This is a genomic window from Nocardia exalbida NBRC 100660, from assembly GCF_000308575.1.
In the GTDB taxonomy this organism is placed as follows: Bacteria; Actinomycetota; Actinomycetes; order Mycobacteriales; family Mycobacteriaceae; genus Nocardia; species Nocardia exalbida.
On record NZ_BAFZ01000026.1, the window covers coordinates 1 to 83,770 of the forward strand.

The window sequence follows — 83,770 nt, forward strand, 5'->3', positions numbered from 1 at the left end:
CGCGGCGGCTTTCGGACCGCTTCGGTCAGGATGCGGTGTGCCTCGTTGACCACGGCCAGCAGGTCCGGGACATCCCCGACCCTGGTCGCGGGATGGACGCGGCGCAGGAAGCAGACCTCACTGCGGAAGATGTTGCCGATACCGGCCAGATTGCGCTGGTCCAGCAGGGCGACGCCGATGGGTTGATCGGGATATCGCTCCAATCGCCGGACGGCTTCGGCCGCATCCCACTCGGGACCGAGCAGGTCGGGCCCCAGGTGGTCGACGATGCGGTGCTCGTCGCGCACGCGCACCACCTCGACCTTGCCCAGCGAGAAGCCGACGGCCTCGATATCCGTGGTGCTCAACACGACCCGCGCGGCGACCCTGGGTCTGGTCCAGCGCTGTCCGCAGTGGAACACGCGCCAGCTGCCCTCCATCTTCAGGTGCGTGTGAATGCTCACGGTAGGCGTGCGGATGAACAGGTGCTTTCCGTAACTGCCGACGCTCTCGACCACTTGTCCGCGCAGATCGACCGTGGCGTATCGCGGCACCCGGAAATCGCTGCGGGTCAATTCCTTTCCCGCCAATGCGGCGCGGAGCCGTTTGGCGGCGAGGAAGACGGTGTCACCCTCAGGCATTGGGCGGCTCCAGCGCGGGGCCGCGCCCACCGCGGGACGGTCGGAACCCTCTTCGCTTGCCTCCGCGAACTCGCATGGGCGCGCCTTCCCGCAACCTCGAGCCGGTGCCGGAGAGCGCGTTCACGGGCGGCTGCGCAGACGTAGACCGCGCGGGGTGGCGGAGAAACCCGCTTCGGTGAGGAATTCGGCGAACGTGTTGCCGTGCACGCTGTCCCCGTTGACGCGGTCGATGACCAGCGCGTCCACCCGGCGGCGCCGGACCAGGTCGGCGAGCGCTCCGGCGGCGCCACGGCGCGCGTCGGGATCCTCGGTGAAGGTGAGCAGGGTCTTGCCGCCCCGCTCCAGATACAGGACCAGTTCGCCGTCGACGAGCACGACCAGCGCCCCGGCCTTGCGTCCGGGCCGATGCCCGCCATCGACGTCGCTCTTCGGCCAGGCCAGCGCGGCGCCGTACGGATTCGCGGGATCGCACGCGGCCAGCGCCAGCACCGTGCCGGTCGGTTGCCTGGATTCGGGACGGGCGCGTTCGGCGTCGAAGGAACGTAGCCGGTCGACCACGTCGGTGGTGGAGAACTGGGCGCCGCCGAGCGAGTCGACGAAATAGCCACGGCGGCAACGGCCGCGATCCTCGAATTCGGTGAGCACGCGGTACATCAGCGCGAACCCACCCGGTACGCCCTCGTTCTGCACCGAGCCCCTGGTCAGCACGCCGTATCGCTCCAGAAGAAGATCCGCCGTGGCGTGCGCGCGCACGGTGCTGTCCGACACCCGCTCCGGCAGCAGCGACCATCGTCCGGCGACCGAGGGCGGACCGGAACGGGTCGGCATGCTCGGGCGGGGCAGGTAGGCCCGGCCCCGCGGCGCGCGCCGGGGCGTGCGGTGGGCCGTCGTGGTCCGCGTCGTGCCGGACAGCAGCGCCCGCACCGGAGCGAAAGTGTCGCCGGAAACCACGCCCGCCCAGACCAATTCCCACAGTGCGGCGGCCACCGCGGCGTCATCGAGCAGACCGGTGGCGTCCGAGAGCTGCCGGAAGAAGTACGCGCCGCCGCCCTGCGGCACCGGGATCAGTCGTTCCGCGGGGGCGCCGGAGGTCGGATGCCCCGCACCGGACACGTATGCCGGGTCGCCCGGCGTGGGCCGACCGTTGCCAGTCCCGTATCCGATCGGTGCGGTGCCGCCGCCGGTGTGACCGTCCGTGTCGCCGGATCGCCCGTGCGCGCCGCGACCGTCGCCCGCGCTGCCGGACGGCGGATCCGGCTCGTCCAACGACACCGGCGCTCGATCCGGGACGTCCTGCGCCGGGCCGGGCGGCGTCCACGGCACGAACGTCGCGCCCAGGGCGTTGAGCAGGCGTGCTTGGGCATCCGTCGGATCGAGTTCGTCCGGCGGCGCGAGGGTGAACGGCGCCTGCTCGGCCAGATGCAGGGCGATCCAGCCATCCTTGGCGGTGATGGCGCCGTGCCCGGACCAGATCACCTCGCCGGTCGCCATGAGTTCGTCGAGCATGGCGGGGGTGTAGCCGGGCACCCGCGCGGGCAGGATGAGCGATTCCCAGGCGGAGGCCGGAATCGGCACACCGGCGAGCTGTTCCACCACGGCGGCCACGCCGTCGACGCCGCGCAGCTCGCCGCTGCCGATGTGCTGCCAGGACGGGAGGAAGCGCCCGAACGCGGCGGTCGAGACCGGCTCGACCTCGTGCCGCGCCGCGGCCAGCGACCGGCGGCGCAGCCGGCGCAGCACTTGCGCGTCGCACCATTCGGCCCCGGCTGCTCCGGGGGTGAATTCACCCTCCACCACCCGTTTTTCGGCGGCCAGGCGTTGCAGCGCGCCCGCGGCGACCGCGGTGCCCAGCCCGAACCGGGCCGCCACCGCCTCCGCGGGGAACGGGCCGTGCGTGCGGGCGTAGCGGCCCACCAGATCGCCGAGCGGATCGGCCACCGGCTCGATGAACGCCGCGGGCGTGCCGATCGGCAGCGGCACCCCGAGCGCGTCCCGCAGCCGGGCCGCGTCCTCCACCGCGACCCACCAGCTGCGACCCGCGAAGGAAACAGCGAGGGCCCGGCGCGCGGCTACCAGGCTCTCGAACCAGGCGGTGGGGTCCTCGTCGGAGCGTTCGGCGGCCTCGGCGGCGGTCAGCGGTCCGAGCAGGCGCAGCAGATCCGCCAGGCCCTCGGCGTCTCGTGCGTGCCGCTCCGGGGTGAGCCGCTGCAGTTCCCGCTCGGTCTGCTCGATGACCGCGGCGTCGAGCAGTTCGCGCAGCTCGACCCGGCCGAGCAGTTCGGCGAGCAGCCCGGAATCGAGCGAGAGCGCGGCGGCGCGCCGTTCGGCCAGCGGGCTGTCACCGTCGTACATGAACTGCCCGATGTAGTCGAACAGCAGGGCGTTGGCGAACGGGGACGGCGTCGCCGTCTCCACCTCGACCAGCCGGATCTGGCGCCGCCCCACCCGGCCGAGCAGGTCGCGCAGCGACGGCAGATCGTAAACGTCACGCAGGCATTCGCGCACCGTCTCCAACAGGATCGGGAACTCGGGGAACTTGCGCGCCACGTCGAGCAACTGGGCCGAGCGCTGCCGCTGCTGCCACAGCGGGGCTCGCTTGCCCGGATCCCGGCGCGGTAGCAGCAACGCGCGTGCGGCGCATTCGCGGAACCGGGAGGCGAACAGCGCCGATCCGCCTACCTGCTCGGTGACGATGTCGTCGATCTCGTCGGACTCGAAGACGAACAGTTCGGCGCCGGGCGGATCGTCGGTGGTGTCGGGCAGCCGCACGACGATGCCGTCGTCGGAAGCGTTCGGCGCGGCGTCCACGCCGAACCGTTCGCGCAGCCGCGCTCCGATGGCCAGCGCCCACGGCGCGTGCACCGGAAGGCCGTAGGGCGAGTGCAGCACCAGCCGCCAGTCGCCGAGTTCGTCGCGGAACCGCTCCACCACCAGGGTGCGGTCGGTGGGCAGGTGCCCGGTCGCGGTGCGTTGCTCGTCCAGCAGGGTGAGCAGATTCGTGGTCGCGTTGCCGTCCAGACCGGCGGTGCCCATGAGCCGTGCGACGCTCTCCGGCATCGGATCGGCGAACTCGCCCCGCCTGCGTCCGACGGCGGGCCCGGCCCCGTCGTGTCGCGGCTGTTCCTGCGCACGGGGCGTTTTCGTCGCACCGTCGCGTCGCGAGCTTTTCCTCGTGCTCGCCTGCCCAGCCGGTTCGGCGACGCGCTCGCGCGCCACCGTGCGGACGAACTCGCCGAGCGCCGCGCCGAGTTCGGCGGGCCGCCCGAGTCCGTCACCGTGCCAGAACGGCAACCGCCCCGGCTGCCCGAACGCGGGCGTCACCAGTACCCGATCGAAGGTGATCTCCTCGATCCGCCAGCTCGTCGCTCCGAGCGCGAACACGTCACCGACCCGGGACTCGTAGACCATCTCCTCGTCGAGTTCCCCGACCCGCGACGCCTTCTCACCCACCATGTACACCGCGAACATGCCGCGATCGGGGATCGCTCCGCCGGAGGTCACGGCCAGCCGTTGCGCGCCGGGCCGCCCGGTCAGCGTGCCCGCGTCGCGATCCCAGACCAGCCGGGGCCGCAACTCGGCGAACTCGTCGGACGGATACCGCCCGGAGAGCAGGTCCAGCACCGACTCGTAGGCCGAGCGCGGCAGCGCCGCGTAGCTCCCGGTGCTGCGCACGACGTCGAACCATCCGTCGACGTCGATCGAATCCAGCGCGCACGCGGCCACGGTCTGCTGCGCCAGGATGTCCAGCGGGTGCGCCGGGATCTGGATCGCCTCGATCTGCCCGGATGTCATCCGCTGCGACGCCACCGCGCAGTGGATGACGTCGGTGCGGTGCTTCGGGAAGATCACCCCGCGCGAGATCTCGCCGACCTGATGCCCGGCCCGTCCGATCCGCTGCAACCCGCTGGCCACCGAGGGCGGGGCCTCCACTTGGACCACCAGGTCGACCGCGCCCATGTCGATGCCGAGTTCCAGGCTGCTGGTCGCGACCACGCAGCGCAGCCGCCCGCTCTTGAGATCGTCTTCGATCAGCGCCCGCTGCTCCTTGCTGACCGACCCGTGGTGCGCTCGCGCCAGCAGGGGCCCGGCGCCGTGGATCACCTCGGTGGACGGGCCGAGCTGGGCGGGCGGCTCGTGCTCGGTCTCCACCGGTTCGCCGAGCCGTGCCGCGTAGGCCTCGTTCAACCGGGCGGTGAGCCGCTCGGCGAGCCTGCGAGAGTTCGCGAAGACGATCGAGGACCGGTGCTCGAGCACCAGTTCGACGATCGCCTCGTCCACGTGCGGCCAGATCGAGCCCGGCTGGTCGGAGTCGCCGGGTTCGGTCATGTCCGCTACCGGCACCCGCACCGACAGGTCGAACGTCTTCGGCGCCGGGGGCGCGACCAGGGTGATCGGCGCGTTGCCGACCAGGAACCGCCCCACTTCCTCCGGTGGCCGCACCGTCGCCGAAAGCCCGATGCGCTGGGCGGGCCGCTCGGTCAGCAGGTCGAGCCGGGCCAGGGACAGCGCCAGGTGCGAGCCGCGCTTGGAACCGGCGATCGCGTGCACCTCGTCCACGATCACCGTGCCGACATCGCGCAGCGTGTCGCGGGCCGCCGAGGTCAGCATGAGGAACAGCGACTCCGGCGTGGTGATCAGGATGTCCGGCGGGGTGCGCAGCATGGACCGCCGATCGGAGGCGCTGGTGTCGCCGGAACGGACGCCGACGGTGATCTCCGGCGGCTCCAGTCCCAGGCGCTTGGCGGTTTGTGTGACCCCGACCAGCGGCGCCCGCAGATTGCGTTCCACGTCCACCGCGAGCGCCTTGAGCGGGGACACGTACAGCACCGAGGTGCCGGCCCGCTCGGGCCGCTGCTCCCGGGCGGCCAGCTGGTCTATCGCCCAGAGGAACGCCGAGAGCGTCTTCCCCGACCCGGTCGGCGCGACGACCAACGTGTGCTCGCCCGCCGCGATCGCCTTCCACGCCCCGAGTTGCGCGGAGGTCGGCGCGGGGAACGCGCCGTCGAACCACTCCTGGGTCGCGCGGGAGAACTGGGCCATGGCTTCAGTGTGCACCCGGACACCGACAAGCACGCCCGTACCGTTTCGCGAGCGAAGCGCGAGCAATCGAACAACGGCCGCCGACGCCGGGCCGTACGCTTCCACAGGTGCAGAAAGTGCTCAGACTCGACCTGGTCAGCCACGGAATGACCGAGGCGATGCGCAAGGCACGCTTCCCGGTGGACGAATCGCTCACCGAGGCGGGCAGGCGGGCGATGGCCGAGTGCGGACCGCTGACGGCCGCGCGGGTGTTCACCGGCCCGGAGCGCCGGACGGTGGAGACCGCCGCGCTGCTGGGTTTGCCGGGCGAGGAGGACAACCGGCTGCGCGACCTGGACGCAGGCGCCTGGCGCGGCGGCGAACTGATGTCGGTACCCCAGGACGAGCTGTACGCCTGGCTCACCGACCCGGCGTTCCGCGGGCACGGCGGCGAATCCGTGCTGGACGTGATCGAACGGACCAGGTTGTGGATGGCCGAGGTGGCCGCGCAGTCGGTGTCCACGATCGCGGTCACCCACCCCGCCGTGGTCCGGGCCGCGCTGCTGGTGACGCTGGACGCCCCGCCGAAATCGTTCTGGCGCATCGATATACCGCCCGGCAGCGTCACCCGCCTGCACTACCGCGGGGAATGGACGCTGCACTTCACCGCCTGAGGCCCGGCGGTGCCTGCGCGTGGCACTCGGAACCGAACGAAAGTGGCCCGGGAGAACATCTCCCGGGCCACTATCGTCTGGGTTCAGCAGGTGGTGGGTGCGGGTTCGCCGCGGAACCTGGCCTCTACGTAGTTCCACGCGTCGGCGAATCCGGCGGCGGCCGCGGTCAGGTGCTCGGAGATGTCGACGGTGTGGAAACTCACCGGCGCACCCGCCTTGCAGTACCGGTCGACGACCTCGGCGACGGGTTTGTAGAAGGTCATCTCGTCGAAGCGGCCCTGCCAGATGTAGGTAGGTATGGTCGGCACACCATCGAAGTACCGCAGGCTGTTCTCCCGCAGGACGGCGTGCGCCTCGGGGCTGTCCATCAGGCTCTTGGACGCCGCCATCTGCTCCGCGCTGCGGAAAGCGCCGTGGAAGAGCAGGAACCGGCGGCAGGCGTCATGCGTGAATTCGCGGAACCACAAACCGTTCTCGTTGAGCTGATCCGAGATCGGCAATCGGTCCGGGTACTCCCGCTCCAGTCCCATGGCGGCGGCGAAGGCCAGTCCGAAGCCGGGATGCGGCGCGAAGCCGAGCGCCATTGCCATTTCCTCCAGGTCGGCGGGGATGCCGCCGGCGACAGCGGCGGTGAGCTTCAGTTCCGGCGCGTAGGTGGGTTGCAGCGCGGCGGCCCACGAGGTGGCCATGCCGCCGCCGGAGTAGCCGGCGATGGCAACCGGGGAGTTCGAGAGACCGAGTTCGGCGACCTTCTGGACGGCCTTCACACTGTCGAGGGTCATCATGCCCGCCAGGCGCGCGGCGCCGTAGGCGGAGGTGGGGCCCAGGTAGTCCGGCAGCGAGATCGCCCATCCGCGTCCGATGGGCAGCATCGCGCCGACCGCATCCTGCAGTTCGCCGTTGAACAGCGAGCGCGACGGATTGCACTGGGTGCCGAGCGAATTGATCAGCGCCTGATAGGAGACCAGCGGCGGATTCCTGACCCCGGCGGGCAGCAGCACCGTAGTGATGCCCATGACGGGCTTGCCTTGTGAAGTGGTGGAGCGGAAAGCCACCTGCCAGCCCTCGGTCCCGACGTAGAGACCGGTGTCGATCCTGCGGCTGCGCACGACGTCACCGGGGGCGAGTGCCTCCAGGTCGGGCGGCGCGGTGTAGAAGGGATCGGGATCTGGGGTGGGATAGAGAGGCTGAGCCGTTGCGGGCAGGCCGAGCAGGCCGAGCGAGACGAGGCTCACCAGCAAGACCGCAATCCTGGACGGAACTCTGAACACGGGTTTCCTTCGAAAGTCAGCCGTCACCGACCCACCGCCCCGCGGGGACGCCGCGGCGGCGGTGCTTCGGACGGACCGGCACTACGCGAAAAACCGCAGCGAACGTTCGCTGCGGGACAGAGCAGAAGGAACCGCCGCCGGAGCGACCCTGAGTCGATCATGACGGACTGCCGCACCTCCTTCGACTTCGGGACCGCCGGTAGCCGCGGAGGCGGCACCATCCGTGCGAAAGATAGCGCCCCACCGATCGAGGCGTCGCAACGGAAGGCGTGAATCGGACATGTCACAAAGCCCGTGGGCCGCCGTTCGACAAGATCACTAGAGGAGGCGGCCTGCCCGGCCGCACATCGAATCGGCCTCTCGCGCGGCTCATGCGAAGCTGACTACCGTCCGTTCGCCCAGCGGGCGTTGCAGGTCGACAACGACCACGCCGTATTCGCGCTTCTGCTCCGGGTTCGCGCCCTGGCACGGCGGCATGCCGCGATGCAGGCCGCGCAGCAGCCGCACGTTCACCCGATCGGCCGATTCTTCCACGCGCGCGGTGAATCCGATGCTCGGACAGCCGACCGGGCCCGGGATGTGGATCGCGAGCTTGTTCGTCCCGTCTTCGATGTCGTATTCCGAGAAGGGCATCGCCGACGTGGGTTCCAGGTCCGCGGCATGCGGGACGACGATCATCGTGCCGCCCGCGATTCTCCGGGGGCCCGGATCGGCGCGCGTTCCCGCCGCCTCTTGCGCGGTTCGCTCCGGCGTGGAGGGGGCGGCCGGGTCCACGTGCTGCCCGCACGCGGTCAGCATCCCGAACATCGAGGCGGCGACGATCGCCGCGCCCCTCCTCAGTATTGCCATCTTTCCACCTTCACACAGGTGGGCCTGGGGGTGGCGGAGGAAACGCGGGGCGGCACCGGCCCGGCTCGCCGAAGGCGATCGAATGCCTGGAGGCCTGGATGTGTTCACCGTCACATGAAGCTGGCACTGTGCTGAGGATGTGCCCATCTGGGTGTCGAATGATTGAGCAGAATGCTCAGTCACTGTGGTTGAGGTTGTGCGTTCAGATCTTCAGGGACACGATATCGGCAACAAGTGCTCAACGATGCGAGGCCGCCGGACCGGCGCCGAGCGGACGGGTGGATCTGTATGACCGAGCTCGCCGACCGCGATCTGATCCCAGCTCCCTACGACCTTGCCGACCGTTACCGCGTCGGCTCCGGGACCGTTGTCCTCACCGGCGTCCAGGCCATCGCGCGGCAGCTGGTCGAGCAGCACGTGCGTGATCTGCGCGCCGGGCGGCGGGTGGGGACGTTCGTCTCCGGGTATCAGGGCAGCCCGCTCGGCGGCGTCGACAAGATGCTGGCCGGCATGCCGGACGTCCTCGCCGAGCACGACATCTCGTTCGTCCCGGGATTGAACGAGGAACTGGCCGCCACCTCCGTGTGGGGCAGCCAGGCCGATCTGCCAGCGGGCGCCGCGACCCATGACGGCGTTGTCGGTGTCTGGTACGGCAAAGGTCCCGGTCTGGACCGCGCGACCGACGCTCTGCGGCACGCCAACATGTACGGCGCGAATCCGCGCGGCGGCGTCTTGCTGCTGGTCGGCGACGACCCGGCGGCCAAGTCGTCCACCGTGCCCGCGGTGAGCGAGCGCTCGCTGGCGGCGATGAACATCCCCGTGCTGTTCCCGCGCAACGCCCGCGAGATCATCACCATGGGCCTGCACGGGGTGGCGCTGTCGCGCGCCTCGGGCTGCCTGGTGGCGCTGAAGATCGTCGCCGATGTCGCCGACGGCGCCTGGACCGTCGACGGTTCGGTGGGCGACATCGACCTCGTGGTGCCCGAGATCGACTGGGAGGGTAAGCCCTTCCACTACCGGCAGCGTCCGATGGCCGCTCCGGCCGACAGTCTGCTCGCCGAGGCGGATCTCTACGGTCCCCGCTGGGAGCTGGTGCGCGCCTACAGCACACGCAACGGACTGGATGCGATCGAGGTCAACCCGTCCCACGCCACGATCGGCATCGCCGCCACCGGGCCCACCTTCGACGCGGTCCGTCAAGCGTTGCTCGACCTCGGCGCGGACGACGACGCGCTGCACGCGGCGGGAATCCGGCTGCTGCGCATCGGGATGCCGTATCCGATCGCGCCCGATCGCGTCCGGGAGTTCGCCACCGGGCTCACCCGGCTGATCGTCGTCGAGGACAAGACGTCCTTCGTCGAGACCCAGATCCGCGACATCCTGTACGGCACCGCGGGCGCGCCCGAGATCGTCGGCAAGCGCGACCACGTGGGTCGCCCGCTGTTCGGCGCCGACGGCGAACTCACTTCCGGGCGCATCGCCGCACCGCTGCGCCGCGTACTCGACGGACACCTCGCCCTGAAACGCCCGCTGCCGCAGCCGCTGTCGCTGTCGGTGCTGCCCGCCAAGCGCGCCGCCTACTTCTGTAGCGGTTGCCCGCACAACCGTTCGACGGCCGTCCCGGAAGGCTCGCTGGCGGGCGGTGGCATCGGGTGTCACACCTTGGTGACCATGTCCGGCCGGACCGACAGCAAGGTCACCGGGCTGACCCAGATGGGCGGCGAGGGCGCGCAATGGATCGGCCAAGCCCCGTTCACCGACGTGCCGCATCTGTTCCAGAACGTCGGTGACGGCACGTATTTCCACTCCGGCCAGCTCGCCGTGCAGGCGTGCGTCGCCGCGGGGGTGAACATCACCTTCAAGCTGCTGCACAACGAGGTGGTCGCGATGACCGGCGCGCAGCACGCCGAGGGCGCGCTCACCGTGCCGATGCTCACCCACAAGCTCGCCGTCGAAGGCGTCCGAAGGATCATCGTCTGCGCCGACGAACCCGGGCGTTACCGCAAGCGCGACCTGGCTCCCGGCACCCTGTTGTGGCACCGGGACCGCCTCGACGAGGCGCAGCGAGCCCTGCGCGAGATCCCCGGCGTCACGGTGCTGATCTACGACCAGCACTGCGCTGCCGACGCGCGCAGGCAGCGCAAGCGCGGCGCCCTGCCGGTGCGCCGCACCCGGGTGGTGATCAACGAAGCGGTGTGCGAAGGCTGCGGTGATTGCGGCGTCCAGAGCAACTGCCTGTCGGTGCAGCCGGTGGACACCGAGTTCGGGCGCAAGACCCGAATCGACCAGACCTCCTGCAACACCGACTACAGCTGCCTGAACGGCGATTGCCCTTCGTTCGTCACGGTCGAGCCGCCCGATCCGGCGAAACGGAAGGAGCGCGGCACGAGCAGGCGGCCACAGCCGCCGCGGCTGCCGGATCTGCCGCACGAACCGCCGACGACCACGCAGAACGTCTTTCTCGCCGGCATCGGCGGCACCGGCATCGTCACCGTGAACCAGGTGCTGGCGACCGCCGCGATGCGGGCCGGGTACGAGGTGGCGAGCCTGGACCAGATCGGCATGAGCCAGAAGGCCGGACCCGTGGTGTCGCACCTGCGCTTCGCCGTGGACGCGCTGGAGCCCGCCAACCGGCTCGCCCCAGCTTCGGCCGATTGCATCGTGGCCTTCGACCTGCTGGCCGCCACCGACACCAAGAATCTGGCCTACGGGTGCGCCACGACGACCGTGTCGGTCGCCTCCACCAGCAAGACGCCGACCGGCGACATGGTCTACGACAAGTCGGTCGCCTATCCCGACGAGGCGGCGCTGTTGCGGCGGCTGGAGCAGGTCTCGCGGTCGGTGCGGTCCTTCGACGCGCTGGCCGCCGCGGAGGTCCTCTTCGGCGACACCGCCGCCGCGAACTTCCTCCTGATCGGCGCCGCCTACCAGCTCGGCGCCCTGCGGCTGCCGCGTACCGCGATCGAGGAGGCCATCGAGATCAACGGAGTGGCCGTGGCGGCGAATCTCGCGGCGTTCCGCTGGGGGCGGGTGGCGATCGCGCGGCCGGCGGACTTCGCCGCCGCGACCACTCGTCGCGCGGCCGAACCGGCCCCGGCCCCGGTGGCGGTACCGGCGGACCTGTTCGAGGGATTGACCGCGACGGGAGAGACACGGCGCCTGGCCGAGCTGCGGGCTGTGGAACTGATCGGTTTCCAGAGCGTGGCGGTGGCGCGCGCCTACGTCCGCACGGTGCAACGCATCTGGGCGGCCGAGCGCCGGGTGACCGACCGTACCGAGTTCAGCGAGCAGGTGGCGCGCGGACTGTACAAGTTCACCGCGTACAAAGACGAGTACGAGGTGGCACGGCGGCTCACCGACCCGGCCTTCCTGGCGGAGGTCGCCACGCAGGTGCCCGAGGGGGCGAACCTCACCTACCGGCTGCACCCACCGGTGCTGCGCGCGCTGGGACGGAAGAAGAAGATCGGCATGCGGCCGGGCAGTCACTTCGCCCTCCGATTGCTGGCCAAGGGAAAGCGGCTGCGCGGCACGGCGTTCGACCCGTTCGGTTACGCGCACGTGCGCCGCATGGAACGCGAGCTGCGCACGCACTACACCGCGATGGTGACGGACCTGGCCGGCATGCTGGACGGATCGAGTTACGACCGCGCCGTGCGGGCGGCGGCGCTCGCCGATGTGGTGCGCGGCTACGAGGACATCAAGCTCGCCAGCGTCGCGCGCTACGCCGAGGGCTTGCGGGAACTCGGTATCGAGCCGCCGCGATGGTGACGGGTGTCCTCCGGCGGTGCTCGCCGGTCGGTGCGTTCACCCGGCGTAGCCGGTCACCTCGCTGATCCACTCGATGAACTCCGCGGCGTCTTCGTTGCTGCCGTGCCCCGCGTCCCAGTACATCGCGGAGTCCACGTCGTCGCCACATGCCGCTGCGCACAGCGCTGGGAACAGTTTTCGCCATCGAGCAGCTACCACAAGAAAAACCCGGCTCAGACGGTGTGACCGTCCGAACCGGGCCTGTAGTAGCGGGGACAGGATTTGAACCTGCGACCTCTGGGTTATGAGCCCAGCGAGCTACCGAGCTGCTCCACCCCGCGTCGGGTAAGGACAACACTACACAGGGTGGTGCGAACAACCCAATCGCCTGGTGGGAGCGGGTGCGGCGAGCGGTTCAGCCGAACTCGATGCCCTGTGCGAGGGGCAGTTCGGTGGAGTAGTTGACGGTGTTGGTGGCGCGGCGCATGTAGGCCTTCCAGGAGTCCGAACCGGATTCGCGTCCGCCGCCGGTCTGCTTCTCACCGCCGAAGGCGCCGCCGATCTCTGCGCCGGAGGTGCCGATGTTGACATTCGCGATGCCGCAATCGGATCCGTCGGCGGCGAGGAAACGTTCGGCCTCGCGCTGGTCGGTGGTGAAGATCGCGGACGAAAGACCCTGCGGCACTTCGTTGTGCAGGGCGATCGCGCGATCGAAGTCGTCGTAGGTGAGCACGTAGAGGATCGGTGCGAAGGTCTCCTCCCGCACCACCGCGGTCTGGGCGGGCATGCGCACGATGGCGGGCCGCACGTAGTAGGCGTCCTCGCCGAATCCATCGACGCGTTCGCCGCCGCACACCAGCTCGCCGCCGTCGGTCACCGCCTTGTCCAGCGCCGCGCGCATTCCGGTGTGGGCCTTGCCGTCGATCAGCGGCCCGACCAGCACCCCGTCGTCGAAGGGGTTGCCGACGGGCAGTTGCCGGTAGGCCCGCTCCAGCCGGTCCAGCAGCGGACCCGCCACGTCCCGGTGCACGATCAGCCGCCGCAGCGTGGTGCACCGCTGCCCGGCCGTGCCCGCCGCCGCGAACACGATGGCCCGCGCCGCGAGGTCGAGATCGGCGGACGCGGTGACGATCGCGCCGTTGTTGCCGCCCAGCTCCAGCAGGCAGCGCCCGAGCCGCTCGGCCACCCGCGGGGCCACCAAACGGCCCATCCGTACCGACCCGGTGGCGCTCACCAGCGCGACCCGGCTGTCGTCGACGAGCCGGGAGCCCGCCTCGCTCCCGCCCTGGATCAGTTGATGGATCTCGGGATCCGCGCCGACCTCGCCGGTCGCGCGCCGGAGCAGGGCGTGGCAGGCCAGCGCCGTCAGCGGCGTCGTCTCCGACGGTTTCCAGACCACGGTATCGCCGCAGACCAGCGCGATCGCCGTATTCCACGCCCAGACCGCGACCGGGAAGTTGAACGCCGAGATCACCCCGACCACGCCGAGCGGATGCCAGGTCTCCATCAACCGGTGGCCGGGACGTTCCGAGGGCATGGTGTGGCCGTACAGCTGCCGGGACAGGCCGACGGCGAATTCGCAGATGTCGATCATCTCCTGCACTTCGCCCGCGGCCTCGGCGGGGATCTTGCCCGCCTCCAGCGTCACCAGCTCGGCCAGGTCGCTCTTGTGCGTGGTGAGCAGCTGCCCCAGCCTGCGCACGACGCCGGCCCGGACGGGAGCGGGAACGCCGCGCCAGCCCCGGAAGGCGGTAGCGGCCCGGCCGATGGCGGCATCGACCTCGTCCGGCGAACTGGACCGCAGGGTGGTCAGCTGTCCTCCGGTGATCGGAGTGCGCGCGGGGAGATCGCCGGGTTCCGCTGGCAGCGCACCGAATCGGCGCAGCACCGCCTCCGCGCGGACGGTGAGTTGCCGGGTGGTCTGAGCGTCGAGTACCTCGGTCATCTGTTGTACCGCCGTACCTTTCGGCCGCGTCGCGGCGTGTTCGTCCCATGGAGTGGGAGGATGGAGGTCAGGTTTCGGACACGAGGCGGGCCGCCTGAGTTAGCCTTCGCTGATGGCGGATACACCGGCAAGACCCGTACTCGATGACATCGATCGCCTGCTGATTCGTGAACTGATGGCCGATGGACGGGCCACTCTGTCGAACCTGGCCGAGAAGGCGAGTCTGTCGGTGTCCGCGGTGCAGTCCCGGGTCCGCCGATTAGAGGCGCGCGGTGTGATCCGCGGGTATACCGCACACGTCGATCCCGAGGCGCTCGGTCAACTGCTGTCGGCATTCGTCGCGATCACTCCTCTCGACCCGTCGCAACCCGATGACGCGCCCGCGGTGTTGCAGCACATCCCCGGCATCGAGGCGTGCCACTCGGTGGCCGGGGAGGAAAGCTACATCCTGCTGGTGCGTGTGGCGTCTCCGCGGCACCTCGAGCAATTGCTCCAAGAGATCAGAGCCACCGCCAACGTGCGCACCCGGAGCACCATCATCTTGCAGACATTCTATGACAGGTAGCGATTCTGTGTAATTAATACGGATAGTCATAGAGGTTCCGTAAATTTTTACGTACCCTCAGGGCGTGACCATCGAACTGGAACGCACCCGCCCGGCGGTCACCCCCGCCGCCCGGGTCCATGAGATCTTGTCGGCGAGCATCCTGGCCGACGGCTTCGACCTGGTGCTCGACCTCAACCGTTCCCGTGGCTGCCGCCTCGTCGACGAACGCGACGGCAGCCCCTACCTCGACATGTTCGGTTTCTTCGCCTCCAACGCGCTGGGCATGAACCACCCCGCCCTCGCCGAGGACCCGCGTTTCCTGGCCGAACTCACCGCCGCGGCGGTGAACAAGCCGAGCAACTCCGACATCTACACCGTCGAGATGGCCCGCTTCGTCGAGACGTTCGTGCGGGTGCTCGGCGATCCGCGGCTACCGCACCTGTTCTTCATCGACGGCGGCGCCCTCGCGGTGGAGAACGCCCTCAAGATCGCGTTCGACTGGAAGAGCAGGCACAACGAATCCCATGGCCGCGCAGCGGAACTCGGCACCAAGGTGCTGCACCTGACCGGCGCGTTCCACGGCCGCAGCGGGTACACCATGTCGCTCACCAACACCGATCCGGTGAAGACCGCGCGCTTTCCGAAGTTCGACTGGCCGCGCATCAAGTCCCCCTACGTCACCGACGCCTTCGACATCGAGGAGGCCGAGGCGTGCGCGCTCGCGCAGGCGCGGCGGGCATTCGAGGAAAATCCGCACGACATAGCGTGTTTCATCGCCGAGCCGATCCAGGGCGAGGGCGGCGACCGGCATCTGCGCCCGCAGTTCCTGCAAGCCGCGCAGCAGCTGTGTCACGAGCACGACGCGCTGTTCGTGCTGGACGAGGTGCAGACCGGCGTCGGCATGACCGGAACAGCGTGGGCCTACCAGCAACTCGGCCTGGCGCCGGACGTGGTCGCTTTCGGCAAGCGGACCCAGGTGTGCGGCGTCATGGCGGGTGGCCGCGTGGACGAGGTGCCCGACAACGTGTTCGCGGTCAGCTCCCGGCTCAACTCGACCTGGGGCGGCAACCTCGCCGACATGGTGCGCAGCAGGCGCGTCCTGGAGGTGCTCGAGCGGGACGAACTGATCGAACGGTCCCGGCCGCTGGGGGCGCACCTGCTCGAACGGCTGGGCGCGCTCGCCGCCCGGCACGCCGATGTCAGCGAGCCGCGCGGGCGCGGCCTGATGTGCGCGATCACGCTCTCGTCGTCCCGGCTGCGCGACGAGGTGCTCACCGCGCTGCGCGAGCGGGAGCGGGTGCTGATCCTCGGCACCGGCGAGCGGGGCATCCGGTTCCGTCCTCCGCTGACGGTCACCGGCGCCGAGTTGGACGAGGCCGTCGACGCCCTGGACCGGGTCCTGGCCGGTCTGGAATAGCCCGCGAACGGGAGGCTCCGGGTATTCCGGTGCAGGGCGCGCCGGAATCCCGGATCCACCTCTCGGGCTCGGCATCCATGTCGTCACCACTCTCCGAGAAGGTGCGGCACTCGAACCGGCAGCGGAGTACCGGTGGTGTCGTCTCCGTCCGGTGCTGTCGGCTCACCCGGAATCCTCTGGCGCGTAAGGTCCGCACGAGCTCACCATCCGGCTGTTACCCGACGGGCGCACCGGCGCGATGCGCTGATCCGGCCCGAGCACGCCGGTCGTCGTGTGGTCAGGGGGTGACCGGACGCAGGCCCAAACCCCCCTCGACGAAACGGCGGACGGACGTCAGCCCGGCATCCAGGGCCGCTTCGTAGCCAGGGCGTGCCCACCCCGTCACCGCCGCGGTGCCGTCACCCGTCGGCGTCGCGCCGATCTCGGCCACCAGCTCGGCCGTGGTCGGTTCGCAAACCGCCCAGGAGAAATGCGTCTCTTCCGCCCAGCCCGCACTGCGCCGGGCCACGTAGTCCGGTTCGGTGATGCCGCCCTCGGCCAGGGCGGGGCGGTCATCGATGCGGTCGTCGGCGCGCAAAGCGCGCAGATACCAGGCGCCCGCGTTGATCTCGATCGGCTCCATCAGCGTTCGCCCCTCGCGCCGCGCCCGTAGCCCGCCGCGGCGACCAGCGCGTCCGTCACCACTCCGCCGAATTCCGCGACACCGACCCGCCTCGCTGCGACATGATCGGATGACCGCGCCGCCGTTTTTGCGCGTTTCGCGGTATCCAGGCGGATTTCGGGTAGCTCGGTCATGAGGAAGAGGCTAGCGGGAGGTGCAACGACATGGGCGAGCTGTGGTTCGGCCACTACCGCCTCGATCGGCTGCTAGGCAGCGGCGGCATGGGCGAGGTCTGGCTCGCGCACGACACCACCGCCGACCGTGCCGTCGCGTTGAAGGTACTGACCGCCGCGTACGCGGCGGACCCCAAATTCCGGCAGCGATTCACCAGGGAGGCTCGGCTCGCCGCCCAGGTGCGCGGGCCGCACCTGGTGCCGATCCATTCGTTCGGCGAACTCGACGGCCGCCTGTACATCGATATGGAGTTCATCGAAGGCTCCGACGTGGCCGCGCTGCTGCGGCGGGCAGGGCGGCTGGAACCCGAGCGCGCGATCGAGATCGTCGTGCAGACGGCCCGCGCGCTCGACATCGCCCATCGTGCGGGCCTGGTGCACCGCGACGTGAAGCCGTCCAACATCATGGTGACGCCCGACGGCACCGCCTACCTGATCGACTTCGGCACCGCGCAGCGCAGCGACCAGCCCGCGATCACCGCCACCGGCAATGTGGTGGGCACGCTGGCCTACATGGCGCCGGAGCGGTTCGACGGGTCGGCGGTACCCCAGTCCGATCAGTATTCGCTGGCCTGCGTGCTGTACGAGTGCCTCACCGGCCGAAGGCCGTTCGACGACGGCGACCCGCCGCGCATGTTGCGCGCCCACTTGATGCAAACCCCTCCGCTCGCCTCCACGCTGAATCCGGCCTTGCCGCCCGCACTGGACGCGGTGATCGCACGCGGCATGGCGAAAGACCCCGCCCTGCGCTGGTCCAGCGCGGGGGAACTGGCCTCGGCCGGGTACGCGGCCCTGACGGGCCAGGACGCCACCACGGTCGAACTCGCGTCGTCGGTCCCGACCTTCGTGTTCCCGCCGCAGCATGTCCGGACCGGCGCCGCGCCCGGAGCGCGAACGTCTTCCGGATCGCGTCTGGCTCTGGTGGCTTTCGCGGCGCTCGTCGCGCTGGTCGCCGGGTCGCTGTGGCTCGGGCGCCCGGACGCGACCGACGCGGGACCGGCCTCCGCTCCCGCTCCGTCTCCGAAGCAGGAACCGTCCGCGCCGCCGTCACATGTACCGGCCACGCGGGCGCCGGTGCCCATTTCGGCGCCCATCGTGGTCCTGCCCGGCGCGGGTCAGCCATGCGACGCGGTGGTGGACGTGCACAGCGTCACCGTGGACGGCCTCGTGCTGACCTGCACTCCATTGACGGGGGGCCGGTCGAGCTGGCTTCCGGCGGCGCCGGCCGCGGGTGGTGTCGCCGCGGAGAACGTCGGCGACTCGAACCAGTCCGGACAGCCCGCCTCGGACGACAAGCCCGGCCGGGGCAAGCCCGATCACGCGAATCCGGGCCACGGCAACGGCAAGCCCAAGGCCAAGCCGGGTAAGTAGGCGGGTCGTTGCCGGACTGTCGTCGAGCACACAGTGGTGCGTGACGCGGGGTGCGGTTACGCTCCGAGAGAGGCCACTTCTTCGGTATCGGCGCGGTGAGCTGGTGATTTCCGTTGTGCGCGCCGCAGGTGGAGGCCGGGTCGACCAGCTGTCAACGGTGACTGGAGGTTCGCGATGGGGGAGGTGCGATTCGGGGGTTACCGGCTGGAGCGACCGCTCGGCAAGGGCGGTATGGGTCAGGTCTGGCTGGCGTACGACATGGTGGCGGCGCGGCGGGTGGCGTTGAAACTCCTGCCCGCCGACCTCGCGGCCGCGCCCGGATACCGCAAGCGGTTCGAGCGGGAAGCCGAAGCCGTGGCGCAGTTGCGCGACCCGCACGTGCCGCGGATCCACCGATTCGGCGAGATCGACGGCCGCCTCTACATCGACATGCAATTCGTCGAGGGCGCCGACCTGGCGGGCAAGCTGGTGGCCGAGGGCGCGATGCCACCGGCCGTCGCGATCGGCGTCATCGGCCACGTCGCCGCCGCGCTCGATGTGGCGCACCGGGCCGGGCTGGTGCACCGCGACGTCAAACCGTCGAACATCGTGGTGCATTCCAGTGGCTTCACCTATCTGATCGACTTCGGCATCGCGCACGGGCTCGGACAGACGGCCGTGACCACGACCGGCATGGCGATCGGCACCCTCGCGTACATGGCCCCGGAACGGTTCAGCGGAAAGGCGGACGGACGCGCCGACGTCTACTCGCTGGCCTGCGTGCTCTACGAATGCCTCACCGGTGCGCGGCTCTACGGCGATACCGATCCCGCGCAGCAGATGCATGCCCACCTGATGGCGCCGCCCCCACGCGCCGGTTCGGTGTGCGCCGCCGTTCCCGCCGCGCTGGACGCCGTCATCGCTCGCGGTCTGGCCAAGGAGCCGAGCGAAAGATTCCCGACCGCAGGAGAATTCGCCGCCGCCGCGCGCGCCGCGATCGGCGCGTCCGCTCCGGAGCCGGTAGCCGTGCCACCGTCCGCATCGGATCGCCCGGCGACGAAGCCGCTGACCCGTAGGGATTCCGTGCCGGCCTCGGGATCTTCACACCGCTCCGGAGTCGCTGGTCCAGCTGCGCTTTCGCCGCGAACGGACTCGAAAGCCGCCGCAGCCGCATCGGAATCCGTGGATCCCGAGCGGCCCCGGCGAACGCCTGACCCGACCGAAGTCCTGCCGAACCCGGGCCCTGCACCGACCCTTGTGGCCACCAAGCTCGACTGGTCGACAGTCACGCCCGATCCTGGACCGGCTCAGCATGTTCCGAGTCCGGGCTCGTCACTGCGCGGATACGCAGGGGCGCAGCGTCCGCCCGCGTCCGCCGGTTATCTCGTTGCAGGACAGCCGTATCCAGCTCCCGGACGCGGATCGTATCCCGCTGGACCTGCCCGGGGCGCACAGCCCGGTTGGCAGGAACGGTTGCTCGCTCGCGTGCTGCCCCCGAAGCCCGGCCCGGTCGCATCGCCGTATCGTGCGCCTGCGCGAAAGGTCTTCCCAGCGGTGCAGCGTCCGGCCCCGCCGGTCGCGCAGCGCCGCCCGGGCGTCCCGGTCCCGCGTCGTCGGCCGCGACGTCGCGGGAGTCTTCTATCGAAGATGATCGGCGCGCTGATCGTGATATTCCTCGCGCCGTTCGCGTTCGCGGCGGGCTGCGTCGCGTTGATCGCCGCGGGAACCAGGGCCGGTGATTCCGGCGCGCCCTCGCCCACCTTGCCGCCCTCGGCGGTGGCGGTGGAGAACCCCGGGCCACCCGGGGACGACGGCGGGTCCGATCCGGCCGCCGTGGCACCGGCGGGCAGTCCCGTGCGCGACGGCAAATTCGAGTTCGTCGTGACGAACGTCGACACGGGTGTGGCACGAGTCGGATTGCAGCGGGCCACGGGCTCGTTCCTGATCGTCACGCTGGCCGTCCGGAATATCTCCGACGAGACGAAGTGGTTCCTGCCGATGGGCCAACGCCTCCTGGACGCGCAGAACACGCCCTTCGACCACAACGCCACCGCCACCATCTGGCAGAACACCCAGCAGCGCCTCGGCTACTCCTTCGAGCTGCGCCCAGGGCAGTCCGCCACCACCCAGCTCGTATTCGACCTGCCCCGGACGGCGAGCCCCGACCACTTGGAGTTGCACGACTTCGTCCTCTCCGGCGGCGCGCGAGTCCACATCGCCTGAACGCCTCCGCGCAGCGGCGTCGAGAAACATCGACGACCCGCCCGGCCTCAGCGCGTCTCCACCGCGCCGCGCCGTTGAGCTGATCCGCGTTGAATCACCGATCCCGGACGGTCACCGAGCGCCCGCCGGAGCGGAAGCGGGCGAAGTCGGTCAGGCGGCTGGGATGACGGCGGAGAGCGCGCCGAGCACGGCTGCGCGGCCGATTTGCAAGGCCCTGGCGAGCAGTGTGGTGTCGCGGGCGGCGCTGTCCACGTCCGGAGAGCCGAGGGGCGGGTGGATCTGGAGCACGGAGTCGCCGAGTTCGGCGAGGGCGCGGTCCTCGAGGTCCTGTTGCCGGGGGCGTTCGAGCCAGGCCCGGTACGCGCCGGGGGCCACGGCGCGCAGATAGCCGCCACCGATGATCTGGTGCAGGCGCGAGGCGGGCGGGCGCCGTTCGTCCACCCTCCGGGTGCGCAGGACCAAGGCATGGGTGGCGCCCGCGCGGACCGCCGTGCGGATCGGAACGGTCTCGGAGAGGCCGCCGTCGAAGTAGGCCGAACTGCCCAGGGCAACCGGGGGCCCGGCCAGAATGGGCAGGCCCGCCGACGCGCGCAGCGCACGCATGAGCGTCCGCTTGTCGGTGATGTGCGGATGCAGATCGACCGCCTGCCCGGTCCGGATATCGGTGGCGATCGGATGGAAGGTCGTGGAGTTGGCCAGGATCGCGTCGAAATCCATCGGTTCGACGCCGTCATACACCTGGTGCACGAGATACCGCAGATCGAACGCCGGACGTCCGCGCAGGAGCCGGGCCGGATCGACGGCGCGGCGCATGATCTCCGGATCGGTCCAGGAGCGCATGCCGGGAATCGCGCGCCCGCACAGCAGCCAGGCACCGTTGATCGCGCCCGCCGACGTGCCGTACACGGCGTCGAATACTCCGGCGAGCCCGAGTTCCTCGAGCGCCGACACCATGCCGCTGGAGTACACGCCCCGGCTGCCGCCGCCCTCTACCACCAGCACCAAGCGGTGACCGTCGGCGCGGCCGGCCGTGGCGCGCCGCACGCGGATCACCTCCGCGACGGGGGAGAGGCTTGTCGAGCTGGTCACCGCAACACGATACGACACCTCGGTGTGCGTTTCGGGTCCAGCGGAGGCAGCTCGCGTGAGGGCGGAGGGACCGCCGCGTGAACAGCGAAGCGGGCGCGGAACCTCGTGGTCCCCCGCCCGCTCCGTGATGTTGCTACTTGATCTCTGCGAGAACCGTGCCCTGCGTGATCGCCGCGCCCGTCTCGACGGACAGACCGGTGACCACACCCGCCTTGTGGGCGTTGACCGGGTTCTCCATCTTCATGGCCTCGAGCACCACGATCAGATCGCCCGCCTCGACCGACTGGCCCTCTTCGACCGCGACCTTGACGACGGTGCCCTGCATCGGAGCGGTGACCGCGTCACCGGAGGCCGCGCCGCCGCCCGCGCCGCCACGCTTGCGCGGCTTGGGCTTCTTGCGGATCACACCGGCGCCGTTGCCCGCCGCACCGGCCGCACCGGCGCCGACGGTGAAGTTGCCCGGCAGCGACACCTCGACCCGGCGGCCGCCGACCTCGACGACGACCTTCTGACGCGGCTGGTCCTCATCCTCGTCGGCCGGGGTACCCGCACCGGTGAACGGCTCGACGGTGTTGACCCACTCGTTTTCGATCCACTTGGTGTAGACGTCGAACTTCTCGCCATCACCGATGAACGCCGGGTCCTCCACGATCGCCCGGTGGAACGGGATGACCGTGGCCAGGCCGTCGACCTCGAACTCGGCCAGCGCGCGCCGCGCGCGCTCCAGTGCCTGCGTGCGGTTCTCGCCGGTGACGATCAGCTTGGCCAGCATCGAGTCGAACTGCCCGCCGATCACGCTGCCCTCCACCACGCCGGAGTCCACGCGCACACCGGGGCCGGACGGCTCCTTGTACACGGTCACCGGGCCGGGAGCGGGCAGGAAGCCGCGGCCCGCGTCCTCGCCGTTGATGCGGAACTCGAAGGCGTGGCCGCGCGGCGTCGGGTCCTCGGTGATCTCCAGCTTCTCGCCGTTGGCGATGCGGAACTGCTGGCGCACCAGGTCGATGCCCGCGGTCTCCTCGGTGACCGGGTGCTCGACCTGCAGCCGGGTGTTCACCTCGAGGAAGGAGACGGTCTCGCCCTGCACCAGGTACTCGACGGTGCCCGCGCCGTAGTAGCCGGCTTCCTTGCAGATGGCCTTGGCGGAGGCGTGGATCTTCGCGCGCACCTCGTCGGACAGGAACGGCGCGGGGGCCTCCTCGACGAGCTTCTGGAAGCGCCGCTGCAACGAGCAGTCACGGGTGCCCGCGACGATGACGTTGCCATGCTTGTCGGCGATGACCTGCGCCTCGACGTGGCGGGCCTTGTCCAGGTACTGCTCGACGAAGCACTCACCACGGCCGAAGGCGGCGGTGGCCTCACGCACGGCCGAGTCGTACAGCTCCGGGATCTCCTCGATGGAGTGCGCGACCTTCATACCGCGCCCGCCACCACCGAAGGCCGCCTTGATCGCGACCGGCACACCGTACTTCTCGGCGAACTCGACGACCTCGGTCGCGTCCTTGACCGGGTCCTTGGTGCCCGCGGCCATCGGCGCCTTCGCGCGCTCGGCGATGTGCCGCGCGGTGACCTTGTCGCCCAGGTCCCGAATGGACTGCGGGGACGGCCCGATCCAGATCAGCCCGGCGTCGATGACGGCCTGGGCGAAGTCGGCGTTCTCGGAGAGGAAGCCGTAACCGGGGTGGATGGCGTCGGCGCCGGACTTGGCGGCGGCGTCGAGGATCTTGTCGAACACGAGGTACGACTCGGCCGAGGTCTGCCCACCCAGGGCGAAGGCCTCGTCGGCGAGCTTGACGAACGGGGCATCCGCGTCCGGCTCTGCGTACACCGCGACGCTGCCGATGCCGGCGTCCTTGGCCGCCCGGATCACGCGCACGGCGATCTCGCCTCGGTTAGCTACGAGTACCTTTGTGATCCGCGCGCTGGCATGGCTGGGCACTGAGCCTCCTGTGTGCATTCTTCTGGTCGCTTCGCCGGGGGTGGGGTCGCTGTGCAGCCTCCGCTCCCATAATCGACTTGTTTACGTCTCGGGCGAGTGTAGGCAGTCTGCCAACAGACGCCGAACTCGGCTAGCCCTACTCAACAGTAGGTCGCGGATCACAACGTACGCGGCCGGTGTTTGGGACCGCACCCGGCTCACCTGCTCCTGGTGCGCCGAGAACCGCCGCGTGCCGGCACTTCGCCCGGTTCGTCCCCCTTGGCGATCGGCATCCGCACCGAGTTTCCCCACTCGGTCCAGGAGCCGTCGTAGTTGCGTACCCCGTCGCGCCCGAGCAGGTGGGTCAGGACGAACCAGCTGTGGCTGGATCGCGCGCCGACTCGACTGTAGACGATCACCTCGTCCTGGTCGGCCGACGCGCGGTAGACGTCGTCGAGTTCGGTGCGCGAGCGGAATCTCCCGTCGGCGGCGAACGCCTCGGTCCACGGGATGTTCGACGCGCTGGGAATGTGGCCGGCGCGCAACGCCGCGTCCTGGGCCGTGGCCGGGTCGAGAGCGCGCGTGCCGGAGTATTCCTCGGCCGAGCGTACGTCGATCACCGGTTTGCCGAGGTGGGCGAGCACGTCCTCGCGGAAGGCGCGGAAGGTGCTGTCGTCCCGGCGCACGGCCGGGTAGGCGCTGCGCACCGGACGGCCGGGTTCGAACGTCGTGTCGCGCCCCTCGGAGATCCAGGCCGCGCGTCCGCCGTCGAGCAGGCGCACGTCCTCGTGCCCGAACAGGGTGAATACCCACGCCGTGTGCGCCGCTTGGATGTTTCCGCGATCCCCGTAGATCACGACTGTGTCGTCACGATCTATCCCTTTGGCGCGCATCAGTTCGGTGAAGCGGGTTCCGTCGATATAGTCGCGCGTGACCGGATCGTTCAGATCGCTTCGCCAATCCAGTTTGGTGGCGCCCGGAACGTGCCCGATGTCGTACAGCAGCGTGTCCTCGTTGGCCTCGATGATCTCGAGTCCCCGTGCGCCTATGTTTGCCGACAGCCACTCCGTGGTTACTAGTCGGTGAGGGTGTGCGTAGGAACCGAGTGAGGGATGAGGGTCCGGAGCGACGGGCACGGTGTTTGGGTCCTTCACGCATGGGTGGACGGCGGTGGCAGCGGTTCGAGGCCTCACAGCGATGGTAGGTGTGAGGCGACAGTGACTCTCGTTTCAGATCACAAATCGGATGAGGGCCGAATAAAGGGCACCTACATCCGATAAAGTCTCCCGGGAGGAGGGGTGAGCTATGTCCGATTCTTGGCCGCGGCGGCGACTGCTCGCGATCCTACGTGGCGCCAGCGAGCCTCTCGACGCTCAGGAACTGGCCAGAATCACCGGACAGCACGTCACCACGGTTCGTTTCCATCTCGATGTGCTCACCAGGGAATCCCTCGTCCGGCAGTTCCAGCAGCCGCCGCGCGGCCGTGGGCGGCCGCGTATCGGATACAGCGCGGTGCAGCGATCGGTGGGTTATCAGGACCTGGCGCAGGTGCTCGCCGATCAGCTCGGCCCGGACGCGCGGCGCAGATCCGAGGCCGCGATCGCGGCGGGCCGCGCGTGGGGCAGCAGACTCGACGTGGGTGACCATCGGGTGGAGTCGCTGGAGGACGCCAAGGACCTCACGATGACGTTGATGTCGGAACTGGGCTTCGCGCCCGAGCGCGACCCGTCCTCGGAGACCGAGGGCAAGGTGCTGATCCGTCTGACCGCGTGCCCGCTGCGCGAACTGGCGCGGACGCACTCCGAGGTGGTGTGCGGCGTACACCTCGGCCTGCTCGAAGAGGTGATCGACCGGGGCGGCGCGCACGGGACGATCGACGTGCGGATGCACCCGTTCGTGGAACCGGAGCTGTGCGTGGCCCGGCTCGAACTCATCGCGGCACAGCGCGCCGAGGCCCAAGAGGCGGCGCCGGTGTCCCCGGGCGGGGACGCCGAGGCGTTCACCGCGCCGTCAGGCCGTGTGGCCCCACAGCTGCGTAACGCTGATCCCAACATCGCCAAGCAGTCGGCGCAGCAGTGGTAGCCCGATGCCGATGACGCTGGACGGGTCACCGTCGATGCGATCGACGAACCAGCCGCCCAGCCCGTCGAGGGTGAACGCGCCCGCCACCTCGAGCGGCTCACCGGTCGCGATGTAGGCGTCCAGCTCGTCCGGCTCCGGCTTGGCGAAGTGCACGGTGGTGCTGCTGCAATCGACCGCCTCGGCGGTGATCCGGCCATCCCGCATCCGCACCACGCAGTGACCGGTGACCAGATCCGCGCTGCGCCCGGCCATGTCGCCCCACCGCGCGCGAGCGACCTCGGCGGTGTGCGGCTTGCCCTGCAACTCGCCGTCGACGAGCAGCATCGAATCGCAGGCCACCACAACGCAGTCGGCGGCCAGCTCCGGAATGTCCGCGGCCACGGCGGCCGCTTTGGCGCGCGCCAGTTCCACCACGACCGCGCGTGGTGGCGTGTCATCGGGGAGGGCGGCGGCGACCGCGTCCTCGTCCACGGCGGAGACCCGGACGATCGGGTCGATGCCCGCCGAGCGGAGAACCTCCCGGCGGGCCGGGGACGCGGAAGCCAGGATCAGCCGCGTCACCCGCGCAAGTGGGACAGCTGCGGGAAGGCGTACGGGGAGAACGGCGAAGAGCCGCGATGCATCATCGTCGGGTGGCCCCACATATCGGGCGGCCCGGCGGGGCCGGTGGGCGCGGCGCTGTTCGCCACGGCGGACAGCACGCACACCAGCGCGGCGAGTTCTTCGTCGCTCGGCGAGCCCTTCACGACACGGAAGAACGGCTCAGCGGTGGCCTCTGCGGATAGCGCTGCCGCGTCGGAGCCGGTGGAGGCACCGGTCTCGTCTGCGATCGGGTCGACTGTGAGATCCAGTTCGACGGCGCTCAACACATCTTCTTCTGCCACGGTCGTCACAGTGCCAGGTCCTCTCTTCGCCTCTATCAGCGGACTGATCAGGCTATTCCCGTTTTCCGACTAGCTACGGATGAAGCATTCGTCCTCGGATGCACTCATTGCTTCTCTGCAACAAGCCGGTACCCGCCAGAGTAAGTGTTACCGAGGCCGATGCCACCCTTTGTGCGCGGCCTATCGAGCGTATCGCTCGATCACAGCGGGATGTTGCCGTGTTTCTTCGGCGGAAGGGTCACCATCTTGCGTTCGAGCAGTCGCAGCGCGGACACGATCTGGCCGCGCGTGTGCGACGGCGGGATCACCGCGTCCACGTATCCGCGCTCGGCGGCGACGTACGGGTTCACGAGGGTGTCCTCGTACTCGTTCTGGAGCTCGAGCCGCAGCGCATCGACGTCTCCGCCCTCTTTGGCGGCCTGCTGCAGCTGCTTGCGATAGACGAACCCGACGGCGCCGGAAGCGCCCATGACGGCGATCTGGGCGGTCGGCCAGGCGAGGTTCACATCGGCGCCCATGTGCTTGGAACCCATGACGTCGTAGGCGCCGCCGTAGGCCTTGCGGGTGATGATCGTGATTTTGCCCACAGTGGCCTCACCGTAGGCGTAGAGCAGCTTCGCGCCGCGCCGGATGATGCCGTTGTATTCCTGTCCGGTACCGGGCAGGAAGCCGGGCACGTCGACCAGGGTGATGATCGGGATGTTGAACGCGTCGCAGGTACGCACGAAGCGCGCGGCCTTTTCCGAGGCGTCGATGTCCAGGCAGCCCGCGAACTGGGTGGGCTGGTTGGCCACGATGCCGACGCTGCGGCCGTCGATCCGGCCGAAGCCGACGATGATGTTCATCGCGCGCTCGGCCTGCACCTCGAGGAACTCGTCGTCGTCGAGCAGACGCCGGATCACCTCGTGCATGTCGTAGGGCTGGTTCGGCGAGTCCGGGATGATCGTGTCCAGCTCGAGGTCCTCGTCGGTGAGCGAGTCCTCGATCGCGCCGTCGATCGGGTCGGTGGCCGGGAAGCGGGGCGCCTCGGCGCGGTTGTTGCTCGGCAGGTAGGACAGCAGGTCCTTGACGTAGTCCAGGGCGTCCTGTTCGCCGGAGGCGACGTAGTGCGCGACGCCGGACTTGGTCATGTGCGTGTGCGCGCCGCCCAGGTCCTCCATGGTGACGTCCTCACCGGTGACCGTCTTGATGACGTCCGGGCCGGTGACGAACATCTGGCTGGTGCCGTCGACCATGACGACGAAGTCGGTCAGCGCCGGGGAGTACACGTGGCCACCGGCGGCCGGGCCCATGATCAGCGAGATCTGCGGGATCACGCCGGAGGCCTGGATGTTGCGGTGGAAGATCTCGCCGTAGAGGCCGAGGGAGACCACGCCCTCCTGGATGCGGGCGCCCGCGCCCTCGTTGATGCCGATCAGCGGGCGGCCGGTCTTCAGCGCCAGATCCATCACCTTGACGATCTTCTCGCCGTAGACCTCACCGAGGCTGCCGCCGAACACCGTCACGTCCTGGCTGAAGATGCAGACGTCGCGGCCGTCGATGGTGCCGTAACCGGTCACCACGCCGTCGCCGAGCGGGCGGTTGTTCTCCAGGCCGAAGTTCACACTGCGGTGGCGGGCCAGGGCGTCGAGTTCGACGAAAGAGCCTTCGTCCAGCAGCGCGAGGATGCGCTCGCGGGCGGTCATCTTGCCCTTCGCGTGCACCTTGTCGACCGCGGCCTCACCCATCGGGTGCTTGGCCTCTTCCAGCCGATTCCGCAGGTCAGCCAGCTTCCCGGCGGTGGTGTGGATATCGGGGGAGCCCGCCGGACCTGATGCGGGCTGCTGCTGGACACTCGTCATGGCATCGGAGTGTAACCAGTACCAGCGTTTACTTTCTAACCAAGACCGGGCTACCGGCGAGTAGAAAACCGCAGCTAGATCAATTTTCCCAGGCAAACTTCCTGGTCGGTAGCAGAGTCCGGAAGGCGGAAAATGAGTATCGCCGACCGGTCCCGCCCACCTAGCCTGAGGGCGACGGATTTCCGAGCGGGGGAGGAGCGCGTCATGTGGGAATGGGGTAGAGCTCGCGCGGAGTACGCGGCCGAGACGGCGTGGACGCGGACCACCGAGGAGGCGCCGAAGTACGGCGAGCCCGAGGTGTGGGCCGAGGCGGCCGAAGGCGAGCGGGAGGACGGCGACGGGATGGGCGCGGCGGCGCGCGACCCGATCGTCTCCTCGTATGACCTTGTCGGGTAGCGCCCGGTAGGACGAGTAGCCTGCCGGTGTGCAGAGGCCACCGTTGGATGCAGAGCAGTTGCGGCGCAGTGCCGTCGAGTCGCCCGAGCTGTCGTTCTTCACGCGGATCGATGTGGTCGAGTCGACCGGGTCCACGAACGCGGATCTGATCGCGCTGGCGGCCGATCCGGCCGCCGACCGCGTGGTTCTGCTGGCGGAGACCCAGGTGCAGGGGCGCGGCAGGCACGCGCGCACCTGGGTCAGCCCGCCGCGGGCGCAGCTGGCGATGTCGCTGCTGGTGCGGTTGCCCGGGATCGGCCCGGCCTCGCTCGCCTGGCTGGCACTGCTGACCGGCGTGGCCGTGGTCGACGCGCTGCGGGCCACGGCGGGCGTGCCCGCGGAACTCAAATGGCCCAACGACGTGCTGATCGGGGGCCGCAAGGTGGCGGGCATCCTGGCCGAGGTCGCGGCGAGTGCGGAGGGCGGCGCGCCCGCCGTCGTGATCGGGCTCGGACTCAACGTGAGCCTGACCGAAGAGGAACTGCCGGTGCCGCACGCCACCTCGCTCACCATCGCCGGCGCGCGGCAGACCGATCGCACGGTGCTCGTGCGATCCCTGCTGACCGAGTTCGCCCACCGCTTCACCGCGTGGCGCGACGCGGACTGGGCGATCGACGAGTTGGCCGCCGCCTATCGCGAGCGGTGCGCCACGATCGGCGCCGAGGTCCGTGCCGAGCTGCCCGGGGACCGGACGCTGACCGGCGTCGCCGAGGGCGTCGACGAATACGGCCGCCTGCTCATCGGCGGGCAAGCGGTATCCGCCGGCGACGTCACGCATCTGCGCGCCCAGTACTGAGCGCCGACGCCCGGCGGCGCGGCGGGCGCCGCGCCGCCGGCAACGCGCGGCGGCGTGCCTCAGACGCGTTGGGCGACGCCGCGCGAGGCATCCCGGGCGAGGGCGCGATCGCGCTGCTCCTCGAACTTGATCACGTCCTTGCCCAGCTTCTCCAGGAACGCGCCCAGTTCGTCGCGCGCCTGCTCGCCGCGGGGTCCGTAATCGGACCGCTCGAAGACATTCCATTGCTTGAGCACCGGTTGGAGCACCTCCTCCAGATGCTGGCGCAGATCGTAGATGCCGTGCTTGGCCATCAGCACGCCGTAGCGGCGGAAATTCGGCATCCCGGCGCCGGGCATCAGGAAATTCCGCACGATCCTGGTGATCGCGGGCAGCGCTTGGTCGGGGACCAGGTCGAGCGCGGCGCCGCATATCGAGCGATAGAAGATCATGTGCAGGTTCTCGTCGGCGGAGATGCGCTGGAGCAGGCGGTCGGCGACGGCGTCGTTGCACGCCTTGCCCGTATTGCGGTGGGACACACGGGTGGCCAGCTCCTGGAAGGTGACGTACGCGACGCTCGCCAGGAATCCGCCCCACCCTTCCGGTGACTGGACGCCGTTGCTCATGTGGATCATCCGGGCCGCTTCCAGGGCGACCGGATCGACGGCGCGGGTGACGACCAAGTAGTCCCGCATGGCGATGCCGTGGCGATTCTCCTCGGCGGTCCAACGGTCGACCCAGGTGCCCCACGGGCCGTCCTCGGAGAAGTTCTGTGCGATCTCCCGGTGATAGGAGGGCAAATTGTCCTCGGTGAGCAGATTGGTGATCATGGCGACCCGGGCGACCTCACTGAGGTGCGATTGCTCCGGCTCCCAGTCGACGCCGCCCAGTGCGGCGAAATTGCGGCCCTGGCTCCACGGCACGTAGTCGTGCGGGTTCCAGTCTTTCGCCATGGACAGGTGCCGATCGACATTCTCTTCGGCGACGGGCTCGAGTTCGGCCAGGATTTGCAGCGGGGTCAGGTCTTTGGTCACGCGTTCCTCCACGGTCGGAATCGACGATGATGGTGAGCCGGGCGTTGCGCGATACAGAGAGCCACTGCGCGGAATAGTCACACGCAGGGTGCCGATTGTGCAGCATGACGCGCTGCGGTGTCAGCCGTTCCGCCATCTTCAGGCGGTAGTGTTCCTGACATGGGTTATCCGGAGGATGTGCTGGCGCCCGAGGAACAGCTGCTGCTGCATCGCCACCCGCATTGGAAAATGCTCTTCTGGCCGATCGTGACGCTCATCGTGGCCACCGCGCTCGCCGGTTTCGCAGGGGGACTCGTCTCGCAGAAGGCCACGGGCACCACCGCCTCGGCGCTGCTCGTCACCGTGCTCGTGGTGTATCTGGCCATCCTGCTATGGCGCTGTGCCGCACCGGTTGTCCGATGGAAGTCGACGCATTTCATCATCACCGACCGGCGGGTACTGGTACGGCAGGGCGTGCTCACCCACAGCGGCATCGACATCCCGATGAGCCGGATCTCCAGCGTGCAGTTCCGGCACGGACTCTTCGATCGGCTGCTCGGCACCGGGACGCTGATCATCGAGTCGTCCTCCTCGGAGCCGCTGGAATACGACGACATCCCGTCGGTCCAGCAGGTACACGCGCTGCTGTACCACCAGGTGTTCGAGGTCGACCGCCGTCGCGACGGCCGCGACGAGCGCCGCGACGACCGTCGCAGCTACCGGTGAGCCCGTAACCTGGGCGTATGACCGCTGTACTGCTGGCCGAGGACGACGACGCCATCGCGGCCCCGCTGTCACGCGCGCTCGGCCGCGAGGGCTACTCGGTGACCGTCGAGAGTTTCGGCCCGGCCGTGCTGCAACGAGCCCTGGAAGGCGGCCATGACCTGCTCATCCTCGACCTCGGCCTGCCCGGCATGGACGGGCTGGAGGTATGCCGTCAGGTGCGCGCTCGCGGCGCGGATCTGGCCGTGCTGATGCTCACCGCGCGCACCGACGAGGTGGATTTCGTGGTGGGGCTGGACGCGGGTGCCGACGACTACGTCGGCAAGCCGTTCCGCCTGGCCGAGCTGCTGGCCCGGGTGCGAGCGTTGTTGCGGCGCAGCGGAATCGGCGACGACACGGTCGAGGTCGGTGGGATCCGCCTGGAGCCCGCGGCGCGGCGCGTGCTGGTCAACGGAGTCGAAATCGGTTTGGCCAACAAGGAATACGAGTTGCTCAAGGTGCTGATCGACCGGGCGGGTCAGGTGGTGGCGCGCGAGACCATCCTGCGCGAGGTGTGGGGCGACGCGGAGCTGCGCGGTTCCAAGACGTTGGACATGCACATGTCCTGGTTGCGGCGCAAGATCGGCGACGAGGGCCCCATGGCCGAACGGCGCATCGTCACCGTGCGCGGGGTCGGCTTCCGGCTGAACACCGACTGACGTGCGCCGCCGGATCCTGCGTTCCATGCTCACCGTGCTGACCCTCACCACGGTGGTGCTCGGCGTGCCGCTGATCTACACGGCGTGGTTGTGGGTGGAGGACATCACGCGCAACGACCTGCAGAACCGGCTGGACCGGATCGCCGCGGAGATCATCGCGCAGGAGCGCGACGGCACGGTGCCCGGCGAGCTGGACATCCGGTCGGTGGCGCCGCTGGTGCCGGAGAACGGGAAGCTCACCATCGTCTACCCGTCGCAGCAGGACAACGCCTCGCGGCGCGACATCGGGGTGACCCAGGTGCCCGACCCGCTGGTCGAGTCGCTGTCCATGGGCAAGTCCGCGTCGCTGCGCCTGGAGGTGCCCTCGGCGCCGATGCATGCCATGCAGCGCCAGGCGGTCGCGGTGGTCGCGCTGGCGGTGCTCGCCTCGCTGGGCGCGGCGGTCTCGGTCGCGGTGGTCACCGCGCGGCGGGTGGCCGATCCGCTGCGGGACGTCGCGGCGCGCGCGGCGCGGCTGGCGATGGGCGATTTCCGCCCCGATCCGCGCAGGCACGGCATCGCGGAACTGGATCGGGTGTCCGATGTGCTCGACTCGGCGACCGTGGAGATCGCCGGACGGCTCCAGCGCGAACACGCCCTGGTGGCGGATGTCTCACATCAGCTGCGCAGCAGGCTCACCGCGGTGCGGCTGCGCCTCGACGAACTGTCCGCCCATCCCGATCCGGAAGTGGTGCACGAGGCCGAGGAGGCGATGGCCCAGGTCGACCGCCTCACCGATGCGATCGACGATCTGGTCCGCGCCTCCAGGGACGAGGACGCGGCCGATCGCGATCCGGTGCCGGTGATGGACGAGTTGCGCGGTGTGGTGGCCGAATGGACCCACCCGTTCACCGAGGCGGGCCGGACGCTGACGCTCACCGGCGACGAGTCGCTGCGCGCCCCGATCACGGGTTCGCGACTGCGCGAGGCGGTCGCGGTGCTGGTGGACAACGCCCTCATGCACGGCGGTGGGCCCTGCACGGTGTCGGTGCGCTCGGTGCGGCCGGGGGTCGGCCGTGAGCCGCTGGTGTGCGTCGAGGTCGCCGACGAGGGGCACGGCGTTCGTGACGAGCTGGCGCCGCACATCTTCGACCGGGGCTTCTCCGCGGGCGGTTCCACCGGAGTCGGCCTCGCGCTGGCGCGGGCGTTGGTCGAGGCGGACGGCGGACGCCTGGAATTGCAACGGCGCAGGCCCGCGCTGTTCGCGGTGTTCCTCGGGGCCTCGAAGGCCCGTCCGGCGAACGCGGTGGTGGCCGAGCCGCGCTGACTCAGCCGCGGCCGAGTTCCTCTTCCACGAGGTCGACGAACTCCGCTTCGAGCTCTTTCATCTCGTCCGGGAAGACCCAGCGGCGCATCGACCAGAAACGGAAGGCCATCTGCAGCAGATTGCCGATGATGAAGGCGCTGATGAAGTCGGCGATGTTCTCGACCGTGAAGCTCACGTTGGGCTGGCGCAGGTCGAAGACGTAGCTGGAGATCCACAGCGGGGTGAAGGCGAGGACCACGCCGACGCCGCTGACGGCGAAGAACAGCAGCGCCTCGTGATGACGTTCGCGCCCGCCGCGATTCTTGAACGACCATTCCCGGTTCAGGATGTAGGACGCGATCACGGCGATGACGCCGGAAATGATCTTGGCCGTAACCGGTTTCTCGGCGAGTACCGTCCACTTGAGTCCGTAGAAGATGCCGCTGTCGATCACGAAGGTGGTCGCGCCGACGATCGCGAATTTGATCAACTCCCGATGCCGGTACGCGATATCTTGCAGCGGCTTGGGAAGGACGCTGACCACGTCTTCGACGAATGACACAAGACCGGAGTGTACCGGTACCGACCATTCGAGCCGGCCATGACAATATTGTCCGACGTGAGCGCACGTTCCTTCGATCCATCGGCAATGCCCACCGTCACCATGATCGGTGGCGGACAGCTGGCGCGTATGACGCATCAGGCGGCGATCGCGCTGGGCCAGCGGCTGCGCGTACTCGCCGAGAACCCCGAGGACCCGGCGGCCCAGGTGAGCCCGGAGGTGGTGCTCGGCAGCCACACCGACCTGGGCGCGCTGCGCAAGGCGGCGGTCGGGTCGCACGCGCTGACCTTCGACCACGAGCACGTGCCGACCGAGCACCTGGAGGCGCTGGTCGCCGAGGGCGTCAACGTGCAGCCGCCGCCGCAGGCGCTGGTCTACGCGCAGGACAAGCTGGCGATGCGCAGCAAGCTGAGCGGGCTCGGGCTGCCAGTGCCCGCGTTCACGCCGGTGACCTCGGTCGCCGACGCGGTGCGCTTCGGCGACGAGCACGGCTGGCGGATCGTGCTGAAGGCGGTGCGCGGCGGTTACGACGGACGCGGCGTGTGGATGCCCGAGTCCGCCGACGAGGCCGCGGCGATCGTCACCGACCAGCTCGCGTACGGCGCCCAGCTGCTGGCGGAGGCGAGGATCGAGCTGAAGCGCGAGCTGTCGGCGATGGTGGCCCGTTCGCCGTTCGGGCAGGCCGCGACCTGGCCGGTGGTGGAGACCGTGCAGCGCAAGGGTCAGTGCGCGGTCGTCATCGCGCCCGCGCCCGACCTGCCGGAGGACACGGCCGCCGCGGCGGAGACGATGGCGTTGAACCTCGCGAAGGAACTCGGCGTCGTCGGCGTCATGGCGGTGGAGCTGTTCGAGACCACCGACGGCGACCTGCTGGTGAACGAGCTGGCCATGCGCCCGCACAACTCCGGGCACTGGGGGATGGACGGCGCCCGCACCGGGCAGTTCGAACAGCATCTGCGCGCCGTGCTCGACTACCCGCTCGGCGACACCGCGCCGCTGGCGCCGGTGACCGTGATGGCCAACATCCTCGGCGCGCCGCAGGCCCCGGAGATGTCGATGGACGAGCGGCTGCACCACCTGTTCGCGCGGCTCCCGGAGGCGAAGGTGCACCTGTACGGGAAGGGCGAGCGTCCCGACCGCAAGATCGGGCACGTCAACATCCTCGGCGACGACGTGGCCGAGGTTCGGGAGAAGGCCGAGCGGGCGGCGCACTGGATGTCGCACGCGATCTGGACCGACGGATGGGATCCGCATGAGTGAAGAAGTGGCCATCGGCCCGGCTGTCGGCCTGATCATGGGCAGCGACTCCGACTGGCCGACGATGGAGGCCGCCGCGGAGGCGCTGGCGGAATTCGGGATCCGCTTCGAGGTGGGCGTCGTCTCGGCGCACCGTACCCCGCAGCGCATGCTCGACTACGCGCGTGACGCCGCCGGTCGAGGGTTGAAGGTCATCATCGCGGGCGCGGGCGGCGCGGCCCACCTGCCCGGCATGGTGGCCTCCGCCACGCCGCTGCCGGTGATCGGCGTCCCGGTCCCGCTGAAGTACCTCGACGGCATGGACTCGCTGCTGTCCATCGTGCAGATGCCCGCGGGCGTGCCCGTCGCCACCGTCTCCATCGGCGGCGCCCGCAACGCCGGCCTGCTCGCCACCCGCATCCTCGCCGCCCACGACCCGGCCCTGCGCACCCGCATGGAACAGTTCCAGGCCGGACTCGAGCAGATGGTGCTGGAGAAGGACGACGCACTGCGCACGAAGCTCTTGGGCTGAGCGGTCCCCAGGGGACTTCGTGAATGACGTGGTTCGCGCCGGCGACCCGCGGAAATGCCGCGGGCGGAACTGCGCGCCGTAGGACAGCGCCATGACCGAGGCGCGGGTGAGATGCTCGCGGGCGGTCTCGTCGGCGATGTCCAGCAGGGGCTAAGGCCCCAGATCGGCGCGAGCATGGCCGGCCCGGTCCTGCACGTCGCCGGTGCGGACCGAGAGCAGGAAGGCTTCGCGGGGGGTCCCGGCCCGCAGCCGAATCGGTCCGCAGACCTCGGCTCGAGATGGCGCGACAGCGGAATCTCCGGCGCGGAGAACTGGGGGTTTCGGTCGCTGACTACGGTGTGAGGTCGTGACTACTGGGGATATCGCTCGGATGCGGGGAGGCGACGACACCGCGCATTTTCGGCTCACGGTGGTGGATCAGGCGCTGCGGTTGTTCGCCGAGAAGGGGTACGAGGCGACGACGGTCGATGAGATCGCCGAGGCGGCGGGGATCTCGCGGCGCACGTTCTTCCGGCAGTTCCGGTCCAAGGAGGACGTGATCTTCGCCGATCACGAGTCTCAGCTGGCGCAGGCCGAGCAATTCCTGTCCGCGTCGCGCGAGGATCCGTGGGAGGCGGTGTGCGCGGCGGTGGTGCAGGTGTTCGAGCGCTTCACGCAGTGGCGGGAGATCGCGGCGCGGCGGTATCAGGTGGTGCGCCGGGTGCCCGCGTTGCGGGAGCGCGAGATCGTCACGGTGTTCCGTTACGAACGGTTGTTCACCGACTACCTGCGCGAGCGGCTGCCCGACGTCCCCGATCTGGCGCGCGTGCAGTTCGCCGCCGTCGTGACGGCGACGCACAACTACCTGCTGCGCCGGATGGTGCGCGGCGAGTCGGACGCGGGCGCCGCCGACCTGCGGTTGGAGCTGGCCGCGATCCCGCGCGGCGCCGGGCGTGCCGTGAACCCCGACGAGCTGGTCGTCGCCGTGTTCCCGCGCGATGCCGCGCCCAGGCAGATAGCGGACCTGCTGGTCCGCAAGCTCGGCACCGTGTGACGTGGCCTTGAGTGCGACCAATCTGACACTGAGTGCCACGTAATCTTCCCATGTGATACGCGTCCATGAGGGTATACTCGACTCATATATGGCACTGAGTGCCGACGCGTTGCTTTCTCGGCGGAAAGCGGCGATCACCACCGACGACCAGGAGTGAAGCCCGATGGCGGGAAACCCCGATTTCGATCTGTTCAAGCTCGAGGACTTCCACGATGAGCTGCGCGCCGCGATCCGCGCTCTCGCCGAGAAGGAGATCGCTCCGCACGCCAAGGACGTCGACGGCAACTCCCGCTTCCCGGAGGAGGCGCTGACCGCGCTGAACGCCTCCGGCTTCAACGCCGTGCACGTGCCGGAGGCCTACGGCGGCCAGGGGGCCGACTCGGTGGCCACCTGCATCGTGATCGAGGAGGTCGCGCGCGTCTGCGGTTCGTCCTCGCTGATCCCCGCGGTCAACAAGCTCGGCACCATGGGCCTGATCCTGAACGGCTCCGAGGAGCTGAAGCACAAGGTGCTGCCGGACATCGTCAACGGCGAGATGGCCTCCTACGCGCTGTCCGAGCGCGAGGCGGGCTCCGACGCGGCAGGCATGCGCACCCGGGCCAAGCAGGAGGGTGACGACTGGATCATCAACGGCTCCAAGTGCTGGATCACCAACGGCGGCAAGTCCTCCTGGTACACCGTGATGGCGGTGACCGACGCGGAGAAGGGCGCCAACGGCATCTCGGCCTTCCTGGTGCACAAGGACGACGAGGGCTTCGTGGTCGGCCCGCTGGAGCACAAGCTGGGCATCAAGGGCTCGCCCACCGCCGAACTGTACTTCGAGAACTGCCGGGTGCCGGGTGACCGCATCGTCGGTGAGCCGGGCACCGGCTTCAAGACCGCGCTGCAGACCCTCGACCACACCCGCCCCACCATCGGCGCGCAGGCCGTCGGCCTGGCCCAGGGCGCGCTGGACGCGGCCATCGCCTACACCAAGGACCGCAAGCAGTTCGGCAAGTCGATCGCCGACTTCCAGAACACCCAGTTCATGCTCGCCGACATGGCGATGAAGATCGAGGCCGCCCGCCTCATGGTCTACACCTCGGCCGCCCGCGCCGAGCGCGGCGAGCAGAACCTCGGCTTCATCTCCGCCGCCGCCAAGTGCTTCGCCTCCGACGTCGCCATGGAGGTCACCACCAACGCCGTCCAGCTGTTCGGCGGCGCGGGCTACACCACCGACTTCCCGGTGGAGCGCATGATGCGTGACGCGAAGATCACCCAGATCTACGAGGGCACCAACCAGATCCAGCGCCTGGTAATGAGCCGCGCCCTGCTCAAGTGATGTTTTTGTAGATCGCCGGATGTTCGGGCGCGCCTGGCAACGCATCTCAGGCCGTCGAGAGCGCAGGCCGCCCGAATATTCTGTCGATCGCATTCCGCGCCCGCTCGTAGCTCGACGGCACGAGATGGGTGTGCGCTGACAGTGATGCTGCCGAGGGACTGTCTCGCGTTGCGGGACTTCAGCCGACTTCGGCGAAGAACCGCCGGATGTCGCCGACGAGCAGTTCGGGTGCCTCGTGCGCGGCGAAATGGCCTGCGGCATCGTTCGGGCCGCCGATCACCGAGCCCGCGTCGTAGGAGTTCCAGCTGACGATATTGCTGTGGTCACGCTCGGCGAACCGGCGGATCGACTGGAAATCGCCCTTGAACATGGCGAGTGCGGTGGGGGTCGTGGTCGAGCCGGTCGGGCGGTCGGTGCTGTGCGCCTCCTCGTAGTAGTACCGGACCGAGGAGCCCGCGGTGCCGGTCAGCCAGTAGAGGGCGACGTTGCCGATGACGAAATCGGCGTCCAGACTCTCCCCGAAAAGCTGTGCGTTCCAACCCAGCAGGCCGATCGGCGAATCGCAGAGCGCGTAGGCCAGCGTCTGCGGCTGCTGGCTGCACAGGATGTTGAAGGCCATCTTGTTGTCCTGGAACCACTTCAGGTGTTCGAGTGCCGCCAGATCCTCCGGCGAGAGACCGACGAACTCGTCCGGATCGCCGGACGGGAACGAAAACAGCTGTGTCACATGGACACCCACTACCCGATCCGGCGCCAGGCGACCGATCTCGGGGGAGACCATCGAGCCGCCGTCGTTACCGATCGCGCCGAAGCGCTGGTAGCCGAGCCGATCCATCAGCTCGATCCAGGCCTTGGCGACGCGCCGCATGGTCCAGCCGGTGCTGCGCGTCGGGCCGGAGAAGCCCATGCCGGGCAGCGCCGGAATCACGAGGTGGAACGCGGGATGCTCAGCGGACTCCGGCGCGGTCAGCGACTCGATGACGTCGAGGAACTCGAGCACCGAGCCGGGCCAGCCGTGGGTCAGGACCACTGGCAGCGCGTCCGCGCGCGATGACCGGATGTGCAGAAAGTAGATGTTCTCGCCATCGATCTCAGTGGTGAACTGCGGGTACGCGTTCAGCTTCGCCTCGAGCGCCCGCCAGTCGAAGGTCTCCAGCCAGTACTGAGCCAGGCCGCGCACCCGACCCCCGGGGACGCCATAGGAGTCCCCCACGCCGGGCAGTTCGCTCGGCCACAGGGAGCGGCGCAGACGCTCGGCCAGATCGTCGAGCTGGGTCTGCGGGATGTCGACCCGGAATGGCTTGATGGTGCTCATGGCGATCTCCTTTGGAATGGAATGCTTCGTTCTGTTTGACTATACAGAACGGATCATTCCGTTTCAAATCTGGAAACACGACGTCCCACGGACGGTGATGAAGTCGATGTCAGGGGTGTAGATACAGCCGTTCGCACGGCAGTCTCGGGTAGCCGTCGGTGTCGTCTGTGGATACTTCGACTGCGTCGTGCCAGTGGCGGGCTCGCCACTCCTGGACGAAAAGGCATGCGGCCGTGACGCAGGCGACGAAGTCCAGGCGGGCGCCGTGCCAGAACACCGACAGGTGAACATCCGGCTCGGAAGGGATGGGGGATGCCGCGCGATCAGGCATATGCCGCCCATCGCCGGCGGCGCGCGAGCTTGTCGGCCACGCAGCCACGGATCGCCGCGACGACCACCCGGCCGGACGGACGAAATGCCGTGTCGGGCCGCGTTATCCACGCGCGGAACTGAGTGCCTCGATCGGCGGGGCTCGGCAACGCGATCGTCCCGCCGTAGCGGATGATGGACACGTTCAAGCGGAACATCTCGGCGAACAGCGGCACGTCGTCCGGCAGGTCCGGCCGGATGATGAACGTCCAGCGTTTCGATCGTGGATGCGACAGGACCGGCCCCAGCTCGTGACCGTGGTTGCGCATCCACACCTTCACGCGCTGTCCCAGGACGGCGGGCATGGTTATTGCCCAGACCATTCCGGTGCGGACGATGATCCGGCCGATTAGGGGAGGGTCCACGATCGCGGGCAGGTCGCATACGCGTCGGTAGTAGTGGCATCGAGACAGTGGGGTGTCTCCGAAAGTTATCGGTTCATCCATCAGTAGACCTCGGGTCGCATCGACGGGTAGGAGGTGCGCCCGGCCCGTCAACCCGTCGACGGATGGGAGTGAATTGCTTTGCGAGCCCAGCAATCTCCACCCCGTCCGGTGCGCACGGTCATCAGACAACGGCACACAGGTGCGGGTACTCCGAATCGGGTACACCGAAAAAAGATCCGCGAAAGCCCAGCACGCGCACCGCAAACGGTGTGAGGATGTACGCGAGACGGGTGATTCGATGCGCCCGTGACGGGGAAGGGGAGGGCGACTTGTCAGATACCGGTTCGACTCTGCCGCGTCGTCAGCTCGGGAGGTATCTGACCGAGTGGCGCACGCGCGCCGGAATGACCCAGGCGAAGGCCGCCGACCTGTTGGAGATCGGAGCGAGCAGTCTTCAACGGCTGGAGAAGGGGCAGAACTCGCGGATCAGGTCTCGCGATATCCAGGCTGCGTGCGATCTGTACGGTGTCCCGGAGGAGTTGTCGGTCGCGCTGGTCGGACTGGCCAAGCAGGCCAACGTCAAAAGTTGGTGGCACCAGTACGGCGATCTCATCCCCAAGTCGTTCGATGTGTACGTCGGACTCGAAGCCGCGGCAGTGAAATTGGTGTCGTACCAGCCGGATCTGATACCGGGTCTGCTTCAAACCGCCGACTACGCGCAGGCGCTTGTTCGACTCGCGTGGCCGGATGAATCAATACAGCAGTGGGAGCAACGGCTCGAAATAAAGGCGCAGCGACAGAACATTCTGACCCGCAAGACGCAGCCGGTCGTGCTCGACGTGGTTATCGGCGAAGGCGCTTTATGGCGCGTGGCTGGTAGCAGCGCGATCATGGCCGCCCAAAACCGGCACCTTGCGGATATGTCTACAAGGGACAACGTGACGATTCGCGTACTGCCGTTCCACGCGGGCTTCCCCGGAGGCGTGTCCATGCCGCCGTTCGTGATTTTGGTTTTCGGGAAGAGTGTTCCTGCGGACCAGGTTGAGCCGCCAGTGGTCTATCTGGAAGGCGCGGTCGGAGATATGTATCTCGAAGATGCCGCCGACGTGGGTGCCTACACTCAAAGGCACGACAGCATCAGGGAATCCGCCTTGGATGTCAACTCGAGTAGAACCCTGCTGAGGCAGGTGGCAAGGGAGCATGAGCAGCGTGGACGTTGACGTATCGGGGGCACAGTGGTTCAAGAGCAGTCGTAGCCAGGCCGGTAAAGAGTGTGTTGAGGTTGCGTTTCTCGGCTGTGGCATGGTCGGCGTGCGGGACTCGAAGAACCCGTCCGGCCCGGCACTGGTGTTCACACCCGGCGAGTGGGACGCCTTCACCGCTGGCGTGGCGGATGGGGAGTTCAACCGCCCCTGAAACGATCAGAAGCGCGGCGCTGGACCCGGATCAGAGCAAGAACCTGCTCCGGCAGATGGCAAGGGAGTATGCACCGTGAAGACCGACCTCTCCGAGGCCAAGTGGTTCAAGAGCAGCTACAGCGGGGCTGACAAAGCCTGCGTCGAGGTCGCTTTCCTCGCGGGAGGTCACATCGGCGTGCGGGACTCGAAGAATCCGACCGGCTCAGCGCTGGTGTTCGCGCCGGAGGAGTGGGATGCCTTCACCGCGGCCTTGCGGTGACTCCAACCGCTCTAACCAACGGTATGACCTCCACGAGTGGCACATGGCTGCGGCAAAACGCGAGTGGACCTCTCGCTCATGTGCCGCTCGCGGACGCATGGCCGAGTAGGGCGGCGAAGCCGAACGGCGATATCCGGCTTGCTCGAGGCAAGCGGCGGTTGAGCGCCTCGGTGCTGCTCAGGAGACCAAGTCGGCGTATTCGCGGTGTTCGGCGATGTACTTCTCCACATACCAGCAGGTGGGGATGACGGAATAGCCGGACTTGCGGGAGTCGTCGAGGGCGTATTCGACGACCTGGGCGGCTACTCCGCGGCCACGGAACTCGGGGAATGTCATGGTGTGGTGGAAGTCGCGGGTCTTGGGGTTTTCGCGTTCGGCGTAGTCGGCGTACCCGGCGAGGGTGTCGTCGATGTAGATCTCGAAACGGGTATCGGCGACGTTGTGTTCGAGCCTGGTCGTCATGTTGGGATAGAACTCCTTGTCGGCTGGGAATGTTCCGCCGCGGCGGTCACAGGATCGCGCCGGGATTGAGGATGCCTTCCGGGTCGAGGGCGTCCTTGATGCGCCGGGTCAGGGCCATCACGTCGGGGCCGAGCTGATCGGGCAGCCATGCCTTCTTCAAGCGGCCGACGCCGTGTTCACCGGTGATGGTGCCGCCGAGGGCGATGGCCAGGTCCATGATCTCGCCGAAGGCGCGATGCGCCCGCTCGGTGAGATCCGCGTCGGAGGGGTCGTGCACGATCAGCGGGTGGGTGTTGCCGTCGCCGGCGTGCGCGATCACCGACACCGTCACCGCATTGCGCTCGGCGATCTCGGCGACGCCGCTCACCAGGTCGCCGAGCCGGGGCAGCGGCACACCGACGTCCTCGAGCAGCAGCGGGCCGAGCTTCTCCACGGCGGGAATCGCCAGCCGCCGGGCGGCCGCGAACGCCTCGCCCTCGGCCGGGTCCTCGGTGTGGAAAACCTCGGTGGCGCCTGCTTTCTCGCAGGCCGCCGCCATGATCTCGGCCTCGCGCCGGGCGAATTCGCCGGGTGCGTCGGAGCGCGCGACCAGCAGCGCGGCCGCCTGCCGGTCCAATCCCATCCGCAGCTGGTCCTCCACGGCGTTGATCGACACCGAGTCCATGAACTCGAGCATCGAGGGCCGCAGTTCGCCGGTGATGGTCAGGATCGCCTCGGTGGCGGCGGTGAGCGTGGGGAAGCTCGCGACGACCGTGCTCTGCGGAGGTTGCGCGGGCAGCAGTCGCAGGGTCAGTTCCGTGATCACTCCGAGCGTGCCCTCGCTGCCGACGAACAACTTGGTCAGCGACAGTCCGGCCGAGTCCTTCAATCGCGGACCACCCAGCCGCACGACGGTGCCGTCGGCGAGCGCGACCTGCATCCCGAGCACGTAATCGGTTGTCACGCCGTATTTCACACAGCACAGTCCGCCCGCGTTCGTCGCCGCGTTACCGCCGATCGAGCAGATCTCGAACGACGACGGGTCGGGCGGATACCACAGGCCGTGCTCCGCGACCGCGCGCTTGACCTCGGCGTTGAGCAGGCCCGGCTGCACCACGGCGGTCCGGGTGACCGGGTCGACGGCGATATCCCGCATCCGCTCGGTGGTGAGCACGATCGCTCCGTCGACCGCCGTGGCGCCCCCGGAGAGCCCGGATCCGGCTCCGCGCGGGATCACCGGCACGCGATGCGCGGTGGCCCATCGCAGCGTGGCGGCCACGTCGTCGGTGCTGGTGGCCCGCACCACGGCGAGGGCGGTCCCGGCGTCCGGATCCCGCGCCCAGTCCTGGCGGTAGCTCGCCAGCAGGTCGGCGTCGGTGAGCACCGTGCCGTCGGGAAGGGCGGCGATCAAGTCATGCAGGTCCACAACTTCACGCTAGCTCTCCGTGCCCGTGATTTGCTGATCGGCCGACCCGTGCGCGTGTGGCGCGCGAAAGCCCCGGAATGTGATGTCACCCGCCATAGTGGTATTACCGCTGCCGGGAGACCAGAATGCCCACAGGGGCTTAGTGTTCGGGGCATCGAGTTCTCCCGGCGCCGCCGTGTCGTGGCGCAGGCCGACCATGCGGTTCGCCGCGTACCACTTGGAGGGATGGAACGGATGCAGGGCGAACAACCCAGTCGCCGGGAACTGGTCGCCGCGATGTTCTCCAGCGAGTTCGTCGAGGACGGCATCGACCCGGACGTGCTGCGCCGTGTACACGCGGGCGAGCACGAGGAGTGGCTGAGCGCGCTGGACCGCTCCGGTGTCTTCGGCAAGGAGGCCCTCGCCGAGCTGGCCGATCTCTGGCGCCGCGAGCCCCGCGAGTTGCTGGAGGCGCTGCTGGCGGACGCGGACGATGTCGCGCGGCGGCGGTGCCTGGCGGCCTGGGCCGGCTTGGACCAGGCCCAGGACGGTCCCGGCCGGGCGCAGATCAGCTGATCCACCGGGCGGTCGCCGCCTGCTCATCTGCCGGACATCTGCCGCTGGCAGCCTGGTCGCGTGCACGAGCTGTCCGAGACCGCCGATACGATCGCCGACCGGTTCACCCGCTGGTGCGAGACGGTCGTGCAGCGGCTGCCGTCGGGGCTGGACCGTCTCGTCCCGCCGACCTTCCTGGGCTTCGCGCTGATCAACAGCGGCACCTTCGCCGTCGACTTGGCGCTGCTCACCGTCTTGCACGGCTCGTTCGATCTGCCGGTGTGGTTGTCGGTGACCGTGGCGTACGTGTGCGCGTTCGGACTCGCCTTCGTGCTGAACCGCAGGTTCAACTTCCATTCCCACGCGCCGGTCGGCAGGCAGGCCACGGTGTACGTGGGGGTGGTCGTGGTCAACTACCTCGCGTTCATCCTCGGTGTCGGCAGCGGCCTCGCCGCGCTAGGGCTGGAGTACCACCTGTCCCGGTTGCTGGCGGGCGCGTGCGAGGCCGTCTACATGTACAGCGCGATGCGCTGGGTGGTCTTCCGCCGGGCCGCCGAGCCGGAACCCGAACTCGCGCCGGACGCGAAGGTGAAGAAGACGACGTTCACGACACCGCCGGAGCGATGAGCACCTCGGTGCGCGCGCCGTCGACGACGATCGCGTCCTCGTCGGTCATGGCCCAGTGCTGGACGCCTTCGGCGCGGTAGCGGGCGGCGAGCCGAGTGCACTCCCCGTCGGGATCGGTGGCCGAATCGATGTGCGGCACGATCCGGCGGTCGACCGATCCCAATCCGTCCCATCGCGGTTCGATGCCGCACGCCGGGGCGACCTCGCCGGGATCGTCCACCGACTCCAAGCCGTGCAGGTCCGGTGTCATCACGCAGGCCCCGGCGCTGTAACCGGCGTAGACGAGCGCGTCGGAGGCGAGCAGCCGGAGAAGCGCTCGGTCCGCGCCGCTGCGGGCGAACTGGGCGCGCAGCACGAAGGTGTTGCCGCCGCGCACCCACACCAGCGGGAATTCGGCCAACTTCCGTTCCAGGTCGGCTTCCCGACCGGCGTACTCGCGCAGGTCGAGCACCTCGGGCCGGTAGCCGAGCTTGCGCAGCGGTGCCATGTCACTGGTCACCGCGCCCGCCCACGCCTGCGGCCAGGCGTCGCAGGCGTTCGGAATCAGCGCCACCCGGCCGGGCGGGCCCGCGAGCGCGGCGAGCCGGTCGTAGTGCGCGCCGAAGCGATAGCTGGACAGGAACAGCCGCATCGCGGATCAGATGGTGAAGGCCAGGTGGCGCACGATGCGTTGCCCGAGTTCGGCATCGCCCTGGATGGTGATCTCGTCCAAGTACTCCTCGGCGGTCGTCCGACCGCCGCCGAGCCGCACGAAAAGCCTCGAGTCCAGGCCGATCTCGACCGTGGCGGGTTCGTCGAACGCGTCCACGTAGCGCGCCCGGCCCGCCACCTCGATGTGCAGGGTCCTGGCCAAGGGGCCGGTCAGCGCGAAGGTGATCCGCGCGCCGTCCGGCGCCTCGCCCTTCTTCGCCACCACGCGCGGGATGCTGCCCGCGAACTCCGCGAACGCCAGCTCGCCGCGTAGCCCGCCCTCTTCCACCGGCACGCCGAGCGCGTCGGCGATGTCGAGTTCGTGCATCCAGCAGTCGAACAACCGCACCCGCATGAACCTGCCGTAGGTCACCTGCCCGACCGGCGAGACGGTTTCCTTCTCCCATTCGGCGTCGCCCATGGCCGCGAGCGCGGCGCGTCTGCGCGCGATGACGTCGCGATAGAACTCGAGCAACCGGGCGCCGGACAGCGGGCGCAACCGATCCACCCAGATCTCGTTGAGCACCGCGGTCTCGTTGCGCACGTAGGGAAGCGTGCGCACATCGGTCTTCGCGGTGGTGGGGTCGTGGGCGGGCGGGCGGTCACCCAGTAGCCAGGACTCGGTGCCGACCATGTGGGCGAGGACGTCGAACACGGTCCAGCCCGGCAGCGACGACGGGGTGCGCCAGCGCTCCTCGTCCAGCGGAGCGACCAGCGCGTCGATCGCGTCCCATTGCCGTGCCAGCAGGTCGATCAGCGTGGTCCGATCGAACGTCTCGGTCATCCGTCGATTTCCTTGTCCGGGCGTTCGCCCTCGTTGTCCAATGCGGCAATGCCGTCCCGGATGGCCGCGGCGGTGGTCACCGGATCGTGCGGGCGCCGCAGCAGGAATCCCGTGGCGAACCGTAGCTTGTCGCCGTGCCTGCGGGGGATCACGTGCAGGTGGACGTGCGGCACGGTCTGGAACGCGGCGGCTCCGTCGTTGAGTACCAGGTTGGCGCCGTCGGCGGCGAGGCTGCTGCGCCGGACGGCCAGTGCGAGCCGGTGCCCGGCCCGGAAGATCCGCGCGCCGAGTTCGGCGTCGAGGTCCTCCAACTCGGCGGCGTGCCGCTTCGGTATGACCAGCGTGTGCCCACGGGCGACCGGCCGGATGTCGAGGAACGCGCAGAGCGCGTCGTCCTCGTACACCTTCGCCGCCGGCGCCTCGCCTGCCACGATGCGACAGAAGACGCAGTCGTTCACACGCTGGACCATACGGCGTACGAGCCGAGCGGAACACCCCGGAGCGTCGTTCGGCAGGACGCGCGCGTCCGCTCACCGGGACGCCGGGCCTCCGATCAGGCCCCCCCACCTCGAGGTTGGTAACAGACTTTTACGTACGGTCTTGCCGTGTTCACTTGCGGCGACCACGATCACAGAGCGAGAAGGAAAAAAGGTGGACCGGGAAACCCCGGCGCACCGGCGCGAATCGCCCGGCGTGTGTGACGGGCATCTCAGCTAGGCTCACGGCGGGCCAGGTACAGTTGCGAGGATTTGGGCGAACTTACCCGACGGTAACATCGTCCGGTCGTCTACCCGTTGCCTGAAGCTCGGTAAGAGAAGGAAGTCTGACAAGTGGAGACAACGCAGAGCGTAGGCGATCCATCGCCGCGCGGCGCGCGTGTCGGTGTCGTTCGCGAATCGAACGCGGGCGAGCGACGTGTCGCATTGGTGCCGAAGATCATCCCCAGCCTGGTGAAGCAGGGCGTGGAGGTCGTCGTCGAGTCCGGTGCCGGACAGGGCGCGCTCATTCCCGACGAAGCGTATGTGGAGGCGGGCGCGACGATCGGTGATCCCTGGTCGGCGGATGTGGTGGTGAAGGTCGCCCCGCCCAGTGACGCCGAAGTGGGCAAGCTGTCGTCGGGGCAGACGCTGATCGGTTTCCTCGCGCCGCGCAACGCCGACAATCAAATCGGTGCGCTGAAGTCGGCGGGGGTGCAAGCATTTGCGGTGGAGGCGATTCCGCGGATCTCGCGCGCGCAGGTGATGGACGCGTTGTCCTCGCAGGCGAATGTGGCGGGATACAAGGCGGTGTTGCTGGCGGCGTCGGAGTCGACGCGGTTCTTCCCCATGTTGACCACCGCCGCAGGCACGGTGAAGCCCGCGACCGTGCTGGTGCTGGGTGTGGGCGTGGCGGGTTTGCAGGCGCTGGCGACCGCGAAGCGCCTCGGTGGTCGGACCACCGGGTACGACGTGCGTCCCGAGGTCGCCGATCAGGTGCGGTCGGTGGGTGCGCAGTGGCTGGATCTGGGGATCGACGCCGCTGGTGAGGGCGGATACGCCCGCGAGCTCACCGACGAGGAGAAGGCCGCGCAGCAGCGGGCTTTGGAGGACGCGATCAAGGGCTTCGACGTGGTGATCACCACCGCGCTGGTGCCGGGGCGTCCCGCGCCGCGCTTGGTGACGGCCGCCGCGGTCGAGGGCATGAAGCCCGGCAGCGTGATCGTCGATCTGGCCGGGGAGACGGGCGGCAACTGCGAGTTGACCGAGCCGGGACAGACGGTCGTCAAGCACGAGGTGACCATCGCCTCGCCGTTGAACCTGCCCGCCACCATGCCCGAGCACGCCTCGGAGCTGTACTCGAAGAACATCGCGGCGCTGCTGGAGCTGATGTTGGTCGACGGCAAGCTCGCGCCCGACTTCAGCGACCAGGTGCTGGCGGATTCCTGCGTCACCCGTGCTGCGACCGAATCGGCGGACGCGACCGGATCGGCGGAGCCTGCGCAGGTGAAGGACGCGACCGAGGCGAAGGTGGAGAACTGATGTATACCGAATTGCTGGCGAATATCGCGATCCTGGTGCTGTCCGGGTTCGTCGGTTTCGCGGTGATCTCCAAGGTCCCGAACACGCTGCACACGCCGTTGATGTCGGGCACCAATGCCATTCACGGCATCGTGGTGCTGGGCGCGCTGGTCACGCTGGGTAACGTGCAGGACCCGTCGATCCTGACGCAGATCATCCTGTTCGTCGCCGTGGTGTTCGGAACACTGAACGTGATCGGTGGTTTCGTGGTGACCGACCGGATGTTGGGGATGTTCAAGGGCAAGAAGCCCGCTGTCGCGCAGAAGGCGGGTGAGTGATGCACACCTTCGACAACGTCACCTATCTGGTGAACGGTCTCTACATCATTGCCTTCGGCATGTTCATCTACGGTTTGATGGGCTTGACCGGCCCGAAGACCGCGGTGCGCGGCAACTTGATCGCCGCGGTGGGCATGGCGCTGGCGGTGGTCGCGACGCTGATCTCGATCCGGCACACCGACAACTGGATTCTCATCGTCGCCGGTCTGGTGGTCGGTGTCGTGCTGGGTGTGCCGCCCGCGAAGTACACCAAGATGACCGCGATGCCGCAGCTGGTGGCCGCGTTCAACGGTGTCGGCGGTGGCACGGTCGCGTTGATCGCGTGGTCGGAATTCATCAACTCGCAGGGTTTCTCGCACTTCGACGAGGAACCGACCGTGCACATCGTGATCGGGTCGCTGTTCGCGGCGATCATCGGTTCGGTGTCGTTCTGGGGTTCGCTGATCGCGTTCGGGAAGTTGCAGGAGATCCTGCCCGGCCGCCCGATCGGGATCGGCAGATTGCAGCAACCGTTGAACCTGCTGCTGCTGCTCGGCGCGGTCGCCGCGGCGGTGGTGATCGGCGTCGGCGCCACCAGTGAGGGGGTGTCGCAGCTGTGGATGATCGCGGTGCTGGTGGCAGCCGGTGTGCTCGGGTTGATGGTGGTGCTGCCGATCGGCGGCGCGGACATGCCGGTGGTCATCTCGCTGCTCAACGCGCTGACCGGATTGTCGGCCGCCGCGGCGGGTCTGGCGTTGAACAACACCGCGATGATCGTCGCGGGCATGATCGTCGGCGCGTCCGGCACCATCCTGACCAACCTCATGGCCAAGGCGATGAACCGGTCCATCCCGGCGATCGTCGCGGGCGGCTTCGGCGGCGGCGGGACCGCGCCCGGCGCCGCGGATGGTGAGCAGAAGCAGGCCAAGGCCACTTCCGCCGCGGACGCCGCGATCCAGATGGCGTACGCGAACCAGGTGATCGTGGTGCCGGGTTACGGCATGGCGGTGGCGCAGGCGCAGCACGCGGTCAAAGAGATGGCTTCGCTGCTGGAGGCCAAGGGTGTGGAGGTCAAATACGCCATCCACCCGGTCGCCGGTCGGATGCCCGGTCACATGAACGTGCTGCTGGCCGAGGCCGAGGTGTCCTATGACGCGCTCAAGGAAATGGACGACATCAACGGCGAATTCAATCGCACCGATGTCGCCTTGGTGATCGGCGCCAACGACGTCACCAACCCCGCGGCCCGCGAGGACGCCTCCAGCCCGATCTACGGCATGCCCGTGCTCAACGTCGACCAGGCCAAGAGCGTCATCGTGCTCAAGCGGTCGATGAACAGTGGTTTCGCCGGTATCGACAACCCGCTGTTCTACGCCGACCACACCTCCATGCTGTTCGGCGACGCCAAGAAGTCCGTCGGAGCGGTCACCGAGGAACTGAAGGCGCTGTAGGCCGGAGGTTCTCGCGAAGCGCCCCTTCACCTTCGGTGGAGGGGCGCTTTCGTAATTCGATGGACATCGCGGCAGGCCGCCCCGGATCATTCTCCGGGTGTCCGCACGTCATGAGCCTCTTCGGTTGATCGGTCCCGGGGAGCCCTCGGCCGATCCCGCCGAGCGGCTGCCGTGGACCGTCGTAGTCGATTCCACGTACTCGATCCGCGACGCGATCGATGCCCTCGCGCTCGGTCCGTTCCTGCGCGGCGATCAGCCGTGCGCGCGCACCGCGCATCTGGAGCGGGTGCGGCCGGAAGCGCCGCTGCGTCCCGGCCGCGGCCGCGTGGTGCGCACGGTGCGCGACAACGACAGCGGGGCGACGCTGGTGGTGGGTCCCGGCTGGTCGCTGCGGTCGGTGCGCTGGTCGGGCGGTTCGGCGATGGTCGAGGTCACCGCCGTCAGCGAGACGCTCGCGGACGAGTTGCTCGCCGAGGCCATCCGGGACGCGGCGGCGCCACCGGAGGTGGGCGACACCGTGGAGATGGGCTTCTGGCACATGCACACCCACGGCCCGCAGCGTCGCGCGCGCTCGATCTCGGCGCCCGAGTGGTCGTCGATCCGGGGTAACTACACGGGCGAGGTCGCCACCGCGATGGATCGCCTGATGTCGCTCACCGCCGCCGACGTCCGCGGCCGCCTGGTGCTGCTGCACGGACCTCCCGGTACGGGGAAAACCACGGCGCTGCGCGCGCTGGCGCGTGCCTGGGGCGCCTGGTGCCAATTCGATTGCGTGCTCGATCCCGAGGTGATGTTCGGCAAGCCCGGCTACCTGATGGACGTGGCCGCGGGCGTCGACAATGCCGACGAGGGCGCGCCCCGCTGGCGGATGCTGGTCCTGGAGGACTGCGACGAGCTGATCCGTGGCGAAGCCAAGGAGGCGGCCGGGCAGGGACTCTCGCGGCTGTTGAACCTGACCGACGGCATGCTCGGCCAGGGCCGGGACGTGCTCGTCGCCATCACCACCAACGAGGACCTGTCGCGCCTGCACCCGGCGGTGACGCGGCCGGGCCGGTGCCTGGCGCGGATCGAGATCGGACGGCTGTCCGGCGTGGAGGCGGCGGCCTGGCTGGACCGGGAGCAGCGGTGCGAGGCAGGCGCTTATCCGGACGGCGCGACCTTGGCCGAGCTCGTGGCGGTGCGCGACGGAGAGGCCGGGATCGATGCCGTCGCGCGGGATGCGGTCAATCCGGGACTGTATCTGTGAGAACCGGCGTGCGCCGAAGCCGTTGCGGCGGTTCACCGGTCCGGCGGGGTTCGCGGTGATCGGCTAGATTCCATGGGTTCGCCCGTCGCCTGTGCGCACGGAACCACGCGAGACCCGGGGAGGGGATCCATGACAACACCACCGAACCATCCGCAGCCAGGGCAGCCCGGCTATCCACCGCCAGGCCAGCCCGGCTATCCGCAGCAACCGCCTGCCGGTGCGCCGCAGGGCTTTCCGGGGCAGCAGGGCTATCCCGGTCAGCCGCAGCCGCAGCCCGGCTACCCAGGCCAGCCGGGCTACCCGCCACAGGGAGGCTTCCCGCAGCAGCCGGGCTACCCGGGTGGGGGTTTCCCGCCGCCGGGACCGCCACCCCGGCAGAATCGGAGCGGCGGAGTGGGCAAGATCCTCGCCGTGCTGGGTGTCGTCGTGGTGATCGGCCTGCTGGTCATCGGCGGTCGCACCGTGTTCCGTTCGGACGGCGAGAAGATCGATATCGGTCAGTGCGCGAAGCTGTCGGGCACCACCGTCAAAGCGGAGTTCGAAACCAAGGAATGCTCCGATGCCGAAGCCAATTACGTGGTGGCGCAACGGCTCGACGGCGCGAACGCGGACTGCGCCACCAAGGACTACGCCAGCTACTACCAGACCGGCAGCAACGAATACACGCTGTGCCTGCGGCTGAACGTCAAGGAGGGCGACTGCATCGACGGCGGTTTCCTCGGCGCCAGCACCAAGGTGGCCTGTGGGTCGACGGCGGACTTCAAGATCGGCCGGATCGTGCGCGGCACCGCGGACAAATCCGCGTGCGGGGCGAAGGCGACCGAGAACGACACGATCGTCTACCCCAAGCCCGAGCCGATCACCCTGTGCCTGGTGCCGCCCAAGTAGTGCGCGGCCTGGAACGATGACGAGCGTCGGCGCGCGGTCGCTGCGGACCGGATGGTTCGTGCGTGCGCCGATCTCGATGTTCCGCGCCCGGCTCGGCTTCCTGTTCGGCGGGCGGCTCCTGCTGCTGGAGCACATCGGCCGCAGCTCGGGCCGTCCACGCTATGTGGTGCTGGAGACGGTGGCGCGGCCGAGCCGGGACCGCGTGGTGATCGCGTCCGGCTTCGGCACACAGGCGCAGTGGTTCCGCAATCTCGCCGCCGATCCGCGCTGTCACGTGAGTATTGGCGCGCGCTTCAGTGCTCCGGCTCTGGCCCGGGTGCTGCGCCCGGACGAATCCGTCGCCGTCCTCGAGGGCTATCGGCGCGACCATCCGCGGGCATACCGGAGTCTCGGCCGGATAGTCGAGGAAAGCCACGGGTGCGGGGATCGACGAGGTGCCGATGGTCGAGCTGACGATGGATCGTTGATCCGGTCAGTCGGCCCGCGGTGTGGCGACGACGCTCGCGTACCGGCAGCAGAGCAGGATCGCGATCATCGGCACGACCATCGCCGTGGTCAGTGACATCACGGCGGTGAGCCAGCCGATGACCGTGGGACCGGCGAGCAGTCCGAGATAACCGATGCTGAACACCCGCGACATGTCGGTAGCGGCCCTTGTGGAGCCGAGATTCCCCGCCGCGGTGAAGATCTGCGGAATCCCGCCCGCGAGTCCGAGCCCGGCCATGGTCCAGCCCAGCAGTGTCAGCGGAATCCACGGCGAGACGACGATCACCGCCAGGCCGGCGGCCGCGATGAGCGAGCCGTAGCGCACCACCGCGACCCGGCCGAAGGCGTGGCTGACCCGGTCGGCGCCGAAACGCCCGATCGTCATCGTGGTGGAGAAGGCTCCGAAGGCGAGCGCCGCGGTCGCCGCGTCCGCGTTCAGATGCTCGCGCAGCTGCAAAGCGCTCCAGTCGGCGGCCACCCCTTCGGCCAGCAGCAGTGCGAAAGCGATCGCGGCCAGCGCGAACACCTTTCGGCCTCGATCGCGGGCATCGAGGGGCGTCGTCACGTGATCGCGGGTCATCCGGTCGTGGCCGGGCCGATCCGGCGACCGCGCGGCGTCGGAGCCGATCGGTATGACGTCGTGCTGGGACGACGCGGTTTCATACGAGGTCGCGCCGTGGTCCTGCGACGTCTCGTCGAGGTCGGTCGCGTGCACGGACGCGACGCCGTGGAGCGTCGCCGCTTGCGCACCCGACTTGGTTTCCCGCAGCAACCGCGGCACCAGGGTGAGGGTCAGCGCGACGCAGCTCACCGCGGCGAGGACCAGCGTCACCCGGATATCCCAGCCCGCCCGCAGCGTGGCGGCTCCGAGCAGTGAACCGAGCAGGCCGCCGCCGGAGAACAGCGCGTGGAAAGCGGCCATGATCGGACGCCGGTAGGCCCGTTCCACCAGCACCGCTTGGGTATTCATCGACACGTCCAGCGCGCCGTTGCCGAAACCGAAACAGGCCAGGGCGAGTGCCAAGGTGAACGGGCCGGTGGCGAGGCCGGGGCCGACCACCGCCACCGACGCGATGCACGCTGCCGTGCCGACCAGCCTCCTGCTGCCGAACCGATCGGCGAGCGGCCCCGCCAGCCGCATTCCGGCGATGCCCGCACCGGACATCAGCAGGATGAACATGCCCAGCATGGATTTGGAGACGCCCGTGCGGTCGGTGATGACCGGAATGTGCACCACCCACATGGCGAGCAGGAAGCCGTTCAACGCGAAGACCGTGAACACCGCGGCGCGCGCGACGCGGATCGGACGATCGACCGTCGGGCTCAACACCGTTTCGACGGTACCGACGGATCGTCCGATCTGGCCAGCCCCGCCCGCGGCGGCGGTCCAGGGCGCCGTTGACCTGGTCGTGCGACCGTGCGTGACGCTCGGCTCTGCGCGCCACGTCCGCGAGCGGGTCTGTTTACATTGTCAACGTCTCGAGGGGCCGGGGCATTCCGGGCTTCCGCGGACGGCTCTGTCCCGCCACCGCTCGGGCACGTCGTCGCGGCAGAGACGGATCTTGGCTCGGCGGCTCATAATCATGCGCCATCGTCTACTCTGGACGAGTGGATGCGCTCGCAAGTCTGCTCGAAGGCCCCCGCGCCCGCGGCGCGTTCCTGATGTGTTCGCTGCTGAATCCGCCGTGGTCGCTACGCATCCAGGACGAGGCCCCGCTGACCGTGTTGTCGATGATCCGCGGCGACGCGTGGATCGTCACCGACGAGGGCGAGCCGCGGCGGCTGGGCGCGGGCGACGTCGCGATCTTCCGCGGGCCCGCCCCGTACACGGTGGCCGACGACCCGGCCACCGAACCGCAGATCGTCATCCATCCCGGTCAGGTGACGAAGACGCCGCAGGGTGAGATCCTCTGCGAGACACTCAGCCTGGGTGTCCGGCAGTGGGGGACCGACCCGGACGGGGCGACCCTGATGGTCACCGGAACCTACGAGTCCGCGGGCGCGGCAGGCCAGCGCCTGCTGCGCGCGCTCCCGTCGGTGCTGGTGTTGCGGCGCGGCGAGTTCGACAGCCGGGTGCTGGACATCCTGGTCGACGAGGTGACCAAGGACGAGCCCGCGCAGAGCGCGGTGCTGGACCGCCTGCTGGACCTGGTGCTGATCGCCGCGCTGCGCGCCTGGTTCGCCCGCAACGACGCGCCCGCCTGGTACCACGCCTACGGCGACCCGCTGGTCGGCAAGGCCCTGCGCCTGCTCCAGCACAATCCGGCGCACGGCTGGACGGTCGCGGGCCTGGCCGAGGCGGTGGGTGTGTCGCGGGCCGCGCTGGCGCGCCGGTTCACCGATCTGGTGGGCGAGCCGCCGATGGCGTTCCTCACCGAATGGCGGCTGGCACTGGCCGCCGACCTGCTCCAGGCGTCGGACGCCACCATCGAGGCCATCGCCCGTCAGGTCGGGTACGGCAGCGCCTTCGCGCTGAGCACGGCGTTCAAAAGGCACTTCGGCGTCTCTCCGCGTGACCACCGGCACAGCCGCGTGCGGTCGGGCCCGGAAGAGGGAGCGCGCGTAGCCACGTAGGGCCCCGCACCCGGCGCGATGGATACCGCATCGTCCCCACTGGGCTATCGTCGGCCGGGTGACACAGCAGTATCCGGTGCTCTGGCCGGTGCCGACCCGGTGGGCCGACAACGACCACTACGGGCACGTGAACAACGTGACCTACTACTCGTACTTCGACACCGCGGTCAACGCGTGGTTGATGCACGCCACCGGAACCGACATCCGCGAACTGCCCGCGCTCGGCGTGGTGGCGCAGACCTCCTGCCGGTATGAAGGCTCGATCAGCTTCCCGGACCAGCTACAGGTCGGCTTGCGCATCTCCCGGCTCGGCCGCTCCAGCATCACCTACGATCTGGCCATCTTCCGGGAGGTCGACGGCGGGCTGGAACTGTCCGCCACCGGTGTCTTCGTGCACGTCTATGTGGACGCCGAGACCCGCAAACCGGTCGAGATCCCTGAGGTCATCCGCACCGCCGCGACGGCGCTCGTCACCGACTGAACGCCAGGTCACACCCGGCCGAGCAGGGTGAGCGGGTCCTCCAGGAATCCCGCCGTGGTCGCCAGGAAGCGGGCCGCCTGCTCGCCGTCGATCATGCGATGGTCGAAGCCGACGCCGAGGGTGGTCACCCACCGGACCGCGATCTCATCGCGTACGACCCACGGCTGCTTGCGGATCGAACCGAGACACAGGATCGCGGACTCGCCCGGGTTGACCAGCGGGACGCCGGTGTCCACGCCGAAGACGCCGATGTTGGTGATGGTGAACGTGCCGCCGCGCAGTTCGGCGGTCGTCGCGCCGCCCGCGCGTGCCGTCTCGGCCAGCCAGGCGATCTCGCGGGCCAGGTCGCGCAGGCTCAGCGTTTGCGCCTCTTTGATGTTCGGGACCAGCAGGCCGCGTTCGGTGGCCACCGCGATGCCCAGGTTGACGTAGTGCTTGGTGACGATCTCCTGAGCGGCCTCGTCCCAACAGACGTTCATGCCGGGAAAGTCGGCGAGCGTGGCCAGTGCCGCCTTGGCGACCAGCGCCAGCGGCGTCAAGGTCAGGCCCGCGAAGGATTTCGTGCTGCGCAGATGATCGAGGAGTTCCATCGAGGCGGTGCAGTCGACGGTGACGAACGCGGCGGCCTGCGGAATGGTGCGCGCGCTGTTCGACATCGCCGCCGCGGTGCGCTTGCGAATGCCGCTGATCGGAGTGCGTTCCTCGCGCACGGACGGGCGGACCGCCTCGCTGTCCGCGCCGGGCACGGTGGCCGGTGCGGCCGGATGCGGCTGTGAGACGGGTACCGCGCCGCGCACGTCCTCGACGGTGACCGCGCCGGCCGGCCCGGAGCCCGCGATGAACCACAGATCCAAGCCGAGTTCGCGCGCCAGCTTTCGCGCGGCGGGTGTCGCTGCCGCGTTACCAGGTCGGCGCGGCTCGGTGTCCGCCTCGCCGGGCGGTGAAACGACGCTGTGCGAGGGCGGCCCGACGGGACGCCGCCGTGACGTCGCCTCCGCCTCGGGGCCGTAGCCGACCAGGACGGAAGTGCGGCCCGTGTCGCTCGCCGCGTCCTCCGCTCCGGCTGCCCGCACGCGAATGAGCGGCGCGCCGACCGCGACGGTGTCGCCCGGCCGGGCCAGCAATTCGACCACCCGGCCCGCGAACGGCGACGGCAACGAGACGACCGCCTTGGCCGTCTCCACGTCGGCGATGGTCTGGTTCAACTCGACGACGTCGCCCACGGCCACCGCCCACGCCACCAGTTCGGCGTCGGCCAGGCCTTCCCCGAGGTCCGGCAGCCGGAACTCCAGCACGGATGACGGAAGGTCTTGGCGGGCAGGGTTTTCCACGCGGCACCTCTCACTACGGCGAACCCCGCCTCACGCGGCGAGGGAGCGGTCGACCGCGTCGAGAATGCGGTCGGGATCGGGCAGATGGTGCTTCTCGAGCTTAGCGGGGGGGTAGGGGATATCGAATCCGCCCACGCGCAGTACGGGCGCTTCCAGGTGGTAGAAGCAGCGCTCGGTGATCCGCGCGGCGATCTCGGCGCCCAGCCCCGCGAATACCGGCGCCTCGTGCGTGACGATCAGCCGTCCGGTCTTCGCGACCGACTCCTCGATGGTGTCGAAGTCGATCGGCGACAGGCTGCGCAGGTCGATCACCTCGAGCGAGTGGCCCTCCCGCGCGGCGATTCCCGCGGCCGACAGCGCGGTGGCCACGGTCCCGCCGTAGGCGACGACGGTCGCGTCCGATCCCGTGGCACACACGCGCGCGCGATCCAGCGGCAGGCCGCCGTCGCGGTCGAGCGCGGCGAAATCGACGTCGGCCTTGTCCCAGTACCTGCGCTTGGGCTCGAAGAAGATGACCGGATCGTCCAGTGCGATCGCCCGGCGGATCATCGCGTACGCGTCGGCCGGGTTGCTCGGGGTCACCACGCGCAGCCCGGCGGTATGCGCGAAATAGGCCTCGGGTGATTCGGAGTGGTGCTCCACCGAGCCGATGCCGCCGCCGAATGGGATGCGAATCGTCAAGGGAGCATGCACTTTTCCCTGAGTTCGATAGTTGATCTTGGCGACGTGCGAGACGATCTGGTCGAAGGCGGGATAGACGAAACCGTCGAACTGGATCTCGCACACCGGCCGGTATCCGCGCAGCGCCATGCCGAAAGCCGTTCCGATGATGCCGGATTCGGCCAACGGCGTATCGATGACGCGGTTGTCGCCGAAGTCCTTCTGCAACGTGTCGGTCACCCGGAACACCCCGCCGAGGCGGCCGATGTCCTCGCCCATCAGCAGGACCTTCGGATCGTCCTCCAGCGCGCGGCGCAAGCCGGTGTTGAGCGCGGCGGCGAAGGTGGTGATCATCGCGGGACTCCTTCTCCTCGTGCGGAGGCCCCGCCGGGATCACCGGCCAGGTACTCCGTGTACGCCCTCCGCTGTTCGGTGATCAGCGGATGCGGGGTGGTGTAGACGTGCTCGAACAGCTCGCTCGGCGCGGGATCGGGTGTGGCGATGGTCGCGGCGCGCACCGCTCGGGCCACCGCGTCCGACCGCTCGGCGACTCGGCTCGCGAACGCGTCGTCCCACTGGCCCTCGCGCTCGAGCAGCCTGCGCATCCGGTCGATCGGATCGCGCCGCGCCCACTGCTCGGTCTCGGCGGCCGAGCGGTAACGGGTGGGATCGTCCGCCGTGGTGTGCGGGCCCATCCGGTAGGTGAGCGCCTCGATGAACGACGGGCCGCCGCCGGAGCGCGCCCTGGCCACCGCCTGCCTGGTGACGGCGAGCACCGCGAGCACGTCGTTGCCGTCGACCTGCCTGCCCGGCATGCCGTAGCCGTAGGCGCGGCGGGCGATCGGCGTCGCGCTCTGCACCCGCACCGGGGCACTGATCGCCCACTGGTTGTTCTGGCAGAAGAACACGACGGGCGCGCTCCAGGTCGCGGCGAACCCGAGCGCTTCGGCCAGATCGCCCTGGCTGCTGGCGCCGTCGCCGAAGTAGGCGATGGTGGCTATCTCGGCGCCGTCCAGGTGCGCCGCGAACGCGTAACCGGTCGCGTGCAGGCCCTGGGAGCCGACCACGATATTGGGGTTGGTCATGTTCACCGCGTGCGGATCCCAGCAGTGGTGGGCTACGCCGCGCCACAGGCGGGTGAGATCGGTGGGTGGCACCCCTCGGCAGTAGGCCACCGCCGTCTCCCGATAGCTGGAGAAGACGTAGTCGTCTGGCCGCAGCGCGTGCGCGGAGCCGACCTGGGCGGCCTCCTGTCCGAGCATGGGGGCCCACAGGCCGAGCTGGCCTTGGCGTTGCAGCGTGGTGGCCTCGACGTCGATCCGGCGGGCGACCACCATGTCCTCGTACAGCGCCCGCAACTCCTCGGGCCCGACGTCGGCGACGAGCGCCGCGTGCTCGCGATCGAGGACGCGGCGGCCGTCCGGCTGCACCAACTGCACCGGAAACTCGGGCTTGCCCGGCATGGCGTTCGCCTCCTCACCAGGTGGTCGACACCTCGATGATGTGTCCTACCTCACAGCATCCCCGCGAATGCGAACTGCGCAAGTGGCTGACCGGTCGATGAGCAGAATGCTCAATTGCGACCGGCGGCCGGATGTCATACTGCGTGGTATGACCAGAGAAAACGCCGGCGTGAGCCTGGACGCCACCGACGCCAGGCTGTTACTGGAACTGGTCGCCAACCCCCGGGCGACGGGCGTGGAGCTGGCCGCGCGGCTCGGCCTGTCCCGCAACACCGTGCAGGCCCGGTTGTCCCGCTGGGAGGCCGGGGGCGTGCTGGGCAGCTTCGAGCGGCGCGTCGAGCCGCGCGCGCTCGGCTATCCGCTGGCGGCGTTCGTCGCAGTCGTCGTCGACCAGCACCGCCTGGACTCCGTGGTGGACGAACTCGCGGAGGTGCCCGAGGTGACCGAGGTGTGCGGCATGACCGGGCTCACCGATCTCACGGTGCGGGTGGTCGCCAGGGACGCCGACGACTTGTATCGCATCGCCGGGCAGATCCTCAAGATCCCCGGCGTCGAGCGGACCAACATGGCGCTGGTGATGCGCGAACTGGTGGGCCCGCGCACCGCTCCGCTGCTGGACCGCCTGGCGAATTCCAGCTGAGGCGCTCACCCTCGAATGATCGAGGTCTGTCGAGGGTCCGGCGTCGGCAGTGTCTTGCCGCCGAGTCGTCCTTCGCCACCGCGCATCCGCAGCTGTACCGGGGTTGGTCGCCGGATTCCCGGCGGGGGGCCGATGGCGCCCCGCTAGGGTGCGGGAATGGAGATTTCGGGCAAAGTTGCCATTGTCACGGGGGCGGGCGCGGGGATCGGGGCGGCGTTGGCCGCCCGGCTCGTCGCCGCCGGTGCGCGCGTGGTGCTCGCCGACCTCGACGAGGCGAGTGCGGTGCGGGTCGCGGAGTCTCTCGGGCCCGGCGCGGTCGCGGTCGGCGGGGATGTGGCGGATGAGGCGGTGATCCGCACTCTGATCGATCGCGCCGAAGCGGAGTTCGGCCCGGTCGACATGTATTTCGCGAACGCGGGAATCGGCGGAGGTGCGGGGCTGGACAGCACCGATGGGCAGTGGGCGGCGGCGCTGGAGGTCAACGTCATGGCCCACGTGCGCGCCGCGCGACTGCTGGTGCCCGGATGGCTGGCGCGGAACGGCGGCTACTTCGTCGCCACGGCGTCGGCGGCGGGCTTGCTCACCCAGCTCGGTTCGGCGCCCTACGCGGTGTCCAAGCACGCGGCCGTCGGTTTCGCGGAATGGCTTTCGGTGACCTACGGCGACCGAGGGGTCCGGGTGAGCTGCGTGTGCCCGATGGGCGTGGATACGCGGCTGCTGCACGGCGGCCTCGTTCCGCCGGAGCACGCCGCCGAGGCGGAACTCGCGGTGAAGGCCGTCACCAGCGCGGGCGCGGTGCTGCCCCCGGAGGAGGTCGCCGAGATCGTGCTCGCCGGGGTGGCCGACGAGCGCTTCCTGATCCTCCCGCATCCCGAGGTACTGAAGATGTACCGCCACAAGGGTTCCGACTACGATCGCTGGCTCGACGGAATGCGCCGCTTCCAGGCCGCCCTGACCGAGTAGCGCGCCCTAGCGCAGCACCTTTCGCACGATCAACCCCGCGAGCAACGCCCAGAAGGCGGCGCCGATGCCGGCGAAGCCGACCCCGGAGGCGGCGATCAGGAACGTCACGACGCCCGCCTCGCGGTGCTCGGAGCGCAGTGCCGCCCCGAGCGCCGCGGCCAGGGTCGCCAGCAGCGCGAGACCGGCGACGGTTTCCAGCGTGCCCGCCGGAGCGGTCGCGATCAGCGTGACCAACGCGGCCGAGCCCAGCGCGAGCAGCAGATACGACGCGCCCGCGGTGAACGCGGCGATCCAGCGCCGCTTCGGGTCCGGATGCGCGGCGGGGGCCGCCGAGAGCGCGGCGCTGATGGCGGCGAGATTGATCGCGTGCCCGCCCGCGGGCGCACCGATGACGGTGCCGAGTCCGGTGACGGTCATCGCCGCGCGCCACGGCACCCGGTAGTCGAACGAGGCCAGCACCGCGGTACCCGGGATGTTCTGCGACGCCATGGTGACGATGTAGAGCGGGATCGCGACGCCGATCAGCGCCTGCCAGCTCCAGTGCGGCAGCGTCAGTTCCAGCCGCGGCGCCATCGCGCCGACGTCGAGGTGCCGGTGCCCCGCCACGATGCTGATCGCGGCTCCGGCCGCGGCGGTCATGAAGGCGGCGATCACGGCCCACCGCTGGGCATACCGTTGCAACACGAGCCAGACCAGGATCACCGGCGCCACCACCGCCGGACTCGTCTGCACCGCCCGGACCGGAGCCAGGCACAGCGGCAGCAGCACCCCGGCCAGCATGGCCTGCGCTATCTCCACGGGGATCGCCGCCACCAGCCCGCCCAGCCGCTGCCACCGTCCGGTGACCACGATCAGCGCTCCCGCCAGCACGAACGCCCCGATCGCGGCGGGCCAGCCGCCTTCCACCGCGCCCGCCCCGGCCAGCAGCGCCGCGCCCGGCGTGGACCAGGCCAGCGTGATCGGCATCCGGTAGCGGTAGCTCAGCGCCATCATGCCGATCGCCAGCGTGACGCACAGCGCGAGCAGGCCCGACGCGGCTTGCGCGGGGCTCGCGCCCACCGCGGTCAACCCGCTCAGCACCACGGCGAACGAGCTGGTGAAGCCGACCAGCGCGGTCACCATGCCCGCGCCGATCGCCGGCGCCGGTCCCGTCGGCGGCCGTTCGGGCGCCGGCGTCGCGGTGGCTTCGGTGGAAACATTCGACATCGGTCGGATATTGCCGCTGGTCACGAGGGTGTGTCGCCTGCCAGTGCCGCGAAACTGGACTGACTTGGACCGGCCGGTGGCACGCGCGGCGAGAGTACGGCGACATCGGCACATCCGGTGCGTAGGGTGGGGGAGTCGGTGCGCGAGGACGTCATTCGGGACGAGGAGCTGAGTTGAGCGCGGTACTGATCTCACCGGGAGAGCTTCGGGAAGCGTTGGCGGACAAGCGGCTTCGGCTGCTGGACGTCCGATGGGCACTGGGCGACCCGGACGGCCCGCAGCACTATCTCGACGGTCACATCCCCGGTGCGGTGTTCGTCGACCTGGAGACCGAACTGGCCGCGCCGCCGTCGCCGGCGCGCGGCAGGCATCCGCTGCCGGATCTCGCGCAGCTGGAGAAGTGCGCGCGCAGCTGGGGTCTGCGCCGCGGCGATCCGGTGGTCGTCTACGACGCCACCGGCGGCATGGCCGCCGCACGCGCCTGGTGGCTGCTGCGCTGGGCGGGAATCGCGGACGTGCGCATCCTCGACGGCGGGCTGCCCGCCTGGGTGGAGGCGGGCGGCTCCGTCGCGACCGGCGCCGAGCCCGACCCGGAGCCCGGAGATGTCGAATTGAGCCCAGGCCACCTGCCCGTGATCGAGGCCGACGCGGCCGCCCGCTGGAAGGGCGTCCTGCTGGATGCCCGCGCGAGCGAGCGCTTCCGCGGTGACGTGGAGCCGATCGACCCCCGCGCCGGGCACATCCCCGGTGCGCTCAGCGCCCCGACCGCCGACAATCTCGACGCCGAGGGGCGCTTCCGCGCGGTACCGGAACTGCGCGACCGTTTCGCCGGGTTCGGATCGGGGCCGGTGGCCGTGTACTGCGGTTCCGGCGTCACGGCGGCGCACCAGGTGGCGGCGCTCGCCATCGTGGGTGTGGAGGCTGCGTTGTATCCCGGGTCGTGGTCGCAGTGGTCGAACGATCCGAAACGGCCGGTAGCGACAGGTAGCTGACCCGCCGCTGTAAGGCCCTACAGCCAGGCGCGCGCCAGGAGGTCGTCGTCGGTGACCTCGCTGGCTCGCGGCGGGAACCGGGTGGCCGCGATCGACTCGATATGCGTCCCGTCGTGCCCGATCACCCACGAGCCGCCGCGCTCCTCGCATTCGGCGAGCTTGGCGAAGGTGGTGAGCAGGAACGTGATCGCCTCGCGCGGGTCGGCGGTGCGGGCCAGCCGCTGGGATTCGCCGGGACGCGACAGGTCCAGCCACACCCCGCACTGCCCGTCCAGCCGCATGCCGACGATCTTGTCGGCATGCACGAAGGTGAATTTGCGCCGTTCCCACGCGGTCGTCGGTGTGAAGCTCTGCTCGAGAACCTGGAGCAGAATCGTCATGCTGCTTCCTCCGCTTCGTTGACGCCGAGCTGCGATTATTCTGCGATGACCTGCGGATATCCCAGTATGTTCCGGTATCGCGCAGAAATCCACAACGCTCGGGCCGCGGTGTGCGCGGCCGTGTCGGAGCCGCCTGCTTTGATGGGGTGATGCTGCACGGATTGTGGTCGCCGGGATCCGGGTTGCTGCTCTGGCACGACGCACCGGTCGCCGCGACGTCCGCCGAGCTGCCCGATCCGCTGGGCCGCGTGCTGCGGGCGTCGAAGTTCCGGCACCGTGCCGAGGTCCTGGTGGTCGCGAACGGCGTCGCCGGTACCGAGCGGGTCCGTGCGCACGCGCTGGCCCCGGTCGCGGCGGCGGAGGCCCTCCGGCAGCGGCTGCCCGTCGAGCTGGTGTCCGGTGATCTGCGTTACCTCGCGCACGTCGCCCGTGGCATCGAACGCTGGGTGCGCGCCGGGCGTGTCGTGCCGGATCTGCGCAGGGAGGACGGCCAGTGGTGGGTGCGCTGGCGGCTGGTCGGCGGGGAGCGGCAACGGGCCTGGCTGGCCGAATTGGCGGTCGCCATGCCGGAGGCGCTGCGGGTGGCCGGGCGTCCGGCCGCGCTGCTCGACGACATGGTCACCGAACTCACCGATCCGATCGCCCGGTCACTGGCCGAACCGCCGGACTCGCCGCATCCGCTGGTGGCCGCCCTGGTCGGCGACACTCCGCTGGACAACGGCAGCTATCAGGTCGCCGAGGTGCTGGAGCGCTGGCGAGCCAGCCTGACCGGCGACGAGCCGGAACTGGTGCTGCGGCTGCTGGAACCGGACGGTGAACTCGGCCTCGCCGACGAGTCGGTGGCGCTGTGGCGGCTGGAAGTCTGCCTGCGCCTGACCGGTGAGGCGCCCAGAACGATCCCGCTGCACGAGGATCCGAATCTGGTGCGGATCGCGGGGGACAAGCTCGGGGCGGCCAAGCGCGCGTATCCGAGGTTGCGTGACCTGCCGAGCGATCCGCGCAGCATGGATCTGCTGCTGCCAACGGAAGTGGTGCTCGATCTGGTCGCGCACGGTGCGAACGCCCTGCACGCCGCGGGGGTGCGGTTGCTGCTGCCGCGCGCCTGGAGTGTCGCGGAGCCGAGCATGCGGTTGCGGGTGGACAGCGCGGTGCCCGCCGCGCAGAGCACGGTCGGTCTGCGCGGCCTGGTGTCCTACCGCTGGGAGCTGGCGCTGGGCGACATGGTGCTGACCAGGGCCGAGATGGAACGCCTGGTGCGCGGCAAGTCCGATCTGGTCCAGCTGCGCGGCCAGTGGGTGCAAGCCGATCACAAGGCGCTGGCCGCCGCGGCCCGGTATGTCGCCGCGCATGCCGACGACTCCCCGGTCACCTTCGCGGACATGCTCGGCGAGATCGCGGTCTCCCGGGTGCCGCAGGTGCCGATCACCGAGGTCACGGCCTCGGGATGGGTGGAGGACCTGCTCGATCGCACGCGCGAGCCCGAAGCCCTCGCCCCGCCCGTCGGGCTGAAGGCCCAGCTGCGCCCCTACCAGGAACGCGGCCTGGCCTGGCTGGCCACCATGAGCCGGATGGGCTGCGGCGCGATCCTGGCCGACGACATGGGCCTGGGCAAGACGGTCCAGGTGCTCGCCCTGCTGGTGCACGAGCGCGAGACCGCGTCCGAGCCGGAGCGGCCCGGCCCCACCTTGCTGGTGTGCCCGATGTCGGTGGTCGGCAACTGGCAGCGCGAGGCGGAACGGTTCGCGCCCGACCTGCGGGTGTGGGTGCACCACGGTGCGGGACGGCGGGCAGGCGCCGACCTCGACGAGACGGTCGCCGCCGCGGATCTGGTTGTCACCACCTACGCGCTGCTCGCGCGCGACGCCGAGGAACTCGGCAGGCAGGATTGGGACCGCGTCGTCCTGGACGAAGCGCAGCACATCAAGAACGCGGGAACGCGACAGGCGCGGGCGGCGCGGTCGCTGCCGGCGCGGCATCGGCTGGCGCTGACCGGCACTCCGGTGGAGAACCGGTTGGAAGAACTGCGTTCCATCATGGATTTCGCGATGCCGAAGGTGCTCGGCAGCGCCCAGTCGTTCCGCGCCCGCTTCGCGGTGCCCATCGAACGCGAACGCGACCAGAACGCGATCAGCCGCCTGCGCTGGCTCACCCAGCCGTTCGTGCTGCGCCGGGTGAAGACCGACCCGACGGTGATCAGCGACCTGCCGGAAAAACTCGAGATGACCGTGCGGGCCAACCTCACTGTCGAGCAGGCGGCCCTGTACCAGGCGGTCGTGGACGACATGCTGGCCAAGCTCGAGGATGCCAAGGGCATGGCGCGCAAAGGTGCCGTGCTCGGTGCGCTCACCCGGCTCAAGCAGGTGTGCAACCATCCCGCGCATTTCCTGGGCGACGGGTCGGGTGTGCTGCACCGCGGGGCGCACCGTTCCGGCAAACTCGCCCTCGTCGAGGACGTCGTGGACGCGGTGCTGGCCGACGGCGAGAAGGCGCTGCTGTTCACGCAATTCCGGGAATTCGGCGAACTGGTCGCGCCCTACCTGGCCGAACGGTTCGGCACCGCGATCCCGTTCCTGCACGGCGGCGTGCCGAAGAAGAAGCGCGACGCGATGGTCACCGGATTCCAGGCGCCGGACGGCCCGCCGCTGATGCTGCTGTCGCTCAAAGCCGGCGGCACCGGGCTCAACCTCACCGCCGCCAATCACGTGGTGCACCTGGACCGCTGGTGGAATCCCGCGGTGGAGAACCAGGCCACCGACCGCGCCTTCCGGATCGGCCAGCGGCGCAATGTGCAGGTGCGCAAGCTGGTCTGCGTGGACACGATCGAGGAGCGGATCGACGAGATGATCAACGGCAAGCGGCAACTCGCCGACCTGGCCGTGGGCGCGGGAGAGAACTGGATCACCGAGCTGAGCACCGACGAACTGCGCGACCTGTTCACCCTCGGCGCGGAGGCGGTGGGCGAATGAGTCCTTTCGTCGACTACTCCGAGTACGGCAAGAAGCTGCCGGTGCGCGGTGGCGTGGAAGCTCGCAGCAGGCGCGGCGGCTTCGGGCGCACCTGGTGGGGCAAGGCGCTGGTGGAATCGGTGGAGCGGATGGCGGAGCCCGGCCGGCTGGCGCGCGGCCGCAATTACGCCAGGTCCGGTCAGGTGGTGAACTACCGGATCGAGCCGGGGGCGGTGACGGCGGAAGTGCAGGGCAGCCAACCGCGACCCTTCACCGCGGTGTTCACCGTGCGCCCGTTGCGCGAGGACGAACTCGCGGAGCTCATCGAGACCATCCGCTCGGCCCCGGGCATGCTCGCCGAGATCGCCTCGGGCGCGTTGCCGAGCGGGCTGGGACCGGTGCTGCTGCCGAGCACCGCCGCGGAACTGGATTTCACCTGCACCTGCCCGGACCCCGGCTGGCCGTGCAAGCACGTGGCCGCGGTCTGCTACCTGCTGGCCGAGCGGCTCGACGAACACCCGCGCGAGATCCTGACCCTCCGCGGGCTCGACCTGGACACCCTGATCGGCGGCATCGAACGCGAACCGCGACCGCCTGCTTCCGATGACCCCTACGGTGAGCGCATTCCGCTGCCGGACCTGCCCGCCGTCGAATTCCGCCCGGCCCCGGAGGATCTGGATCCGATGCTGCTGCGCAAGGCGCTGCGGATGACCTCGGCCGAGGAGACGACCGCCGCGACCGGCCTGCGTGAACTCACCGCGCTCTATCGGCTGTTCGACCGCTGACGTTGGTGGGCACCCAGCGTCGGGGCTGTCGGTTACCGCCGGTCTGTCGGGGCGGGATCGATACCGGCGGAGCGAAGGGACCGGAGACTTCCCGACACCGGGTGCCGCTATCCAGTCTCGCGCAGCGGAACCCGGCACGGAACTGCCCCAGTGACGCCCGGACGCTGCCCTTGCGCCGAACTTGCCCAACGGTCGCACCCGGCCTCTTCCAGCCGGAAAAGAGCGCCGGAGCAGCGCAGATCTCCTGTTATAGGCTGACCGTGTGGCAGGGAAGAGCCCAGCGTCCGGGTTGCCTCGCGACGACCTCGGTACCCCCGTGGACCTCCGCACACCCCCGCGACGGGTGGTGTCGCTCGTTCCGTCGCTGACCGAGGCGGTGGCGCACACCTGCCCGGAAGTCCTGGTCGCGGCCACGCAATGGTGCACGCACCCCGCCGATCTGGCGATCGAACGGGTCCGCGGGACCAAGAACCCGGACGTGCGGCGCATCATCGAACTCGCTCCGGACCTGGTGCTGTGCAACAAAGAGGAGAACCGCCGCATCGATGTCGAGCGGCTGCGCGCGGCCGGGGTCGCGGTGTGGGTCACCGAGGTGGAGACGGTCGACGAGGCCATGGTCTCGCTCACCCGGCTCTGCGTGGAGGTGCTCGGCGCCGGTGTTCCGGCATGGCTGGCCGAAGCCGAATCCGCCTGGGCGCCACCGCCGCCCGAACCGGCCCGAGCCGCCGTCATTCCGGTCTGGCGCGATCCGTGGATGGTGGTCGGCCGCAACACGTTCACCGGAGACGTCGCGCACCGTCTGGGCCTGCGGCTGGTGCATGCCGATCGGCCCGATCGCTATCCGCGTCTCACCGAGGCCGAGCTGACCGTGGGCGTCGACCTCGCGGTGCTGCCCGACGAGCCGTATGTCTTCACCGAAGACGATGGGCCCGAGGCGTTTCCGGATATCCCGGTCGCGCTGGTGGAGGGCCGGGCCCTCACCTGGTACGGGCCGTCCCTCGCGACCGCGCGCGGCACGCTCACCGCACAACTCGCCGGGGCGGCTCAACCCAGGTCGTAGTCGAACCAGATGTGGTGCGTGCCGTCGGCGTCCACCTCGAGTCCGCCCACCGTCCCTGCCGCCGGTCCTGGTTCAGTCCGCGATCCGGTAGACGCGCTGCGCGGTGGTCCGGAAGACCTGCTCCAATTCCGTCCTTCCGCCGCCGTGGCCGGTGACGGCGGTCGCGATCGCCTCGATGCTGTTGCCGATGCTGGTGACCGGCTTGTCCACGGGGAAGTTCGAGCCCCAGATGAGACGGTCCGCGCCGAAGACGTCCAGCGCGTGCTCGACCAGCGGGCCGATCCGGTCGAGCAGATCCCCCACGGGCGTCGGCGTGCCCCGCGGCGGGATCGGGTGGCCCAGGATCGGCATCATCAGCCCGCTCACCTTCGCGACCACGTTCGGGCGCGCGGCCAGTGCGGCGAGATCGTCGCGCCACCGCACCAGCAGCTGCCTGCGCAGGCCGGGATTGGTACCGGTGTGTTTGCCGACCGCGCCGAAGATCCCCGCGGGGGTGCCGAGGTGGTTCAGCACGATCGGCACCTCGGGATAGCGTTCGGCCAGCGCCGTGACGTCGGGAATGGCGTGCGAGTACACCCACGCTTCGAACGAGAGGCCGCGCTCGGCCAGCCGCGCGAAGCCGTCCAGGAATTCCTTGGTGGTGAGCTTGCCGGGCGCGTCGGTGAACGATCGCACGCCGGGATCGGGATGGTGGGCGACCATGGTGCGGACACCGCGCAGCAGCGGTGACGCGGCGGCGTGCGCGTCGAGCAGCTCCGCGAACGCCGGGTCGGCCGGGTCGCCGCCCGCGAGGATCGCGCCGAGCCGCGGGGCCGCCTCCAGTGGCAGCCCGGCCACCCAGGCGGTTTCCCCGGCCTTCCCCAGCGGTCCCCGCTGCGACCATTCGACTTCGATGTGCGCGACCACCTCGATGGGCGCGTTGCCCGCGTCGGCGCGGTAGTCGAACGGGAGGTAGGGCCGCAGGTAGGCGACCGGATCTCCGACGAACTCACGGTCGCGCCGCGGTGCGAGGCGCTTTGCCGCGTCCACCGGGACCGGCAGCAGCCGGAACAGTTTCGCCAAGGCGCTGAAATCTCGCGGTGTGGTGAACGGATCCCACTGGTGGATGTGTGCGTCGATGATCCGAATACCCGAGAGCTCCATGTCTGCCATCCCAACCGCGCCGAAGGTTTGCTCGGCGATTGTCACATGCCCCGCACACGGCGGGCCCGTAATCCGCGGGAGCCGCCCCGCGCGGCGGTACCGGCCGGATTCACGGTGCCGGCCCGGCTCCCTCGTGCGAGCCGGGCCCACCGGCCGATGGGAGCGCACCGGCTGCTCGAGGTGCGCGCGGCGACCGGCTCACACGTTGCGGCGGTACTGCCCGCCGACGGTGAAGAACGTGTCGGTGATCTGCTGCAACGTGCACACCCGGGCGGCCTCCATCAGCACCTCGAAAATATTGTCGTCGGTGCGGGCGACCGCTTCGAGCCGGGCGAGTGCGGCATGGGCGCCGTCCCGGTTGCGCTGCTGGAACTCGCGCACCCGCCGCAGCTGCGACTGCTTCTCCGCTTCGGTGCCGCGCGCCAGCTCGAGCTCCCGGTGCGGCTCGTCATGGGAGTTGCGGAAGGTGTTCACCCCGATGATCGGCAGCGAACCGTCGTGCTTGCGCTGTTCGTAACGCATCGATTCGTCCTGGATCTTGCCGCGCTGGTAGCCGGTCTCCATCGCGCCGAGCACGCCGCCGCGTTCGCTGATCCGCTCGAACTCGGCCAGCACGGCCTCCTCGACCAGATCGGTGAGCTCCTCGACCAGGAAGCTGCCCTGCAGCGGGTTCTCGTTCATCGCGACCCCCCACTCCCGGTTGATGATGAGCTGGATGGCCAGGGCGCGGCGCACCGATTCCTCGGTCGGGGTGGTGACCGCCTCGTCGTAGGCGTTGGTGTGCAGGCTGTTGCAGTTGTCGTAGATCGCGATCAGCGCCTGCAGCGTGGTGCGGATGTCGTTGAAGTTCATCTCCTGCGCGTGCAGCGACCGGCCGGAGGTCTGGATGTGGTACTTGAGCTTCTGCGACCGCTCGTCGGCGCCGTAGCGGTCCCGCATGGCGACGGCCCAGATGCGGCGGGCCACCCGGCCGATCACCGAATACTCCGGGTCCATCCCGTTGGAGAAGAAGAAGGACAGGTTCGGCGCGAAGTCGTCTATGTGCATGCCGCGCGCGAGATACGCCTCCACATAGGTGAAACCGTTGGCCAGGGTGAAAGCCAGCTGGCTGATCGGGTTCGCGCCCGCCTCGGCGATGTGGTAGCCGGAGATCGACACCGAGTAGAAATTGCGCACGCCGTTGCGCACGAACCATTCCTGGATGTCGGCCATCATGCGCAGGCTGAACTCGGTGGAGAAGATGCAGGTGTTCTGGCCCTGGTCCTCCTTGAGGATGTCGGCCTGCACCGTGCCGCGCACCGTGGCCAGGGTGCGGGCGCGCAGGTGGGCGGCCTCGGTGCCGGTCGGCGGGCGGCCCTGCTCCGCCGCGAAGCGGTCCAGCGCCTGATCGATCGCGGTGTTCAGGAAGTAGGCCAGGATGGTCGGGGCGGGGCCGTTGATCGTCATCGAGACCGAGGTGGTCGGCGCGGTCAGATCGAAACCGTCGTAGAGCACCTTCATGTCGTCGAGCGAGGCGATCGACACGCCGGACGTGCCGACCTTGCCGTAGATGTCGGGGCGCTCGGCGGGATCGTGGCCGTAGAGCGTCACCGAATCGAAGGCCGTGGACAGCCTTTTCGCGTCGGAATGCTCGCTGAGCACTTTGAACCGGCGGTTGGTGCGGAACGGGTCGCCCTCGCCCGCGAACATGCGCGCCGGATCCTCGTTGTCCCGTTTGAACGGGAAAACCCCTGCGGTGAACGGGAACCGCCCGGGCAGGTGCTCGGCGCGCAGGAAGCGCAGCAGCTCGCCGTGATCGGTGAAACGAGGTAGGGCCACGCGCGGAATGGAGTTGCCGGACAGGGTCTCCCGGCGCAGCGGGGTGCGGATCTCCCGGTCGCGCACCCGGACCAGTTGTTCCTCCCCGCGATAGGACTCGGCGAGGGCGGGCCACTCGGCCAGCAGTGCGGCGTTCGCGGGCGTCAGGTCGGCGCGGGCGCGTTCGGCCAGTTCGGCGACGGCCGTGTCCCCGGGCAGTTCGGCCGCCACCTGCTCGAGGCGTTGCACCCGTTGCGCGGCGGCGACCTGCGCCGCGGTCTCGGCGTGATAGCCGCGCACGGTCTCCGCGATCTCGGCCAGATAACGCACCCGCGCGGACGGGATGAGCTGGGCGAAGCGCGTGGACGCGCGGGTGTCCACCCGGGGCAGCGCGCCGGGCTCCAGCCGCAGGCCGTGGCCGGCCAGCAGGCCCGTCAGGTGCTGGTAGAGCGCGGTCACCCCGTCGTCGTTGAACGTCGCCGCGCTGGTGCCGAAGACCGGCATGTCCTCCGGCGCGGCATGGAACTCCTCGCGGTTGCGGATCAACTGCCTGGCCACGTCACGCAGCGCGTCCGCGGCGCCGCGACGCTCGAACTTGTTGATCGCCACCACGTCCGCGTAGTCCAGCATGTCGATCTTCTCCAGCTGGGAGGCGGCGCCGAACTCGGGCGTCATCACGTACATCGACACGTCGACGTGGTCGGTCACCGCGGCGTCGCCCTGTCCGATGCCGGGGGTCTCCAGGACGACCAGGTCGTAACCCGCTGCCTTGCAGGCGGTCACGATCAGATCGATATTGTCCGGCAGTTCGCGTCCACCCCGGGTGGCCAGCGAGCGGAAGAAGACGTGCTCGCCGTCGAGGGCGTTCATCCGGATGCGGTCGCCGAGCAGTGCGCCACCCCCGCGCCGCCGGGTCGGGTCCACCGCGAGAATCGCCACCCGCACCTTGTCCTGCTGATCCGAACGCAGCCTGCGCACCAATTCGTCGGTGAGCGAGGACTTTCCGGAGCCGCCCGTGCCGGTGATGCCGAGCACCGGCACGGTGCGCGCCGCCGCGGCCTCGGCCAGCTTCCGCCGGTCGGCCTCCGGCAGGGCGTCCGCTTGCAGGCAGGTGATGGCGCGCGCCAAGGCGGCGCGCTCGCCGGAGAGCACCGCGTCCGGCACCGGCGGCTCGGTCGCGAGGTCGACGTCGCAGGCGCGGATCAACTGATTGATCATGCCGGGCAGGCCGAGTCGCTGTCCGTCCTCGGGCGAGAAGATGGTCACGCCGGACGCGGCCAGTCGCGCGATCTCCTCCGCCACGATCACGCCACCGCCGCCGCCGAAGATCCGCACGTGCTCGGCTCCGGCCTTCTTCAGGGCGTCGGCGAGGTATTCGAAGTACTCGACGTGGCCACCCTGGTAGGAGCTGACCGCGACGCCCTGGGCGTCCTCGGTGAGCACGGCGTCGACCACCTCGCTGACCGAGCGGTTGTGGCCGAGGTGGATCACCTCCGCGCCCTGGCTCTGCAGGATGCGGCGCATGATGTTGATCGCCGCGTCGTGCCCGTCGAACAGGGCCGCCGAGGTGACGAAGCGAACGGGGTGGGTCGGCGCGTAGAGCGCGCTGCTGTCGGCCACGGGATTCCTCTCGGGATTCCATTGTCGCCCGATACTAGGACGTCAAACTAATCGTACGGTGACTGCGATCACATCGCCAGCGTCGCCGACGGGTTGTCCGCGTCGCTGTTGCCGTGCCGGTTTCGGGTCGGCGGCCGGCGGATTCGGTGGCGGTCGACGGGTTCGATCGCGGGGTGTTTCGCGCAACCGTCGCGGCAGGCCACGGCGCTGGACATCGTGACTGCGGGCATTTCGGCGGGGATCGTCGCGGGACGGATGGATCGGACGGCGGTGACCGTGGGCGATACCCCGCTCCGGCCGATTGTGTTGTCAGGGCGGCCGACTCGGACATACTGGGCCCATGGTGAGCGACGACAGGGCGGAAGCCGCGGTAGGGCGGCTGGTCGCCGAGCGTGTGCTGACCCGCGACCAGGCCGACGCGGTGCTCGCGGCGCTCGCCGTCGAGCGGGCGGCGGTGGTGGCGCGCGGGAAGGTGCTCGCCGAGATCGCCTCCTACGTCGGAGCGGGTTTGCTGTTCGGCGGAATCGCCCTGGTGGCGGCCTCGTCCTGGGACACGCTCGACCGGCCGGTGCGAGTCGGCGTGCTCGCCGTCGTGTCGGCGGGGCTGCTGTTCGGGGGTGTTCTGCTCGCCGGGGTGCCGACCGGCCGCACGAGCGCGAACAGTGCCCGCGCGAGGCTGGCGGCCGTGCTCTTCGCGCTCGGGTCCGTCGCGCTCGCCGGGTCCGTCGCCACCGCGCTCGAGAACGCGAGCACCGATGCCGCGTGGGTTTTCGCCTGTGCGGCGGGAGCGGTGATCGCCGTACTCGGTTACCTCGCGCTGCCGTCGGTGATCGGACTGCTGGTCTGCGCCTGCTTCGTGCCCGCGGCCGTCGCGGGGATCATCACCGAAGTGATCGGTCTCGACGACACCTGGGGCAGCGCGGCGGTACTGCTACTCGGTGGCGTGTGGTTCGCGCTGACCAGGATCGGCGCCCTCGCGGACCTCCGGATCGGATACCTGATCGCGATCGTCACGTCCGTCGCGGCCGCGCAGAGTCTCGACATCGATGGCCGGATCTGGGCCTACGGGATCACGGCCCTGATCGCCGTGGTCTGCTTCGCGCTGTACGCGACCCAGCGGTCGGCGGTGCTCGTCGTCGGGGGCGGTGTGGCCATCGCGGTGGCGGCGGGGGAGGCGGTCTCGGAATGGACCGGCGATTCGCTCGGCGCGGCGGCGGTGGTCGTAGCGATCGGCGCGGTCACGCTCGGGTTGGGCGCGTTCCGGTTGGTGCGCCCGCGGCGGGAGAAGGAAGCCGATCCGGCCGTTCCCCTGCCGAAGCCGTAGGTGGGCTGACCGAGCCCTCACCGGGGGAAGGCGTGGGATGAATCACATCGGCCCCCGGGCATTGCTGATACTTGGACGTCCAACTATAGGATGACCGCATACCGCACCGCGGTGTCCCGATCGCTACGAGAACAGGACTGGCATGGTTCGCGAACTCACCCATTTCATCGGCGGACAGCATGTGCCGGGCGCTTCCGGCAAGTTCGGCGACGTCTTCGACCCCAACCTCGGCCAGGTGCAGGCGCGGGTGCCGCTGGCGAGCAAATCCGAGGTCGAGGCGGTCATCGCGAACGCCGAGGCCGCGCAGCCGATATGGGCCGCGTTCAACCCGCAGAAGCGGGCTCGCGTGCTCATGAAGTTCCTCACCCTGGTGCAGGACGAGATGGATTCGCTGGCGGCGCTGCTGTCCTCCGAGCACGGCAAGACCATCGCCGACGCCAAGGGCGACATCCAGCGCGGCCTCGAGGTGATCGAGTTCGCCGTCGGTATCCCGCACCTGCTCAAGGGCGAATACACCGAGGGCGCGGGCACCGGCATCGACGTGTACTCGATGCGCCAGCCGCTCGGCGTCGTCGCGGGCATCACCCCGTTCAACTTCCCGGCCATGATCCCGCTGTGGAAGGCCGGTCCCGCGCTGGCCACCGGCAACGCGTTCGTGCTCAAGCCCTCCGAGCGCGACCCCTCGGTGCCGCTGCGGCTGGCCGAGCTGTTCCTCGAGGCCGGTCTGCCCCCCGGTGTGTTCAACGTGGTCAACGGTGACAAGGAAGCCGTCGACACGCTGCTGCACGATCCGCGCGTCAAGGCCGTCGGCTTCGTCGGCTCCACCCCCATCGCGCAGTACATCTACGAGACCGCGACCGCGAACGGCAAGCGCGCCCAGTGCTTCGGCGGCGCGAAGAACCACGCGATCGTCATGCCCGACGCCGATCTCGACGACGTCGCCGACCAGTTGATCGGCGCGGGCTACGGGTCGGCGGGCGAGCGTTGCATGGCCATTTCGGTGGCCGTCCCGGTCGGCGAGGAGACCGCCGACCGCCTGGTGGCCAAGCTGACCGAGCGGGTGCACAAGCTCAACGTCGGCCGTTCCGACGACCCGGGCGCCGATTACGGGCCGCTGGTCGGCCAGGACGGCGTGAACCGCGTGAACAACTACGTCCAGATCGGTGTCGACGAAGGCGCCGAGCTGGTGGTGGACGGGCGCGGCCTGGTCGTGGAAGGCGCCGAGGACGGCTACTTCGTCGGCGCGACGCTGTTCGACAAGGTGACCTCGCAGATGCGGATCTACCGCGAGGAGATCTTCGGTCCGGTGCTTTGCGTGGTCCGCGCCAAGGACTACGAGGAGGGCCTGCGGCTGGCCAACGAACACGAATACGGCAACGGCGTGGCGATCTTCACCCGCGACGGCGACACCGCCCGTGACTTCGCCGCGCGCGTGCAGGTCGGCATGGTCGGCATCAACGTGCCGATCCCGGTGCCGATCGCGTACTACACCTTCGGCGGATGGAAGCGTTCCGGCTTCGGCGACCTGAACCAGCACGGCCCGGATTCGATCCGTTTCTACACCAAGACCAAGACGGTGACGCAGCGCTGGCCCGCCGGGCTCGAGGAGAGCAACGCGTTCGTCATCCCGACGATGGACTGACTCGGATGTTCATCCTCGACGACGACGAGAAGGCGATCCGCGACACCGCGCGCGGCTTCGCCGACGAATTCCTCGCCCCGAACGCGCTGGAGTGGGACGAGCAGAAACATTTCCCGGTGGACGTGCTGCGCAAGGCGGGCCCGCTCGGCCTCGGCGGCATCTACGTGCGCGAGGACGTGGGCGGCTCGGGCCTGCGCAGGCTCGACGCCGTGCGCATCTTCGAGCAGCTGGCCACCGGCTGCCCCGCCATCGCCGCCTACATCTCCATCCACAACATGGCGACGTGGATGGTCGACCGCTACGGCGACGACGAGCAGCGCAATCGCTGGCTGCCCCGGCTGACCGCGATGGAACTGCTGGCCAGCTACGCGCTCACCGAGCCAGGGGTCGGCTCCGACGCGGCGGCGTTGAGCACCAAGGCCGTTCGCGACGGTGACGACTACATCTTCAACGGCGCCAAGCAGTTCATCTCCGGCGCGGGCTCCACCGATGTCTACGTCGTCATGGCCCGGACCGGCGACGACGGTGCGCGCGGGATCTCGGCGTTCATCGTGCCCGCCGACACCCCCGGCATCTCCGTCGGCGCCAACGAGAAGAAGATGGGCTGGAACGCCCAACCGACCCGCCAGGTGATCTTCTCCGATGCCAGGGTCCCGGTGGCCAACCGGCTCGGCGCGGAGGGCGACGGCTTCCGCATCGCGATGAACGGCCTCAACGGCGGCAGGCTCAACATCGCCGCGTGCTCGGTGGGCGGCGCGCAGGCGGCGCTGGACAAGACGGTGCCGTATCTGGCCGAGCGGGAGGCGTTCGGCAAGCCGCTGCTGCGCAACCAGGCGCTGCAATTCGACCTCGCCGATATGCGCATCGAATTGGAGGCCGCCCGCACGCTGCTGTGGCGGGCCGCCGCTGCGCTGGACGCCGACGCGCCGGACAAGGTGGAGCTGTGCGCGATGGCGAAGCGTTTCGCCACCGACGCCGGCTTCGAGGTGGCCAACAAAGCCCTGCAACTGCACGGCGGCTACGGCTACCTCACCGAGTACGGCGTGGAGAAGATCGTCCGGGATCTGCGGGTGCACCAGATCCTCGAGGGCACCAACGAAATCATGCGGGTGGTCGTCGCCCGCGCACTGGTAGGAGCGGCATGAGCGGACAGACCACGAGTGAACCCGAGGTTCTTCTCGAACAGCGCGACGGGCTGGGCCTGATCACGCTGAACCGGCCCAAGGCCATCAACGCGCTGAATCACTCGATGGCCCTCGCCATCACCGACGCGCTGCGCACCTGGGCCGAGGACGACGCGGTGCGCACCGTGGTCGTCACCGGCGCGGGCGAGCGCGGCCTGTGCGCGGGCGGTGACATCGTCGCCATCCACGCCGACGCGAAAAGCGGTGCCACCAGCGCCGATTCGGCGACCGGACGGTTCTGGCGCGACGAGTACATCCTCAACGCCCTGATCGGCCGCTACCCGAAGCCGTACGTGGTGATCATGGACGGCATCGTGATGGGCGGCGGCGTCGGGCTCTCCGGGCACGGCAGCCACCGCATCGTCACCGAGCGGTCCAAGATCGGCATGCCCGAGGTGGGCATCGGCTTCGTCCCGGACGTCGGCGGCACCTATCTGCTCGCGCGCACCCCGGGCGAGATCGGCACGCACGTCGGGCTCACCACCGCGCGGATGAGCGCTGGTGACGCCATCGCCGCGAACTTCGCGGACTATTTCGTCGCCTCCGAGCATCTGCCCGCGCTGCTGGAGACGCTGCGCACGGAGAGCGCCGACATCGCGATCGCCAAGTTCGCCACGGACGCGCCGGATTCCGCGCTGGCCGCCGCGCAGGACTGGATCGATGACTGCTACGGAGCCGACTCCGTGGAGGAGATCGTCGCGCGGTTGCGGGCACACGAGGCACCCGACGCGCGGGCGGCGGCCAACGAGATCCTGGCCAAATCCCCGGTGGCGCTGAAGGTCACGTTGCGTTCGCTGCGCGCGGCCCGCACCGCGCCGAGCCTGGAGGCGGTGCTGAACGAGGAGTACCGGGTGTCCATCGCGTCGCTGTCGTCGCACGACCTGGTCGAGGGCATTCGCGCGCAGGTGATCGACAAGGACCGCAACCCCCGGTGGTCGCCCGCGACGCTCGAGGCGGTCACGGACGCGCAGGTGGACGCATACTTCGCCGAGCTGGGCGATCGAGAGCTGGGTCTGGCGACCCAGGAGGTGGCGTGATGAGCAAGCGAATCGGTTTCCTCGGCCTCGGCCACATGGGCGCGCCGATGGCGGCCAACCTGGTGCGCGCGGGCTACGAGGTGCTCGCCTTCGACCCGGTGCCCGCGGCGCGCGAACAGGCCGAGCGTGACGGCGCGATCGCGGTCGGCACGGCCACCGAGGCCGCCGCGGCCGACACCGTGATCACCATGCTGCCCAACGGCAAACTCGTCCTCGACGTGTACGCCGAACTGCTCCCGGCCGCCGCACCGGGCACCTTGTTCATCGACTGCTCCACCATCGACGTGGCCGACGCGAAGACCGCGGCCGAACGCGCCACCGCCGCCGGGCACCGTGCGCTGGACGCCCCGGTTTCCGGCGGTGTCGCGGGCGCGGCGGCGGGCACGCTGACCTTCATGGTCGGCGGGGCCGCCGAGGACTTCGCCGCTGCCCTTCCGGTGCTCGAGGTGATGGGCGGCAAGGTCGTGCACTGCGGCGGCTCCGGCGTCGGTCAGGCGGCGAAGATCTGCAACAACATGCTGCTGGGCGTGTCGATGATCGCGCTGTCGGAGTCGCTGGTGCTGGGCGAGAAGCTGGGCCTGAGCCATCAGTCGTTCTTCGACGTGGTCTCCACCGCCTCCGGCCAGAGCTGGGCGCTGACCAGCTACTGCCCGGTTCCGGGCCCGGTGCCGACCAGCCCGGCCAACAACGACTACCGACCGGGTTTCGCCACCGCCCTGATGGCGAAGGACCTGGGTCTGGCCGCGAACGCCCTGCGCGAGAACAACATCGACGGGCAACTCGGATTGCTGGCCGCCGCGATCTACGACCGCTTCAACCAGACGGATGCCGGACGGGACTTCTCGGCTATCGTCACCGATATCCGTGACCGATCCGACCAAGAGGGTGCAGAAGGATGAACGCATCGCAGAGCGATTCCGTGGGCGGCGGCGGCCGGGCGACGGGTGGGGCCGACTTCGAGACGATTCTGCTGGAACGCAAGGGCCGGGTCGGCTGGATCACGCTGAACCGCCCGAAGGCGCTGAACGCGCTGAACGCGCAGGTCCTCGATGACGTCATCGCCGCGCTCGACGAACTCGAGCACGACGACGAGATCGGTGCCATCGTGATCACCGGCTCGGAGCGGGCTTTCGCGGCGGGCGCCGACATCAAGGAGATGCAGCCCAAGTCGTACATGGACATGTTCATGGACGACTACTTCGCCCGCTGGGACCGGCTGGCGCAGTTCCGCAAGCCCACCATCGCCGCGGTGGCGGGCTACGCGCTGGGCGGCGGCTGTGAGCTGGCCATGATCTGCGACGTCCTGCTCGCGGCGGACACCGCGAAGTTCGGGCAGCCGGAGATCAAGCTGGGCGTCATCCCCGGCATCGGCGGCTCGCAGCGCCTGACCCGCGCGATCGGCAAGGCCAAAGCCATGGATCTGGTGCTCACCGGCCGCAACATGGACGCCGAGGAGGCCGAGCGGGCGGGGCTGGTCTCGCGCATCGTGCCCGCGGCGGAGCTGCTCGACACCGCGGCCGAGGTCGCCGAGACCATCGCGTCCATGTCGCTGCCGGTCGCCATGATCGCCAAGGAAGCGGTGAACCGCTCGTTCGAGACGACGCTCGCCGAGGGCCTGCGCTTCGAACGCCGAGTGTTCCACTCGCTGTTCGCGATCGAGGATCAGAAGGAAGGCATGAGCGCCTTCGTCGAGAAGCGTCCGGCGAAGTTCACCAACCGCTGACGTCCGGCCCGCCCGGCCGATTCCCCCGGCCGGGCGGGTTCGTCGCGAGTTATCCGAAGGGTCCCGATGTGGGCGCGACGATCTCCGCGGGCGTGGGCACCTTGGTGCCCTCGGGCGTGGGCGCGTCCTTCTCCGCGGCGAGCAGTCCGGCGATCGTGGCGCCCAGTGCGACGGTGACCGCGGCGGCCGCGATGAGTTTGCGCCGGTCGACGGCGACCGGGACGAGGGTGGCTCCGGCGCGCAGCCGGGCCATCCGCACGTCACCGCCCCTTCGTTCGGCGGCGAGCAGCACGGCGCCGCGCGCGGAGACGAACTCGGGTTCGGGGTCGTAGACGATCGGCAGGTCGACCAGTTCGGCCAGCTCGGCGCGAATGCTCGGGCTGCGCGTGCAGCCGCCGAGCAGCACCATGGCTTCCGGCCGCACACCGGTCTCGTCGATGATCTGCCGCACGAACGACACCGAGTGATGGATGCCCGCCGCGCACAATTCGGCCAGATCGCTGCGGGTGACGACGGCCCGTTCGCCGGTGCCGTCGTCGATGGCGGTGACCACCCGCGCCTCGCTCAGTTCCTCGCGGTGGCGCCGGATGGTCGGCGTGTCGGTGAGCACGCCGTCGCGGGCCAGCCGCCAGCGCAGCAGCGCGTCGTAGCCGTCGCCACCGAGCACCGTGCTGCGCTTGCTGGACAGGATCGCGTCGGTGCGGCAATCGACATGCGTGATGGTCAGCCCCGAGCTGCCCAGGTCGTAGAGGATCACCGAGCCGCTGTCCGGCAGTTGCCCGGTGAAGCGCAGATAGCGCAGCTGGGCGAGGGGTTCGTCGACGATGGTCACGCGGCGACCGCGCACGCCCGCGCGGATGGCGTCGGCGTGCAGCGGACAGCGGCAGGTCACCGCCGTGCCCGAGATCAGCTCGTCACGCCGGTCGGCGGCGCCGTTCATCCGGCGGATCGCCTCGAAGACCGATTCCTCGACACCGCCGCCTGCCCGGCGCGGCACTTCGCAGCGATCGATCGGGGGTAGGTGTGGCTGATCGGAGTGTGTCAGCATCGCATGGGCGCCGCCAGCGCCCGCCGATACCCCCAAGACCAGCACCATGATCTACATGGTGGACCCTTTCGCTTCCGCTGCCAAGACGGCATGCCCGGCAATTCGCCGGTTGGATGCCCGATCGTCACCCGACGGTCGGTCGCACCGGGTATGCGACCGACCGGTACGTCGAATCAGTCTGTGGCCGTGGCCGACCAGCGCGCCGTTCCCTCTGCGGTGTCGAAGTCGCCCGCGGCATGTCGGAATTCGGCGAGCAGTTGCAGCAGAGTGTGCAGTCGTTCCGGGGGGAGTCCGGGGAGCGCGAAAACCTTCGCGTTGAGTTCCTCGGTCGCCTTCGCCACCAATTCCCGTCCCGCGTCGGTGATTTCGATCAGGGTAGCGCGCCGGTCGCTGGGATGCGGTACGCGCTCGACGAGCTTCGCCGCCTCCAGCCGGTCCACGGTGTTGGTGACGCTGGTGGGGTGCACCTGCAAGCGCGCGCTGGCCTTCGCCATCGGCAGCGCACCGGTTTTGCTGAAATTGAGCAGCATGAGCAGCTCGTAGCGGGAGAAGGTCAAGCCGGTGGGTTTGAGCGCCTCGTCCACCCGCGCCATCACGATTTGCTGAGCCCGCACCAGCGACGTCACCGCGGCCATGCCGTCGGCGACATCTCCCCAGCCGTGGCCGACCCACTGGCGGTGGGCCTCCTCGATCGGGTCGTTCGGAAGCGGGCGTGGCCGAGACATGTTCCGATCATTCCATGCCGCCAGGGGCGGACGGGGACATCCGGCCAGGCTTCGGATCACCGTGAGCGCAATGGTAGGCCGGGCCTACCCGCCGGGGGCACTATCTAAGGCGAGGCGGGCGTGGCTGAGTGGTTTAGGCAACGGTCTGCAAAGCCGTTTACGCGGGTTCAATTCCCGCCGCTCGCTCCAAGTGTCCTCGGTGCTCTGCTCGGTGCGTGTCACCGCCGAGCCGGGCATTTCGAGGCATGCCGCTACCCGGTATGCCGGGGTTCCCGCGCAGCGTGCCGCGTCAGACGGCGTCGTTCGGTTCTGTGTACGCCACGGCCGTGCCGACCACGTCGAGGCGCACCCGCTGCCCGGTGACGGGGGCGGCGACGCTGGCGCGGCGTACCCGGATGGGAGTGCTCGCGCCGTCCAGGTCGATGGTCAGGATGACGTCTGCGCCGCGGAAGTCGACGGCGCTGATCCGGCCGCTCTCCGACTCGTTCTCCGAAGCGATATCGGCGACGAGCTGTTCCGGTCGCAGCATGACGGTGGCCGGTCCGCTCGCGGCGTTGCGCTGCACCGGAATCCGGCCCAGTGCGCACTTGGCCACATCGCCCTCGACCACCGCCTCCAGCAGCACGCAATCGCCGAGGAACCGGGCGGTGAACAGGTCCTTCGGCGTGGCGTAGACCTCCTCCGGCGTCCCGACCTGGGTGAAGCGCCCCTCCCGCATCACCGCGACCTGTTCGGCGAAACTCAGCGCCTCCTCCTGGTCGTGGGTCACCAGGATGCTGGTCATGCCCGCCTCGCGCAGCGTGTCGGCCACGGCCTGCCTGGTCGTGGCGCGCAGGCCCGCGTCCAGCGCGCTGAACGGCTCGTCCAGCAGCATCACCGACGGCTTGCGCGCCAGTGCGCGGGCCAGGGCCACGCGCTGCTGCTGGCCGCCGGAGAGCTGATGCGGCCGCCGGTCGGCGTAGGACGCGTGCAGCGACACCATCTCCAGCAGCTCGCGCACCCGCCGGTGGTTGCGGCGGGCCGAGCCGGGCAGGCCGTAGGCGATGTTCTGGCCGACGGTCAGATGGGGGAACAGCGCCCCGTCCTGGGCGACGTAGCCGATGTTGCGACGCTGCGGCGGCACCGAGACCCGTTCGCCGACAACGGTTTCCGTCCCGATCGACACCGAACCCGTGTCCGGCGACTCGAATCCGGCGATCACGCGCAGCAGCGTGGTCTTGCCGCATCCGGACGACCCGACCACGGCGGTGGCGGTGCGGTTCGGCACGTCCAGGGTGATGCCACCGAGAACCCGGGTGTGACCGAAGGTCTTCGACACATCGGTGACGACAACGCGACTCATATCCCGGCCGCCTTCTGCGAGTTGGTGAACAGCAAGTACGTCACGGGCACGGCGGCGGCGATCATGATCAGGGCGTACGGAGCGGCCGCGGCGTAATCCAATTCGCCGGACAGGCCCCAGAACCGCATCGCCAGCGTGCGAGTTCCGTTGGGCGCCAGCAGGAGGGTGGCGGTCAGCTCGGTCGCCACCGCGACGAACACCAGTGCGGCGGCGGCGGCCGCGGCCGGCGCCGCGAGACGCAGCGTGACCAGGAAGAACGTCGCCGGTGCCGATTTACCCAGCGAACGGGACGCCTCCTCCAAGCCGACCGGCACCTGGGCGAGCCCGGCCCGCACGCTGACCAGGGCACGGGGGAGGAACAGCAGCAGATAGGCGGCGATCACCATGCCCGCCGTCTGGTAGAGCGCGGGCGCCCACCGGATCGTCACTGTCACCATGGCCAGCGCGATCACGATGCCGGGCAACGAGCTGGTGACGTAGTTGGCGCCCTCGACCAGCCGCGCGAACGCCGAGGTGGAACGCACCGCGATCCACGCCACCGGGAACGCGCACAGGGTGGTGAGCAGCGCGGCGACGGCCGCGAGGCCGACCGTCTGACCGAGCGCGTTGCCGATGTCGGTGACATCCCATACCGCCGCTCCGCCGATGCGCAGCCAGCGCCCGATGGTCCACAGCGGCACGCCCAGCGCGGCCGCCGTCACCGCGACGAGCACGGCCAGAACCGGTAACGTGCCCGCGCCCAACCGGATCCGGGCCGCGGCGCGCGGAGCCCCGCTGCCGATCCGCGCGTAGCGCGCCCGGCCGCGCAGTCCCGCCTCGGCCCCGAGCAGCGCCAGGCAGCACAGCACGAGCACACCGGCCAGCATGCTGCCCGCCGGACCGGCGAAGCTGGACTGGTACTGCTCGAAGATGGCCGTGGTGAACGTGTCGAACCGGACCATCACGAAGGCGCCGTACTCGGCGAGCAGATGCAGCCCGATGAGCAGCCCGCCACCGAGGACGGCCAAGCGCAGCTGCGGTAGCACGATCCGCGCGAACACCGCGACCGGTCCCGAGCCCAGCGCCCGCGCCGACTCCTCCACCGCCGGATCCAGGCGGCGCAGCGTGGCGGCGGCGGGCAGATAGACCAGCGGGAAATAGGACATCGT

Annotated in this window: 75 protein-coding genes and 2 tRNA genes; 42 read left to right on the forward strand and 35 right to left on the reverse strand. The window is 69.5% G+C overall.

What is annotated here, in order from left to right; all coding sequences use genetic code 11:
* Positions 1-620 (reverse strand): DNA-formamidopyrimidine glycosylase family protein (locus ON29_RS05545; RefSeq protein WP_040865066.1); only part of this gene is annotated, 620 nt, incomplete at its 3' end.
* A 120-nt stretch (positions 621-740) separates the two neighbouring features.
* The gene (locus tag ON29_RS05550) at positions 741-5,660 is read right to left on the reverse strand and encodes an ATP-dependent helicase (RefSeq protein ID WP_040865067.1); all 4,920 of its coding nucleotides are present in this window, start codon (positions 5,658-5,660) and stop codon (positions 741-743) included.
* Between the two features lie 107 nt (positions 5,661-5,767).
* Here ON29_RS05550 and ON29_RS05555 point away from each other — a divergent pair, with 107 nt between their 5' ends.
* The gene (locus ON29_RS05555; RefSeq protein ID WP_040865068.1) at positions 5,768-6,313 is read left to right on the forward strand and encodes a histidine phosphatase family protein; all 546 of its coding nucleotides are present in this window, start codon (positions 5,768-5,770) and stop codon (positions 6,311-6,313) included.
* A gap of 83 nt (positions 6,314-6,396) precedes the next feature.
* Here the strand turns inward: ON29_RS05555 and ON29_RS05560 are convergent, their stop codons facing one another.
* A complete protein-coding gene (locus ON29_RS05560) occupies positions 6,397-7,563 on the reverse strand; it encodes a lipase family protein (RefSeq protein ID WP_040865123.1) in 1,167 nt (388 codons plus the stop codon).
* 390 nt (positions 7,564-7,953) lie between these two features.
* Complete coding sequence (locus tag ON29_RS05565) at positions 7,954-8,433, reverse strand: hypothetical protein (RefSeq protein WP_157172661.1); 480 nt, start codon at positions 8,431-8,433, stop codon at positions 7,954-7,956.
* A gap of 288 nt (positions 8,434-8,721) precedes the next feature.
* Here ON29_RS05565 and ON29_RS05570 point away from each other — a divergent pair, with 288 nt between their 5' ends.
* Positions 8,722-12,201, forward strand: coding sequence for an indolepyruvate ferredoxin oxidoreductase family protein (locus tag ON29_RS05570; protein WP_040865070.1), 3,480 nt, complete (start codon positions 8,722-8,724; stop codon positions 12,199-12,201).
* A 246-nt stretch (positions 12,202-12,447) separates the two neighbouring features.
* On the opposite strand, the gene ON29_RS05575 is transcribed toward ON29_RS05570, so the two are convergent.
* Both ON29_RS05575 and amaB read right to left on the reverse strand, forming a co-directional pair.
* Positions 12,448-12,521, reverse strand: a tRNA-Met gene (locus ON29_RS05575).
* A 74-nt stretch (positions 12,522-12,595) separates the two neighbouring features.
* Positions 12,596-14,125, reverse strand: a complete 1,530-nt coding sequence (gene amaB, locus ON29_RS05580) for an L-piperidine-6-carboxylate dehydrogenase (RefSeq protein ID WP_040865071.1) — start codon at positions 14,123-14,125, stop codon at positions 12,596-12,598.
* Between the two features lie 112 nt (positions 14,126-14,237).
* Here amaB and ON29_RS05585 point away from each other — a divergent pair, with 112 nt between their 5' ends.
* Together ON29_RS05585 and lat are read left to right on the forward strand one after the other, a co-directional pair.
* Positions 14,238-14,690: an Lrp/AsnC family transcriptional regulator gene (locus tag ON29_RS05585; RefSeq protein ID WP_039796222.1), complete on the forward strand. Its 453-nt coding sequence runs from the start codon at positions 14,238-14,240 to the stop codon at positions 14,688-14,690.
* A gap of 64 nt (positions 14,691-14,754) precedes the next feature.
* Complete coding sequence (gene lat, locus ON29_RS05590) at positions 14,755-16,089, forward strand: L-lysine 6-transaminase (RefSeq protein ID WP_051174896.1); 1,335 nt, start codon at positions 14,755-14,757, stop codon at positions 16,087-16,089.
* Between the two features lie 277 nt (positions 16,090-16,366).
* On the opposite strand, the gene ON29_RS05595 is transcribed toward lat, so the two are convergent.
* Both ON29_RS05595 and ON29_RS35625 read right to left on the reverse strand, forming a co-directional pair.
* Positions 16,367-16,711 carry a hypothetical protein gene (locus tag ON29_RS05595; protein WP_040865072.1) on the reverse strand — a complete coding sequence of 115 codons (345 nt, stop codon included), beginning with the start codon at positions 16,709-16,711 and terminating at the stop codon, positions 16,367-16,369.
* Complete coding sequence (locus ON29_RS35625) at positions 16,711-16,884, reverse strand: hypothetical protein (RefSeq protein ID WP_157172663.1); 174 nt, start codon at positions 16,882-16,884, stop codon at positions 16,711-16,713. Before ON29_RS35625 ends, ON29_RS05595 begins: the two co-directional genes overlap by 1 nt.
* Positions 16,885-16,914: 30 nt before the next feature.
* Between ON29_RS35625 and ON29_RS05600 the strand changes: the two genes are divergently transcribed.
* Positions 16,915-18,294 carry a serine/threonine-protein kinase gene (locus tag ON29_RS05600; RefSeq protein ID WP_051174897.1) on the forward strand — a complete coding sequence of 460 codons (1,380 nt, stop codon included), beginning with the start codon at positions 16,915-16,917 and terminating at the stop codon, positions 18,292-18,294.
* Between the two features lie 174 nt (positions 18,295-18,468).
* Entirely contained in the window at positions 18,469-20,496 is a 2,028-nt protein-coding gene (locus ON29_RS33610; RefSeq protein ID WP_051174898.1) for a serine/threonine-protein kinase, read from the forward strand.
* 150 nt (positions 20,497-20,646) lie between these two features.
* Here ON29_RS33610 and ON29_RS05610 read toward each other — a convergent pair whose 3' ends face one another.
* The 3 genes from ON29_RS05610 to ON29_RS05620 form a co-directional block, all read right to left on the reverse strand.
* Entirely contained in the window at positions 20,647-21,585 is a 939-nt protein-coding gene (locus ON29_RS05610; protein ID WP_040865073.1) for a patatin-like phospholipase family protein, read from the reverse strand.
* A gap of 133 nt (positions 21,586-21,718) precedes the next feature.
* A complete protein-coding gene (locus ON29_RS05615) occupies positions 21,719-23,524 on the reverse strand; it encodes an acetyl/propionyl/methylcrotonyl-CoA carboxylase subunit alpha (protein ID WP_040865074.1) in 1,806 nt (601 codons plus the stop codon).
* A gap of 197 nt (positions 23,525-23,721) precedes the next feature.
* Positions 23,722-24,639, reverse strand: a complete 918-nt coding sequence (locus tag ON29_RS05620; protein WP_040865127.1) for a sulfurtransferase — start codon at positions 24,637-24,639, stop codon at positions 23,722-23,724.
* A gap of 169 nt (positions 24,640-24,808) precedes the next feature.
* Here ON29_RS05620 and ON29_RS05625 point away from each other — a divergent pair, with 169 nt between their 5' ends.
* On the forward strand, positions 24,809-25,585 hold the full coding sequence (locus tag ON29_RS05625; RefSeq protein ID WP_040865075.1) for a helix-turn-helix transcriptional regulator: 777 nt from the start codon (positions 24,809-24,811) through the stop codon (positions 25,583-25,585).
* Here ON29_RS05625 and ON29_RS05630 read toward each other — a convergent pair.
* The 3 genes from ON29_RS05630 to ON29_RS05640 all read right to left on the reverse strand — a co-directional run bounded on the left by ON29_RS05630 (position 25,514) and on the right by ON29_RS05640 (position 28,310).
* Positions 25,514-26,146, reverse strand: a complete 633-nt coding sequence (locus tag ON29_RS05630) for a nucleoside triphosphate pyrophosphatase (protein ID WP_040865076.1) — start codon at positions 26,144-26,146, stop codon at positions 25,514-25,516. The two genes, ON29_RS05625 and ON29_RS05630, sit on opposite strands and share 72 nt — an antisense overlap.
* Positions 26,143-26,469, reverse strand: a complete 327-nt coding sequence (locus tag ON29_RS05635) for an acyl-CoA carboxylase subunit epsilon (protein ID WP_444543619.1) — start codon at positions 26,467-26,469, stop codon at positions 26,143-26,145. Before ON29_RS05635 ends, ON29_RS05630 begins: the two co-directional genes overlap by 4 nt.
* A gap of 200 nt (positions 26,470-26,669) precedes the next feature.
* Positions 26,670-28,310: an acyl-CoA carboxylase subunit beta gene (locus tag ON29_RS05640; protein WP_040865078.1), complete on the reverse strand. Its 1,641-nt coding sequence runs from the start codon at positions 28,308-28,310 to the stop codon at positions 26,670-26,672.
* A gap of 204 nt (positions 28,311-28,514) precedes the next feature.
* Between ON29_RS05640 and ON29_RS05645 the strand changes: the two genes are divergently transcribed.
* Both ON29_RS05645 and ON29_RS05650 read left to right on the forward strand, forming a co-directional pair.
* Positions 28,515-28,706, forward strand: a complete 192-nt coding sequence (locus ON29_RS05645; RefSeq protein WP_157172664.1) for a hypothetical protein — start codon at positions 28,515-28,517, stop codon at positions 28,704-28,706.
* Between the two features lie 28 nt (positions 28,707-28,734).
* A complete protein-coding gene (locus tag ON29_RS05650) occupies positions 28,735-29,541 on the forward strand; it encodes a biotin--[acetyl-CoA-carboxylase] ligase (RefSeq protein ID WP_040865080.1) in 807 nt (268 codons plus the stop codon).
* Between the two features lie 59 nt (positions 29,542-29,600).
* Here the strand turns inward: ON29_RS05650 and ON29_RS05655 are convergent, their stop codons facing one another.
* Complete coding sequence (locus ON29_RS05655; RefSeq protein ID WP_040865128.1) at positions 29,601-30,554, reverse strand: acyl-ACP desaturase; 954 nt, start codon at positions 30,552-30,554, stop codon at positions 29,601-29,603.
* 159 nt (positions 30,555-30,713) lie between these two features.
* Between ON29_RS05655 and ON29_RS05660 the strand changes: the two genes are divergently transcribed.
* From ON29_RS05660 to ON29_RS05670, 3 genes are read left to right on the forward strand one after another with little or no spacing between them, the layout of a single operon-like run.
* Positions 30,714-31,259, forward strand: a complete 546-nt coding sequence (locus ON29_RS05660) for a PH domain-containing protein (RefSeq protein WP_040865081.1) — start codon at positions 30,714-30,716, stop codon at positions 31,257-31,259.
* A gap of 17 nt (positions 31,260-31,276) precedes the next feature.
* Entirely contained in the window at positions 31,277-31,954 is a 678-nt protein-coding gene (locus ON29_RS05665) for a response regulator transcription factor (RefSeq protein WP_040865082.1), read from the forward strand.
* Between the two features lies 1 nt (position 31,955).
* A complete protein-coding gene (locus ON29_RS05670) occupies positions 31,956-33,260 on the forward strand; it encodes a sensor histidine kinase (RefSeq protein WP_040865083.1) in 1,305 nt (434 codons plus the stop codon).
* A gap of 1 nt (position 33,261) precedes the next feature.
* Here the strand turns inward: ON29_RS05670 and ON29_RS05675 are convergent, their stop codons facing one another.
* Entirely contained in the window at positions 33,262-33,801 is a 540-nt protein-coding gene (locus tag ON29_RS05675) for a GtrA family protein (RefSeq protein ID WP_040865084.1), read from the reverse strand.
* Between the two features lie 39 nt (positions 33,802-33,840).
* On the opposite strand from ON29_RS05675, the gene ON29_RS05680 reads away from it, so the two are divergent.
* The 4 genes from ON29_RS05680 (at position 33,841) to ON29_RS05700 (ending at position 37,923) form a co-directional block, all read left to right on the forward strand.
* A complete protein-coding gene (locus ON29_RS05680) occupies positions 33,841-35,061 on the forward strand; it encodes a 5-(carboxyamino)imidazole ribonucleotide synthase (RefSeq protein WP_040865129.1) in 1,221 nt (406 codons plus the stop codon).
* Complete coding sequence (gene purE, locus ON29_RS05685) at positions 35,054-35,569, forward strand: 5-(carboxyamino)imidazole ribonucleotide mutase (protein WP_174315392.1); 516 nt, start codon at positions 35,054-35,056, stop codon at positions 35,567-35,569. The genes ON29_RS05680 and purE overlap by 8 nt, the downstream gene beginning before the upstream one ends.
* A 370-nt stretch (positions 35,570-35,939) precedes the next feature.
* The gene (locus ON29_RS05695; protein WP_040865086.1) at positions 35,940-36,602 is read left to right on the forward strand and encodes a TetR family transcriptional regulator; all 663 of its coding nucleotides are present in this window, start codon (positions 35,940-35,942) and stop codon (positions 36,600-36,602) included.
* Between the two features lie 163 nt (positions 36,603-36,765).
* Entirely contained in the window at positions 36,766-37,923 is a 1,158-nt protein-coding gene (locus tag ON29_RS05700) for an acyl-CoA dehydrogenase (protein WP_040865087.1), read from the forward strand.
* Positions 37,924-38,101: 178 nt separating this feature from the next.
* On the opposite strand, the gene ON29_RS05705 is transcribed toward ON29_RS05700, so the two are convergent.
* Entirely contained in the window at positions 38,102-39,238 is a 1,137-nt protein-coding gene (locus tag ON29_RS05705) for an epoxide hydrolase family protein (protein WP_051174899.1), read from the reverse strand.
* A gap of 323 nt (positions 39,239-39,561) precedes the next feature.
* Positions 39,562-39,972: a DNA-directed RNA polymerase subunit beta gene (locus tag ON29_RS05710; protein WP_245548832.1), complete on the reverse strand. Its 411-nt coding sequence runs from the start codon at positions 39,970-39,972 to the stop codon at positions 39,562-39,564.
* A 350-nt stretch (positions 39,973-40,322) separates the two neighbouring features.
* On the opposite strand from ON29_RS05710, the gene ON29_RS05715 reads away from it, so the two are divergent.
* The 3 genes from ON29_RS05715 (at position 40,323) to ON29_RS05725 (ending at position 41,670) form a co-directional block, all read left to right on the forward strand.
* The gene (locus ON29_RS05715) at positions 40,323-41,213 is read left to right on the forward strand and encodes a helix-turn-helix domain-containing protein (RefSeq protein WP_040865090.1); all 891 of its coding nucleotides are present in this window, start codon (positions 40,323-40,325) and stop codon (positions 41,211-41,213) included.
* Complete coding sequence (locus tag ON29_RS05720) at positions 41,203-41,409, forward strand: DUF397 domain-containing protein (protein WP_040865131.1); 207 nt, start codon at positions 41,203-41,205, stop codon at positions 41,407-41,409. Before ON29_RS05715 ends, ON29_RS05720 begins: the two co-directional genes overlap by 11 nt.
* 75 nt (positions 41,410-41,484) lie before the next feature.
* Positions 41,485-41,670, forward strand: coding sequence for a DUF397 domain-containing protein (locus ON29_RS05725; RefSeq protein ID WP_040865091.1), 186 nt, complete (start codon positions 41,485-41,487; stop codon positions 41,668-41,670).
* Positions 41,671-41,847: 177 nt separating this feature from the next.
* On the opposite strand, the gene ON29_RS05730 is transcribed toward ON29_RS05725, so the two are convergent.
* Together ON29_RS05730 and ON29_RS05735 are read right to left on the reverse strand one after the other, a co-directional pair.
* Positions 41,848-42,132, reverse strand: coding sequence for a GNAT family N-acetyltransferase (locus tag ON29_RS05730; RefSeq protein ID WP_040865092.1), 285 nt, complete (start codon positions 42,130-42,132; stop codon positions 41,848-41,850).
* 46 nt (positions 42,133-42,178) lie between these two features.
* Complete coding sequence (locus ON29_RS05735; RefSeq protein ID WP_040865093.1) at positions 42,179-43,537, reverse strand: FAD-binding oxidoreductase; 1,359 nt, start codon at positions 43,535-43,537, stop codon at positions 42,179-42,181.
* A gap of 225 nt (positions 43,538-43,762) precedes the next feature.
* Between ON29_RS05735 and ON29_RS05740 the strand changes: the two genes are divergently transcribed.
* Both ON29_RS05740 and ON29_RS05745 read left to right on the forward strand, forming a co-directional pair.
* Positions 43,763-44,092: a hypothetical protein gene (locus ON29_RS05740; protein ID WP_051174901.1), complete on the forward strand. Its 330-nt coding sequence runs from the start codon at positions 43,763-43,765 to the stop codon at positions 44,090-44,092.
* A gap of 60 nt (positions 44,093-44,152) precedes the next feature.
* Positions 44,153-44,698: a GtrA family protein gene (locus ON29_RS05745; protein ID WP_051174902.1), complete on the forward strand. Its 546-nt coding sequence runs from the start codon at positions 44,153-44,155 to the stop codon at positions 44,696-44,698.
* On the opposite strand, the gene ON29_RS05750 is transcribed toward ON29_RS05745, so the two are convergent.
* Genes ON29_RS05750 through ON29_RS05760 form a run of 3 tightly spaced genes read right to left on the reverse strand, consistent with a single transcriptional unit; the run spans position 44,676 to position 46,630 of the window.
* Positions 44,676-45,329 carry a Type 1 glutamine amidotransferase-like domain-containing protein gene (locus tag ON29_RS05750; protein ID WP_040865094.1) on the reverse strand — a complete coding sequence of 218 codons (654 nt, stop codon included), beginning with the start codon at positions 45,327-45,329 and terminating at the stop codon, positions 44,676-44,678. The genes ON29_RS05745 and ON29_RS05750 overlap by 23 nt on opposite strands.
* Before the next feature lie 6 nt (positions 45,330-45,335).
* Positions 45,336-46,172 (reverse strand): maleylpyruvate isomerase family mycothiol-dependent enzyme, encoded by an 837-nt coding sequence (locus ON29_RS05755; protein ID WP_040865095.1) that lies wholly within the window; start codon positions 46,170-46,172, stop codon positions 45,336-45,338.
* Positions 46,169-46,630: an HIT family protein gene (locus ON29_RS05760; protein ID WP_040865134.1), complete on the reverse strand. Its 462-nt coding sequence runs from the start codon at positions 46,628-46,630 to the stop codon at positions 46,169-46,171. Before ON29_RS05760 ends, ON29_RS05755 begins: the two co-directional genes overlap by 4 nt.
* Before the next feature lie 372 nt (positions 46,631-47,002).
* Between ON29_RS05760 and ON29_RS05765 the strand changes: the two genes are divergently transcribed.
* The 6 genes from ON29_RS05765 to ON29_RS05790 all read left to right on the forward strand — a co-directional run bounded on the left by ON29_RS05765 (position 47,003) and on the right by ON29_RS05790 (position 52,633).
* Positions 47,003-48,190, forward strand: coding sequence for a Re/Si-specific NAD(P)(+) transhydrogenase subunit alpha (locus ON29_RS05765; RefSeq protein WP_083863259.1), 1,188 nt, complete (start codon positions 47,003-47,005; stop codon positions 48,188-48,190).
* On the forward strand, positions 48,190-48,507 hold the full coding sequence (locus ON29_RS05770; RefSeq protein WP_040865096.1) for an NAD(P) transhydrogenase subunit alpha part 2: 318 nt from the start codon (positions 48,190-48,192) through the stop codon (positions 48,505-48,507). Before ON29_RS05765 ends, ON29_RS05770 begins: the two co-directional genes overlap by 1 nt.
* Positions 48,507-49,937, forward strand: coding sequence for an NAD(P)(+) transhydrogenase (Re/Si-specific) subunit beta (locus ON29_RS05775; protein WP_040865097.1), 1,431 nt, complete (start codon positions 48,507-48,509; stop codon positions 49,935-49,937). The genes ON29_RS05770 and ON29_RS05775 overlap by 1 nt, the downstream gene beginning before the upstream one ends.
* A 97-nt stretch (positions 49,938-50,034) precedes the next feature.
* Entirely contained in the window at positions 50,035-51,183 is a 1,149-nt protein-coding gene (locus tag ON29_RS05780) for a DUF5925 domain-containing protein (RefSeq protein WP_245548833.1), read from the forward strand.
* A 129-nt stretch (positions 51,184-51,312) separates the two neighbouring features.
* Positions 51,313-52,071, forward strand: coding sequence for an LppU/SCO3897 family protein (locus ON29_RS36550; RefSeq protein WP_174371784.1), 759 nt, complete (start codon positions 51,313-51,315; stop codon positions 52,069-52,071).
* A 58-nt stretch (positions 52,072-52,129) separates the two neighbouring features.
* A complete protein-coding gene (locus tag ON29_RS05790) occupies positions 52,130-52,633 on the forward strand; it encodes a nitroreductase family deazaflavin-dependent oxidoreductase (RefSeq protein WP_306307209.1) in 504 nt (167 codons plus the stop codon).
* Here the strand turns inward: ON29_RS05790 and ON29_RS05795 are convergent.
* Positions 52,544-53,887 (reverse strand): MFS transporter, encoded by a 1,344-nt coding sequence (locus ON29_RS05795; RefSeq protein ID WP_040865101.1) that lies wholly within the window; start codon positions 53,885-53,887, stop codon positions 52,544-52,546. The genes ON29_RS05790 and ON29_RS05795 overlap by 90 nt on opposite strands.
* Before the next feature lie 278 nt (positions 53,888-54,165).
* Here ON29_RS05795 and ON29_RS05800 point away from each other — a divergent pair, with 278 nt between their 5' ends.
* Together ON29_RS05800 and ON29_RS05805 are read left to right on the forward strand one after the other, a co-directional pair.
* Complete coding sequence (locus ON29_RS05800) at positions 54,166-55,131, forward strand: AraC family transcriptional regulator (RefSeq protein ID WP_040865102.1); 966 nt, start codon at positions 54,166-54,168, stop codon at positions 55,129-55,131.
* Positions 55,132-55,189: 58 nt separating this feature from the next.
* Positions 55,190-55,612: an acyl-CoA thioesterase gene (locus ON29_RS05805; RefSeq protein ID WP_245548834.1), complete on the forward strand. Its 423-nt coding sequence runs from the start codon at positions 55,190-55,192 to the stop codon at positions 55,610-55,612.
* 8 nt (positions 55,613-55,620) lie between these two features.
* Here ON29_RS05805 and ON29_RS05810 read toward each other — a convergent pair whose 3' ends face one another.
* The 3 genes from ON29_RS05810 to pdhA are packed head-to-tail and all read right to left on the reverse strand — an operon-like array spanning position 55,621 to position 59,066.
* Positions 55,621-56,943, reverse strand: coding sequence for a dihydrolipoamide acetyltransferase family protein (locus tag ON29_RS05810; protein WP_083863260.1), 1,323 nt, complete (start codon positions 56,941-56,943; stop codon positions 55,621-55,623).
* A gap of 30 nt (positions 56,944-56,973) precedes the next feature.
* The gene (locus ON29_RS05815; protein ID WP_040865105.1) at positions 56,974-57,957 is read right to left on the reverse strand and encodes an alpha-ketoacid dehydrogenase subunit beta; all 984 of its coding nucleotides are present in this window, start codon (positions 57,955-57,957) and stop codon (positions 56,974-56,976) included.
* Entirely contained in the window at positions 57,954-59,066 is a 1,113-nt protein-coding gene (pdhA, locus tag ON29_RS05820; protein ID WP_040865106.1) for a pyruvate dehydrogenase (acetyl-transferring) E1 component subunit alpha, read from the reverse strand. The genes ON29_RS05815 and pdhA overlap by 4 nt, the downstream gene beginning before the upstream one ends.
* A gap of 148 nt (positions 59,067-59,214) precedes the next feature.
* Here pdhA and ON29_RS05825 point away from each other — a divergent pair, with 148 nt between their 5' ends.
* Together ON29_RS05825 and ON29_RS05830 are read left to right on the forward strand one after the other, a co-directional pair.
* Positions 59,215-59,706 carry an Lrp/AsnC family transcriptional regulator gene (locus ON29_RS05825; protein ID WP_040865136.1) on the forward strand — a complete coding sequence of 164 codons (492 nt, stop codon included), beginning with the start codon at positions 59,215-59,217 and terminating at the stop codon, positions 59,704-59,706.
* A 156-nt stretch (positions 59,707-59,862) separates the two neighbouring features.
* Positions 59,863-60,669, forward strand: a complete 807-nt coding sequence (locus ON29_RS05830) for an SDR family oxidoreductase (RefSeq protein ID WP_040865107.1) — start codon at positions 59,863-59,865, stop codon at positions 60,667-60,669.
* A gap of 6 nt (positions 60,670-60,675) precedes the next feature.
* Here the strand turns inward: ON29_RS05830 and ON29_RS05835 are convergent, their stop codons facing one another.
* Positions 60,676-61,875 carry a benzoate/H(+) symporter BenE family transporter gene (locus ON29_RS05835; RefSeq protein ID WP_040865108.1) on the reverse strand — a complete coding sequence of 400 codons (1,200 nt, stop codon included), beginning with the start codon at positions 61,873-61,875 and terminating at the stop codon, positions 60,676-60,678.
* Positions 61,876-62,048: 173 nt separating this feature from the next.
* Between ON29_RS05835 and ON29_RS05840 the strand changes: the two genes are divergently transcribed.
* Entirely contained in the window at positions 62,049-62,867 is an 819-nt protein-coding gene (locus tag ON29_RS05840) for a sulfurtransferase (RefSeq protein ID WP_083863261.1), read from the forward strand.
* A 17-nt stretch (positions 62,868-62,884) separates the two neighbouring features.
* Here ON29_RS05840 and ON29_RS05845 read toward each other — a convergent pair whose 3' ends face one another.
* Entirely contained in the window at positions 62,885-63,247 is a 363-nt protein-coding gene (locus ON29_RS05845) for a hypothetical protein (RefSeq protein WP_040865109.1), read from the reverse strand.
* Positions 63,248-63,396: 149 nt separating this feature from the next.
* Here ON29_RS05845 and ON29_RS05850 point away from each other — a divergent pair, with 149 nt between their 5' ends.
* The 3 genes from ON29_RS05850 to ON29_RS05860 all read left to right on the forward strand — a co-directional run bounded on the left by ON29_RS05850 (position 63,397) and on the right by ON29_RS05860 (position 68,037).
* Positions 63,397-66,213: a DEAD/DEAH box helicase gene (locus ON29_RS05850; protein ID WP_040865110.1), complete on the forward strand. Its 2,817-nt coding sequence runs from the start codon at positions 63,397-63,399 to the stop codon at positions 66,211-66,213.
* On the forward strand, positions 66,210-66,977 hold the full coding sequence (locus ON29_RS05855) for an SWIM zinc finger family protein (protein WP_040865111.1): 768 nt from the start codon (positions 66,210-66,212) through the stop codon (positions 66,975-66,977). The genes ON29_RS05850 and ON29_RS05855 overlap by 4 nt, the downstream gene beginning before the upstream one ends.
* A gap of 262 nt (positions 66,978-67,239) precedes the next feature.
* Positions 67,240-68,037 (forward strand): helical backbone metal receptor, encoded by a 798-nt coding sequence (locus tag ON29_RS05860; protein ID WP_281032505.1) that lies wholly within the window; start codon positions 67,240-67,242, stop codon positions 68,035-68,037.
* 72 nt (positions 68,038-68,109) lie between these two features.
* Here the strand turns inward: ON29_RS05860 and ON29_RS05865 are convergent, their stop codons facing one another.
* Together ON29_RS05865 and icmF are read right to left on the reverse strand one after the other, a co-directional pair.
* On the reverse strand, positions 68,110-69,189 hold the full coding sequence (locus ON29_RS05865; RefSeq protein WP_245548835.1) for an amidohydrolase family protein: 1,080 nt from the start codon (positions 69,187-69,189) through the stop codon (positions 68,110-68,112).
* Positions 69,190-69,378: 189 nt separating this feature from the next.
* Complete coding sequence (icmF, locus tag ON29_RS05870) at positions 69,379-72,597, reverse strand: fused isobutyryl-CoA mutase/GTPase IcmF (protein ID WP_040865114.1); 3,219 nt, start codon at positions 72,595-72,597, stop codon at positions 69,379-69,381.
* 340 nt (positions 72,598-72,937) lie between these two features.
* Between icmF and ON29_RS05875 the strand changes: the two genes are divergently transcribed.
* The 6 genes from ON29_RS05875 (at position 72,938) to ON29_RS05900 (ending at position 79,507) form a co-directional block, all read left to right on the forward strand.
* Positions 72,938-73,921, forward strand: coding sequence for a DUF2157 domain-containing protein (locus ON29_RS05875; protein WP_040865115.1), 984 nt, complete (start codon positions 72,938-72,940; stop codon positions 73,919-73,921).
* A gap of 142 nt (positions 73,922-74,063) precedes the next feature.
* On the forward strand, positions 74,064-75,563 hold the full coding sequence (locus ON29_RS05880; RefSeq protein WP_040865116.1) for a CoA-acylating methylmalonate-semialdehyde dehydrogenase: 1,500 nt from the start codon (positions 74,064-74,066) through the stop codon (positions 75,561-75,563).
* 5 nt (positions 75,564-75,568) lie between these two features.
* Complete coding sequence (locus ON29_RS05885; protein ID WP_040865117.1) at positions 75,569-76,708, forward strand: acyl-CoA dehydrogenase family protein; 1,140 nt, start codon at positions 75,569-75,571, stop codon at positions 76,706-76,708.
* Positions 76,705-77,784 (forward strand): enoyl-CoA hydratase/isomerase family protein, encoded by a 1,080-nt coding sequence (locus ON29_RS05890; RefSeq protein WP_040865118.1) that lies wholly within the window; start codon positions 76,705-76,707, stop codon positions 77,782-77,784. The genes ON29_RS05885 and ON29_RS05890 overlap by 4 nt, the downstream gene beginning before the upstream one ends.
* Positions 77,784-78,683 carry a 3-hydroxyisobutyrate dehydrogenase gene (gene mmsB, locus ON29_RS05895; protein ID WP_040865119.1) on the forward strand — a complete coding sequence of 300 codons (900 nt, stop codon included), beginning with the start codon at positions 77,784-77,786 and terminating at the stop codon, positions 78,681-78,683. Before ON29_RS05890 ends, mmsB begins: the two co-directional genes overlap by 1 nt.
* A complete protein-coding gene (locus tag ON29_RS05900; protein ID WP_051174905.1) occupies positions 78,680-79,507 on the forward strand; it encodes an enoyl-CoA hydratase in 828 nt (275 codons plus the stop codon). Before mmsB ends, ON29_RS05900 begins: the two co-directional genes overlap by 4 nt.
* Positions 79,508-79,556: 49 nt before the next feature.
* Here ON29_RS05900 and ON29_RS05905 read toward each other — a convergent pair whose 3' ends face one another.
* Together ON29_RS05905 and ON29_RS05910 are read right to left on the reverse strand one after the other, a co-directional pair.
* Positions 79,557-80,603 (reverse strand): Hsp70 family protein, encoded by a 1,047-nt coding sequence (locus ON29_RS05905; protein WP_040865120.1) that lies wholly within the window; start codon positions 80,601-80,603, stop codon positions 79,557-79,559.
* 125 nt (positions 80,604-80,728) lie between these two features.
* Positions 80,729-81,280, reverse strand: a complete 552-nt coding sequence (locus ON29_RS05910) for a MarR family winged helix-turn-helix transcriptional regulator (RefSeq protein ID WP_040865121.1) — start codon at positions 81,278-81,280, stop codon at positions 80,729-80,731.
* Between the two features lie 114 nt (positions 81,281-81,394).
* Here ON29_RS05910 and ON29_RS05915 point away from each other — a divergent pair.
* Positions 81,395-81,469 (forward strand) — tRNA-Cys (locus ON29_RS05915).
* Between the two features lie 100 nt (positions 81,470-81,569).
* Here ON29_RS05915 and ON29_RS05920 read toward each other — a convergent pair.
* Together ON29_RS05920 and ON29_RS05925 are read right to left on the reverse strand one after the other, a co-directional pair.
* Positions 81,570-82,622, reverse strand: coding sequence for an ABC transporter ATP-binding protein (locus tag ON29_RS05920; RefSeq protein WP_040865122.1), 1,053 nt, complete (start codon positions 82,620-82,622; stop codon positions 81,570-81,572).
* On the reverse strand, positions 82,619-83,770 hold a 1,152-nt coding region (locus tag ON29_RS05925; RefSeq protein ID WP_040865139.1), incomplete at its 5' end, for an ABC transporter permease. The genes ON29_RS05920 and ON29_RS05925, both read right to left, overlap by 4 nt.

What these genes read in the sequence shown, in the direction of transcription:
- ON29_RS05550 (WP_040865067.1), bottom strand. Translation starts at nt 5,660, where the DNA reads ATGGCCCAGTTCTCCCGCGCGACCCAGGAGTGGTTCGACGGCGCGTTC.
- ON29_RS05565 (WP_157172661.1), bottom strand. Translation starts at nt 8,433, where the DNA reads ATGGCAATACTGAGGAGGGGCGCGGCGATCGTCGCCGCCTCGATGTTC.
- ON29_RS05570 (WP_040865070.1), top strand. Translation starts at nt 8,722, where the DNA reads ATGACCGAGCTCGCCGACCGCGATCTGATCCCAGCTCCCTACGACCTT.
- amaB (WP_040865071.1), bottom strand. Translation starts at nt 14,125, where the DNA reads ATGACCGAGGTACTCGACGCTCAGACCACCCGGCAACTCACCGTCCGC.
- ON29_RS05585 (WP_039796222.1), top strand. Translation starts at nt 14,238, where the DNA reads ATGGCGGATACACCGGCAAGACCCGTACTCGATGACATCGATCGCCTG.
- ON29_RS05595 (WP_040865072.1), bottom strand. Translation starts at nt 16,711, where the DNA reads ATGGAGCCGATCGAGATCAACGCGGGCGCCTGGTATCTGCGCGCTTTG.
- ON29_RS35625 (WP_157172663.1), bottom strand. Translation starts at nt 16,884, where the DNA reads ATGACCGAGCTACCCGAAATCCGCCTGGATACCGCGAAACGCGCAAAA.
- ON29_RS05600 (WP_051174897.1), top strand. Translation starts at nt 16,915, where the DNA reads ATGGGCGAGCTGTGGTTCGGCCACTACCGCCTCGATCGGCTGCTAGGC.
- ON29_RS33610 (WP_051174898.1), top strand. Translation starts at nt 18,469, where the DNA reads ATGGGGGAGGTGCGATTCGGGGGTTACCGGCTGGAGCGACCGCTCGGC.
- ON29_RS05625 (WP_040865075.1), top strand. Translation starts at nt 24,809, where the DNA reads ATGTCCGATTCTTGGCCGCGGCGGCGACTGCTCGCGATCCTACGTGGC.
- ON29_RS05640 (WP_040865078.1), bottom strand. Translation starts at nt 28,310, where the DNA reads ATGACGAGTGTCCAGCAGCAGCCCGCATCAGGTCCGGCGGGCTCCCCC.
- ON29_RS05645 (WP_157172664.1), top strand. Translation starts at nt 28,515, where the DNA reads ATGTGGGAATGGGGTAGAGCTCGCGCGGAGTACGCGGCCGAGACGGCG.
- ON29_RS05660 (WP_040865081.1), top strand. Translation starts at nt 30,714, where the DNA reads ATGGGTTATCCGGAGGATGTGCTGGCGCCCGAGGAACAGCTGCTGCTG.
- ON29_RS05665 (WP_040865082.1), top strand. Translation starts at nt 31,277, where the DNA reads ATGACCGCTGTACTGCTGGCCGAGGACGACGACGCCATCGCGGCCCCG.
- ON29_RS05680 (WP_040865129.1), top strand. Translation starts at nt 33,841, where the DNA reads ATGACAATATTGTCCGACGTGAGCGCACGTTCCTTCGATCCATCGGCA.
- purE (WP_174315392.1), top strand. Translation starts at nt 35,054, where the DNA reads ATGAGTGAAGAAGTGGCCATCGGCCCGGCTGTCGGCCTGATCATGGGC.
- ON29_RS05695 (WP_040865086.1), top strand. Translation starts at nt 35,940, where the DNA reads ATGCGGGGAGGCGACGACACCGCGCATTTTCGGCTCACGGTGGTGGAT.
- ON29_RS05700 (WP_040865087.1), top strand. Translation starts at nt 36,766, where the DNA reads ATGGCGGGAAACCCCGATTTCGATCTGTTCAAGCTCGAGGACTTCCAC.
- ON29_RS05705 (WP_051174899.1), bottom strand. Translation starts at nt 39,238, where the DNA reads ATGAGCACCATCAAGCCATTCCGGGTCGACATCCCGCAGACCCAGCTC.
- ON29_RS05730 (WP_040865092.1), bottom strand. Translation starts at nt 42,132, where the DNA reads ATGACGACCAGGCTCGAACACAACGTCGCCGATACCCGTTTCGAGATC.
- ON29_RS05740 (WP_051174901.1), top strand. Translation starts at nt 43,763, where the DNA reads ATGGAACGGATGCAGGGCGAACAACCCAGTCGCCGGGAACTGGTCGCC.
- ON29_RS05750 (WP_040865094.1), bottom strand. Translation starts at nt 45,329, where the DNA reads ATGCGGCTGTTCCTGTCCAGCTATCGCTTCGGCGCGCACTACGACCGG.
- ON29_RS05755 (WP_040865095.1), bottom strand. Translation starts at nt 46,172, where the DNA reads ATGACCGAGACGTTCGATCGGACCACGCTGATCGACCTGCTGGCACGG.
- ON29_RS05770 (WP_040865096.1), top strand. Translation starts at nt 48,190, where the DNA reads ATGTATACCGAATTGCTGGCGAATATCGCGATCCTGGTGCTGTCCGGG.
- ON29_RS05775 (WP_040865097.1), top strand. Translation starts at nt 48,507, where the DNA reads ATGCACACCTTCGACAACGTCACCTATCTGGTGAACGGTCTCTACATC.
- ON29_RS36550 (WP_174371784.1), top strand. Translation starts at nt 51,313, where the DNA reads ATGACAACACCACCGAACCATCCGCAGCCAGGGCAGCCCGGCTATCCA.
- ON29_RS05815 (WP_040865105.1), bottom strand. Translation starts at nt 57,957, where the DNA reads ATGATCACCACCTTCGCCGCCGCGCTCAACACCGGCTTGCGCCGCGCG.
- pdhA (WP_040865106.1), bottom strand. Translation starts at nt 59,066, where the DNA reads ATGCCGGGCAAGCCCGAGTTTCCGGTGCAGTTGGTGCAGCCGGACGGC.
- ON29_RS05825 (WP_040865136.1), top strand. Translation starts at nt 59,215, where the DNA reads ATGACCAGAGAAAACGCCGGCGTGAGCCTGGACGCCACCGACGCCAGG.
- ON29_RS05830 (WP_040865107.1), top strand. Translation starts at nt 59,863, where the DNA reads ATGGAGATTTCGGGCAAAGTTGCCATTGTCACGGGGGCGGGCGCGGGG.
- ON29_RS05835 (WP_040865108.1), bottom strand. Translation starts at nt 61,875, where the DNA reads ATGTCGAATGTTTCCACCGAAGCCACCGCGACGCCGGCGCCCGAACGG.
- ON29_RS05845 (WP_040865109.1), bottom strand. Translation starts at nt 63,247, where the DNA reads ATGACGATTCTGCTCCAGGTTCTCGAGCAGAGCTTCACACCGACGACC.
- ON29_RS05850 (WP_040865110.1), top strand. Translation starts at nt 63,397, where the DNA reads ATGCTGCACGGATTGTGGTCGCCGGGATCCGGGTTGCTGCTCTGGCAC.
- ON29_RS05855 (WP_040865111.1), top strand. Translation starts at nt 66,210, where the DNA reads ATGAGTCCTTTCGTCGACTACTCCGAGTACGGCAAGAAGCTGCCGGTG.
- ON29_RS05865 (WP_245548835.1), bottom strand. Translation starts at nt 69,189, where the DNA reads ATGGCAGACATGGAGCTCTCGGGTATTCGGATCATCGACGCACACATC.
- ON29_RS05875 (WP_040865115.1), top strand. Translation starts at nt 72,938, where the DNA reads ATGGTGAGCGACGACAGGGCGGAAGCCGCGGTAGGGCGGCTGGTCGCC.
- ON29_RS05880 (WP_040865116.1), top strand. Translation starts at nt 74,064, where the DNA reads ATGGTTCGCGAACTCACCCATTTCATCGGCGGACAGCATGTGCCGGGC.
- ON29_RS05885 (WP_040865117.1), top strand. Translation starts at nt 75,569, where the DNA reads ATGTTCATCCTCGACGACGACGAGAAGGCGATCCGCGACACCGCGCGC.
- ON29_RS05890 (WP_040865118.1), top strand. Translation starts at nt 76,705, where the DNA reads ATGAGCGGACAGACCACGAGTGAACCCGAGGTTCTTCTCGAACAGCGC.
- mmsB (WP_040865119.1), top strand. Translation starts at nt 77,784, where the DNA reads ATGAGCAAGCGAATCGGTTTCCTCGGCCTCGGCCACATGGGCGCGCCG.
- ON29_RS05900 (WP_051174905.1), top strand. Translation starts at nt 78,680, where the DNA reads ATGAACGCATCGCAGAGCGATTCCGTGGGCGGCGGCGGCCGGGCGACG.
- ON29_RS05905 (WP_040865120.1), bottom strand. Translation starts at nt 80,603, where the DNA reads ATGGTGCTGGTCTTGGGGGTATCGGCGGGCGCTGGCGGCGCCCATGCG.
- ON29_RS05910 (WP_040865121.1), bottom strand. Translation starts at nt 81,280, where the DNA reads ATGTCTCGGCCACGCCCGCTTCCGAACGACCCGATCGAGGAGGCCCAC.
- ON29_RS05920 (WP_040865122.1), bottom strand. Translation starts at nt 82,622, where the DNA reads ATGAGTCGCGTTGTCGTCACCGATGTGTCGAAGACCTTCGGTCACACC.